This window comes from Bacillus sp. K2I17 (genome assembly GCF_002209985.1).
Lineage (GTDB): Bacteria > Bacillota > Bacilli > Bacillales > Bacillaceae_G > Bacillus_A > Bacillus_A wiedmannii.
The window spans coordinates 1-115,343 of sequence record NZ_NJGF01000013.1 but is presented as its reverse complement, the minus strand read 5'-3'; the positions used below and the strand labels follow the sequence as shown (position 1 = coordinate 115,343).

The window sequence follows — 115,343 nt, the reverse complement described above, 5'->3', positions numbered from 1 at the left end:
GATTAGGTGTACCGACTGGAATTGACTTGCCGAATGAATCGATTGGTCAAATGGGTAGAACGGATAACATACCTGGTTTTTTACTTGATTATGCGATTGGACAGTACGATACATATACACCGCTGCAACTTGCTCAGTATATTTCAACAATTGCAAACGGCGGTTACCGAATGAAACCACAAATTGTACAAGAAGTGAGAGAGCAACCACATAGACCAGAGGATGTTGGAAAAGTTGTTCGGTCTATTGAACCAGTTATTTTAAATCGAGTGGATATGGACACTTCATACATTAATCATGTAAAAGAAGGATTTAGAAGAGTTTTTCAAGAAACTGACGGAACAGGTACTGCAACGTTTAAAGGATTACCGTATAAACCAGCTGGAAAAACAGGAACAGCTGAAACTGTATACGGTGGAGAAAGTGATATTGGAAGAGATGAAAACAATAACCGAAAAAAATGTTATAATTTAACTCTTGCCGGTTATGCACCATATGATGCTGATCCGGAAGTTGCTTTTTCAGTTGTTGTACCTTGGGTGAATGATGACAAATCAGGAATTAATTCCGCGATTGGTAAAGAGATTTTGGATTCATATTTTGAATTGAAAGCGAAAAGAGCGGGTGGAAATCCAGTCCCAGTAGAACAGCCGAACAAGGCCCAGTAAAAATAGTATCACTGCACAGAAACTTATTGTGCAGTGATATATTTTTTGAGTTGAAAAGCGTTTAAATAAGGTGGGAATGGATATGAAACAAGAGATTAAAAGAGGCTGGGGGAAATACATACTCTTCTTGTTTGTTTTGGTAGTAGCCTATCATTCTTTTACTTTATGTAAAGTGGAAGGGAAATCGATGCAACCGACTTTATATGAAGAAGACTACGTATTTGTAAATAAAGCAGCAGTACATTTTTCAAATTTAGAGCACGGAGAAATTGTCATTATAAAGGAAGAGGATGAGTCGAAATATTATGTAAAACGAGTAATAGGACTTCCTGGTGACGTAATTAACATAACGAATGGATCAGTATATGTGAATGATAAAAAGCAAGAAGAACCGTATACAAATAAAGATTTATTTAATAATACGCAAGTGTTTTATAACTTTCAAAAGACAAAAATCCCGCCAAATAAGTTATTTGTAATGGGAGATAATCGTGAACTTAGTAGAGATAGTCGAAATGGCCTAGGATATATTGAAGAAGATAATATAGTAGGCAAAGTGGAATTTGTATATTATCCTTTTTCAAAAATGAAGATCCTAGAATAAGTGGGGTTATACAAAACCCCACTTATTAAAGTTTCACTTTAACTTCTTTAAATAACCTTTTGGATTAAATGAAATGAAAAACTTATGCTTGGATTCATCGATTATGAAATTGTTATTTTTAGTCAAAAACTCTTCTACAGCTTCCATTGGACCAGGGCCCCAATCAGGAGAGAGGGGATTGCCGTTAATACTTGTATCTTCTACAATCAAATAACTGCCTTTTGTTACAATAGATTTGTATAGTAAAAGTTCTTTTGAGACATGTTCTTTACTATGATCAGAATCTAAAATAACTAAAATCACATCATCAGGTTTGCGCATACTTAAAATTGTTTGGACGGCCTGTACAGAAACAGAAGAAGCTGTTAAATACGTAATCCGATTATGTGACGGCCGATTTGGTTGTGGGAATATATCGATAGTAAGTACATGACCTTTTCCAATTAGATCTAACATAGAAGCTAAATATAGTGCGCTACCACCATAGAAGGTTCCACATTCAATAATTAAATCGGGTTTTAATTCGTGAATGATCTCTTGGTACAAAAAAAGGTCAGAGGGAAGTTTACAAATCGGAACCCCGAGCCAGTGTGTATCATGTAACCAAACGTTGCTGTCGTAATAAAGTTTTAGAAATTCATTGCTTATAGTATCGATGTTAATTCTCCTTTCTAAAAAGGATTCTTTCGCTTTACGTAAAGTGCTTACGTATGAAAGTTGTACTATATATTATGTAGTAAGGAATTGTAAGGCGAGTGTTTTTACTTAAAAATAAGCTAAATAACTCATGTGTAAAGGAAAGGAAATGGATGTATGTATAAGTACACAATTTGCTTCATTAGAAAAGGAAATGAAAATGATGTGAAGGAGATAACTTAAATTATGGTATTCAAAAGTGAGGAAGAACTAAATGAAGCTATCGAAGAAGCTAAAGCAAGTCTAGCAATAGAGGGTATGATTATTACAAAAGAAATGGAAAGAATTATTAAAGCGAAGGTAACAGGAAAGATAACGCATGAGCAATTTATCGCATTAGCTGATGCGATTGCAAGGCGTGAACTTACTTAACAATCTAAAAGGCACCACGAACTTTTGTTAAATAAACGGGAAAAAAGAGATGGTAAATCCATCTCTCAGACTGTAGACAAACTATTTTCGGAGAGTTCAGATGCTAAAAATAGTTTGTCTCTAGCTTTATGACGAATTTATCCAACAATATATATACGTAGTACGTTCTATGCTACAATTTACTATAAGTGAGGAAGGAAGGTGTCTTATGAAAATATCTGTTTATGTTGCAAGTGCATTTAGCAAGGATCATAAAGGTGGAAATAAAGCAGGAGTGGTATTTATGGAGAATACATTGACCACTACTCAAAAAATGGCAATAGCCAAACAACTGGGCTATGCGGAAACCGCATTTATATCAGAGTCCGAAATTGCTGATTATAAATTTGAGTATTTTACACCAAAAGAGGAAGTTGATTTATGTGGTCATGCCACAATTGGCTCTTTCGCGATACTGATGCATGTAAATAAACTTTTCAAGAATCGCTATACGATTGAAACGAAAAGCGGTGTTCTTACTATTACCATAAAAGATGACATCATATTCATGGAACAAAACGAACCGATATTCTATGATGTTATATCTCCAAATGAGTTTATCGACTGCTTTGACATTAAAGATATAGACAATACATACCCAATTCAAATTGTCTCCACGGGCTTAAAAGATATTTTAATTCCTATAAAAAGCGAAACACAATTACATACAATGCAACCTAATTTTGAAAAAATTAAAGAAATCAGCAAGTATTATAATGTTGTCGGGATGCATCTATATACTTTTAATGACAATCGAATTATATGCAGAAACTTTGCTCCGCTATACGACATCAATGAAGAAGCAGCGACTGGAACTTCAAACGGTGCATTAGCTTGCTACCTTTATGAACAGCGCTACTTACAAAAAGAAGTCTATGTATTTGAACAAGGTTATTCTTTACACTCGCCTTCCGAAATATTAGTTAAATTAGCAACCGATAGCGAGAATAAAATAGAAAAAGTTTATGTTGGTGGCAAAGGCTATTACTGTGAAACGAAGTGTTTAAATATAGAAAATATTGAGTGAAAATAAAAAAAGAGATGGTAGATCCATCTCTTTTTCATATGCTCCAGGATTAACCGCGAATCGCTTTAATCATAAAACGATGTTGCTTCACATCAAAATAACCTTTTTGTAAGATGATTTCATGTATACGATATAATTCCTCATTGTAACCTTCGACAGTAAAATCAGGAATTTGCCACGGAATCGCTTTTAAATAATAGACGATAGCGCCAATGTCGTAAAAGCGTTGAAAAGGGAACTCTTCTTTTTCTTCTAAAATAGTAAATCCATTTTCCTTTAACTCACAACATGCCGCTTCAAGCGACCAACTTGCAAATTCGCTATTTAGCGGTGTGTTAAACTGCTCATTCAGTTCCGCGCAATCGAGACCACCAACTTGTTGGGTAAAAAATATTCCATTAGGAGAAAGTATTCTTTTTACTTCAGAAGCAGCATATGATTCATGTTGATTTATGATTAAATTAAACTGACCATCTTGAAATGGTAAAGCAGTATCATCTGTTACCTCTATAACTGTAACCCCTAAAGGTTCTAATTTCTTCCGAGCAATCGGCACGTTTGGAGCATAGCCCTCAGTCGCAAAAATAGTTGATGGGAACGGTTGTAACATAGATAAAAACTCTCCGCCGCCAGTGCCCATATCTACCATTGATTCTGCATGCTGCATAAGTTGGAAAGCTGTACTGCCATATGACCACGATAAAGGCTCGCTCTTCATTCGACCCGTTTCTGAAATAAAAGAAAAATCCCAACCGCTAAAATTTGTATTAGCACTTTCTAATAAAGTTAAAAATAATAAATCACGTTTCATAATTGTATCCTCCTATTTTGTAAGTAAATGATATGATGAGAAAAGAAAAAAGGAGGACCTCTTATTAAAGGGGAACGGTTTTACGTTTCGTGTTCAAATAGATTCATATAAATTAGCTCCTTGTTAGAGTGGTTATTTGTATATTCGGGATAATTGAGTGGAAATCCTTTGAAGTTAGTAGGGAAGGTAGTTGTTTAAACGAAATAAGCCAAAAATGTTTCAAAATATTTTAAGACAAGGGTAATGTTTGAAAGAGAAAACCGCTTATACTTCAAAAATGAAGTATAAGCGGTTTTGTATAAAGTACTTAAAAAGAAAAATCTTTTGGCAAATTACCACTTTTTATCACCGTTCTTAACCCATGTTTTATAATCCAAGGATTAACCGGATGCTGTTTATCACGTAACTGCTGCAACCATTGAAAAACGAGTTCTTTATCTTCTTTCGTAATATCGTTAATATGATTGGCTACTGATTTTTGGACATATTTAGAAGGATCATTCATTAATGGTTCAAGAAGCTGTAAATTGTTCTTAAAGTCACCTTTCAGAGCTCCTATTTTTTTAGCCCAAGGAAGTCTGGGCCTTGTACCTTCGGAAACTAATCTTCTAATGTGGCTGTTTTCGTCATGAATCCACTGTTGTAATATGTGTAGTGTCTCTTCATGGTATGTTTCGAGAAAAGGCCGAATGGCATATTCAGCAGTATTCCTTTTTGTTATTTCATACATGGCGTTACATGAGGTTTCAAAATCGTTAAGCCCATATTTTTCAACGTATTTTGCAAAAGGCATGTACATATATCCGTTTGTAAATGTGCCTACTTCTGTTGTGTTTTCTGGCCCCAATGTTTTCAGTAAAATATGTATTGCTGCATTAAAATCTTTTTGTAATGCATCGTGTAATTCATCTGCTATTACTTCTATACGCTCTTTTAACTCTAAATTTTCAACTTTACATGTTACGGGAGATACGAAGTTTCTTTTAGAGAAATTAGGATCGTGTTTACAAATAGAATCAGCCATTATTTCTACTAATTCTTCATTAAATAAAAATTTTAACGGAACATAATTACCCATTTTTTCACCTCATTGATCAGCTGAAAATAATTTTTATTTTTTAATCGACAACCCATAAACTAAAGTCTCACTCGGAGTCGTAATACTAAAACCTGTCGTTTTATAATCAAGTGTCACCGTATCACCAGTGTAGTCTTTCGTAAATGAATCCATTTGTACGATAAACTCAGCATCTTCATATACAACATCATCTGCATCATATGTATCCCAAATTAAATCAACATCAACGAAAATACTGCAAGAGTTTGTCATTGTTCCTCTAATGCGAATGATTTTTTTGTCTTCACGTTCTAATCTATGTATAGCTGCTTTTGCTTCATCAGTAATGCGAATGTTCATGGTATCCCAACCTTTATGTATATTTCCTTTATTATTGCAAAAACAGGAGGAATAGGGAAGGGAGAAGCATGGGAATAAAAAACGAGCAAACATATTTGTTTGCTCGTTTCACTTTATTTCAATTCACATTTATCAAGTGGAATCACTTTCGTTTTCTTCGTAAATTTATATCCTAACCATAGTACTAAGAAGAGTGGTAAACCGATGTAAGAAACGAGTACACCGTTCCAATCGATTGCTTCGCCCATGAATGCGCCGTAGTTTTGTCCTAAAATTACGATGACACAAAGTGCAAATGCGAAGATTGGACCGAACGGGAACCATTTTGCTCTATATGGTAAGTCTTTTAAATCTTTACCTTGAGCGATATATGCTTTACGGAAACGGTAATGACTAATTGCGATTCCGACCCATGCGATAAAGCCAGACATTCCAGATGCGTTTAATAACCAAATGTATACAACACCGTCACCGAATAAGGAAGCAATGAAAGCGATACTACCAACAATTGACGTTACGATTAATGCGTTAACAGGTACACCGCGGCTATCTAATTTACCAAGAAACTTCGGTGCTTTACCTTGGCGAGCTAAGTCCCAAAGCATACGAGTTGATGCGTACATTCCAGAGTTACCAGCAGATAGTACTGCCGTTAAAATAACAGCGTTCATAACAGAAGCAGCAAAGGCAACGCCTGCTTTTTCAAAAATAAGTGTAAATGGACTTACTGTAACATCACTTGCGGCAAGGCTTTCAGTTGTATAAGGAATTAATAAACCGATAACGAGAATCGCAAGGATATAGAATAAAAGAATACGCCAAAAGATCGAGCGAATTGCTTTTGGAATGTTACGCTCTGGATCAGCAGTTTCACCAGCAGCAACTCCTAATAATTCAGTTCCTTGGAAGGAGAACCCAGCAGCCATAAATACACCGATAATTGCCATAATGCCGCCATTAAATGGCGCATCTGCAACAGTGAAGTTTTTAAAGCCAACAGATTCGCCGCCCATAATCCCGAAAATCATCATGAAGCCGACAATTAAAAAGATAATAATAGTAACTACTTTAATAAGTGCGAACCAATATTCAGATTCACCAAACCCTTTAACAGATAAATAGTTTAAAAGGAAAATAATAGCTAAACATAATCCACTCCAAATAAGAGAAGGGGTATCTGGGAACCAAAATTTCATAATTAATGTTACAGCAGCGAGTTCAGCAGCAATTGTAATGGCCCAGTTATACCAATAGTTCCATCCAAGTGCAAAGCCAAGGGACGGATCAACAAATTTTGTTGCATAAGTACTAAAAGATCCAGTAACAGGCATGTAAGCTGCGAGTTCAGCTAAGCTTGTCATTAAAAAGTAAACCATAATCCCGATTGCGGCGTATGCAATTAATGCGCCACCAGGTCCAGCTGAATGGATGACACCACCGCTGGCAAGAAATAGTCCGGTACCGATTGTACCACCGAGAGAAATCATCGTAAGGTGACGAGATTTTAATCCACGTTTTAATTCACCTTGTCCTTGTGTAGTTTGCGTTTTAGAGGTAGCTTGATTCGTTGCGCTATTCATGTTCAACACTCCTTTTCTTGTAAGATAGGAAGGAACGGGGGAGAAAAATACAAAAAACCGCCAAAGGAATTTGGCGGGACGTTTCACAAATAACCACCCCATCATACCCTTCTGTTAAGATAGCACCCCACGTTTACACGGTAATTTTGTAAACGTGACAGTTCTGTTCCTTTCGGAGACAGCCCCAGCTCATAATTCCAGAGAAGAAATATAAACTTCGGCAACTTTTCCTTTCAAACGGAGTCGGTGACATTCTCTGTGTCTCGTCCGTTTTACTCATAAAAGTCGCAACCTCTACCTCATCGGATTGATGAGGATTTGATATATTGCTAAGATTTTTAATATATGGCAATTGTAATGACTTTCTGAATATATTGCAAGATATTTTGTTAGGAAAAGTCAAAAAATATCGGTTATTGTATAGGAAACGTTTGCAAAACTCCACCCAAACCTACTGTTATGTAACAAAAAATAAAGAAAGAAATTGTTATACAAATGTTTCGCAAAAAATATTAAAAAACCCTTTAAAAATAAAAGAAAATTCTGAAAATATAATTCGACATAACTATCAAAAGAGGATTATTCCTTAAATTCGTTTCAAAGAATAAGTATAAATCCGGTGAATAGAATGAATATTCTTTTTATTTATGGTAAAATTGAAGTATTGTTTAATTGAAAAGGGGAAATCAACATGAAATTAGAAACAGAAAGGCTCTATATAGTACCGTGTACAGAAGAGAGTATGCAAGTTGCTAACGAGCAAGGATTTAATAGTGGTCCACATATTGTAGGGCATGTAGAAAATGTAAAACAAAATCAGGCTTTATTACCTTGGGGGGCGTGGTATGTCATTCGCAAAGAAGATGACATCGTTCTAGGTGATATAGGATTTAAAGGGAAACCAAATGAGGAACATACAGTAGAAATTGGTTACGGATTTATTGAGAAATATTGGAATAAAGGGTATGCGACAGAAGCCGTAAGAGAATTAATAAGTTGGGCTTTTCAAACACGAGAGGTAGAAACGATTATTGCGGAGACACTTCTTGAAAATGAAAGCTCGATTCGTGTATTAGAGAAATTACATATGAAGAGAACTGGCACTACAGAAACGATGATCAATTGGAAAATAGAAAAATAAAAAATACCGCTCGACGTATATCGGGCGGTATTTTTATCGTTATGGTAGCATTTGTTTTTGATCATTCGGATATCCAGCTGTCGGCGCGTCAGAACGCTTGGAATGATTGCGAACAGCAATGAAAATAGAAATAATAACGACAAGGCCAACTGCCACGTAAGAAAGTGAAATAATAGTTGGATCAACTTTAAATGTAGTAAGCAATGTACGAATGTTTGTAAAGATAATAAGGCCACCAACTAATACGCCAAGTAAATGAGAAGGAACGATGCGCACTAACCATGCAGCGATCGGTGCGGCAACGATACCACCGAGCATAAGAGAAAATACCCAAACCCAGCTTACTTGTTCCCAGCCAAGAGAAATGAAAAAGCCGATTGTTGCAGCGAGTGAAACAGGAAATTCGCTCGTATCTACAGATCCGATAACTTTTCTAGCTTCATTTCCTCTTGCCAAAAGCACAGGTGTCGTAATCGGACCCCAGCCACCACCACCAGTTGAATCAACGAATCCAGCAAATAAGCCAAGCGGAACAAGCTGTTTAGCAGACATACGCTTATTTGAAGTAACAATTTGTTTTTGAATGAGGAATCGTAATAAAATATAAACCCCCAAAGTAAATAAAAATACGGAAATGTACGGTTTAATTACATCGCCAGGTAAATTACTTAAAAAACATGCTCCAATAAATGCACCAATTGCTCCTGGCAATGTAAGCCTGGAAACGGTATATTTATCAACGTTTCCAAATTTGAGGTGAGATGCACCAGAAGCGGCGGTTGTAACCACCTCAGCTAAATGAACAGATGCGGAAGCTACAGCCGGTGCGATACCAAACATTAATAATAGTGAGGTAGATGTTACCCCGTACGCCATTCCAAGCGCCCCATCAATCAATTGAGCGAAAAATCCAATAATAGCAAAGACAATTAATTTCTGCATAAATAATCCCCCTGTAATAATAAATGAAAAAGGCACTTTTCCCGTATGAGAAAAGTGCCTTTGGTTTTTCCAATCAGCAATAATTAAATTTGTTTCATTATAATACATATTAATCGTATAAATCAACTGGGTTTTAAAGTTTTTTGAATTGAATGAAAGAAAAATAAAATATACAATAAAAGGATGGAGAGAAAGGGGAGAAAGACATGTTACGATTTGATCATCTCGTACACGCAGTACATGGTACACCGGAGGAATCGGCGAAACAAATGCAGGAGCGTGGATTTCATACTGCACTAGGCGGAGAGCATACGACCTGGGGTACTTGGAATAGTTTATGTTATTTTGATTTATCCTATATAGAATTTTTAGCAATTCAGCATGAAGAAAAAGCGAAGAAAGCAGACAATCCATTAGTACAAGAAACAGTAGTGAAATTACAAGACGGAGAAGGAATGCTACAAATCGCAATTCGAGCAGATGCCATTGAAGACCTAGCAGTTAAGTTTAGTAAGCAAGGTTTACATACGATAGGACCATTTGAAGGGAAACGTATGAGAAAAGATGGCCGCCTTTTAGAATGGAAAATGTTATTTGTAAAGCAAGAGGAAAACGGACCGAAATTACCATTCTTTATACAATGGAATGAAACGGATGAAGAAAGAAGAAACGATTTACGTAACATAGGGACGATCACTGAACATAAAAACAAAGTACAACAAATTGAAACGATTCATTACGCAGTGAAAAATGTTCGAGAAACAGTACTGAAATGGAAAGAAGTAATGGGGCTAACTGCAAGCCAGGTCGTTAAAAATGAAGAATGGAATGCAGAGTGTCAAAGCGTATCATTTGGTGATGTTCATGTGCAGTTTTGTGAACCAAAAGGAGAAGGGTTAGTACTAGAACGTTTGAATCATCATGGCGAATATCCATTTGCAGTGGAGTGTAATGGGGAAAATAAACGAGAGCATGAAGTGTTAGGTAGTTTGTACATATATTGATAGAGGTGTGAACATAGTGGAAGAAATACTTAGAGAGATAGAGAGAAAACTAGAATGGCCTCGTATTACAAAGTGTACAGCTATTTCAAAAGGTTTTTCACATGAAGAGAAATATAAAATAGAATTAGAAAATAGAGTGACATATTTTGTGAAAATATGTGATGCCGTTCATTTTGAACGTAAACAAGAAGAATATACGTATATGAAACAATTAGAGTTATTACATATTCCTACGCCTAAGTTCATTCATTTTATAAAGCTGGAGGATTTAAATAAATGTATTCAAGTATTTGAATGGATCCAAGGTGTAAATGGTGAAGAAGGTTTAGGGAAACTATCGGTGGAAGAACAGTATTATGCAGGAAGAAAAGCAGGAGAAGTATTAAAGAGAATCCACTCAATTGAAAGAGAAAGTGCAAGTAATAAATGGGAAACGGTTCGATGGAATAAATACGAAAGATACGTAGAAGCGTTAGCAAACTATGAAATAGACTTCCTTGATTTGAAGCCAGTATTAAGTTTTGTAGGGGAGCATAAACAATTATTGAAAAATCGCCCAATCACATTTTTACACGATGACTTCCATCCAGCAAATAGTATGATTCATAATAAAGAGTTTATCGTTATCGATTTTGGTGGATATGATTTTGGCGATCCAATACATGATTTTTATAACGTAGCGATCTTTACTACAAGAATAAGTAAACCATTTGCGGTTGGACAAGTTCACGGTTATTGTGGAGGCGAACCGTCACTTCACTTTTGGCAGCTGTACTCATTATATGCAGCAATGACATTCCCAGCTGATATCGTATGGACAAACCGAAGCACGCCACATTTAGTAGATGATATGAAGGAAAGATTGAACGGAATTTTAGAAGATCATAACAATTTTTCATCCTATATTCCAAAATGGTATCAATCACAACATGAGGATATAATAAACAATAAGTAATGGAGGGATTCATATGGATAAAATAGCGGTAATTTCAGATATTCACGGTAATATTCCAGCTTTAGAATCTGTGCTGCAAGATATTAAATTAAGAGGAATTGAGCGCATCATTTGTCTTGGAGATTTAGTCGGAAAAGGCCCTCATTCTAGCGAAGTGATTGAAATCATTCGTAAAGAATGTGATGGAGTTGTAATGGGAAATTGGGATGATTTCATTACAAAACCGACTGAATTTGAGGCATTAAAATGGCATCAAAAACAACTATCGGAAGAACAAAATGACTATTTAAGAAGCTTACCGTTTTCAATCGAATTTTTTATGAGCGGCAAACTGATTCGTATGTTCCACGCATCACCGAGAAGTTTATATGAAAGAATTCAACCACATGCCTCAAGAGAAGAGCGTATTAGTATGTTCGAAAATAGTGAGCTCACAGAGAATATAGAAGGGGAAAGAAAACCCGATGTCGTTTGCTACGGTGACGTTCACCAAGCATTCGTTCAAAATTTTAGAGGGAAAACATTATGTAATGCTGGTAGCATAGGAAATCCTCTTGAAATTACACAAGCTTCTTATTTAATATTCGAAGGAACTTACAATGAAAAAGAAGCAGCAAGCTTTTCCATTCAACTCGTACGTGTACCGTATGATATTGAATTAGCTATCAGACTAGCAGAAGAACTCGATATGCCAGAAATTGAAGAATACAAACAAGAATTACGGACTGCTTTATATCGAGGGTTTAAGGGAAAGTAAGTCAATTATAAAATACCACTCATAATAATGTTATGTAAACTGTTTGTGGGAGGAATATCATGAACCGAAAACAACGAATCAAAGAAATTGTAGATCACATATTGAAGCTAAACTTAACCCATCCAACAAGAGTTGGTGTAAGCGGTATAACAGCGTCAGGAAAAACAACATTTGCAAACGAACTAGCGGAAGAAATAAAAAAACGAGGATTACCAGTAACACGCGCCAGCATTGATGATTTTCATCATCAGAGAGCGATTCGCTATGCACAAGGTAAAGAATCAGCAAGAGGGTATTACGAAGATGCACACGATTATACGGCTTTTAAAGAAAGGTTATTAAATCCTTTAGGACCTAACGGGAATTTACAATATGAAACGATTTCTCATAATTTAATAACGGATATCCCTGTACATAATGAGCCGTTAAGGGCCCAGCCCAATATGGTACTCATAGTAGATGGAACATTTCTATTGAAAAAAGACGTTGCGCATTTATTTGATTATAAAATTTTCGTAGATGCAGATTTTGAGATTGCAAGAAAACGTGGTGCAAAGCGCGAGACTGAGGCTTTTGGAAGTTATGAAAAAGCAGAGAAGATATTTTTGAATAGGTATCATGCGGCTTGTAAGATGTATATAGAAGAGCATAATCCGAAAGAGTGTGCGGATGCTGTATTTCGGAATAGTGATTTAGCAAATCCAGAAGTTATATTTCATGAGCGAAAGTAATACACAATCAAAAGTATATGTATAGACTTTTATTTAAAGTTATAATTCTCGTATAATTAAATTAATTTTAAGAAGTAAAAAACGGGGGATAGGGCAATTAAAAAACTGTAAAAAAGGGGATAAAAAAATGACAGAAGTACTAGAACTAAAAGAAGAACTACTACAAATTAAAAATAATAATTATGCTGTACCAGAAGACGTAGATGCATATCCATATGCGCAGTGGATGTTAGATTATATCGGTTCACCTGATGCTGAATTACGTGATGATTTAATTTATAGTACGCTTCACACATGGATTACAAATGATGTATTTAGACAAAAAGAGTTACGAGGATTAATGTTACAAGCAATTAGTCCTGATTATTTATTTTATAAAATTGGTGAAAAGGGCACAGACTCTATATTTAAACGTGCATTCTCCGTACTAATTCCACCACTTATTTTATCTGTTCATGAAAGAGAACCACTTTTATCTGAAGAACAACTGTACAGTGTGGCAGAACAAGTGTTGGAATATGTATATTTAGAAGAAGATGTAAGAGGTTACGTAGAAGGAAAAGGTTGGGCACATTCTACAGCACACGCTGCTGATGCACTTGATGCTTTAGCACGTACTATACAAAATCGTGAGTTTTCATATGCGATTCTTGCAGCTGTTCGTCAGAAGGTTCGATTAAGTGATTACGTGTATGTGCACTTTGAAGATGAGCGATTAGTAAAGCCGATTATGTCTTTACGTAACCAAAATCTTTTAACTGAAGAAGAGTGGAGCAACTGGTTACACAGTATAGCAACTGTTGAAGACATTCGACATCCGCAGCATGCTATTTTAGTACAAAATATTAGAACTTTCCTAAGAAGTTTTTATTTCAGAGTTTTAGAGACAGAAGGTAGTACAGCCTTTACAGATGATATATTGGAGACTTTGAAGGGTTTACGTAGGTATTAAAAGTGATTCATCCTTAGAAACAATGAATAGATATTAATTTTGAAAAATTTATTAGAAATTTATTTTTATATTGTACCCTTTCAATATAGGTTGAAAGGGGTGTCAAATGAAAAAATTATTGAAGTCAGTGAAAATAATATTTTTAATGTGTATTAGTATGATTTTCTTTGGAACAGGCGCTGTATTTATATATCATAACTATCAATTAAAAATCGAATCGAAATTAATGAAGAATGAAGGTGAACTTGTTAATTTCGATAATAAAAAAGTGAATATTTATAATGAGGGGAGCGGGGAGGATACATTTGTATTTATGGCCGGATCTGGAATTGCCGCTCCTGTTTATGAATTGAAAGGCTTATATAGTAAATTTTCAAAAGAAAACAAGATTTCTGTAATTGAGAGAGCGGGTTATGGATACAGTGACGTTTTTCAAGATGATAGAGATATTGATACGATATTAGAACAAACGAGAGAAGCGCTTATTCGAAGTGGAAATAAACCACCTTACATTTTAGTACCACACTCTCTATCGGGAATAGAGGCTATTTATTGGGCACAAAAATATCCAAGTGAAGTAAAAGGGATTATTGCGTTAGATATTGGTTTACCTAAACAGTACGTAACTAATAAAATAGGTATGCTTGATTCATTAAAAATAAAAGGGATGAATATTTTAACGAAATTTGGTTTTCAGAGATTAGCTCCCTCTATTACTTATAATCCCGAAGTCATTCGTCAATCCTTTTTAAACGAACAGGAAAAAGATATTTATAAAGCGCTTACGTATAAGAGGGCTTTTAATGATGATATGAAGCAAGAACTTTTACAAAGCTACAATAACAGTAAAAAATCAAATTCCTTATCGATCCCAAAAGAAACACCAATGTTATTTATAGATGCGATTGCTAGGCAATATAAAGATTCGAATTATACAAAGCAAAAAAACGAAGATTATAAGGAGTTTGCTAGCAAGTTATTAATAGCTGATGTAAAAATAATTGAAGGTACACATAGCATTTATTTATACGCTCCTGATGAAATATACAAATTTACTATGGACTTTATTAAGAATAAAGTAATGAAGAACTAAGCTATTGTTATTTTAGTGATGAAAGGTCTACATAATGAAAGTATATAACATATTAATTGTTGAAGACGATTTGATTATAGGAGAATTATTACAAAAAATTTTACAGCGCGAGAAGTATAATGTGTGTTGGGAAAAAGAGGGAAGGAAAGTTCTTGATGTAATTCATGAAATAGATTTAGTCATAATGGATGTTATGTTACCAGGCGAAGATGGTTATCAAATTACAAAGAAAATAAAAAATCTAGGATTAAATATTCCAATTATATTTCTATCAGCTAGGAATGATATGGATAGTAAACTAAAAGGTTTGACTATTGGAGAAGAATACATGATAAAACCTTTTGATCCTAGAGAGTTGTTGTTAAGGATTCAGAAAATGTTAGATAATCAATATGGTACATTCACGCAAATTAACCATTTATTTATAGATGCAGAATATAAAAGAGTTTTCATTAATGATTTGCGTAATGAAGTTGCTTTTACAGCAATCGAACGTAAAATATTCTTCTATTTATATGAAAATAGAGATAGAATTTTATCGAAAGAACACTTCTATGATTACCTATGGCAACTTGAAGATAGAAATCAAAATATCATGAACGTACATATAAAGAAAATCAGGACCAAAATTGATGATAAAACGGGTGATATTATTCAGAACATATATGGAGAAGGGTATAGACTAAATACCTATATGAAGAAATGAACTTAAAGAAAAAATATCAGTTACTATTACTCTCCACTATTATTAGCGTACCACTGTTATTATTGTCAATTAGTATCTTTGTATCAGTTATTTATAATGTTGTCTTTAAAACTAAAAATAAGAACATTCCTTTTCACGAATCCTATGCATATCCTACGATGTTAATCATATTTTTATTATCACTATTAATATTAGCTTTTGTATTTTCAAAATCGATTAACACAGTATTAAATAAAATTAATGTATTAAATCAAACGATTCGAGATTTAGCAAGTGATAAAAAAATCCCTAATATAATAAATGTTAAAAGTGATGATGAAATGGGAGAGCTGATTAAATCAGTAAATTTGCTTATAGAAAGAACAACTTATCGAGAATTAGAACTAAAACAACAGGAACAAATAAAAAAAGAACTATTAAATAAATTACGGCATGATATTAATACACCCTTAACAGCAGTCAGATTACAATTATATTATTTAGAAGGTGAGTACAAGGAACAAGCACCAGTACTTGAATCAATGTATGAGCAGATACAATATATAAGTGATTTAACTAACGAATTTAATATTCAATCTACAGAGACCTTAGAGAATACTTATATTGTGAATGATGAAGTTAATATACATAATTTAATAGAAAATATGATTAAAAAATGGAGCTATTTGTATAGCATTCATAAAATTGAATTAGCATATAATCTACAAGATAAAGAGTTGATATGGAATAGTAATGAGTTATGGATGCAAAGGTTATTTGATAATATTTTTCAAAATGTCCTTAAACATTCTAAAGCTAAAAAACTCAAAATTATTATAGATGAAGATATTGTTTCCTTTAGAGATAATGGGATTGGGTTTGATATAAACAGTAAAGGTACGGGACTTGGTTTGAAAAATATTGAAGATATATCAAAGATGTTCGATGTAAAATACACTTTACAATCAAATAGTGGGGGTACTATGTTTTCATTTGAAAATACTAAAGTTTAGAGCAAATTACATAAAACCACCATCTCCCAACCATACTAATAAAATGTGTTGGAGGTGTATGTTATGGACAAGAAAGACTTTGAAAAAGTTTATAATGATTACTTACATCAAGGAGAAGGGCAAGCTCAATTTGAAGTAGACCATGAAGTCAATTCAGGAGCAGAACAAATTGTTGCCGTCCGTAAAAATAATGATGGTGATTTAATAGCGTTTAAAACAAGTAGCGGAAGAGAGTTAGATTATATGGCTGCACTTAGTGAAGCGAAATCAGGGAAGTTAGCTCATGTGGACGTATTTCATAAGTATGGTAGAGATATTATACGTAGTGAACCTGATGGAATAAAGGAAAATAACTTAGATAATTTACCTTCATTTTAAAAGGGTAAACCTCAAGAAGAGAATGTTCATTTCGATATTCTCTTCTTTGTTTTGCGAAGTTTTCCTTGCAAATAGACGGTTCATTTTTAAAGTGCAATCATACTTTTAAAGAGCGCTCTAAATTTCTCTTTATCTTCTGCTGTAAATGGTTTTGGTCCCTTTGTACGCTTACCGCTTTTTCGAACCATTGCACTTAAATACCGTGTTTGTAACAATTGTTCAATGTTATCATTCGTATACTTATAGCCTTTATGGTGTAGCACGATACAGCCTTTTGCTAAAGCGAGCGAAGCAAGACCGTAATCTTGTGTTACGATTAAATCTTCTTTTTGAGCTAATTGCATAATTCGGTAATCTGCAGCATCTGCTCCGGAATCAACATAAATTGTTTCCACACCTTTAGGCTGCTGAGCATTAGAATAATGAGAAAAGCTAGTAACGAGGGTTACAGGGATTTCTGCATTCGTAGCTTCAAAAATAATTACATCTTTTACAGGACAAGCATCTGCATCAACGTAAATGTTCATTTTTATCACTCCTATAACTAGGTTCGTGTTGATAATAATGGTAGATTTTTCTTTTGTCAAACGATAAAGCTTTATGTAAAGTCATTTTCCACAAATTAAAATAGCTTCTCGCAAACGAGAAATACCTTCCTCAATTTGATCAATATCCACTTTTCCATAAGATAAACGAATATAACCATCTTTCGCGCCGTAAATACTACCAGGCATAAATGCAATTTCTTGTTTTAAACTTTGCATAATAAGTTGTTTTTCGTTTATCGGTTCTTTTAATTTTCCCCATATGTATATACCGCCGGTCGGGTTTGAAAAAGAGATTTTATCGTGAAGTTGCTCATTTAAGGCGCGAACGATAACGTCTCTTTTTTCTGCTAATTGTTTTCGTAACGGTACGATATGAGATTGAAATGGTACTGTTTCGAAAAATTGTTGCATAAGCCACTGTGGGAAAATACTCATACCTAATTCCATTTGGTGTCTTGCGTCGGATAACCTTTCTACTACAGACTGCGGGGCGACAAGCCAGCCGACTCGTAAACCTGGTGCAATCATTTTAGATAAGGAATGTACATAAATGACAGTTCCGTTTTCATCAATAGATTTCAAAGTAGGGCAAGGTTGTTTTTTTTCTAGCGCAAGTAAACTGGACGGATCATCTTCAACAATTGCAATTCGTAAGTCTGCGCAAAGTGATAACAGTTTTTTTCTACGGTTTGGATGCAGCATTGTTCCTGTAGGATTTTGGAAATTTGGATTTAAAAAGATCATTTTAATACGGTGTTTTCTATATAACTCTTGCACATCATCTGGATTAATACCGTGTTCATCGACAGGTAACGGGAAAATACGAATACCTGCTGATTGGAATAACGGTAAGGAATAACAGTGTGAAGGACTTTCGAAAGCAACTGCATCACCGGGATTTAATAAACATTGAACGATAAGGTGAAGTGCTTGCTGTGCGCCAGATGTAATCATAATGGATTGTTCAGTCGCTTCAACTTTTAAATATTCCTTCATATATTTTACGACCGCTTGTCTTAGCGGAAGATAGCCTTGCGGATGATCGTAACTTAATGAATGCGTTAACGGTTGTTCTCGTAAAATCGTTTGTAGTTGATCGTGAGGATAGAGGTTACAACCGAGCTCTCCATTTGCAAAATCTATAATGTTTTCATTTTGTTGTACTTCCGCCCGAATATGGCGAAGTAACGGCAAGTTTGGTAAAAAAGTGCCACCTTCTACGAAATTTCTCCAATTCGGCGTTAATGTTGGAGAAACGCCCCACATATGTGTACTTACACGTGTCCCTTTACCAGTCGTACTTTCCACAATCCCCATAGCACGTAGTTCATTATAAGCAGTCGTTACCGTACTTCGGTTTACATTTAACTGCATAGCTAATTTCCGTTCAGAAGGGAGGAAGCTACCAGGTGGAAGTTCTCCGTATGTAATACGCTTTTCAATAAAGTCAACAACTTGCTGATAAATAGGGATTTTACTGTCGTTATCTAGCTTCCATTCCATACAAACGCCTCCGTATCTCTTAACTACATCAAGTATAACAAATTGGCTGGGTAAAAAAACAGCCAATTGGACGGTGTTATATCCAGCCAATTTTACTATGCTAAATATGGAAGGGGAGATTCGGATGAAACGATGGCAAATGGAATGGCTCCTAGTATCAGTAGCATTAGTATGGGGAGCAAATTATACAATTGGAAAATATGGCGTGGCATATATGTCATCCATTCAATTTAATAGTTTACGATTTTTAGTAGCATCTCCGGTATTATTACTTATTACATTTATGATGGAACGTTCATTACGTATTGAAAGAAAAGATTGGTTACGATTAGTAGCAGTCGGTATTGTTGGTACGGCGATGTATCAAACGATGTTTATGCTATCTGTGAAATATACTTCAGCAACGAACGCCTCATTATTAATTGCGATGTCACCTATATTTACAGGGATATTAGCAGTATTACACAAACAAGAACGTTTTTCGATGAAAGTACAAATTGGGTCAATAATAGCGTTTATTGGTGCAGCATTCGTTTTATTAACAGGACATACAGGAGGAGCTACTTATGAATATGCGTGGCTCGGAAATGTAATTGGATTAGTCGCAGCAATTGCGTGGGGATGGTATCCAATATTAGCGCAACCTCTTATTACAAAATACTCCGCAATGAGAGTCACATCATGGTCTACTTTAATTGGGATAGTACCACTTGTTATATACTGTTTATTCAACGTAAATTCTTTAACGTGGCCAGTAGATACGCCAAGCTGGGGATCACTAGCATATTCAATCATCTTTGCAACCATCTTCGGACTAGCAATGTGGTATGTCGGTATTAGTCAAATAGGTTCAACAAAAGTAATGGTTTATATGTATCTCGTACCATTATTCGCAGTTATCTTTGCAGCAGTAACAATTGGAGAGCAAATTAATATGATGCAACTCGTTGGCGGACTTATTATCTTTGTGGGTCTATATGTTGTAAAAAAAGGCGGAATGAAAAAGCCAGCTCTCAATTTGAAAAAAGTAAGTTAACAGTAAAAAGGATCTCTTTCATATAGAAGGAGATCCTTTTTGTTTTCGTAATAAAAGGGTTTGTTTAACGGCCCATTTTTGATGATCGTGAAGGAGAAGTTCGACAGCAAGTAAAGGAGACATCCACCTTAGAACATGATCATCCTCACAGTTTTCAGTTTGTTTCTGCACCATGTTCGCAATATAAAAGAACCCGTCATTTAAATAATATATATCTTCCTTTTCTGCATAAAAATATCGAGCCGCATTACCAATATATTGATCAATTTCAATTGCCCATCCTAATTCCTCTAGTAGTTCACGGTGCAAACACTCTTCTTTTGTTTCATTACCTTCCATACCACCACCAGGTAAAAAGTAACGGTCTCCTTTTTGGATAACAGCAATCATTGAAGAAGATGAATGGAAAATAATCGCATAACAACTAGGTCTTAATACATAATGAGCTGTAGATTTTTTCAAGCCAAACGTAAGTTTTGAAATCATAAAATACGACCTTTCTCTATAAAACACATAAAAGGAATATTAAGGTAAATGTAGAGTGGTATAAATATAATCTTAATAGATTGGAGTGGTAACAACATGATAAATCGAAAATGTTCAAGGTGTAAAGAGATAACAGGTACGCTGCACGATGGTAAAAAAATTAAGGAAGAATTTTTATGTGAGGACTGTTTGCAAAAAGGAATTGCGAACGGGGAAATCGAATTATCACAAGTGGAGAAAGAACAAACTTCGTATCTTTCTATAAAAATATTAAAAATAATGAGTGTTATTTATTTAATAGTATCTATTATAACCGCTTTTTCTGCTGGATCATTTATACAGGATCCAGGGCTTGGTGGAATATCCTTTTCAATAATAGGTGCAGTTGGTGTTATGATAATTGGATCGATATTTCAGTCTGTTCTTGTATTTTGTGGAATATGGGTATTCATCCTTTTAGTAGAAACGGTCATTAAAATTTATGAAAAAATGAAGTGAGTGAGAGGGAGAAACATATGCAAGTAAGAAACATCCAAGGAGAAGATTATGTAAAGATTCATTCTGTTTTAAATGATTGGTGGGGCGGGAGAGATATGGCTGCTATGTTGCCAAAACTGTTTTTTGTTCACTTTCAAGAAACGAGTTTTATCATTAAAGAAGATGGCGAAACGTTAGGTTTCTTATGCGGATTCTTTTCACAAACATATAAAGATGAAGCGTATGTTCATTTTATCGGTGTAAATCCGAAGTATAGAAGAAGAGGAATCGCATCGACATTGTATTCTTACTTCTTTGATGCCGCTCGTGCAAATAATCGTAAAGTTGTAAAAGCAATTACGTCACCAATTAATAAAAAGTCGATACAGTTTCATCAAGAAATCGGTTTTCGAATTGAGGCCGGGGATGATGAGGTAGAGGGTGTATCGGTACATACAAATTATGATGGGAACGGCGGTAGTAGAGTTTTGTTTTTAAAAAAGGTATAAAAGTAGGCTAGCTTAACGTTAGCCTTTTTGTTGTGAGGAGATAATAATATGGAGAGTAAACAAAGTAGAAATGAATACATACGACGCATTTACAAAGTACAAGATTATATAGAATCACACATAGATGATTCACTTTCAATTGAAGAGCTGGCGGATGTAGCAGGATTTTCAAAGTTTCATTTTCATCGTATTTTTAAGGGGATAGTAGAGGAGCCAATATCACGGTATGTAAACCGATTAAAATTAGAAAGAGCAACAAATTTACTTACATACCGTTTGGATATGACAATTACACATATTGCGTATCACTTCGGATTCACAGATTCCGCAGTTTTCTCCCGTACATTTAAAAATTATTACGGAGTAAGTCCGTCGCAATATCGAAACGATAATAGCAAGAATTGCAAAGACGTAAGGAGAGCTTCTCAATACAATGAGTGTAAGAAGGTTCGAGGAAATGTTGAAATTGTAACAGTGGACGATATAAACGTCGCATACATAAGACATATCGGTACATATGAAGAGTTAACGATAGCTTTTCCAAAAATGATAGAGAAATTATTTCATTACGCAGCGGAGGAAAACTATTATGTATTTGAGAATACGAAAGTATTAACCATTTACCACGACCATCATGAATTTACTGAGGACAACCATTTAAGAACTAGTTTATGTATAACAATTCCGGATGAATCCGCAGTAGAAACGAGCGACATTGGAATAATGGTAATACCTTCTGGAAAGTATGCGGTAGGTCATTTTGAAATATTCCAAGATGAATATAAAGGAGCATGGGATTTCTTATACGGTGAGTGGCTTCCCAATAGCGGATATAAACCGAGAGATTCATATCCTTTTGAAATGTATAAAAATGACCCAAGGCAGCACCCAGAAAATAAACATATAGTTGATATATATGTACCTATCGAACCTTTTTAATCATTGATTAAGGGGGAAGAACAATGCAAACTGCTGAAAAGCTAGAGTGTATTATAAAAGAAGAATACAAAAATATTAATGGTATGTTAGTAGTACAGAAAGGTAATGTTATTTTTGAAAACTATTATAACGGTCACGGTCCAAATGATGCATTTCATATAGCGTCAGTTACAAAAACGATAATCTCTGCTTTAATTGGGATATGTATAGATAAGGGCTATATAAAAAACGTTGATCAAAAAATAATAGAATTTTTCCCAGACTATAATTGTAATTCATCTGAAATAACAGTGCGGCATCTACTTACTATGACAGCTCCATACCCTTATGCAGATTGGCAGGAACCGCTAGAAGAATTATGTACGCAAGAGGATTGGGTACAGTATACACTTAATAGAATGGGGAATGGCGGAGAAATCGGATCTTTTAAATACTCATCTGCAGGAGCTCATGTACTATCAGCAATTATTACGAGCGCAACAGGAAAAGGTGCCCGTGAATTTGCGAATGAATACTTATTTCAGCCACTCGGCATGAGAGAAATTCCAAACTACAATATGAAAGCATTTGGATTTGATGACTTATTCGGAAAAGATGTAAAGGGATGGGTTCATGATCCAAATGGTATTTCGATAGGCGGCTGGGGACTAACGTTAACAGTTAAAGATATGGCTAAGTTTGGACAGCTATATTTGAATGAAGGTATTCATAATGGAAAACAGATACTATCAAAATCATGGATAAAAGAATCGACAACAATGAACCAAAATCAATACGGTTACTTATGGTGGTTACGAGAAGAGGATGGAATCTTTTCATACTGTGCAATGGGCGATGGTGGGAATGTGGTTTGCTGCGTACCAGAGAAGGAACTGGTGGTGGCGATTGCTTCTGAGGTTATACCGAATGCAGGAGATAGATGGAAGTTAATTAAAGAGTGCATATTTCCTTATTTAAAAGATTAATATGGTTATTTTTATAAAAATAAGAATGAAAGTTTTAGTTAAACTTGTTTTGTTCTTCATGATAGAAAAAAGTGTTGTATTAACCAAGTTGAGCAACTAAGATTAGAAAACTTCAACACCTATACGATTATTGAATAATTGCAAGGTGTTGAAGTACTTTATAATTTGTTTAGGTACTCTTAACTATTTTTTAACTTTTTGATGTATTAGATACATCATGCCAAACACAATTACCAGCAAGATAAATTTAATTAATTCCATTAGGCTAATATCCCATTTTGTTTCTACTCCATCTGTTAAATAAAATACATTGAACATGCCATGTAAAATTGCAGGTGTTATCACAGAACGGCTATACTCTCTCGTATACGTCAAAATTATAGATAAAATAAATAATAACGAGAGATAGCTTAATATTCCTACAAACCATAATTCATAGTTTTTATAAAGGATTGATACTGGTAAATGCCATAAAGACCAAAGTGATGCAGTAATGATTGCTGTTTGTTTTAATGAATATTTTTTTCGTAAATGGTAATGGAAATTTCCACGCCATATGATTTCTTCTAAAAATGCAGATAAAGCAGCAATTGTAAGGCCAATGAGTAGGAGAAGTCCCAATTCATTATAATGATTAAATAAGAATTTTATATTATAAATATAAAAATAGAAATGTAGACATAGCCCTAGAATTATTGGGATTAAAATGGAGAAAATCAAAGTTCTTATTTTTGGACGTGAAATTCCAAATGTATGAACTATTTTTTGTTTCTTATATAATTTCTGATATAAAATAGCAGCTAAAAGCGGAATGACCATCGTAAATCCTAAATAATTACGACCATTTTCTATGTTCAGTAAGATAATATATACAAGCGATGTAAGGCAATACATACATAATGTTGAATGGTAAACTATGTTTCTATTAATATTGTTCACCTACTTACATGTATAAGTGATTAATCAAATATCCGATATTTTAATTATATATGAAATGGAAATTACATATGTTGAACTTGTAGAAAAAGTTAGACCAACCCCGTAACTTTTCACAACAAAAAATCGTTTAACAAAAGAAAGGATTTTCAATCACGAATGGGGGAGAACAATGAAGATTCTAATTCTAGGTGGTACACGATTTTTAGGAAGAGTTTTTGTAGAAGAGGCTTTAAAAAGAGGGCATGAAGTTACATTGTTTAATCGCGGAACGAATAAAGAAATTTTTCCTGAAGTAGAGCAGTTAATTGGTGACAGAAATGATGATGTTTCAAGTTTAGAAAATCGAAAATGGGACGTTGTCGTAGATACGTGTGGATTTTCTCCGCATCACATTAGAAATGTTGGAGAAGCCTTACGGGATAATATAAAGCATTATATATTTATTTCAAGTCTTTCCGTATATAAAGATTGGATTCCGCCTCATATAAAAGAAGATTATATATTACAACCCGAACCAACGGGTGATCAAATAAAGACTGTGGAGAATGGTGAAGTTTCTCCTTATGAGTATTACGGTGCGCTGAAAGTATTGTGTGAAAAAGAAGCAGAGAAATATTGGCCTGGGCGTGTTTTACATGTAAGAGCAGGGCTTCTTTCAGGGATGTTTGATTATACAGATCGGCTTCCATACTGGATTGAGCGTGTAGCAAAGGGAGGAAAAGTGTTAGTTCCAGGAAGAAAAGACCGTCCAGTGCAGATAGTTGATATAAAAGACGTCGCAAACTGGGGACTAAACATGGCAGAAAATAATAAAGTAGGTACATTCAATCTTACAGGTCCGAATTATGAATTGACGATGGAAGAGCTATTAAATACTTGTAAAAAGGTTACGAATAGTGATGCTGCATTCGTTTGGGTAGATGAATCGTTTTTGAATGAATATAAGGTGCAGCCTTGGACAGAGATGCCACTATGGCTTCCTGAAACATTTTCATTAGAAGGTGAGACGAAGCCGTGGAAAGGTGGTTTTTCTATTAGTATTGAAAGTGCTGTTAAAGAAGGACTTACTTTTAGAAGGTTAGAACATACAGTTACAGATGTGTATGAGTGGATAAAGAGTGTGGATGAATGGGAATTAAAAGCAGGTATTTCAGGAGAGAGGGAGAAAGAGTTGCTAGAAAAGTGGTATCAATCAATTTAGGGAATCCTTTTTGTATGTAATTGATTGAACATAAGCGATGGAAGGATAAAAAGCTATGTGGAAAAACACAATTCACAGTATCTCACAAAACTTAAGTTTCAATAATCCAGCTAAAAAGGATGAACTCGCTGAAGTTCACAAAAATTTGCAGGTGGAATTACCGAATGATTTATATCAATTATTACAGGAAACAAACGGTGTAGAAGGTGAATACGGGGATTTTATATGGTCTACTTCAAAAATTAAAACTGAAAATATGAATATGAGAAATATAGTTGATTTCAAGGGTTTATATATGCCTTTTGACTGTTTATTATTTATTGCTGATGGCGGAAATGGTGATTTGTTTGGTTATTCCATTTTGAATGGAATCGTGCAAAGAGATGATATATATGTATGGAATCATGAAAATGATAGTAGAACTTGGGTTGCTCCTTCGTTAGAAACGTTTATGAAGTGGTGGGAAAGTGGGAAGATAAAAATTTAAATATAGTATCATGAAAAACGCCTTGTTACGAAAGAAACAAGGCGTTTTTGACAATCAACTAATCTACCAGTCTATCGGTTCTTCCCCGTACATGTCCCATAACTTAGGAAACATCTTTTTTAATCCTTCTTTGTCATCTTCATCCCAGTCTAACTTGATATCAACTTCCTCAGATTGTTCTTCTGTTTCAAACTCTTTTGCTTTCACACTACCAGCTGTGCCAATTTCTCCGTAAAACACAACGTAGTCTTTATACCGCATTAGATAGCAGTAAGACCTCCACCTCAAAATCGAGCAAATACGAGGAAGCCCCGTATAAATAAGTTGTATGAATTACATGTATTATTAGATTGTGTTTGTGACTATATTTTGGAAATTTTCTGTTAATTTACAATGTACGATAGTATATATTGTATATAAAGTATATATACAATATTTTTAAAAAGAGGTATTTGCATGCAAATCGTTATTACGAACACTTCAAAGGAACCTATTTATGAACAAATTGGTGTCCAAATAAAAAAACTTATTTTACTAGGTGATTTAAAGCAAGGAGATGCTCTTCCTTCAATGCGTCAGTTAGCAAAAGATTTAAGAGTAAGTATTATTACAACGAAAAGAGCATATGAAGAACTGGAAAAAGATGGTTTTATTTATTCGATTGTCGGAAGGGGGTCCTTTGTAGCAGAACAAAACATTGAAACTATGAAAGAAAAAAAATTAAAGACAGTTGAAGAAAAGTTGTGTGAAGCGATTCAAAATGCTAAACAAATGGATGTTTCTTTAAATGATCTAAAAGAAATGCTTACAATTTTATACGAGGAGGAAAACTCTTGGAAAACGTAATAGAACTTCAAAATGTCAGTAAATCTTTTAAAGGATTTCAAATTAAAAATTTTTCGATGGAAGTAAAAAAAGGATTTGTTACGGGTTTTATTGGGGGAAATGGATCAGGTAAATCTACAACGATTAAAATGATTATGAATCTAATGAACCCGGATAGTGGAAATGTCTCCTTATTTGGCATGAACTATTCGACTGATGCGAAGCGAATTAAAGAAAGAATTGGTTTCGTTTATGACGATAATGTGTTTTATGATGAACTCACATTAAAGGAAATTACTAAAATTATTGCGCCTGCTTATAAAAAATGGGATTTTAACCAATTTACATATTATAAAGATCTGTTCGAATTACCATTAAATAAAAAAATGAAAACATTCTCCAAAGGAATGAAAATGAAAGCCTCTCTTGCAATTGCCCTTTCACATCATGCTGAACTAATTATTATGGATGAGCCTACTTCCGGACTCGACCCGGTATTTAGAAGAGAATTATTGGATGTTTTACAAAATATTATGCAGGATGGTGAGAAAACTATCTTTTTCTCATCTCATATTACAACGGATTTAGACCGCATTGCTGATTATATTACATTTATTCAAAATGGGAAGCATATTTTTACAAAAGATATTTATGCCATTGCAGAAGATTATATTTTGGTCAAAGGACCACTAGATATGTTAGATTTTGATACTGAGCGTGAATTTATATCTGTATGTAAAGCAAATACAGGTTTCGAGGGATTGATTGAAAATGTAAATTCAATCGAAACTTTATTTAATAAAGAAGTGGTGATTGAAAAACCAAGTTTAGAGGATATTATGTATTTCATGAAAAAGGGGGAGTCAAGATGCTTAATTTAATTAAAAAGGATTTGATTTTACAAAAAACTTTTTTACCTGCTTATCTCTTATTTCTAGTTACCTATTTGTGGGCCGGCATGGATGTAGCATATGTCATAATCATTTGTAGTGCCGTTTTTGTAATTAACACATATCAATCTGATGATAAAGATAATGCTAATATTTTAGTAAACTCATTACCGTATACTAGGAAGGAAATTATAAGTTCAAAATACGTTGGAACCTTATTTTTTACAATAGTAATCATCCCCTTTTGTTTGGTTGGAAAATATTTCATTTTAGACAGCATGGAATTTCAACTTTCCTTAGAAAGTTACATCCTAGGCTTCTTGGCAGTCATGCTGATTACTGCATTTTACATCCCATTTTTTGTTGCATTTAAAGTGAAAACACTTGTACCAGTTTTTATATTTTTATCTATTGGAGTTATATATTTAATGCGAAATACTCCATATTTATTAAATAAATATGCTAATGGCGTACTGACCTTTTTAAAAGAGATTTCAGATTTGAAATTATTTCTTATATTTGCTGTCATAGCAGTGGGGTGCTATGGGGTTTCATGGATATTATCTATTCGTATCTATCAGAACAAGGCTCTTTAATAGCAAGTTCTAAAAGGAGGGTCATTTAAATGACATCAAAAAAAGGGCGTCCTATTCGAATACGAAATTGGCTGAAAACTCTTGGAGCATTTTTCGTTATGCAACTAATTTTTATCATCCTTGATATGAATTTGTGAATACCGAACTTCAAGGAAGGAGGAGTTGGGGAGCGTCTCGTTAATTCAGAGTTCTTTACGGAATGGTTCGCTCCTTATAAAACAAAGCAATTTAACGTATTAACGGTAATTATGGCTATTTTATTATCCCTAAATGTATTAACAAGTGCAATAAAAGACGCTTTTTCTAGAAAAAGAATTAATTAGCACACAAGTTGACCTTACGTCTTTTTTAATAATGTCTTAACAATATTTAAAAACAACAGGGGAAAGATAAAAACTCCATTTATTGAAGTTTTACTTTATCTTTTATAATGATGCCTTAGAAATTATTTGATTTTTCAGTTTTGTATATTGACAATGTTTCCATTCGTCCCCCATAATGCTTCTCTAGTGTGTGCAGTGATTGTGACATATGTATTTATACTTGTGATGACAAATGATGCGTATTGTTTTTGAAAAGTTAAAAAATTATTGAATGGAATAGAAAAATTTAGTAATCTTATTTGTACTGCGCATAAATAATAGTTTTGTAATGATACATTGGAGGGGGTTATTGTGGATCTTACGTTTAAAGTAGAGGAAACATGTTTTAATTACCGAGTCGGAGCAATTTGCAAACAGGATAATAAAATACTCATTTTGCAAGGTGACGGTGAAGATTTTTGGTATGTACCGGGCGGACGAGTGAAAATGCTAGAAAATAGTGAAGATGCATTAAAACGAGAGCTTGCAGAAGAAGTGGGTGTTCCTATTAAAGTGAAGAGATTAATATGGTCAGTAGAAAATTTCTTCACCCTTTCTGAGCGAAAGTTTCATGAAATTAGTTTTTACTATGAAGTAGAGCTGAAACAATTACCTGCAAATGGGGCGGATCAATATATTCTGAATGAAGAGGGTAGAACATATATGTTTAAGTGGGTACCGATAGAAGAATTAGATACATATAACTTACAGCCAGCGTTTATAAAAGATAAAGTAAAGGATGTATCAGTTCATACAGAACATATCGTTTTACAAAAGTAAACGTGTTTGGAGGGGGAAACGGTGAAGGGAACTAAAAAGGAAATACATATAGACGACAAAGTCATTCGTTACACACATATCGAAAAAGGTTCTAATACAATCTGTTTTATGTTTTCAGGTTCCGGTTACAATTATGATAAACCATTATTCTATTATGCAACGATGCTTATGCTTGAAAATAAAATAGATGTAGTACATATTCATTATTCTTATGACGAACAAGTAATGAATAAACTGATGGAAGAAGTAACAAAAATAGTGATGGATGATATTAATCCTGTAATGAAGGAAGTATTAAAAGGTGAGCAATACAATCATACGATATTTTTAGGGAAGTCACTCGGAACCATTCCGATTGCAAATGATTTAATGAAGAGAGAAGATTTTTTACAGTCAAAAATGATACTACTTACACCTTTACTAACTTTTGATTCCATTTTTGAGTCGATTTTACATAGTCGTCACGAAGGGCTATTAGTAATTGGAGATAAAGATCACCAATATAATGCAGATCAAATCGATCAGTTACATAAGACGAATTTACAAATTGAAGTTGTCAAAAATGCAAATCATTCTGTAAATGTTGGAGAATATGAAACCGAGAATTCAATCGAAGCAATAGCAAAAATAATAGAAAAGCTTAAAGAAGTTGTTAGGACAAACTAACTTATCAATACATGCAAAAAGAGGTGCAATTTGCACCTCTTTTTTACTTAATAAGCCTTAAGCACATGAAGCAAATAATCCTTACGATTCAGCGGATTATAATCAACACGTTTTCGAGTAGGGAAGGGAGCCTTCAGTTCTTTGTAACCAGATGGCTTCGTTGTAAAAATGCCTTCTCCTTCAGTGAATGAATGAAGCATTCGCTTAAAATTCTCTGTTTTCGCAACAGGTAATGAACCTGTTAACTCGTAAGAATCATTATTGAATATAGGATCTGCAAAAGCTGCTGGAATGGCAGCTAATTTATACATTGCGGTACTAATTGCGTACTCCGGTACATTCAATTCAAACTCGTTTACTGGTTCAAATACACATGTTTCAGCTTGCTTTAAAGCATCCATTAGTACGAGTGGTGTTAAGTTTCTAAAATCACTTGCTGTTGTAACAGGACTAGCATAACCTGTATGTGTTAACGTGACGATAATGTCCGTAACTTCCCATCCGTATAAACCTTGTTTTAACGTTTGAAATACAGTATCTTCAATTGCTTTATGAAATGCTAATGGAAGTGATCCCAGTTCAACACCTAACTTATATGTTACGCCAGAATTAAGTTCACCACGTTCGATTTTAAAGCCAATTGTTGCGTAAAATGGATTCGTTTTTTCACCCATTACTTCAACGCTATTACCTACGCCAATTGGCTTCTCAATACATACAACCCGCGTATTTGAGAAAGTCACCTGCAAATTATATTTCTCAAAAAGTGTTGTTTCAATTACTTCTTTTTGTACTTCCCCGAAAAGGCGAATATATAGTTCATTATGAATATCATCTTTCCACACTTTAATGAGCGGATCTTCTTCACATAGATCCATAAGTGCAGCGTATAGATTATGAATTCGTTCTTTTGGTACTGCTTCAATAGCAGCTTCCATTTGTGGTTCGGCAAAGTGAATGTCTTTTATATAATTCGTCCGTTCACCGATAATATCACCAATTTTAATATCATTCAGTCCCCACACTTTGCAAAATTCTCCGCTAGGAACGATTGAAGCTTGAACTGCATTTCCGTTATGAAACATACATATTTTCTTAATCTTTTCTTTATGTGCTAGAGCGTCATCACGCAGTATATGAACATATTTTCTAACGTGTAAACGACCAGAAAAAACTCTTACATATGCAATCTTTTCCCCGGAAGGTTCACGTTCAATTTTAAAAACAACACCGGATAATACTTCATTTTCTGCCGACTTATTAGCGGGAATTAAGTCTGAAATATTTTCGAGCAGTTCAGTTACACCTGTACCTGTCATGGCTGAACCGAAAAAGATAGAGAACACATTTGCTTGCGCTATCTGTGTAATGAGTTCCTCTCTTAATAGTGTGCCCGGTACGATTTCATTATTTACATATGACTCAAGTAATGATTCATTATATGGTGCTAACAGTTCTATACAATTGTCATATGATTTGTATTCAATGATTCGGGCTTCTTTCGTTCCTTCGTTTTCTACAGAGTAGAAAGGGAATGCTTCATTTGAAAGAACCTCTTTTATTTGTTTCATAACTTTTTCAGTATTTGCGCCATTACGATCAATTTTATTTACGAATAATATTGTTGGTATGTTTAGTTTCTGCAATGTCCGCATTAAAATTTTTGTTTGTGCTTGCACACCTTCAACGGCAGAAATAGCTAAAATTGCACCGTCTAAAACGCGGAATGATCGCTCCACTTCAGCGATAAAATCAGCGTGTCCAGGTGTGTCAATGACATTTACTTTTACATCATCAATAAAGAAAGATACGACAGATGCTTTAATCGTAATTCCGCGTTGTCTCTCTAATTCCATTGAGTCAGTTTGCGTATTACCACTATCTACTCGGCCAATTTCTTTAATCACATTCGTTTCATAAAGAATACGCTCAGTCAAACTCGTCTTGCCAGCGTCTACGTGCGCGACAATCCCTATATTTATTGTTGTCATTTGTGAATATCCTCATTTCATTTTCCATTTTTAATTCCTCATTTCTATTTGTGTATTGCCGCATTACAATCACTCTCCAGTCATTTGAATTATTACTATTATAATGTAATTTACATTTTTTGTAATGCTACAAAGCGCCTAAATTTGGAAAAATATAAATGAAAACAAAATGCTTGCATTTTAAATCGATATAGATTATATTAATTGACATATCAACTATTGATGTATCAAATATTTTTAAATTGGATATAAAGGAGGGGTAATTTGACAAGTTCATGCTCAAAAGAAGCAATTATTTTATATAAATTACACTTTCTAAATAAAGACGTAAGTTCGAAATTTGAAGGGTGTACGGGTATGAGTCAATCTAGACTAGAACTTATACTTCAGTTATATGAAGTAGGTGAAATTAGCCAAAAAGCACTTCAGCAAGAAGTGAATATTGATAATGCAGCGATTACGAGGCATTTAAAACAGTTGGAAGCAAACGGAATGATTACAAGGCGTAAAAATCCAAATGATAACAGAATTACGTTAGTTTCTCTAACTGAAGAGGGACGAAATAAAATTCAAGTGTATCAGGAGGAAAAAGAACGTTTTGCAGCATCTGCATTTAAAGGATTAAGTGAGGAAGAGCGCGATAATCTTTTAAATATGTTAAATCACATTCAAGAAAACATAAAAGAACTATAAAAAGGGAGAATACAACTATGACTAACTCAGTAAAAACAAATGATTTTAACGAAATTTTAACAGGACGCCGTTCAATTCGTAAATACGACACATCAGTGAAAATTAGCAAAGAAGAAATGACAGAAATTCTTACAGAAGCAACACTTGCACCATCTTCTGTAAACATGCAACCATGGAGATTTTTAGTGATTGAAAGTGACGAAGCGAAAGCGACACTTGCACCACTTGCGAAATTCAATCAATCTCAAGTAGAAACATCTTCAGCAATGATCGCTTTATTTGGTGATTTAAACAACTTTGATAACGCAGAAGAAATTTACGGTACAGCAGTAGAGCGTGGTTTAATGCCAGCTGAAGTAAAAGAAGATCAAATGAAAAAACTTTCAGGTTACTTCTCAATGGTTACACCAGAAGTAATGAAAGATACTGTTTTAATTGACGGTGGACTTGTAGCAATGCAATTTATGCTAGCAGCTCGTGCGCACGGTTATGACACTTGTCCAATTGGCGGATTTGAAAAAGACCAAATCGCAGAAGCTTTCGGATTAGATAAAGAACGTCACGTACCAGTTATGTTAATTTCAATCGGAAAAGCTGCTGATAGTGGTTACCAATCAGTACGTCTTCCAGTTGAAAAAGTTGCTGAGTGGAAGTAATTTTATAAATACAGAAATAAGTGAGATATGAGAGGGGAAACACCATGATTATTATTCACGCAATATTTCAAGTAGATCCAGCAAAACAACAATCATTTTTAGAAGGAATTCGTCCGCTGATTCATAGTTCAAGAGAAGAAAGTGGAAATATATCTTATGACTTATATAAAGATACAGAAAATGAAAATGTATATACGATGGTAGAAGTATGGAAAGATGAAAAGGCAGTTGCGAGTCATAATACGAGTGAACACTTTACATCTTTCGTTAGTAAAGCAGCACAGTTTTTAACTGCTCCACTTAATATAAAAGCTTATAATGGAGAGTTAGTGAAATAATAAGGTAGAAAAAGATGACTTTAGCGTATAGCTAAGGTCATCTTTTTTATTTTGATAGGAACATATTTACTTCTATAGTAATGTGTTATAATTTGGAAATGAATAATTCTTAATTTTCAGAAAAAATAAGGTTAGGAGATAAATATATGAATACATTAAAGAAAATTATTAACAATATTTCGAAGGTTATTATAGGAAAAGATGAATCGATTGAACTTGCAGCTATAGCTCTCATAGCAAGAGGCCATATTTTATTAGAGGATGTACCTGGGACGGGAAAAACAACATTAGCGAAAAGTTTGGCTAAAAGTGTAGACGCTAAATTTCAAAGGATTCAATTCACAGCGGATACTTTGCCTGGAGATGTTATTGGTCTCGAATATTTTGATGTGAAGGAATCAGAATTTAATACGAGGTTAGGTCCTATTTTTGCAAATATAGTACTAGTGGATGAAATTAATCGTGCTGTACCGAGAACACAATCTTCGTTATTGGAAGTGATGGAAGAACGTACTGTTACGATTGCCAAACAGACACATTCATTACCAGAACCTTTTTTAGTTATTGCAACGCAAAATCCTCTTGAATCGGCCGGAACATTTCCTTTACCTGATGCTCAGCTAGACCGTTTTTTACTTACTATACGTCAAGGGTATCCTACGAGAGAAGCAGAAAAGGAGATGATGAATCGTTTTCAAACGAATGATCCGTTAGCAACGTTACATTCAATTATTTCAACTGAAGAAATTATTACAGTGCAAAAACGTGCAAAAGAAGTTTTAGTAGGAAATGATGTGCAAGATTATCTTCTTGAAATCATTGAGGCAACGTGAAAGCATGAGCTAATTGAAATTGGTGTAAGCCCGCGGGGGACGTTGGCATTTATGAGAGCGATTCAAGCACGGGCAATATTAAATGAAAGAGATTATTGTACGCCAGATGATATAAAACTACTGGCTGCATCGGTTTGCGCTCATCGTTGAACGTTAACGATTGAAGGGGAGATGAAAACGACGAAAGCACAAATCATGAAAGAAATTCTTCATATGATTAGTGTGCCCGTGGAGAATGTACGATGAATCAACAACTTGTGTATACACCTTTAGCGGAGCCTTTCGTAATAGGAGTTATGTCAGTTGTAGCCGTTATTTTATGTGTATTTTCAAGTAATCTACTTATATTATCTCTCGTATTTTTGTATGTAATTTTAATAGGTGCGATGCATGTGTACATACGTAAAGTGTCTCGTGTTGAATGGGAATACAGTCAAGGGAATTCAAACATTTTTATAGGTGAAGCGAATATGTGCAAAATGAAAATTTTAAACAAGTCGTTATTCCCTATTTTCAATATCGTATTTCGATTTAAATGTGAAAATACGTTAACTTGGAATCATGATGAAATAAACAAAAATACGAATACAGGTTCAAATTATTATATGAATTTACATTTAAAAGGAAGAGAGTCAGTTTCATTTGATTTGCAAGCTGTAGCTATAAAAAGAGGAATTGCGAAATGGGAAGAAGTTGAAATTGTCATTACGGATCCCTTTGGATTCATAACGAACCATATAACATATAAACAAGTTGAAACGCCGTCTTATTTAGTTTTACCAGCTGTTCCGAAAATGCAAGTTCCTGAATTACAAGAATGGTCACAAGGATTTCGAAAAGCGATGTCATCACCCTTATATGATGAAACGAAAGTAATGGGAGTGAAGTCGTATGAAAATGAAGATTTTCGTTCCATCCACTGGAGTGCGACAGCGAAAACAGGGACGATAACTGCGAAAAAGTACGAGCGAACACAATCAGATAAATATGCGATTTATCTCAACTTGCAAAATAAAAGCGGTATTTCTTTGCGAAAGGATACAGAGGAACTAATTGAATTAACAGCAGGCATATGTAAACAACTGCTCATGCAAAACTGTTCATTTGAAGTATGGATCAATAGCGTAAAAGATAATGGGTTATTGCATATAAAGAACGGTCATAACCGGAAACATTTGCAAAATGTATTAAAAGTACTTGCCGCAATATCGGACCAAGATACGCCTGTATCTTCTACTTATTTTTACACAGCAGGCTTTCGTCGTAAAGAATTGGATGCAGTTCCTTTAATTCTTGGTACTTCCCCAAGGAAATACAGCAGAACGAATAAATGGGTTGTAATTAAAGAATAAGAAGGGGTTTATGTCATGGCTAATAAAGAGCGACATATGAAAGTGAAGATTTGGAGTGTTAGAGTTTTCATGATACTTTTCTTTACGGTTAGTGCGATAACGTTATCACAAGGTGTTGTGCATGTACAAGACATAGTAAAAGGGCTTTTTTCTAGCAAGACGAAGACAATATCGGAAAGAAATTATGATTTTACTAGTTTAGACGAACAGTTTGATGAACCTGAAAGAATTATAGATGAAGAAACAGGAGTTGTAGATACAAGAACAAAAATAGATAGGAAAATTCCACTTTTTGTACGAAAAAATTCATGGACTGATGTGTTTTCTGTTCTTTCAAATTCATGGATTAGTGTCGTTTTTTATGTAATTATTGCAGTGGTCATTCTATATGCTTTTTATAAATTAATGAGGAAAAAGGTAACGAAATCAGAAATAGAACAGGATAAACAATCGATAACAAAGGAAAATACGGATAGAACCGAAAAGAAAAAGAAAGTGATGCGTCAGTTTGAACAGTTGTTACCTAAAGATACGATAAGGAAAACGTTAGTTGAATGGGAAAGAACTTTACCATTTCACGAACAGAGAAGATCCTATGAAACGATGCAACAATGGTTAAAGAGAATTTGTAGAACGAGAGATATTATTCCGATATATGAGTCTGTTCGTTATGGTGAAAAGACGTATACGGAGTTAGATATAGAGAAGACTGTACGATGGATAGAGCGAGACGGGAAAGGGTGACGTTAATATAAGTAAAAAAAATTAACTGTAAATTAATTTTATTTACTTATATTTAATTATATGGTAATGCATACTTACTTTTTTATATCGCTAACAATGGAAAAAGGTTGCCTTAGTAGAGTATTGCTCGTTGAATTTTTTGTGAGGTTATCTTCATTACATCAATATAGGATGAAAAAGAGATAAATAAATTACGGGTAGTATGTAAATAAAAATTATAATTTATTTTTAAATTTTTGTAAGGGTGTGAAAATAGAATGAAACCGGTATTGAAAAACATACTCCTTTCCTTTATTTTTTCTGCAGCAGGGATGTGTTGGTTTCTGTTTATGTTAGTTAGAGGAGGCGGAGACTGGTTATTGTATTGGGTAGGTGTATTAATGGCCTTTTTATCTTTATACACATTAATAGATTTATATTGTAAGTATACATACGATAAAACATTAAGTAAATTGTTTATCAAAGCAACAGTTACTACCTTTAGTTTTGCCGTATTAGGAATCACCTTTGGTATTGTACACGAGCTATTACAGCCATGGAGTCTCAGTTTAATGGTTTGGTATTGGTTGTTAGTGTTACTTTTATATGTAACGACCATAATATTATTAGTTTTTGTAGTATTTGTTAATCGTAAAAATCATAATATCCTTGGAAGATATAGAATACTTATACTGCTTAATCTATTTCTTACGTTAGCACCAGTGCTGTGGCCATTACTATTTACTATTATCGGAAATGGCATGAACGCTAGTGCAGGATGGTAAAAGTGAATGAACTAAAAAGTTGATATAGGGTTTTAAGTATGTAAGAGAACGTGTTTTCATAAATTGAAAACACGTTCTTTTTTATTTTCATACATTGCTTTTTCCATTGGGTCATTAAATTTTGAACGTAAGTATTTCGTAAGGAATGGATAAGAAAAAAGAGAGGTTTATCATATAGGATGAAAGTATAGCTTGAATCAATACGATATGAATAGAGGAGAGAAAGCCTTATGAAAAAAAGTTATTCAATTAAGTTAGCGAGTTTGGCAGTTTTATTAGCGGGTACTACTTTATTCACACCAGGTTTTACTGTGAAAGCAGAATCTACTCAAAATATTTCTAATTCGTCAGAAGCACATGATCAAAAGAATCTGAATGGTTGGAAACGAGTCATGCAGGAAACAATCCAAATTGGAGCGCCAGGGGTATTAGCTAAGACGTATAATAACGGAAAAATTAGTAGTTATAATGCTGGCCTCGCGGATTTAAGTACAAAGAAATCGATGAAATCGGACTATCGCTTTCGGATTGGTAGTGTGACGAAAACTTTTACTGCTACGACTGTTCTTCAATTAGTAGGAGAAAATCGCGTGCAACTTGACGATTCTATTGAAAAGTGGCTACCTGGCCTCATTCAAGGAAATGGATATGATGGCAATCAAATTACGATACGTCAACTTTTGAACCATACGAGTGGTATAGCTGAATATTTAAAGTCAAAAGAAGCTGACATTATGAATTCGAAAAAAACGTATACAGCAGAAGAAATAGTGAAAATAGGACTTGCTCTACCTCCAGATTTTTCGCCAGGTAAAGGTTGGTCGTATTCAAACACAGGATACGTAATACTAGGAATGCTTATTGAAAAAATAACTGGTAATAGTTATGCGGAAGAAATTGAAAAACGAATTATTGAACCTTTGGACTTGGCAAATACGTTTTTACCAGGTAATTCACCAGTCATCCCAGGAAAGAATCATGCTCGAGGGTATATGAAAATTGACGAAACAAGTGAATTGAAAGACATGACGTATTATAATCCGAGTTTAGCTAATTCAGCGGGAGATATGATTTCAGATGCAGACGATTTAAATAAGTTCTTTTCATCTTTGCTCGGTGGTAAGTTATTGAAAGAACGCGAGCTAAAAGAAATGCTTACTACAGTTCCAATAGAAGGAAAAGATCTTGGTGATGGATATGGCCTTGGGATATATGAGACGAAACTTCCAAACGGTGTTTCAGTTTGGGGTCACGGAGGAGCAATTCCTGGGTATATGACTTTTGCTGGTGGAGTAATTGGAGGCAAGCATACATTTGCTGTCAATGTTAACTCTTTAGGTCCGGTTGATATTCTTACACAGTTTAATAAAATGATGCAAATTGAATTTAAGAAATAATAGATGAAAAGAGTTCTACTATAGAGGTATATAAGGACTTGTATGCGATTTAATTATTATTAAAATATAGTCTTAAAAAACCCCGAATCATGAGCAATTTACTTCCCATGATTCGGGGTTTTTACGTGCTGTTACAAGAAAAGTAATGATGTATTTAAATTTTTTTATTTTACTATAAATCTATTATATTTATTTGATATTTCTTATTTATAGTGACTTTTACATTTTTAAAATATTGGAACATACAAAGGTAAGTAGTTCTAGGTTTTGGAGTTAATAATAAGTAAATTCTGATTTTTGTTGAAAAATATTCGAATGTATTTCCTTAATTTACATAATAATGTACTTTTATCGTATGAATTAATATCTTAAAGCGTATTAATGTTGACGCATTTCCGAAGGATAAAACAAAACATTTTTGGAAGATGAAAAATAGAACACATATACAAGTCCTTTTTCAAAAGAAACAATATGTATGAATTAATAACAAATAGAATTAAGTATACAAAAATAGATAATTATGATTTGTGTCTAAATGATTGACTATTATGAAATTAATGATTAATATAGGTTTTATATTTTAATTCCATTTTTATTACAAATATGTATTTTATTGCAATTTAAATTGTGTTTTAAACTATAATTGAATATATTGTGAAAAAGAATAGGGAGCGGGAACAGCAATAGAAAAGGCTATATTTTCAAATTGTGTAATGAAATCAAAGGGAGGATAAATATGTATAAACAAGTAGTAGAACTGTTAGAAGAAGCGGCTATATCGTATAAACAATATACACATGAACCAATATTAGATTATGAAACAGATAGAAAAATTAGAGAAAGGTTTAAATTAGAAGGTGTACCCAGTAAAAGTTTATTTTTAAAAGATAAATCAAATAACTATTACATATTTGTAACTGTTGAAGGAGAAAAATTAGATTCAAAACTTATGAAAGAGTTGGTTGGAAAAAGGATTTCTATTTGTTCAGCCGAGGAGTTAATAGAAAAAACTTCTTGTGTTCCAGGATGCGTATCTCCATTTGGCTATTCAGATGAAATCACACTTATTATAGATCGAAAAATTTATAACTATAATAAATTTTTATTATCTCCCGGTATACCTGAGATAACAATTGAAATACCTACAAAAAGTATAAATGAAATTTTAAATATTGTTGAGAATAATATTTTACTATATGAGAAAAAATCATAAATATATTAGGGGGGCTTTTAGTAATGCCAACTACAAAAATGTATTTATACGATCAAAAGAGAATAATTGAAGAACAAAATAAAGGGATTTTAGATGAGTGGAAAACTGTATCTTTCAATAATTTTCACGATAGCATTTTAGATCAATCTAAACCATTTCCGTGTTATTTTGCAGTGGATTCTGAGAAACATGGTTGGTCTAGATATATATTTTCCGAATCGGCTTATGATGAAAATGAATTGTTCAAACTAAGAGATGGGATTTATGAATATATTAAAACATATCAACAAATTGCAAAGAGAACTACTTTAGTAATATTTTTTAAACCATCTAATAAACAATTACTGGCTGAAGAATACAAAAAACAATTTTGGAATGTATTACAATTTTTAATGAGAAATGATCCGGAGCCATGGAATGCAGAAATACCAATAGATTCTTATAACGCTAAATGGGAATTTTGTTTTGGTGGTGAACCTATATTTGTCGTTTGTAGGGCTCCAATATATTCTGAGAGAAAAAGTAGATATACAGGAACCGGCCTTGAAATTACGTTACAACCTCGAGGTACTTTGGATGATATTACAGGTGATACAAAACAAGGGAAACAAGTGCGGAAAGTGATTAGAAAACGTTTGTTAGCATATGATGATATTCCAATGCATCCAGATATAGGGGATTACGGAATAAAAGAAACCTTTGAATGGAAACAAATGAAGAAAGTGTAATGAGATGTCCTATTACGGGGTTGAAGAAAAATGATTAGCATGATATTCAGTTATATATTATTAGGGATTTCATTGTCTGCACCAGTCGGTCCGATTAATGTTGCTCAAATAAATAAAGGAATAAAAAATGGTTTTTTGAGTGCATGGTTAGTGGGAGTCGGGGCAATGTCAGCAGATGTTGTAATGATGTTTTTAATTTACTTTGGTATTTCGACTTATTTAACAACTCCAGTTGCTCAACTTTGCATTTGGATTTTTGGTTTTGTAACGATGATTTATTTGGGTTATGAAAGTATGAAAGAAGCTACTAAACAAGTTCAATATATTTCATCAGGTGAAAAAGAACATCCTTTAAAATCTTTTCTATCGGGGTTTGCTATCGCAATTTCTAATCCATTAAATATTATTTTTTGGATAGGGATATATGGATCAGTTCTAACTAGTGCCATGAATACTATTGGAAAAGAACAAGCTTTATGGTATAGTGCAGCCATTTTTGCTGGGATTATGCTTTGGGATATATTTATGGCTACATCTATTCATTTTGGTAGAAGATTTATTAATCATACAGTAATGAAATGGATTTCTATAGTAGCAGGCATTGTTTTAATTCTGTTTGGAATATATTTTGGCTACGAGGCAGTAAAAGGAACTGCTCAACTATTGTGAACTTTTTGATGATTAGAGAGAATAGTGATTTATTAGAAATTTATTCATCGCGAATCTTTTGGTTTTTGAATTTGTTAATCGATGGGTATAGGTTAATTCCTTATAGTAAAAGACTTATAGAATCATTCTATAAGTCTTTTTATTGCGGTATAGCAAAATATATAGGTACATTCTCTTCTCACAAGGAGAAATAAAATTCTTAACAAGAGCGATAAAATAAATATATAAGCAGTAAAGCAAATTTCAATCAAAGTAGCTTGTTTGCATTTCAAAAATCTAGAATATTTTTAATTGCTATGAATGACTTTCACACCTTTTGCCGGCACCCCTGCAACGACGGTGTTTGCAGGTACATCTTTTGTAATAACTGAACCTGCAGCAACAATTGAATTGTTCCCAATTGTAACACCAGGAAGTATTGTTGCGCTAGAACCAATCCATACATTTTCACCAATTGTAACAGGGGAAGCGTATGTCGTATTTCTTGTTTCTAAAGTTAGCCCGTGATTAAGTGTGGCAATTGTAACATTCATACCGATCATACAATTGTCTCCTATATGAATTCCGCCTCTATCTTGAAAAGAACATCCAGTGTTAAAAAATACGTTTTTTCCAATTGTAATATTTTTACCGAAGTCTGTATGAAACGGTGGAAAACACATAAAAGATGGATCAATGTTGTTACCTGTTAATTCACTAAATATCGCTACAATCTCTTCTTTAGAATGATAAGATGTATTTAATTTCATTGTTATCTTCTGGGCTTCATAGCTACATTGAACTAGTAGATCATGTAATTCTTTATCCTCGCCTGAAATAGGCTTGCCGGCCTTACAAAAATTTATAAAATCTTTCATATCCATTGTTATACTCCCCTCTAAAACGCTAATCTTTTCAATACAATCATAAAATGATACGATTCCAATATCAAATACCTATATTAAATACATTCATATGCTTATTAGCTATATGTAAAAGGAGACTATCGTGGAAATTCGAGTGTTACGCTATTTTATTGCTGTAGCAAATGAAGAAAGTATTTCAGCAGCTGCAAAACAATTACATTTGTCACAGCCAACATTATCAAGGCAACTGAAAGATTTAGAAATGGAATTAGGAATAAATTTATTTATAAGAGGAAATAGGAAAATATCATTAACAGAAGAGGGGAAATACTTATTTAAAAAGGCGAAGGAGATTGTTGATTTAGCAGATAAAACGGAAGCGAACTTAAAAGATTCAAAAGAAATGATAAGCGGGGAAGTTTACATTGGTGCCGGTGAAACTGAAGCGATGCATCTTATTGCGAAAACATTAAAAGTATTAATAAAAGACTATCCAAATATTCGATTTCATTTGTACAGCGGAAATGCTGATGACATTAAGAGTAAATTAGATAGTGGATTATTAGATTTTGGTGTCGTTATAGAGCCAACTGATAAACAAAAATATGAATATGCACAATTGCCAGCTAAAGACACTTGGGGTGTATTAATGTGTAAAGATAGTCCTTTATCGGATAAACAAGTTATTAGCTCAGTGGATTTAATAGAGAAACCATTATTCATTTCACGACAATCTACTGTTAGTAATGAATTAACAGGATGGTTTGGACAAAGTATAGATAATTTAAACATCGTCGCAACCTATAATTTGCTTTATAATGCAGCACTTATGGTTGAAGAAGGTATTGGATATGCATTATGTATAGATAAGATAATTAACACTTCAGGAAATAGTAAACTTTGCTTTAAACCATTACAACCTAAATTAGAAGCGAACTTAAATATTATTTGGAAAAAGAATCAAGTTTTTTCAAATGCAGCCCATGCCTTTATAAATCAGCTCCGAAATAGTATGAACTAATCATAATTTGAAATGCAAAGTAAAAAACGTGCCATCGTATTAAGGTGACACGTTTTTTACTTTACGAAATAGTCGTTATTCTTTCGAAGATTTCAGTAAAACAACTGCACAGAAATGTTTATGTTCAAAAGGAGAAGTAGTGAACAATAAAAACGATATTGATTCTGAAAATTGTTATTTTTATGATTATTAAATATAATAGGGGTACGTATTTAGTGGGCTTGTATGAAAAATAGTTTATTTAATTAATTATTTTTCATCTTAACTAATATAGCATTGGAGTTGAATACAGTGGAACAAAAGGATTTCAGGTGGAGTAACAAGCAATTAAGAGAACATGTTGAAATAATAGATGGCAAAAGAAGTCCGCACATTTTATTTAAGAATGCAACTTATTTAAATTCCTATATGCACGAGTGGATGCAAGCAAATATTTGGATCTATGATGATCGCATTATTTATGTAGGAGAAAGACTGCCAGCGCAACTACATAAATGTGAAGTCATTGATTGTGATGGAAAGTATATAGTTCCAAGTTACATAGAACCGCATGCACATCCATATCAATTATATAATCCAGAAACGTTAGCAAATTATGCGATGCAGTTTGGGACGACGACTTTTATTAATGATAATTTAACTTTATTTTTCACATTACAACGTGAAGAAGCATTTCGTTTATTAGATGAATTTGAAAAGATTCCAGCAAGTATGTATTGGTGGTGTCGTTTTGATGGACAAACTGAATTGCAAAACGGGGAATCTTTATTTAATCGTGAAGAAATAATAGAGTGGCTTAAGCATAAAGCAGTTCTTCAAGGTGGCGAGCTAACAGCGTGGCCAAAGTTATTACATGGCGATGATGAAATGTTACATTGGTTGCAGGAAACGAAACGATTACATAAAAAAGTGGAAGGACATTTTCCAGGAGCATCTGAAACGACTTTAGCGAAGTTAAAACTGTTAGGTACAGATTGTGATCATGAAGCGATGACAGGACAGGAAGCTTTCACTCGTCTTATGCAAGGTTACACGGTTTCCCTAAGAAATTCTTCAATACGCCCAGATTTAGAAGTGTTACTCAAAGAATTGTTGGAACTAGGAGTAAAGCAGTTTGATAGATTTATTCTTACTACAGACGGCTCACATCCTTCGTTTTATGAAAATGGAATGACAAACGTAATGATAGCTACCGCGATAAAACAAGGAGTGCCAATAATAGATGCTTATCATATGGCAAGTTATAATATCGCTCGTTATTATAATATGGAACATCTACATGGTTCAATTGCGACAGGTAGAATTGCTAATATTAATATTTTGGAAAGTAAAGAAAATCCGGTTCCAATAAGCGTACTTGCAAAAGGGAAATGGGGGAAGCGTGACGGAATAAACAAAAATGAATCATTACAAATAGACTGGAGTAAATTCAAAGTAACTCCAGTATTATTAAACTGGTCCATAGAAAAAGAGGATATGATTTTTTCTCATAAAATGGGTATACATTTATTGAATAACGTTATAACTAAACCATACACGAGTGAAATTGATTTAAACTGTGATGAACTTTCTCTAGATCATGATGAGTGTTTTCTTATGATGATTGCTCGTGACGGTACGTGGCGAGTGAATACAGTTGTGAAAGGTTTTGCGAAAGAACTAGGTGGTCTTGCTAGCTCTTATTCTGGTACCGGCGACATCATTCTTATTGGGAAGAATAAAGAAGATATGCTTACAGCTTTTCATAGAGTAAAAGAGCTTGGCGGGGGAATGGTAATAGCTGAAAAGAATGAAGTATTACACGAAATCGCATTACCATTGCTCGGGATTATGTCTAATTTAAAAATGAGTGAATTAATACAGGAAGAGAAACAGTTGGTGAAATTATTGCAAGAGCGTGGCTACAGGTATGACGATCCGGCATTTACCATTTTATTCTTTTCTGCGACGCACTTGCCTTTTATACGGGTAACGCCTATAGGACTATATGATGTGAAAAATAGTAAGGTAATGGCTTCACCGGTAAATTTAATAAAGCAATGTTAATATGAAAGGCTCTATAAAAGTCCAATTTATAGGGCCTTTCACATTGTTAGCATAAGAATATTGTAAGACTCAAATGATATAGTATATAAATCATTTGAGGTGATATGTAAATATGAAAAAAATATTTTACATTTTAAGCGTATTTATTTTGTGTGTATCGATACAACACGTTGTACATTCCCAATCAGATGCACCAAGGTTATCTTCTGATTGTCTTGAAAAAAGGAAAATTCGAGATGAGAAGTATGTGAAAAACATTATGAGGGACATTAAATCTACGTTTGATTTAAATATTGATGCACACAGTTTTTGGGAAGTAAGTAAAAGAGATCTGGAGGCTGCCCATTTGATGTATGGTGGAAAGGAAAATGATTCTTATTATAATTCGCTAACTAAAATTTATGATAGTGGTGGATTTAGCGAGCAGCCCAGCTTATTTGTGAGGGCGCAAGAAGCATTTTTACTTTATAAAGAAAAAGATAATATTAATGTAATGAAACGCCTTAAACTAGACGTTGAAAAAGGGGAATGGCTCGTTATAAAAACGAAAAAGAAGAAAGGGAAAAAAGTGAAATTCAAACCGTTACAATGTGAAAAAGATTATCTGAAAAAGAGAAATGAGTACCATAATGTAAAATGAAATAACGGAAATTTTGAAGGGGAAAAATTCCGTTAAGAATTGTAAATGAAGCGGTAGAAATTACTAATAATTTCACCATAAAAAAACGTCATTTTTTATTTTTAAAATGACGTTTTTTTATATACTTAAAGCTTTTGCATTGCACTTTCAATCCTCTTTACCAAATCAGCAGACACTTTATGAAAATACCCCAAAACAACCTTTCGAATATCATCAGAAATAACTTTCATATCACTAGCTAAGTTTTTAGCAAGATGTTCTTTTTCTATCGGTTTTAACTTCGCATAAAATTCACTAGGCTGCGTAAAGTCATCCTGTTTCGTAATAGAAGTTCTTTCAAGTTTACCTTCAACGTATCTTCCGTCACCGCTCGTTATTTGATTAGCAGGCGTCCAATTTTGCTGTTTGTTAATCGCCAATTTGCGAAATTCGGAACCAATTCTTCTTCTTTGAGAATCACTGTAAATGTTAGCACGCCCTTGCAGCATTTTATCATCTGATAGTTCTGCACCGTCTAGTAAATTAGAAGGGGAGAAGGCGACTTTTTCTACTTGCTCCATATAATTTTCAGGATTTTTATTTAATACCATTTTGCCTACTGGTATAAGAGGATACTTCTTTTCATCCCATACTTTTGTATCATCTAAAGGGTCATAAGAAAGATGTGCTTCATCTTTCGGATCCATGAGCTGGACATATAAACCGTATTCTACTGGTTTACCATTTGCAATTGCATCATATAAATCTTTCCCGCTATAATCAGAGTTTTCAGCAGCCAGTTTATTCGCTTCCTCACTAGTAATGTATTGTACACCTTCAAAGGGGTACCAATGATACTTTACATACTTTCGATTACCTTCTGCATTTCTCCATACATATGTATTAACACTATGTCCTGGGATGTGGCGAAGACTTTTGGCCGTACCAGCATCAGAATATAAATGGACAACGAAATGAATGGATTCAGGCGCTCTAGCGACAAAGCTCCAAAATCTATTAGGGTCTATTAAGTTATTTATAGGTGAAGGTAACAACGCTTGAATCGTTTCAGGGAAACGCATCGGATCACGAACGGAAAAGACAGGGATGTGATTACATAAAAGATCGAAAATGCCTTCTTCTGTATAAAACTTTGTAGAAAAACCGCGTACATTTCTAGAAGTGTCAGGTGTTCCTTTCCTACTAACGGCTAATGAAAATCGCACCATAACAGGAACTCTCGCATTAGAATTTTGTAAAAAACGTAGTTTAGTATGTTCAGACATTGGATAGATCGTTTGAAAATAACCGAACGCACCAAATCCTTTTACATGAACAGGTCTTTCTAAAATTTTTTCGTGAATAAATTCTTGTAGCGTCTCGTGAAGTACACTATCTTGCTTTAGAATAGGTCCACGTGAACCAACTGTTTGTGAGTGAAGTATAGCTTGTTCATTACGTTCTCTATTTTCATTAAAGTCATTCCCTAGTAAAGATTGCCCCTGTTTATCATAGTTTTCATCCATCTATATAGCCTCCAAATCTTTTTTGTCCATTGTTACTAAATATGATTTCATAGCCTTGATTATGTATGACACGCAAAGTCCAAAATGGTAACAGACCGCTAGATGAAAAAAATGCACATGTAGTGGACCTGTTGAAATAGAAGAAATTATGGAAAAATGAATATCGTGAAGAAAATTACTATTAAAATTTTAATCTGAAAAATGAATTTATACATGACTTTATAGAGAATGAACATAAATAAACAGGGAAAATAACTAGGAGGAATTTAAAATGTCGGATTGGTTTCAATTAGATAAAGAATATATGATGTCTACGTATTGTCGTACGAAGGTTGCGATAGAAAGAGGAGAAGGTTGCAAACTATATGATGTGGATGGTAAAGAATATGTAGATTTATTTTCTGGTGTCGGAGTGAATGTATTAGGATACAATCACCCGAAAATCGTGCAAATGACAATGGAACAAGTTACGAAATCGTTGCATCTTCCATTTCATTTTTTAAATCCAGTTGCGATTGAGTATGCAAAGAAATTAGTTGACTGCTCTTTAAAAAACGGAAAGGTCTTTTTTACAAACTCTGGTACGGAAGCGACAGAAACGACATTAAAATTAATTGATAAATATAGAGCTAATACGGGAGAGGAACGTGAAGGAATCGTAGTGCTGAAGAATAGTTTCCATGGGCGTACGTTAGGAGCACTTCATTTTACGAGACAAGAAAGTGTATATCAAAATTTTCCTAAAACATCGATTCCGGTATATGAAGTAGAGCGTGAGAATATAGAGCAATTAGAAGAAACAATCGTTAAAGAAAATCCAATTGCGATTATGCTAGAGCCTGTATTAGGAAGCGGGGGGATATACCCTTTATCAAGTGAATATTTACATGGTGTTCAAAACTTATGTGATAAATATAATGTTATTCTTATCGTTGATGAAGTTCAAAGTGGTATGGGGAGAACTGGTAAACTATTTGCTTATCAAAATTTCAATATTACTCCGGATATTATTCAAATTGGTAAGGGAGCAGGAGGCGGGATACCGCTTGGCGGAATTATTGTAGGTGAAAAGTTATGTGATGTATTTGCACCAGGAGATCACGGCACAACGTTTGCTCATTCTTCAATGGGAACCGCTTTAGGGTTAACGGTATTAAACACATTGATTGACGATGGTTTAATGCAAGAAGCGTATGAAACGTCACACTATCTAAATGATAAATTGCAAGAAATTCAGAAAGAAAATTCTTATTATATTCAGGAAGTCCGCCATGCTGGTATGATGTTTGGAATTAGTTTGAATGATACGAATGAAAATGTAAAGAAATTACAGGTAGAACTAATGGAGAAAGGGATGTTAGTTGATGTTACACAAGGGAATATCATCCGTTTACTTCCTCCATATATAATTAAAAAAGAAGAAATTGATGCATTTATTACTCAATTTATTTCTTGTATGGATAAAGTTGCTGCTGTAGTAAGTGCTTAAAAGTTAAAAGCTAAATTTTATATAAAGTGCACTCTAATTGTTAAAAATAGTTTTACAATTGGGGTGCATTTTTTATAGTTGAATTTTGTAAAATACAGTTGTTGGTAAATGATAACGAAAAAAATAGAAAGGATTTCATTATATTTGATACATGATTGAATGATATTTTACTGTTGAAGAAAAGAGAAAGTAAATATAAAGATAGTAGATAAAACGAGTGGTACTAACAACGAGTGATAGAACGTTTTGAAAATAATAGCATACGAATATATAAATAATAAGAATGAGGTGATATATTGGAAAATAATGATATTCAATTTACTTCTTTACAAATGAGAACGGATAAATATGGTTGGGCTGGTATTCAATATGCAAATAAAAAGCAAGCCATCTTATATACTCGAAACGGAGGAGTAGAATGGGATGTTGTTAATCCTCTAAATTCAATTGTATTATTTGCATATCCAATAAACGCTCGAAGCTCTTGGGCATATGGTTTAACAAAAACGAATGACGATCTATTGCCAGCTATATTTTATACAGTTAATAGAGGGGAAAGATGGAGTGAGTTTATTTTACCGGTTGAAGAAGATTGGGAGAAATCGACTGATGTTCAAGTGCAATTGCATGCTACGAATATGGATAGTATATGGATTGTATTATCTAGAAAGCTTGCATCAAATAAATTTGAACATAATTTATACTATTTGAAAACGAAAGGGAAAGCTTGGAAAGTAATAAAAAATATAAGTATTAGTGATAGTATTTCAGGGATAACATTTATAAACGATTTAGTCGGATTTATTTCATTACAAAAACATTATGAAACATCAACGGTATTTAAAACAATAAATGGTGGGGAAAGTTGGCAAGCTATAAAAGATATTCCAAGTCTTGAAGGGATTAATACTGGGACTGCTATGGCTTATAAAGCAATCTACAAAAATAACCTATTAGTAATACCAACTAAAATGAATGATGATAAATTTTTAATGAATTACTCATTTGATAAGGGGAATTCGTGGCATATTTCAAATAAAACAATAAATACTAGTAAAGTGGCTGTTTCTTTTTTTAGTTCCTATTATGGCTGGGTTATAAATAGTGAAAATGGAAGTGTATATCAAATAATAAAAAAAGGATCAAAATGGATAAAAGAATCAAGTAATCCATTGTTAAAAAATGTATTTTGTTTGCATTTTTTTAATCGGCGTAAAGGTTGGGCGTGTAATAAAAAAGAAATATTTACTACAACAGATCGCGGTATAACATGGAAAAAGGTAGTATATAAAATTAATAATATTGATAAATTTGTTTAATAGAGTCCTAAAGAAATTAGGACTTTTTTTGTTTTTAAATGGTGAGAGTTGTAACAAACAATGATAAGAGGAAGGAGGTAAGTGCAGAACTTATATTTTCAAAAATAGACGGTTGTTTTTACACAGTATAATTCACTTTTGAATATGTTAATAAAGTAGCAAATTCATAGGAAATGGTAATACTTAATATTTTATCCCACTTTAATAGGCAGTAAGACCCCCACCTCAAAATTTAGCGAAAGCAAAGAAGTTAGATGGGGGTCGGGCTGCCCATAAAAGTCCGATTGGTTCAACTAATAATCAGTGGGGGATGAAGAAAACCCCCACTGATTAAAGTTTCACTTTATGTCACATGATGTGCAAAGGGGGCGTGTAATGAAATCGTTAACGGTTATTATTTTGTATAGTGAAAGAGCACAAATATTAGAAGAATCAATTCAATCTATATGGAAGCTAAATCCTCTTGAAATTATAATTTTCGTTCCTAACGATAGAAGTAATTTGTATGAAATAGCAAAGAAACATAAATGCCATATTGTTTTGAGGGATAAATATAGTACGTATTATGATGGGTATGAAGCTTCTGTAAAGGCAGCTAAAGGAGATGTATTGTTATTTGTAGATAGTAATTTTTTATTATCTTCAAATGAAATGAAGAATTTTATTGAGCCAGTTGTTACAAATCAGGCTGATGTAGTATTAAACAAAATAGATAAATTTATAGAAGTTGGTAAATGTCCAAATACGGATATTGTTTGGAGAAAAATGTTAAATGAAATTTTAAGTCGACCAGATTTAAAAAGCAATTCAATACTTTCATTACCATATGCACTTACGAAAGAAGTAGTGGTAAATATCGGCTTTGATTATATAAAAGATATCGTTCTAGCTCATATGAACATAGTTAATCAAGGCTGGCGGATTAACGATCAATATGCAATAAAAACGTTATCTAGAGATGAAACGTTAGAAGAGGAAGGTTATTTAGTTAAAAAAGAATTGTCAGAAAATGAAAGGGAGAAAGTGGGAAAATATTTAATCGGTATTTCTAAATGGATAGAGAAAAAGGGAAAAAGAGTAGGGTTTACTGATGCAGGAAAAAGAAGAGATATTATTCAAAGATTAGGTGAAAGCAAGCAGTATCCTTCGTATCATCGAGGTTGGGGAATGCATTCTTCAATTTATGACGGGAAACAACTATCTGTCATTATACCAGTGCAAAATGAAGAAGAGACTATAGAACAAGTAATACTTGAGGCAAGAAAAATAGAACCGCTAGAAATAATTGTCGTTGTAAATGGTTCGACAGATCAAACGGCCAATATTGCTAAAAGACTTGGTGCTACTATTATTGAATATAACGAACGACTTGGTCATAATGTTGGACGTGCTATTGGAGCGCTTGAAGCTACAGGAGATATCCTTTTATTTATTGATGGTGATTTTAGTGTTTCAGGAAGTAATTTGCATCACTTTACAAAAGCAGTTTCAGCTGGTGTAGACATAGCATTAAATGATTTGAATCCGATGTTACATCCTCCGTTTTATGTTGTAGACGTCGTAAAGTATATGCTTAATTTAGCATATAATCGTCCAGAATTAAGTAATGGCTCATTAGTAGCAATTCCACATGCTATGAGTAGATCATGTTTAGATGCAATAGGCTGGGAAAGTTTACTATGCCCTAGTCTTGCACAAGTAAAAGCTATATTACAAGGGTATAGAGTAGAATGTGTACATTACGTTGATGTTGTAAAACCGAATAGAATTCGTTTAATGGAGAATGTAAGTCATAATGGACATCCTCCAGCGGTATTAAGAATAATTGGTGATCACGTTGAAGCTCTCTCTTACTTAATAGAACACCTTGAAATAGATGGAAAGGGTGATTAAACTGTTAGACCAGTACAAAAAAATTAACATTTCATATGAAGAATTATGGCAAATGGATTTTCAAACTACAGAACCATTTATACTCAAGGTTGATTGGGGTAAAGTAACGTATGAATTTTTAATTCGTATTAAGCCGGGTGCTTCTAACACTATTGTTTTTGGATCCGGAGCAGGTGGATTTCAAGAACAGCCAATCGGTCCACCTATTTTTCATAGACATTCTTGGATGGAAGAGTTTGAAGATACTGTTATATATTATAATGATCCTACATTATATCTTGGAAAATTATCTTTAGGTTGGGGACAAGGGGAGTTAGATAGATTTTACTTACAAGATATAGCAAATATTTTAGAAATATTATTTACAAAGTTAAAAATTGATTCGAAAAATGTGTTGTTTTATGGCAGTTCCGGGGGAGGGTTTATGTCTTTAATTTTAGCTGGATTCGTTAAGGGCTCCACAGTTTTAATTAATAATCCTCAAACAAATTTATTAAAATGGATACCTGTACCAATAAATCTAGTTTTTGATTTGTCTTATCCAGGTTTATCAAGAGAAGAAGTTGAGGAGAAATTTGGCGAAAGAATTAATGTTGTGAAATTTTTTAATCACATTAAATATGTACCGAATATTTATTTTTTGCAAAATTTCGCGTGTGAATTTGATGTGCAAAATCATTTAATACCATTCATTTCTGAATTAGAACAACTGGATAAAGATACAGAAGTAAATCAAATTGTAATAGACTTATATTTCGATAAAAAAGCAGGGCATGCAGCGGTAGGTAAGAGTGAAACAATTGAATATATAAAAAAAGTAAAGCCTAATCAGACTGTAAAAAAAGAACAAAAAGAAGTGGCACTGTCAGTCGTTATAGTTTTAGGAGAAGAAAAATCAAAATTGAATCAAATTTTAAACAAAGTGCACCATATAAAACCATTAGAAATTATCATTGTAGCTGATGATAGAATGAGTGCGATACAATCCATACCTACATTTGTTGAGAGTAACGTTGTTGTTATTGAAGAGAAAAATAAATGGAAAGCACCAGTTTATGGGGCGAAAATCGCTAATGGAGATGTAATTTTATTTTTAAATGGAGAAGATGTTATTTTTTCGGTAGAATTAGAACGATTTATAGAACCACTACTAAAAAAGGAACAGGATGTAATCTTGAATAACATAGACTCTGTATGTTTTGAAAAGATGAGAGTAGAATGGCCAAGCATTGCTATGGTGTATAGAAAAATAGTAAATGATGTATTGGGGCGTATGGATTTAAAATATGATTCGATGTTATCTATGCCATATGCCATTATAAAAAAAGCAATTGAAGACATTGGATATGACACCTTGCAAAATCCCGTTCTAGCGCAAATAACTCTTATTGAGAAAGGGTGGCGACTACAATCCTCGTCAGCTATCACTACCACCTCTTTGAATAATATAGCCGCAAACAAAACCTCTTTCTATAAAAATGAATTAACTAAATTAGAAGTATGTGAGATTAAAGAAAACATAAAAGCTTTGGAAAGTTGGTTACAACGAAAAGATGATAGAGGTAACTATACAGATGGAGGAAGAAAAAGAGAAATTATAGAGCAACTAAAAAAACAAAAGAATTATTCAAGTTTTCATAAAGGATGGGGTATGAATTCATCGATTTATAATGGGAAACAGTTATCAATTATTATACCAGCACAAAATGAAGAAGCGACGATTAAAGAAGTTATTCTTGAGGCAAGAAAAGTTGAACCGAAAGAAATAATTGTTGTCATTAATGGGTCAACAGATCGGACAGAAGTAATTGCAAAACAATTAGGAGCAACCGTAATTGTTTATCAAGAAGCATTAGGGCATGATGTAGGACGGGCAATTGGTGCACAAGAAGCCACAGGGGATATACTTCTCTTTATTGATGCTGATTTTGCTATTCCAGCAAAAGATCTTCATCCGTTAACGCAGGCTGTTGCGGATGGTGTTGATATGGTTTTAAATGATTTAAATTTAAATCTTAGATTTCCTCTATATATTGTAAGTTTATATAAATATATGTTGAATATTGCTTGTAATCGTAAAGATTTAGGTGTGGGATCCACAATTGCTGTTCCCCACGCTATTAGTCGAAAATGTTTAGAGGGAATTGGCTGGGATACTCTTCATACAGCGTGTGTTGCGCAAGTAAAGGCAATATTAGAAGGATATAAAGTTGAATGTGTCCATTTTGTAGATGTAATGAAACCAAATCGTATTCGTCCAAATGAGCACTTTGCAACAGTAGGACATCCACCAGCTGTATTGAGAATTACCGGTGATCATGTAGAAGGGCTTTCATATTTACTAAAGAATAGGGATTTTAAAGATTTATTTTAATTTGGAAGATACTTTACTAATAAGCGTAGAATAGCAACGGATAGAGTATAAGTTGAGTATTGGAATGAAAACAAAATTTAAAAAAGTGACCATTTTGGTTCAGGTGTAAGTGAAAAGTAAAAACTTCTTAAAATACATGAAGAGGTTTTTACTTTTTTATTTTAACTTATTTTAAGTATATCAAGTAAAAAATAAATAAAGAAGTAACGATAAGTTCTATATAACTTAATATCAGATGCAAGTAAGGAGGGAATACCTTTTCTTACATCAATAAAAGGTGTTTTAATATGTATTTAGAAATTAAGGTCTATCCAAATGTTGGGGCAGAAATATCTCTAAGGTGCAATTATGAATTTTCATCTGATTTTAATGTAATACCATTTACCGCATGTATTTCTATTTCAGTAAAAGATGATCTGAATTTGTTAATTAATTTATCTAGTTTAATAATAAATTAAACATATATAAAACTGATAAGAAAATAGCAGCTAATTTATAAAATTTAGTAGGAGAGTCGTGTCTAAATTCGATAAACTGCATATATTGTTAAGAGAAAGGAGGGAGAGTTATGGCATGTACTACGAATAATGTTTGTTTAGATGTGTGTCTTAAAATTACAATTACCCCTGGTAGTGGAATTGATGCAGAAGTGGATTGTGGGGGCACATGTGGGACAAGTCCTACAATTGTAATTAGTCCTAGTGGATCAATTGTTATTACTTTACCATTAGTTGCATGTTTCTCAATTGCACTAAAAGATGATTTAAGTGTTGAATCTTCATTAACAAGCCTCTCTTTTCAAACTTCTTAAGAAAATAAGAAAAGAAAAGCCTGCCTTCTACTTTTCTTTTGAGCTGATGTAAAAATAAAAAAGATGGTTACAAACCATCTTTTTTATTCTGTCATATATTAAAAATGAGATAATATATTATTTAGTAGGCAGGATGTATAATTAAAAGTACTCTTTTTGTTCGATCAGGTAAGAAATTGCTTCTATATGATCACCAATGATTTGTTGTGTTGCTAATGAAAGGCAACCTTGCTCAGAGAAGTGTTTTTCAGGTCGAACACGATTCATTTTATCGACGTCGACAGAATGGACATTTTGCACATGAAAGCCTGCTAAAATTGTTTTAACTTGACTTAAGGTTGGTGAAAGAAGTGAATTAAACCCAATTGTATGAATGCATTTTCGACTAAAAGCATGAGGGACAGCAATTGTGGATCCCATACCTAAATCTTTTCGATTACATGCTAAGTTAATAGCATATTTACATGCGGTGACGATAGAATAGGGGAGACGATACATATAGTAGTAATCTAGTTTATTTAAAGCTAAGTCCGTGCCATTTTGAATAGATTGTACAAATGGTAATAAATCACAACTAGAAATTAAGAAATCTCCATCTATAAATAATAATATGTCACCTTTGGCAAAATAGGCACCAACAGCACGTCCCGTATCATTTCCAAGTGCTTCTTCGTAACTAATAACTGTTGCATCGCAATCCTTCGCCAATTCCTCTGTTTTATCTGTTGATCCATTAACAATAACGATAATTTCAAAAGGTTTTAATTTCTGCACCTCAAAAATGACAGATTCTATCGTTTTTTCTTCATTTTGAACAGGGATGATAACTGATAATTGTTTATCTCCATAAGTATTCGAATAAAACTCTTTACCTGTAATTATTTTTGGAGTGGATTTTTGTTCCCCGTTGTGAAGCCCTAAAATAATATCCCGCTTTCGATTATTATCGGTATAGTTTCCCCTTTGATCTCGCACTAGATTGATCCAATTTGCAATGGCTGCAAGATGATAATGAATGAGTTGAGTTGAAGGAAAAAAGGGAACTTGAGGGATAGAAATGTTTAATTGATCGCAAATCCGAAATTTATGTTCAATAATTTTCATTTGTGCCAATATTGGATTTGATAAACTATCTGAAGTAATTACCTCAAGTACTTCTTTTGTCATTGCATAGGGAGGAAATAATAAGGAGTTAACATTTAAATCTGGGCGATGAAAAAAATGATTCGTAACTTGCTGCCAAATCATTGCTATATTTGGCTGTTGTTTTTGATAGAAAAAATTATCTAAATTATTTAATACGACGTCAGCCGATTGTTTTAGTAATGGTTGAAGAAATTGTATAAGTGAGGGGGAGTGAATAATGTAATTTTCATCTAAAAATAAGAGGTACTCTCCCTTTGCTTTTTTTGCACCAATTACATAACAATTAGTAGATTCTATCGGCTCTTTTAGTGTAATAATTTCACAATTGTAAGATCGCGCAATATCAATAGAATCATCGACACTACTGATAATAGTAAGGATAATTTCAAAAGGTTGTAGTTGTTCACATGCTTTCAAAATTTTAGGTAAATTTTTTATTTTATGTTGTATGGGGATAATAATAGAAATTGAATTTTTACACATAAGCAGTCTCCTTTTTAATCAGAGGTAGTTGTTAATAAGATTAGATAAAAGAGGAGATATATTTTCTTCTTGTTATAAGGATAACAATCATTTAGTTTTATCAGACTCACAATTTTCTTTACTTGTATTAGAACCTTTATTTATTCCAGAAGCGAGTAAATTATTGAGAACGCTAAGGTCTAATTGCAGAGGGATGGAGTTTTCGGATGGAGTTTTCTCATTTTCTTTTTTTGTAGTTAATATAGTCTTTATATTTTTAATTTCTTTATATTGTTTTAAGGTAATGAAAAATCCAGAAATAATTAAGAGAAAAGAAACAGTAGTAAGTGAAAGTATTATTTCCAACATAAAATAGCCTCCTTTAAAACTATAATAATATTATAGTTGAATGTAATAAAACAGAATTCGAGCTAATGAGTTCACTTTTTAAATATATGCAAATCTTTAGTAAAAGTTACTGGTTTCTAAGTTATAGGAAACAATTATAGAAACGTTATAAATATAAATAAATGAAAGGTTCATTTGTAGTGTAAAGGTATATATTATATAGCCTAAACTTCATTTTATAAAAAGTTCAATAGGGTGTAAATTTATACAAAAAGAGCATTTAATTGGACAAATAATTAATTATGTGAAATAATAATGACAGACAAGGAGACGTTGATTTTCCTTAAGTGCTTCGAATTAATTTTATTCAATAAGAGAAGGTGTGCTTAAAGAAGTTAAATTAAAAAAGGAGCTGATTTATTATATGCAACAAAATAATGATTTAAATTTTGAACCTCAAGACGTTAATATTGTCAATCCTAAACAAGCCAGGAAAGCAGTAGTTGCTACTGGTATAGGGAATGCAATGGAGTGGTTTGACTTCGGATTATACGCGTATTTAGCGGTTATCTTAAGTCAATTATTCTTCTCAGGTGTTGATAATAGTGGATTGCAACTTGTACTTACATTCGGTACATTTGCAGCAGCCTTTCTCGTTCGACCAATCGGAGGTGTATTCTTTGGTAGAATAGGAGATAAGTACGGCCGAAAAATCGTGTTAAGTACTACTATTATTTTAATGGCACTTTCTACATTATTCATCGCATTACTACCAACCTATGAACAAATTGGTGTATGGGCACCAATACTACTTTTAGTTGCGCGAATGATTCAAGGCTTCTCTACAGGCGGCGAATATTCAGGAGCAATGGTTTATATCGCAGAATCTTCTCCAGATAAAAAGCGTGGTATACTCGGTAGTGGTCTTGAAATTGGAACACTCTCAGGTTACATTGCTGCATCGGTAATTGTTACCATTTTGACGTTATTGTTAACAGATGAGCAAATGCTCAGCTGGGGCTGGCGTATTCCTTTCTTAATAGCTGCACCAATTGGTTTGGTCGGTTTATATTTACGCCGTCATTTAGATGAATCTCCCATCTTTGAAGAGATGGAAAAAGCACAAGAGGAATCTGAAGACAACGAACAATTTTCATTTATGGATATATTAAAATATCACAAAAAAGACTTCTTATTAAGCACAGTAATTGTCGCCTTCTTTAATATTACGAATTATATGATTCTTTCGTATATTCCTTCTTATCTAACTCAAGTACTTAAAGTCAAAGAAACAACTGGCTTATTAATTATTTCAATTACGATGGCACTTATGATTCCACTGGCATTATATTTCGGTAAATTAAGTGATAAAATTGGTAATAAACGCGTCGTGCAAATTGGTTTACTTGGTTTAACTGTATTTGCAATTCCAGCATTTATATTAATAGGTAACGGACATATTGCTGCTATATTTGCAGGTATTTTCATTTTAGGATTCTTCCTAAGTGTATATGAAGGAACGCTACCTTCATTATTACCATCACTATTTTTCACTGATGTACGTTATCGAGCACTTTCGATCTCATTTAATATTTCTGTATCAATATTCGGTGGAACAACACCGCTCGTATGTTCATACTTAGTTCATGCTACTGGTAACCCGCTTGCACCAGCATTTTATTTAGCAGGTGTAAGTATTATTGGATTAGTCGCATTTAGTGTATTATTCGTTACAACTTCAGGACGTGCGCTAAAAGGCTCATATCCTACAGTAGAAACGAAAAAAGAAGCACACCAAATCGCTAAAGAAGACCCTGAAGAAACACTTTGGTGGCATGAAGAGTCGTTAGAAATTGAAGCAGGGAAGAATGCTTCAATTTAACAAGTAACGTAGAAGTATAAAAAGACTCCTATGAAAATAGGAGTCTTTTTTTGTTATGTTATTTCTTTCTTTTCTTCAAATTCTTCTGATACAAATAAAGCTTATGAATCTCTTCCTTAAATTCCTGAAGTAGCATCATATCCTCACTATTTGAATAACGTACTGTATTATAAGCATTTACAATAATATGACTCTGAATACTTACATCTTCTTCACTATTTATTCTTTCTAACCATGCTTCAACAGTTTCTCCTCGTTTTCTATTTAAAGGAGGAGTTAATTTACTCTCCAGTTTAAAAATTTCTTTTCGAATTTCATTATGTGGCGGTTTGTTTCGTTTAAAATGTTTTAAACTCATTCCTTCTTTATCAGTAATGATAGTAGATTCGAAGGCAGGCATATTTGGTAAACTGAATTGTTTTCGTTTTTTTATTATTTTCCAAACGACGTAAATAGCAATGGTTGTACAGACTATTATTGTAATGCTATTTATAAGTGTTGGATCAAAAGTACGATGTCCAAATTCATCTTTAATTTGAGGATCTTTTAAATTCCCTTTATTCGACCAAAAATCGTCAGTTTCTTTTGATTCAGCTGCCGAAAATAATGGATTAATGGCGTATCCAAATCCTAAAGCAACTACTTGTACGACATAAGAAAAAAGAAGCCGAATGTATGGGAAAATAGGAATAAGGAAAGCACTAATTATTCCAATCGTAATAAGAGAAGCGAAACGTAATAACTGTTGATTACGGTTTATCCCGGTTAACCAAAATGTAATCATAATGTGTAAAACTAAAAGTAATAGTTTCCACAAAGGTGGAAAGGGCGCATAAAATATGGCTGAAATACTAAACCATACAATACCACCTAATGACTTTTGAACTGGATATCCGGGTCCAACTACATGTACGATAAAGAAGAAAAGCGGTAACATAATTGTGCCAAACAGAGAGAAAGGGAGAAAGATAGAACAACCAATTATTTGAGTCATTAACAGTATGACAAAACCTGTTGTTTTTTTCTTCATTAGTTTATGGATAAGAAATACTCCAATATAGCCTGTTGCTAAAAATATAACAATGCCGATGAGTTCATCTCTTTCCGTTAATAACGAAAGGAGGAGCAGCAGAATAAAGTCATTAACGTGATAAAGCCAAGTTTTCAAGCTTTTCCACCATCCCTTCGTTATTAATGAGAAACGTAGGCTGAGAGAGAAGAGGGAGTTCATTTCTCTGTAAACCAATGTATATCATTGTAGACGATCGTTCTCTTTTTCTCGTTACATAATGAAGAAATCCTTGTTTCGGAAGTAAAGTACTATCATCTGAAATACGCGCTAATTCCTCTAAAGATATTCCGTAATGTGTTTGCCCTTCGTTTAATGGTAAGTGCAGAGGACCACCTTCAGCTAATACACTAATAAATAGTTCAAACGGTATTTGATGCTTCGTTGCGTATTGACAAATGTATGTTGCAAATGAAATAAGGTCTTCTATATTATCTTTCCAACCAAACCCGCGATCAGCAGCTAATGAAAGACAAATCGTCCAACTATAATTTTTTACAGGTTCATATTGCTTCGCCTGTAATTCTTGCATTTTAGCAGATGCTTTCCAATGAATAGAGCGGAAAGACTCACGTTCATATCGTTTAACACCGATAATAGATGTTTCATCATTGTAAAAAGAAAAATTCGTTCGATAAGATCCGGTTAAAAGTTGCTGTAGTTCTTGTAAGCCTGCTACTTCTTTAGGAGAAGGGTACACAATAATTTCAGTCCGTAATTTATCAAAAATAGGCAAATGTACAGTTAAAAGATGAAAAGGATCTTTCAAGACACATTCGAACTGTTCAATTTGAAACACACCACGTTTCGTTGCGGTTAATGTTAAATCCCACTTTTGCGCCGAATGAGCAGGTTGTGAAAACGGGAAAGAGAATAGTGTTTTTGATATTTGTTCAATTCCTTGATCTTTTTGTGGTAGTAGGGACGGATTTAAATGGAAATAACAAACGCCGTTAACGAGTGGTATATTTGCCCCGTTTTTTAAATGAATAAAAAATTGCCCAGATTCATTAGGAAAAAGCCGAGTAGTTTGTTTCTCATTTATAACTTCAAATTTCTTCTCTATGTAAGCTACATATTTATAAATAAAAATCGCAAATAAATAGTAGAAGAAAAAGAAAAACATAATGATTCGTTGTGGCATAAAAAATGTGAATAGTATAGCACCTGGCACACTTAATTGAATAATATGAAGTTGGAAAAATAAAGGTACAGTTACAACACGCTGTCCATTCATGTTTGTTCAATCTCCACTGGTACGTCAACTTCTTTTAAAATCCTTTGTATAATTTCATTTTTTGTCGTGCGTAATGCCCCTTCCATTGATAAGACGATACGATGATTCCAAACAGAAGGAACTAAAAATTGTATATCTTCTGGCGTGCAATATTCTCTGTCGCGTAAAAAGGCTAGTGCTTGAACTGCGCGTACTAAAGCTAATGTGGCACGCGGGCTTACACCATTAGCGATGTAATCATGATTTCTTGTAGCGTGAGCAAGTTTAATAATGTAATGTTCTAACGGTTCTGATACGAAAATTTCTTTTACTCGTTTCTGTGCTTCTAAAATATCATCTAAAGAAATAACAGATGTGATACTTTCTAGTGGTACATCGTTACGAAAACGTCGCATCATTTGTAGTTCATCTTCTGGAGATGGATAACCAATTGAAATTGTCATTAAAAAACGATCAAGCTGTGCATCTGGTAGAGGAAACGTTCCTTGTGATTCAATTGGATTTTGCGTCGCAATAACAAAGAACGGTTTCGGAAGAGGAGTAGATTGTTTTTCAAGCGTTACTTGTCGTTCTTCCATCGATTCTAATAAACTAGACTGTGTTCTAGGCATAGCGCGGTTAATTTCATCCGCAAGCAAAATATTGGTCATAACTGGTCCAAGTCTTAATTCGAATTCACTCGTTTTCGGATTGAAATATTCAATACCTGTTACATCACTCGGAAGTACATCAGGTGTAAATTGGACACGAGAAAAATTACCACCAATACTTTTAGAAAGTGTTTTCGCAAGTAACGTTTTCCCCGTACCAGGCACATCCTCAAGCAGTACATGTCCGTCAGCAAGCAAAGAAACAAGTAATAAATCAATAACATTTTCTTTACCGACAAAAACTGATCCTATATTTTCTTTCAATTTATTTATCATATGTATCATTCCTTTCAAAATATAAACGAATATTTCTATATTTTAACAAATTATTCAGAAAATTGATATGATTTTTTAATTTAAAGAAATAGATATTAAGTTATTAAATTACCTTGCATATTTTGGAATATGATTATACAATATCGATATACGATGTATCGTTAGTCGATATATCAGATAACGATGTATCGGAGGTAGTTATAATGAATGCGAAAGCGAAAAAATATATTCCGTTAACAGAGGCGACATATTACATATTGTTATCACTAGTGAAACCAATGCATGGATATGGAATTATGCAAATGGTAGAAGAGATGACAAATGGAGAAGTAAAACTCGGTCCTGGTACTTTATACGGGAATACGACGAAGTTACTAAAAGAGAAGTTAATAGTTGAAGTTGCCTCTACAGATAGAAAGAAGTGTTACGAGTTAACACCACTGGGTAGAGAAGTGTTAGAGCTAGAGTATAACAGGTTGCAGAGATCTGTAAGGAATGGGAATAGTATTTTAGGGGAGTGAATGGAAGATGGAGACTAAAAGCGTATTTAAGTTTTTTACGGCATGGAATTTAGAAAAAGAAGAAGCTTTTTTACGAAAGATGCATCAGCAAGGTTGGGCATTACAAAAATACAATTTAATGTATCAGTTTAAGAAAACTGAGCCAAAAGATGTAATATATAAAGCTGATTTTAGATTGGTTTATAGAGATTCGAAAGAACAACAACAAGAGTACTTCGAAATATACGAAATGTCTGGTTGGAAACGCGTAACAAGTTTCACAAAATGGAATTATTTTTGTAAAGAGGTAGAAGAGGTAAATGAATTACCTGATATATACTCAGAAAAGGAGACGAGGGTACAAAAGCTAAATGAGTTATTGCTATTCCTTGTTATTATATCAGTAAGTATATTACCATCAATGTATAACCTATTTTTAAGCCCGATGGAATCAAGAGTGCCAATTTGGGCGAAAGTTATGACAGGTCTTACAGGTTGTATGTGGATGTACTTCTTTATAAGACTCACTTGGAAAATTAAGAAATTAAAAAGTGAAATATTATAATAAAAAGTAGAATTAAAAAGAAGTTGATTTTGTAGGGAGAAATATCGGGATCAACTTCTTCTGGTTTTATATAATTGCATTTTTGTTCGCTCTTTTTTATATAATAAAACTCTATATAAAGGTAAGGGATTAATAGTTGCAAAGATTAAACCGCAATATCCCGAAAATAATAAATGAAGAAAAAACGATTCATATTGAGGATCAAAAAATAAAAGATGACAAAGAAGGTGTGAGGTGTAATTTATAATAAGGAAGAAAAATGTTTTTTCATTAACATATGAAACAAAAAACCCCCTATAGAAAAGTGGTAGGGGGTAATAAAAATGTTTAAGAAAAAGACTGATTTTGCGCAGGTTTAATAAATTGTTCTGGGTTTTCAACAAGTCCGCATACAGCACATTGGACTCTATATGTTGGTCCTTGATAGGACATATGAAAAGCATTCATCGTTTCATTTGTGTATTCTTCTTCTACTTGACCAGTTTGTGGATTTAACTTGACTGGTTTTACTTGTTGCTCAAGAATATTAAAGCGAGTACGGTTCGTTTTACAGCTTGGACATAGCATTGGTTCCATATGTATACACCTCCATTTGTAGCATTTCTTAAACTCATTAATTTTATGCAAGAAAAAAACTTTCTCAATATAAATGGGTGTTCAAAGTATTCAAAATTCAGAAAAAATAAAATATAATAAGAGTACGAACTGGTTATGTCCAAACCAAATCTCCTGTTTTATGCCAATAAGCTGGGGGGCCGAGAAATCGGCCTCGTTTTTTTGTGCTCGTTGCTATAAGGAACAAGGTTTTTATGAGACATTTGTCGAAATTTTAGGGATGGATATAAAGGAGGATGTAAAATGAATTTAAAAATGAAGTACATCATTTTATATGTAGAAAATTTCGAAGAATGTTTAAGATTTTATAAAGATATTTTACAGTTACCTATAAAAGCGGAGCATGGTACATATATTGAATTTAATACTGGTTCTACAATTTTAGCGATGAACAAAAGGCAAGATGTGAAAGAATTAACAGGTCTACCACTTACAGAAGGCGAGTTACAATCTTCTCATTTTGAATTGGGATTCGTTGTTAATCATGTACAAGAAACAATCGAACAATTTAGAGAGCAAGGAATTAAAATCTTAGTTGAACCAATTGTGAAACCGTGGGGACAAACAATTGCATACATTGCCGATCCAGATGGGAATTATATTGAAATTTGCAGTTCATTAGAATAGAAGGAGAAAAAGAGATGGGGTTTCCGAAACTAGAAACAGAACGTTTACAATTAAGAGAACTAACACTGTTAGATGCAGAAACGATGTTCCGTTATTTTTCAAAAGAATCTGTTATACGTTATTTTGGAATGGATTCTTTCGAAAATATTGAGCAAGCGAAAACGACTATTCAAACGTTTAAAAATCGTTATGAAGAAGGAACTGTATTTCGCTGGGGAATTGAGAAAAAGGGTACGGGCCAATTAATCGGAACGTGCGGATTTCATTTAATAAACAAGCATCATAAGCGAGCTGAAATTGGTTATGAACTAGATGATACATATTGGGGACAAGGGTATGCAACGGAAGCGTTACAGGCGATTTTAACTTACGGGTTTGAAACGTTACAACTTATAAGAATTGCAGCTGTTGTATATGTAGAAAATAAAGCTTCTCAAAAATTATTAAGTAAAGCAGGGTTTCAAGAAGAAGGATTACTTCGAAAACATATGATTCAAAATGGAGTTGCTCATGATACAATTTTATACTCGTTATTAAAAGAAGAGTGGAAGAAGTAATGCGTACAAATGAGCTTATAAATGTTATGAAGAAGCATAAAGAAAATAGGTTCATTTTAGGTATTGATGGACTAAGTCGATCGGGTAAAACAACATTTGTAACAAACTTAAAAGAAAATATGAAACAAGAAAGTATTCCGTTCCATATTTTTCATATTGATGATCATATAGTAGAACGTAATAAACGGTATCATACTGGCTATGAAGAATGGTATGAGTATTATTATTTACAATGGGATATTGAATGGCTTCGGCAGAAGTTTTTTCAGAAGTTACAAAATGACACAAAACTGAAATTACCGTTCTATAATAATGAGACAGACTCAAGTGAGATGAAAAAAGTACAGATCCCCATAGTAGGCGTAATTGTAATAGAAGGTGTTTTTCTACAGAGAAAAGAATGGAGAGATTTCTTTCATTATATGGTGTATTTAGATTGTCCAAGAGAGACACGGTTTCTACGTGAGAGTGAAGAAACGCAGAAAAACCTTTCAAAGTTTGAAAATAGGTATTGGAAAGCAGAGGATTATTATTTAGAAAGTGAAACACCACAGAAGGGAGCGAACTTAGTTATATAATGATTAGAAAATAGAAAGGTGAACAGAATGAATATTTTATGGGATTTTGATGGGACGTTATTTGATACGTATCCAGTTTATACAAAAATTCTTTCTCAAGTATTAGGGGAGGAAATAAGGGAAGAAGAAATCTATAAAAATTTAAAGGTTTCATTTTCACACGCAATTGACTATTATGAAATATCAAAAAAACAATTAAGTGAAATTGATGTATTAGAGAGTCGCATTATGATAGAAGATATAAAACCATTTGAAAAAGTGGAAGAGGTTTTAAAGTTTGCCGATAAAAATGTAATTATGACTCACAAAGATAGAGCGGGGGTATTATCTATATTGAATCATTACGGCTGGGAAAAATACTTCGTAGACATGGTTACAATTGACGATGGTTTCCCCCGAAAACCGAACGCTTTATCTTATGATCATTTGCATAAAAAGCACAATATTGATTTAGCTATTGGTGATAGAGAATTAGATTTATTACCTGCAAAAGAATTAAGTATTTCAACATGTATGTTTCAAGGGAACTGTGATGTAGCGGATTATTCTTTAGCACATTACTCGGAATTTTTTAAGGTAGTGATTGATAGAGAGGTTATTTTATAAATAATTTAAATAAAACCTCTACTTTTTGCTTGAAAGTAGAGGTTATTTTCTATGCTTTATAAAAATTAATACTATCTAGTACATAGAAGGAGATTAGTATAACAATTTGAATTATATAGTTATAGATAAATCTATAGATAAAAAGATTTCAATAAAGCGAGTGATCCCATGAGTATTTTTATTTTAGAAGATGATGTCATACAAGCGCAGCAAATGAAACGGCTAGTTGAAGAGATTTGTGAGAAATATATGTTGCCTTTTGATTTTATCGAGGTGAGTAGTAAAAGTGAAAACATCATTACTAACATTCCTAAGGCGAAGTATATCCCAATCTATTTTTTAGATATAGAGATAAAAAGAGAAGAACGTAAAGGGTTACAAGTGGCACAAGAGATACGAAAGTATGATACGCAAGGAATTATTGTGTTTGTAACGACGCATTCTGAATTTGCACCTATTTCATATCAATACATGGTATCAGCTTTAACTTTTATTGATAAAGGGTTGCCATACGAGGAGAGGCGTAACGTTTTTGAACAATGTTTACTCCAATATGAAGCGCGTAATAAGCATATTATTCCGTCCGATGACTTTATCGTTGAAAATAGTAATGCAACTGTGCGGGTTCCGTTTCATGAAGTTGAATATGTTATGACCGATGAACCGCACCGTTTAGCATTAGTGACGTTAGATCGAATTGTTTATTTTTATGGGACTTTAAAAGAAATTGAATTAGTAGATGAACGTTTATTTCGTTGTCATCAATCATATATCGTGAATACGAAGCAACTGTCTTCTTATGATGCGAAGCAAAAAATGATAGTTTTAAAAAGCGGAAAACGTATTCCAGTATCACGTCGTTTATTCAGTAAAGTACGCAACATCTTAAAGGGTGAGATGTAATGTATATTTATGATTTATTTGCAATACTGCTTACTAGTATAAGCCATACGTTTTTATACATTCAATTAATCCGGTACAATAGATTGTCATATAGAATGTTAATAGCTTTAAGTGCGATATTCATTATTTTACTTGCTATTGTCGTAACAGTAACGAGATATCCAGAATTGAATAGTACGATTGTGTTATTTTTAATAAGTTTAGGATTAATGCAAAATGAATTGAAATTTAAGCATAATGTATATTTTGCACTAGTGAGTATGGTGATTATAACGTTAGTGAAAATGTTGCTACTTGATTTAGGAATGAAAATCTTTATGTTAACAACATTCAATTTATATTTATGGACAGGTAGTATTATTCATCTTATCGTATCGACACTTACTTTTATCGGTATTTTAGTAGCTCGGAAAAGAATTCAAAAAATTGCTCAATATATAGTAGGTAGTCGACTATACTATGTAACTTATATATTATTAATTGCCGGATTTATTATTGAACTAATTTTAACTCGGCCATCTTCTGCATTTTTAGCAAAGTTAAATCAACAATACAGTGATGTAAGTTATATTTCAGCGATTATTGTATTTTTATTATTAGTCATCATAGTACTTATAAGTTCACATTTATCGAAAGCAAAGTTACAAGAAGAGCATGAAAAACGTTTGGATAAAGAGTTATTAGATTATGTGGAGAAATTAGAGGATATGCATGATGAGCTTGCTAGTTTCCGTCACGATTATATGAATGTATTACTATCGTTAGAAGAGGGAATACGTACGAAAAATGTGAAAGAAATTGAGCAAGTGTACTATGACGTTATAGCACCTACGTTAAAAACAATAAATGATCATGAACTTGATATTGCGAAATTATCTCGTATACATATTCCTGAAGTGAGAAGTGTATTAAGGGCGAAAGTTGGCACTGCCCAGCAGCATCAAATAAAAGTAATGCTTGATATACCGGAGAGCATTGAAAGTGTTTCGATGACGATCATTTCATTTATTCGCATCATTTCAGTTTTGGTAGACAATGCAATTGAAGAAGCAGTACATAGTGAGGAAAAGATATTGCAAATCGCATTTTTTGAAATGGATTCACGACAATATTTTATCGTACGTAATAGTTCAAAGAGTGAAGCGATTGATTTGCAAAAAATTTATGAGAAAAACCATTCAAGTAAAGCAGGAGCGAGAGGATACGGGCTATTTTCGTTAAAACGGATTATGAATAAAACAAATAACGCGACGTTAGAAACAACTTATGTAAGTCCTTATTTCACGCAAACACTCATATTAAAAGAGATGAAATGACCATCTATGATGAAAATGAAACCGAATAGGAAAGAACTACATACTTTCTTCACTCGTTTTTATACACTTCAAGTAAGAGGTGAAGCGAGATGAATGGACTTATTTTTACAACAATGATTTGCTTTGGTTTACCGCTTGTAGCACTTTTATATGCTGTTTGGAAGAAACGCTATATTCCATATATGTTAGGTGTATTGGCTTTTGTTGTATCGCAAATATTGATCCGCATACCAATACTGAATTATGTAAATGGAACTAGCACAGATTTTCAAATGTTTTCAATAATGCAGCCTGTATTATTTGTACTTTTGCTTAGTTTATCAGCTGGAATTTTTGAAGAGATAGCTCGTTTTATCGCAATGCGTTATTTTATGAAGCAACGAGATTGGCAGTCTGGTTTTTTATTTGGAGCAGGGCATGGTGGTATTGAAGCGGTGTTGATAGTTGGTATCCCGGTAATATCCCTATTATTGTCACAAACAGTCATTCAAAATGGTGACAGTTATTATTTCGGCGGTATTGAGCGCATCTTCGCGATGGTATTGCATATTGGACTTTCCTTCATTATATTACAAGCTGTCGTCCAAAAGAAATTTCGTTATGTTGTCTATGCAATTCTCATCCATGGGACTGCAAATGCATTAGCTGGCATTATATCGCTATATGTACCAGGGAAAAGCGGGATCATTATGTCAGAAGTTTCAATAGCAATTTGTGCTTTACTCGTTTTGAGTTATAGTTTTATTTTAAAAAGAAAGGGTGTATGAAAATGAGAAGAATGTTACTTATTATTATAAGTGCTATCGCGGCGTTCGCACTTGCAGCATGTACCGGTAATAAAGTAGATGAAAGTACGTCAAAAAAGTTTATTCCAAAGGCGGAAGAAATTGTATCATTACTAAATGAGGCGAAGTATAAAGACGTACACGAAAAATTTGATAGTAAAATGAAAGCTGGATTGCCAGAAGAAAAAATGAAAAATCTTACACCTGTAATTGAGAAAGCCGGTACGTTCGAAAAAATTGAGAAAAAATCGATTGAAGAAAAAGATGGTTCATATACTGTTATTCTTGTAGCGAAATATAGTAAAGAACAACGGACATTCATTATAACTTATAATGATAAAGAAGAAATAGCAGGTTTATATATTAACTAAAAACAGATACAGTGGAAGTTCTCGCTGTATCTGTTTTTTTGTGTTAACTAAATTATGGATATTTGTGCTAATATGAACTCATAGCTATAGAGAAGGGGTGTGTGAGTATGAAAACTGAAATAGTTCCTAAAAAGAAGTACAGCATAATAAGCTACATATCTTTACTCATCGGCATTTTATGTTTTCTATTCGTTTTTATAACGCCAACAAGGATAGCGAATGCAGGTAATATAGTGGGAGATTATATTACAGTCGCACTCACAGTTGCAGGAATTATACTTTCTATCATTACGATGACGAAAAAAGCAGAGAAGAAGGGGATTGCTATTCTTTCATTAATACTGTCCTCATCATTTTTTATATTTTGGATCATCGCAATTATTTTATTGTTTACTGGTCAAATTAGTTTTGCGCCGTAATATGTAATAAAAAGAGTCCTTCTCGTATGAAGGACTCTTTTTATTCGGTATCTTCCGGTTGATATTCTAAAATATCCCCTGGTTGGCATTCTAACGCTTTACAAATAGCATCTAAAGTTGTAATTCTAATTGCTTTTGCTTTTCCATTTTTTAATATAGAAAGGTTAGCCATTGTAATTCCAACCTTCTCTGAAAGTTCAGTTACACTCATTTTTCTTTTCGCTAACATTACATCAATATTAATTATTATTGCCATGTTATTCACCTCAGACCGTTAAATCATTTTCTGATTTTATATCTATCGCATCTTTTAAAAGTCTTTGGAGAACGGCAGCAAAGACTGCGATAACTATTGAAGCAAAGATAAGGATCATGCCAATTATTATAATACCTGGTGCATCATCTCTCTCTGCTACAAGATAGAAAAGCGGCATACCTACTACATATAATACACTAATTGTAATAGCACATTGTTTTATCTTTTTTAAAGCTCTAACAGATAATTTCGAGAAGGCGTTCCCCTTATCAATGTAGCTTACAAGTTTAAAGGCTTGATATAGAGCAAAATAAAAAGGTATCACCGTTGCATATAGATTGATTAAAACAAGATATTTTATATATGCAATATCCGGGTATAAGTTCGCTGTATAATTCCCAATATTAGGAATTAAAAATATACACAAAGCAAAAACAGGAATACCGATAAGGATAATTGCTGTCTTTAAAAAGAGTGTTGATCCTTGTTTCATATAAAGCACCTCATTTTTAAATTATCATATTAATTTAACATAAATTTTATCGTTTAACAATAAATTCTTATTTATTTCAATCGGATTTTTATTGAGAAACAAATTTTAGTGAAGAGAATGATAAGACGTTTTTATAAAAAAGGTGTGGACTCTAGTTATTTGAACATAAAAAGCTATGATATGTACCGTTCGTTGCTTTACTAATAAAAGAAAGTGAAGGTAATGATTGTTAGCTTCATGAAAATTGGGGACTAATAAAACATATATAGGTTGTGGAAATCTTTTTGTATATAAATGAATGTGAAACATACGGAGGAAGAACAATGTCGAATTTGGGTTTATTGATGAAGAGGTTACTGTTAGTAGGAACAATCACACTAAGTATGTTATGTACGGAAAGCATGATGAATTATCATACGGTGGAAGCTAAGGTGAAACAAGTAGAACGGCAACCGAAAAATGTAATCATAATGGTTATGGACGGAACGAGTTCTTCAGCAACGACATTAGCTCGCTTGTATAAAGGGAAACCACTTGCACTAGATGAAATTGTAACAGGAGGAGTTCGTACCTATTCGGCGGAATCAGCTATAACAGACTCAGCTCCAGCGGCTACAGCTTTAGCGACGGGGAATAAATCGAATTCAGGATATGTAGGTATATTACCTTCTATTGTAAGTTCACCTGGCTTAAAATCAATAAAAGAAGAGGACAAGTTACGTCCAGTTGCCAATGTTTTAGAAGGTGCCAAACGCACTGGTCGCGCAACTGGAATAGTTGCTACAGCTGAAATTCAGCATGCTACTCCCGCTGGATTTTCTGCTCACCATATTAACCGTAAGCGTTTTGACGTAATTGCGGAGCAGCAAGTGTATCAAAATATAGATGTCGTATTAGGTGGGGGAAAAGAGGCACTGCTACCTATAAAAAGAAAAGATGGTGAAGATTTAGTAAAGGTGATTCAAGACAAAGGATACGACTTTGTTGAAACGAAAGATGCATTATTGAACTCTAAATCTAAGAAAATTTGGGGCTCTTTCTCACATAATGCTCTTGCGTTTGATATGGATCGTGAAGCAACAAATCCGGAGCAACCAACACTTTCTCAAATGACGCAAAAAGCAATTCAAACTCTATCAAAAGATAAAGATGGTTTCTTTTTATTTGTAGAGGGAAGTAAGCCAGACTGGGCAGCTCATGTGAACGACCCAATAGGGATGATTAGTGATGTATTAGCATTTGATAACGCAGTTGCAGAAGCATTGGAATTTGCAAAAAAAGATAGTAATACGATGTTAATAGCTGTAACTGATCATGGTAACAGCGGTATTTCTATTGGGAATGCGAATACGACAAAAGGCTATAATATTACGCCGGTCTCTGCATACATTGGTCCATTAAAAAAATCGAAAATGACACTTGAAGGTGCTACAAATAAACTAAAATCTGATTTATCAAATGTAGAAGATGTAGCTAAATTATACGGTTTGGACAATTTAACTTATGATGAAAAAGAAAGAGTAAAAGCAGCAAAAAAGAAATCGGATGTAGGTCCAATACTTACTACATTATTGGCCAATCATGCGAACATAGGCTTCACAACAGGAGGCCATACAGGTGAGGATGTGTTTTTATATTCTTACGGTCCTCAAAAGCCAAACGGTTTGATCCAAAACATAGACATTGCGAAGACGATGGCGAAAGCAATGGGCTTTAACTTAGAAGAAGTAACAAACAAATTATTTGTAGAGAGTGAATTAGCCTTTAAACGAAAAGGTGCAACAGTAACAATAGATAATACTGATGCAGAAAACCCGGTGCTCATAGTAAAACGTAATAATGTAAAAGCTCAATTATTTGCAAATAAAAATATAATTCGTATTAAGAATAAAGAATATGAATTAGTTAGTGTCGTTGTAGAAAGCAATGGCAAGTTCTATATACCAGAAGAAGCAATCCGCTTATTCATAAAGCATTCTCGTTAAAAAAATGCCAATTCCTTAGCAAGTACTTAGGAATTGGCATTTTTTGTGTAGATGAAAATTCATTCGAAAACAAGAGTAAAGAGAATCGCTGTTTCTACAAAAATATTCTCTACGTTTATAAGTTATTGTGAATGAGGATTTTGCAATATTAGACCTATTGCTATCATATATTTTTCGCCCTGCCTAAAAAAATATTTCTCAACATTCTCTTTGTTGAAAAAGATTGAATATTCGTATTATAACGAATATTATGTTGTTATCGGCAAAAAACGATAATTTGCAGACACTGGGGAGGAAATACATTGAAAAAGAAATTAAAACCATTAGCGGTATTAACAACAGCAGCAGTACTAAGTGGTACGTTTGCTTTTGGAGGTCATGCAGCGTATGCTGAGACACCGACATCATCTCTACCAATAGATGAGCACTTAATACCAGAGGAACGTTTGGCAGAAGCGCTGAAACAACGGGGAGTAATTGATCAATCTGCATCACAAGTCGAGACATCAAAGGCTGTCGAAAAATATGTTGAGAAAAAGAAAGGGGAAAACCCTGGAAAAGAAATCTTGACAGGAGATAACCTTACGCAAGAAGCTTCAGATTTTATGAAAAAAGTAAAAGATGCAAAAATGAAGGAGAATGAACAGGCGCAGCAACCAGAAGTAGGACCAGTTGCTGGACAAGATGCAGGATTGAATTCTAGAAAATTAAATGGAAAAGTACCTACTACACCAGCGAAGCAAGCTGAGTACAATGGAGCTGTTCGAAAAGATAAAGTACTTGTTTTACTCGTAGAATTTAGCGATTTTAAGCATAATAATATTGATCAAGAACCGGGTTATATGTATTCTAAGGACTTTAATCGTGAACATTATCAAAAAATGTTATTTGGTGATGAGCCATTTACGTTATTTGATGGATCGAAGATTAATACATTTAAACAATATTATGAAGAACAATCTGGCGGAAGCTACACAGTTGATGGAACTGTAACAGAATGGCTTACTGTTCCAGGGAAAGCGTCAGATTATGGTGCGGATGCGGGTACTGGTCATGATAACAAGGGGCCTTTAGGACCAAAAGATTTTGTGAAAGAAGCATTAAAAGCAGCGGTAGCAAAAGGCATTAATTTAGCTGATTATGATCAATTTGATCAATACGATCAAGATGGTGATGGAAATAAAAACGAGCCAGATGGAATTATTGATCATTTAATGGTTGTACATGCGGGCGTAGGTCAAGAAGCTGGCGGCGGCAAATTGAAAGATGATGCGATTTGGTCTCATCGTTCAAAACTAGGCTCAAAGCCATATGCAATTGATGGTACAAAATCTTCAGTTTCAAATTGGGGCGGAAAGATGGCTGCATATGATTATACAATTGAGCCTGAAGACGGTGCAGTTGGTGTGTTTGCACATGAGTACGGTCATGATTTAGGCTTACCTGATGAATATGATACAAAGTATTCAGGGCAAGGTGAACCTGTTGAATCATGGTCCCTTATGAGCGGCGGTAGCTGGGCTGGAAAAATTGCGGGAACAGAGCCAACAAGTTTCTCGCCACAAAATAAAGAGTTTTTCCAAAAGAATATGAAGGGTAACTGGGCGAATATCGTTGAGGTAGATTATGATAAACTGCGCACAGGAATCGGTACTGCAACATTTTTAGATCAAAGTGTTACAAAATCAAAACGACCAGGAATCGTTCGTGTTAACTTGCCAGACAAAGATATAAAAAATATCGAATCAGCATTTGGTAAGAAGTTTTATTACAGCACAAAAGGAAATGACATTCATACAACACTTGAGACACCAGTATTTGACTTAACGACTGCAACGGATGCTAAATTTGATTATAAGGCATTTTATGAATTGGAAGCGAAGTATGATTTCCTTGACGTAAATGCGATTGCAGAAGATGGAACGAAGACACGTATTGATAGAATGGGCGAAAAAGATGTAAAAGGCGGGGTAGATACAACAGATGGTAAGTGGGTTGATAAATCATACGATTTAAGCCAATTTAAAGGAAAGAAAGTAAAACTGCAATTTGAGTATGTAACAGATATTGCAGTAGCTTATAAAGGATTTGCATTAGACAATGCAGCATTAACTGTAGATGGAAAAGTGGTTTTCTCTGATGATGCAGAAGGCCAGCCAGCAATGACGCTAAAAGGATTTACTGTGTCTAACGGATTTGAACAGAAAAAACATAACTACTATATTGAGTGGCGAAATTACGCTGGGTCTGACACGGCGCTACAACATGCACGTGGTCCAGTATTTAATACAGGAATGGTTGTATGGTATGCGGATCAAAGCTTTACAGATAACTGGGTAGGCGTTCATCCAGGCGAAGGATTCCTTGGGGTAGTAGATTCTCATCCAGAGGCAATCGTAGGAACATTAAATGGACAACCAACTGTGAAGAGCAGTACGCGTTATCAAATTGCCGATGCGGCATTCTCATTTGATCAAACGCCAGCATGGAAAGTAAATTCGCCAACTCGCGGTATCTTTGATTATAAAGGATTGCCAGGCGTTGCGAAATTTGATGATTCTAAGCAATACATCAACAGTGTTATTCCAGATGCCGGACGTAAGTTGCCGAAACTTGGATTGAAGTTTGAAGTAGTAGGTCAAGCTGAAGACAAGTCTGCAGGTGCAGTTTGGATCCATCGCTAAAATAAAATGAAAAGGAGCTGCCATAAGTCGGTGAAACCTGACTTATGGCAGCTCTTTTCTTCTTGTGAAAAAGAGATTATTATATAAATACAAATGAAAAAATCTCTTTGCTATTTATAAGAAGAAAAAAGATACATAGAAGTGAAAAAGCTTTCTGTTTATATATATTTATTGGGGAGGGAATAGAAGTTTCTTTAACAAATAAAATGCTCCATCTGTCCGATTATATAAGCTTTTTTGACCGTAAGTAATTTGTAAGTAATGAGTAAGAAAAAAGAAATTTTTATATTATATAATATTTATTACAGCTACTTTTAACACCTGATACTAATAGTATGCTATAATGTGAATTAGCAACATAAAGGAAAGGAATTAGACCAATGACATTAGAAAATACTAAAAATTTAAAAAAACAAGTTGCTCCTTATGAAAAATCAACGATTAAAAAAAGTGTGTGGCAACTTATTAACACAATCGTGCCATTCATTATTTTATGGTACCTTGCTTATAAAAGTTTGTCCGTTTCTTATTGGTTATCGGTAGTTCCATCTCTGTTAGCCGCGGGTTTTATGACACGGATTTTCATTATTTTTCATGATTGTACCCATTATTCATTCTTTAAAAGTCGACCTGCAAATAGAATCGTAGGGACATGTATGGGTGTGTTAACTTTATTCCCGTTTGATCAATGGGGACATGAGCATTCTATTCATCACGCTACAAGTGGTAATTTGGATAAGAGAGGTACAGGAGATATTTGGACGCTTACAGTGGATGAATATTTAGCTGCGCCATTTAGACTTCGTTTAGCATATCGCTTATATCGCAATCCATTCGTTATGTTTGGATTAGGTCCGATTTATGTTTTCTTATTTAAAAATAGATTTAACCGAAAAGGTGCTAGACAGAAAGAACGTATGAATACGTATTTGACGAATATTATAATCGTTGCTTTAATAGCTATACTTTGCTGGGCAATTGGGTGGCAATCGTTTCTGTTAGTGCATGGTATGATATTCTTAATAGCGGGTTCAGTAGGAATTTGGCTGTTTTACGTACAGCACACATTCGAAGATTCTTATTTTGAAGAGGATAAAGATTGGGAATATGTGAAAGCGGCAGTGGAAGGAAGTTCATTTTATAAACTTCCAAAAATCTTGCAATTTCTAACTGGTAATATTGGATTCCATCATGTTCACCATTTAAGTCCAAGAGTACCTAACTATAAACTAGAAGAGGCACACAATAATACGCTTCCGTTAAAAAATGTACCAACGATTACACTTGCTACAAGCTTACGATCACTCCGTTTTCGTCTTTGGGATGAGAAAAGTAACAATTTTGTTACCTTTAAAGAATTCAAAAAAATAATTAAAAACAATGTTTCTGTTCGAGTGAAATCTGAACTATAATTTCATCGTAAATAAAAAACTCTCCTTAATCATTTTCGATTTAAGGGGAGTTTTTATTTAATTATTATATGATCGATATTTAGGAGGAGGAATACTTATGTGTAGGTATAAATATAAAGAGACAGTAATTATATTATGTAAACAAAATGAATCATTATAATTTTTTTTATAGTGAAAGATATAGTACATATATATTGGAAAGCAGAAGGTGGATGATAGTAATTATAAGAACACATACAACGTAATAAAATAATTCTTTCAAAAGGAAGGGGACATGAAAGATGTTGAAATTACAAGGAAAATACAATGAAGCAAAAGTATTTACGAATAACGTTGATGAGACTGCAACTGGGCAGATTATTGATCTTTGTAACCAAGAATTCGTAAAGGATAGTCAAATTCGTATTATGCCAGATACACATGCAGGAGCAGGTTGCACGATTGGGACAACAATGACAATACAAGATAAAATTGTTCCTAATCTTGTAGGGGTAGACATTGGTTGTGGTATGGAAGTTGTTGTGATTGATAAGAAAAAAGTAGAAATTAATTTCGATTACTTAGACGAAACGATTCGTAAATTTGTTCCAAGTGGTTTTCGTATCCGAGATAAAGAACATCGATTCTCAAAAATGATTGATTTTGATGGTGTGAAGGCCCCATATACATTACAACGAGCTCAAAAAAGTATAGGTACTCTTGGAGGAGGAAATCATTTCATTGAATTAAATGAAGATGATAAAGGAAATGTATATATTGTCATTCATAGTGGTTCTCGTAATTTAGGTAAACAAATAGCAGAGTATTACCAGAACTTCGCGTATGAACAACTAATTCATGTTACATCAATGAAGGATGAGATTATTAAGAGATTAACTAAAGAGGGGAGAGAAAAAGAAATACAAGAAACTTTACGTGGAATTAAGAAGCCACAGATTCGTAAAGAACTAGCTTATTTAGAAGGAGAAGGATTCAAAGATTATATGAATGACATGAATATTGCCCAAAAGTATGCTGAGTTCAATCGTAAAGCAATGATTGATGAAATTGTCACTAAAATGGATTGGAAAGTAACTGATCAATTTACTACAATACATAACTATATTGACATGGAAAATATGATTCTACGAAAAGGTGCTATTTCAGCTCAGAAAGATGAACGAGTAATTATTCCAATTAACATGAGAGATGGTTCAATTATTGCATTTGGTAAAGGTAATCCAGACTGGAACTTTTCTGGTCCGCATGGGGCAGGACGTATCATGAGTCGTAAGAAGGCTAAAGAATTATTGAGTCTAGAGGACTTCCAAAATACGATGAAAGAGGTTTGGACTACAATCGGTAGTAGAGAGCACAATTGATGAGGCACCAATGGTATACAAGCCAATGGATGAAATTATAGAAAATACAAAAGAAACAATAGATATAAAGCACATTATTAAGCCATTATATAATTTTAAAGCGAATTAGAAGGGATAAATAAGCAGCCAGAAAAAACTATTTTTCGTATCTTTTGTTCGAAAACAATCTAATCAAGGGAAGTAGTTCCATTTTATTGCGATGGGATAGAAGAAGTCGATTTCCTGTGGAGTTAAGGAATCGACTTTTTTATTTATTTTGTTGAATGAAAGCAACCGTTAGCTTAATAGCAAAGGATTATAACCGTCTATTTCTCCCAAAGCTCAATTAGACGACCTTCAGGATCTTTAATCCAAATAAACTTTCCGAACTCACTAATTTCTTCTTTCTTTTCAAGAGGTACACCAATATGTTCAAGATGCTGAATAGTCTCATTTAAATTATGTACTTCAAAATTTAACATCACTTGCTGTTCTATTGGAAAATAATTATCATTTTCGGTAAAGAAAGAAAAAATAGTCTCATTTCCTAATTGGGGTTTAATCACAGTCCCATTCCAATCTTCTATTTCAATTTTCAACACCTCACTGTACCATTTTTTTATAACATCAAGATTTTTAGTTCTCCAAAATATTCCCCCGAAACCTTTTATCATTGTAGATAACTCCTGTCTTTTTTTAAATTTTTAAGCAATATATATTCAATATATCAAAACAGTAAAGAAAATCAATAACGTATTAAAAGTGAAAAAATCCAATTATTAGTATTGTAGTATTTACCGCATTATGGAAATTGGTATCACTTTTCAAAGAACTTGCAATCCAAGTAAAGGTATATAGTAACACTGAATCGTATGAGGTAATGAATGAAAAGGGAATAGAACAAATGCCAATGATAAAAGACCGCATATGAAATGAAAGCCATGTGCGGTCTTTTATATATAAGTATAGTATTACATAGTCTCGCTAATTTTACTTTCACTATGAGTGTTAGTAGCAATTCTTTTCTTAACTTTAAAGTGATAGTAGGTATAGCAAAAAACGATAAACGGTACAGTGCAATAGATTCCAAGTCGTTGTTCTGGGATAAAAATAAGACTGATTAATATAATGCCATACAATCCAAAACCAAGAATTGGTACAAGTGGATAAAGTGGAGTTTTAAATTTTAAGTCTTCTAATTTTCCACCGTCTGCTAAATAATGTTTACGGAAAAAGAATTGAGAGACACAAATTGACATCCAAACAATGATTGTAATGACGCCAGAAATGGAAATTAACCATAAGTAAACTGTTTCAGCAGCTACAACGCTTGTTAAAAGAGAAAAAGCAGAAATAGAAATTGTCAAAATTAAAGCGTTTAAAGGTATTCCTCGTGAAGATAATTTTTTTAAAAAGGCCGGAGCCATTTCATTTTTTGATAATGACCAAAGCATGCGAGTTGCGGCGTACAGTCCAGAGTTTGCGACAGAAAGAACAGCAGTAAGAATAACAAAATTCATAATATCAGCTGCATATGGAATACCGATATTATCAAATACAGCAACGAATGGGCTCTTTGTTAATCCTGCTTCTTCCCAAGGAATTAAAGCAACAAGAACAAAGATTGCTAAGACGAAGAAAAACATCGTGCGCCATATAATATTTCTAATAGAACGAGGTAAAGTTTTTGCTGGATCTTCACTTTCACCTGCTGCGATTCCGACAAGTTCTGTACCTTGGAAGGAATAATTGACTGTAACCATTGTTAATAGAATAGCTGCAAGTCCATTTGGGAATAAACCGCCATGATTTACGAAATTTGATAATAACGGGGCTGGTTCGTCGCCTTTTAAGTCAATAAAACCGAACATAGCGGCACCGCCAAGGATAATAAAAGCTATAATGGCAGATACTTTTATACTTGAAAACCAAAATTCTGTTTCTGCATAACTACGAGCAGATAATGCGTTAATAGTGAAGATAGTAACGCCAAATATTAAACACCAAACCCAAACAGGAATATCAGGAAACCAGCGCTGCATTGTAATGCCGGCAGTTGTAAATTCAAGACCGGTCGTATTCGCCCAGCTTAACCAATACAACCATCCGATTGTAAAGCCAGTTGCAGGATTGATGAACTTAGTTGCATATTCCTGAAAAGAACCTGAAACAGGCATGGCTACAGCAAGTTCACCAAGACAAAGCATAACGAAATACATTAATAATCCACCAGCCATAAAGGCAAGTACGGATCCACCAGGTCCAGCTTGACTTATAATAAAACCAGATCCGTTAAATAATCCCGTTCCAATCACACCACCGAGTGCAATCATGAATAAGTGTCTACTTTTCATCGTACGTTTTAATTCATTGTTTGTATTACTTACTTGCGTCATTGTTTTCCTCACTTTCGTAGTTGATAGAATGAAGTTTGATGTTTTTCCGTATTGTGGAATGTATTCCGTGATGTGAAATCTTGTTATAATTTTCAGATAATTAAAAAGAAAAGTCAATATTTTTTTGTTCGCGCTTACAAATTGTTATCAGTGGTATATTTTTATTTTTAGAAAATTGAATAAATAGATTGATTTCATTTTAAATTTTTGTTAAATTGATAGGTAATTGAGCGAACTAGCATATTACAAGTCAAGCTGAGGTGAGTTATTATGGTGCAGTCCATTGATAGAGCGATAAGTATTATAAAGTTGTTAAATTCTACTAATGAAAAAGAGTATTGGGCAATTTCTGATATAGCGGACAGAACACATCTCCCAGTTAGTACAGTACATAGATTACTTAACTCTTTAATCGAGCATGGGTTAGTTACGCAAATTTCAGAAACGAAACAGTACAAAATTGGGCCAATGTGGATGGAAATAGGATTACGTCAATTGGAGAAGGTAGACTACAGATCAGTTGCAAGAGAAGTGATGAAGCGGTTAGCCTCTGAAGTGGAAGAGAGTGTTTATTTGAACATTCCAAATGGAACACATTCTATTATCATTGAAAGAATGGATAGCCCTTTAAAAATTCGAGTTATTGATAACTTAGGGGAACAAATTCCACTTTCAATTGGTGCTGCAAATAAAACGATGCTTGCCAATATGAAAACGAATGAAATGGAACATATTGTAGAACATTTACTTTCTTCATTACCAGAACAAAAGCACATTCTTTTAGATCAAATAAAGCAAATAAAAACTGAAGGATATGCGGTAAGTTATGGTGAAAAAACAGAAGGGACAGCTTCAGTAGCTGCACCTATTATCGGATTTAATCATAAAGTAGTAGGAGCATTAAGTGTTGGGTTAATTAGTCACCGCATTAATGATGATCGACTATCTTTTCTGATTAGTAAGGTAAAACAAGCAGCTCATGAAATATCAATAAAAATCGGCAGTACATCAGAGCTATAATTTTGATAACTGTCGTCATTTTTTATTCATATACTGGAATTCATTTTCATAATGCGGAAAAAATAGGGGGATTTATATGTCAAAGTGGCAATCAAAAGAACAATTGATTCAATTATTAAGCAGTCTTGTTGAAATTCCTAGTATTACAGGTACAGAAGCTGAAGTGATATTGCCAGACTTTGTTGTGGAACAATTATCTGATTTACAGTACTTCAAAGAAAACCCACATCATTTGCAAAAAAATCCGACGGGGGACGGACGATATTTTGTTACAGCCCTAGTAAAGAAAAGCGATAGTACAAAAAATACCGTAATTCTAGTTAGTCACTTTGATGTTGTAGATGTGCAAGATTACGGAGTTTGGAAAGAAGATGCATTTAATCCTAAAAAGTTAACATCTATGTTTTATTCTCATAAAGATGAATTACCAGACCATGTACGTGAAGATATAGAACAAGGAGATTGGCTGTTTGGCAGAGGAACAATGGATATGAAATGCGGCCTCACATTACAAATGGCAATGATTGAGCAAGCCTGTGAAGGAAGATTTGACGGGAATGTTCTTTTATTAGCTGTTCCAGATGAAGAAGTAAACTCTGTAGGGATGAGGGCTGCTGTTCCAAGACTACTAGAGTTAGCAAGAGAACATAACTTGGATTATAAAACGGTATTAAATTCAGAGCCTATGTTTTCACGACATCCTGGTGACCAAAATAAGTATATTTATACTGGTTCTATTGGTAAAGTGTTACCTGGATTTCTTTGCTATGGTAAAGAAACACATGTGGGTGAACCATTTGCAGGCTTAAATGGGAGTTATATGGCTGCTTTATTAACGGCTGAATTAGAATTGAATACGGACCTTTGTGATGTTGTAGAAGGAGAAGCGAGTCCTCCCCCAACTAACTTACTTCAACGTGATTTAAAGGAGGATTATTCTGTACAAATTCCGCATCGTGCAGTCACATTATTCAATTTGTTTTTACTGGAAAAAACGATGACAGACGTTGTTTCAATGTTACGTCAAAAAGTAACGAAAGTAGCAGAGAAAATAGAAGAATCATACGAGAAGCAAGCATATCGTTTTTCTAAATATAATCCGTTTATACCGCCTAATATGAAAGTAAATGTATTAACGTATGAAGAGCTTATCGCTTATGCAATTGAACAACATGGGCAAGAGAAAATAGATGATATTCAATCTAATATAATAAAAAATAGAGAAGATAAAGATGATCGTGCGGTAACAATTGATTTAGTAGATAAACTATCTATTTTATGTAAAGAAAAGGCGCCGATGATTGTACTTTTCTTTGCTCCACCATATTATCCAGCTGTAAGTTCACGCAACAATCCGTTAATTAAAGATGTAGTTGCAGAAATGGAAAAGTATGCTCACTACAATCATAACATTACATTTGAAAACCAAAACTATTTTGGGGGAATTTCAGATTTGAGCTATGTGGGCTTACAGAATCCACTAGATTCAATGAGTTCACTTGTAGACAATATGCCATTATGGGATAAAGGTTATTCGATTCCACTTAAGGATCTAGAAGAGTTTGACGTTCCGGTATTAAATATGGGGCCGGTAGGAAAAGATGCACATCAATGGACAGAACGTTTAGATGTAAATTACGCATTTGAAACGCTATTAGATATGTTACCGAAATGCATTGAAAAATTATTAGTTTCTAATAAAATTACACAATCATAGTAGAGAATAAGGAAGGGATAAAACTGAAATTTCAAAAGAAGATACAAATGAAATTATTGTAGTATAATCAAAAAAACGGACAAACTCAAGTATCTATGAGTTTGTCCGTTTATCATTTAGTGCAAGCGAGAGAGTATGTAATCCACCGTTTTCTAACTAAATTCAAAGCTAACGTGATCTCTTTTATAGTTTTACTTTTTCGTTTGCCCAGATAGTTCAACAGACTTTTGTGTACAGCGCTGCATTGCTGAAATAATTGCAGTTCGTAATCCTTTTTCCTCTAATGTTGCTACAGCTTCTATCGTTGTTCCGCCAGGAGAACAAACCATATCTTTCAATTCACCTGGATGTATGCCTGTTTCTAGTACCATTTTTGCAGAGCCTAACACAGCTTGAGCAGCGAATTTATATGCTTGATTGCGTGGCATACCATCAAGTACAGCGGCGTCTGCCATCGCTTCTATAATCATATATACGTATGCTGGTGAAGAACCGCTTACAGATGTTACAACGTTCATTAATTTTTCGCTTACGATCTCTGTTTGACCAAAGCTATTGAAAATGTTTAGCACATCTTCTAAATCTTTTTCTGTCACCATTTCATTAGGGCATAATGCAGACATTCCTTCTCCAACAAGAGCAGGGGTGTTAGGCATTACTCTTATAACCTTTAATTTTTTAGCAAAAGCTTCTTCAGTACTTTTAATGCTTTTCCCGGCAGCGATCGTTACGATGATAACATCGTTTTTGATTACTTCTTTTATTTCGTTAATGATTGATGTGTATAGGTCTGGTTTAATTGATAAAATTAAAATATCAGCATTTTTAGCTACTTCATTGTTGTCAGTAGTTGTAGTTAGCCCATATTTTTCACTAGCATTTTTTAAATTCGTAGTGTTTAAATCCGAACAAATAATATTATTTGCAGACACTATATTTTTGTGTAGCATCCCACCAATCATAGCCATTCCCATATTTCCGCAACCGATAAATCCAATTTGTTTATCCATAATAACTCAATCTTGCTCCTTTTATAATAAATTATATCATTTTGAAATTGCTATCTTAAAATAACAATAACATCTTTATGTAATATAAAGAAACATTCTAAGAGAATATATTCCTTTTTGCAACACCAAAAGATAAAAATCAATTATATTCGACATTATGTAAATATATACACTTTAATTTTAGGTTTTATGTTGATGAATATGAGTTAAACTTATATCGATTTGTATTTTCATTCAGTACTGTAATAATTTCATACAAGTAACTTACCGCTCTATTTATTTTTAAAAATACTTCTTGACACCAAATCAAATTATATCGCATAATATAAAAAATTAAACCGAAAATCGTTGAAGGGAAATAGTACATATGTCTTCTTGCGAAAGAGAGTGGAATTCACCGGCTGAAAGATTCCTCGTATAGAATATATCGAACCTATCCCTGAGTCTTAAATGAAAGTTTAGGCGTTCGCCTGCGTTATAGGCGCCAAGTGGATATCTATGTATATCAATTAAGGTGGTACCGCGGAACAATGACCGTTTCGTCCTTTTTATTTTATTAAGGGCGAAGCGGTCATTTTTATTTTGCTCTTAAATAGGCTAGGCGCAGCATTGAAAAGAATAGAATCGCTGCAAGCTATATGAATAGAAGTGTAATTTATAAAAAACTTTGATTTTAGACTTGGGGGATAAAAAAATGAAAAAACAACGAATTGTTGTAAAGATTGGGAGTAGTTCCTTGGCAGATAGTCACGGAGGCATTTCTAAAGAACAACTTTCAGATCACGTTGCCGCATTGGCTCGATTGAAAGAGGAAGGGCATGAAGTTTTGTTAATTACATCTGGGGCTGTCGCTGCAGGTTTTTCGGCTCTAGGATATCCTACCAGACCTGTGACAATTAAAGGAAAACAGGCTGCTGCGGCTGTTGGACAAAGTTTGTTAATGCAGGCGTACACGGAGGAATTTCGTAAATATGGCATCGTTACAGCGCAACTATTGCTGACGAGAAGTGATTTTTCTAGAAAAGAACAATATAGTAATGCTTACGCTACTTTAGGAGAGTTACTAAACCGTTCTGCTCTACCAATCATTAATGAAAATGATTCCATCTCATTAGAGGAGCTAACGTTCGGTGATAATGATATGCTGTCAGCTTTAGTAAGCGGACTTGTTTCGGCAGATATGCTTATGATTTTTACGGATGTGAACGGTTTATATGACAAAAATCCACAGAAAAATGCGGATGCGAAAAAATATTATTTCCTTCCTGAAGTTACGGAAGAGATTGCTTCTCTTGCAGGAGATGCTGGGTCCAAACTTGGGACTGGCGGTATGAAATCAAAAATTGATGCTGCGAAGACAGCACTTTCTCTTGGCGTGAGTGTATTTATCGGAACAGGACGTGGACAAGAGAAGTTTGTAGATGTTTTGAAGGGCAAAGGTGATGGTACGTATGTCGGAAATGCCCCTCAAAAAGAGATGAAGATGAACAAGCAATGGATCGCGTTGCATTCGCTTGTTAGCGGACAAATTGAAGTAGACGCTGGAGCAGCTACTGCTATCATTCAGCATGGTAAGAGTCTTCTTCCTGCTGGCGTTACAAATGTTTCAGGATTTTTCCAAGTTGGCGATGTCGTAGAAGTAATGACGCAACAAGGGCGCGTAATTGGAAAAGGACAATGCACATATAGCGCAGAGGAATTAAGAGAGATAAAAGGTATGCAAAGTCAACATATTCAAGCAAGAGGCGAAAGGCATAATTATGAAGTCATTCATAGAGATTATTGGGTGTCACTTTAAGAATAGTGATGTTAAAAAGGAGGAAATGAAGATGAATGAAGTGTTGGCAAAGGGAAAAAAAGCGAAAGAAATTGCTAGAGAACTTGTACTAAAATCTACAAGTCAAAAAAACGAAGCACTTGCTGCACTTGCTGAAAGGCTAATAGTAGAAACAGCCTATATTTTAAAGGAAAACAAACGGGATATTGAAGAAGGTAAGGCGAAAGGATTTTCCGATTCTCTCATTGATCGACTTATGCTAACTGAACAACGAATTGTTGATATGGCAGAGGGGATTAAGCAGTTAATCGAATTACGTGATCCAGTTGGAGAACGTGTAAGTGAATGGGAGCGACCAAATGGACTATCTATTCAGGAGATGCGTGTACCACTTGGTGTTGTTGGGATGATTTATGAGGCAAGGCCAAATGTAACAGTAGATGCTGCTACGATTTGCTTGAAAACAGGAAACGCAGTTATATTACGTGGTAGTTCTTCTGCTATTAATTCTAACAAAGCTATTGTTGAAGTTATTCACCGAGCGCTTAAACAAACAAGCTTGCCAGAAGAAAGTGTACAGCTTATAGAAGACACAACACGGGATAGCGCAAAGCAGTTGTTTACAATGAATGATTACCTAGACGTTCTTATTCCAAGAGGTGGCAAACAATTAATTGATACGGTAGTGAGAGAAGCTTCTGTTCCAGTACTTGAAACAGGTGCGGGAAATTGTCATATTTTCATTGATGAAACAGCGGATAAGCAAATGGCAATTGATATTATTATAAATGCAAAAACGCAGCGTCCATCTGTATGTAATGCCATTGAAACGATTGTACTTCATGAGAAGTGGGCGCATCAATTTGGTAGCGAGCTGTTTTCAACTTTGAAGGAAAAAGGTGTGGAGCTACGCGGTGATCAGAGAGCATTGGCTATTGATTCTTCAATTGTACTTGCTTCAGAAGAAGACTGGGAAACAGAATTTTTATCTCTCACACTGGCAGTGAAAGTAGTTTCTTCTATAGAAGAAGCGATTCATCACATAAATACGTATGGTTCTATGCATTCCGAAGCGATTATTTCAGAAAACGAGGAAAACGTCAATAAGTTCTTCACATCTGTTGATGCGGCTGCACTGTATCATAATGCATCCACTCGTTTTACTGATGGATCTGAATTCGGATTCGGCGCAGAAATTGGCATCAGTACACAAAAACTACACGTAAGGGGACCGATGGGACTTCCTGCATTAACTTCTACAAAATATGTGATTCGTGGAAATGGTCAGATTCGAAAATAATAATAAAAGACACTCAATTCGATTGGGTGTCTTTTATTTTAAAGAATATTTACCATACAAATAGTCCAACAAGCATAGCGCTTAATAAGGAAACTGCCATCCCGCTAACGAGAAGCTTCCACACATTTTTACCGATTATGGCTGATTTTTCTCCGCCAAATAATGAATTGTAAGTTCCGTAAATCATACCTACTGTACTAAAGTTAGCAAAAGAAGCTAGAAATGTAGTTGCAACTGCAACTGTATGTGGTTGTAAAGACTTTAGGTTCGATTTTAAATCCATCATTGCAACAAATTCATTCGTCGTTATTTTGATCCCCATTAATTCAGCTACATACATCGCATCACTGCCCGATAAACCGAGTAAAAAAGCAAAGGGGCTAAAGATAATGGAGAAGATTTTTTGAATTGTTAAACCTGTGACGAAAAAGCCTAAAATTCCATTTAAACATGCAGTTAATGCCACATAACCAATTACCATAGCTAAAATAACGATAACCATATTCATCCCGACTAACATACTGTTTGAAATAGTAGAAAAGAAATCTTTTTTTTCATCTTTTGAAGGTGTATATATGACATCTTCTTCTTTCGTAATTTCTACAGGATTTAAAACATTGGCTAAAATTAATGCGTTAATACAGTTTAAAGGGATTGCGCTGAAAATATATGTTGCTGGAACCATAGATAAATAAGCGCCAAGAATGGAGCCGCTAACGCTACTCATACTCATAATTCCAAAAGTTAATAAACGATTATCTTTTAAAACAGATAACTGATCACGAACAACCGCAAGTGCTTCGGTGTTTCCTAAAAACATCATTTGAATCGAAAAGAAGCTTTCTAACTTTGGTAAACGAGAAATCTTTGAAATAACTGCACCTACTTTATCAATAATCCAAGTTAAGATTCCGAAGTACGAAAGAATATCAAAGAAGGTGATAACGAAAATGATAGGAAGTAATGCGCTAAAGAAGAAATCAATTGTTTGATTTTCCATAGCGGAAGGAAAGGCAAACCGAATACCTTCATTCGCGCATGACAGTAGCCAACTGAAAAATGACGCAATTTTATTAATGATAATACTACCGAGCTTCGTACCTAACATAAACCACGTAATAAAGAGCTCTAATATGATTAGAATAACGATTGGTCTCCATTTTATATGTTTTTTATTAGGCGAACAGAGGAAAACGATTAAGATTACAATGAAAATCCCTAACATATTTAATATAAAATACATGTCAACAACTCCTTGAAAGTTATTATTTGTATATAAAAAAGCTCCTATTCTTCTTAATTTAGAATGAATGTATTTCAACTTAAATTTCATTAATTCTAAAAATATAGAAGGTATAATTCGATAAAAATAGAATTTAATATATAGTAAACAGGGAGGGGATAAAATGGAGGTCTATCACATAACGAGTAGAAAGAGGGAAACTTACCATGTTCAAGTGAAGTATTCGATACTTTTCGAATGCGCACTTGGCATTGCGGCAATCACTCATAAAAGGTTAATCGATACCCTTGAAAAGAGTCAAAATGAATGGGAAGAAATTAAGGAAACATTAACAGAAGAAATGAGAGAGCACTTACAGTTTGTAGAAGAACATAATACGTGGAAAGCGTTACTTCAGTTGTTGTATAAAGAGGATTTTCAGGACTTAGCACAGTTTTATGCTAAAATCGATTCGCTTTCAGAAGTAGATTTGAAATATATATGCTTACCGTTTTTAGGCGAGAAGTATGAAAAGAAAAGATATTTAGCAGCAAGTGGAGACGTAACTGCAATATATGAACTAGAGGAGCTGACACAAGATCATCAGTTTTTCTCTACGTATCTTCGTTTTATATGTAATATCGATGTGCAAAAACTAAAGGACCATTTAGTAGCCGTTATGACAGGGTGGTATGAGAGTGTTATTCAGAAAGAGGAGGAGCAAATACTTTCTATATTACAAAGAGATTATGAAGCGAAAAATGAAATGAATAAAAAGATGAAACCAGAAGAGTTTGTCGAGTGGGCGACTGGCGGTGTGAACTATATGCCAGAACCAAGTGTTCATTATGTACTTCTTATCCCGCAAATGACGTACAGACCGTGGAACATTGAGGCGGATATTGAAGATACGAAAGTATTTCATTACCCAGTCGCAAACGAAAGCATCCATCCTGAAGATCTATATGAACCGAATTATTTTTTAGTTCAAAAACATAAGGCACTTGGGGATGAAGCGAGGTTACGCATTGTAAAAATGTTGTTCGAACAAGAACGGACTTTGCAGGAAATTACAGAAAGACTGCAACTCGGTAAATCGACTGTACACCATCATTTGAAATTGTTACGTGCAGCGAAGTTAGTAGATATACATGACGGGAAATATGTATTGAGAAAGAAAGCAGTACAGTCGTTAGCGAAAGAATTAGATGCGTTTTTAAATAGATAATATGCAACTAGAATGCACATAGAGGGAGGAATCTAGTAGAAAAGTTGGTGTGTGAAATTGAAAAATGTATTGAAAAACCGTTCGTTCTTTTATATGTGGATTGGCAGTGCAATTTCAGAGTTAGGCGGGGCTTTCGGAACGTTATGTAATTCGATTCTTGTTTACGAATTAACAGGATCAAAAACAGCATTAAGTAGTATGTGGCTACTATACTTTATCCCATCTCTTATACTACAACTAATAAGTGGCCCATTTATTGATAAATGGAGCCGGAAGTGGATTATGATTTTTTCGCAATGGATGCGGGCTTCGGTTTTCTTACTGCCGTTAGTCATGTTACTTACTAACAGTATAGAAGTATGGCATGTGTATGTCGTACAAATAATAATCGGGCTTATTACGCCGCTGTATACACCTGCAAGTCAAGCAATTACACCGAGTATTGTAAGTAAAGAACAGCTTCAAGACGCAAATGCGTATATTGATGGAATGGCTCGTCTTATGATGTTTCTTGCGCCCGTATTAGCCGGAGTAATCATTCATTTGATTGGAACAGAACTTACATTATCTTTCGTATGTATTTGTCTATTTGTTAGTGGCGCATTACTACTTAATATAAAAGAAAAGAGAACAAAACAATCTATTCGGAAAACGTGGTTAGAACAGTTTCTTCACGGTTTTACATATTTTTTTACAAAACCAGTTATCGTTTGGCTCGGTATTTTTCTTACTTTCGTGCAATTTGGAGTTGGGGTTACGCTAGTTACAAATCTTCCTTATATAAAAGACGAGCTGTCAGCCGAGTATGCGGAATTTGGTTATTTTATGGCCGGATTCCCATTTGGCTATGTAGTTGGATCTATACTAGTCGGAAAAGTAACATATAAAAGCCGGCGTATACTTATGCTTGGTGGATTGTTTATAGGAGGACTCACATATATTTCTCTAGCATTCAATCATAGTATAGTAATTGCAGTGTTCATTGAAGTTGTTGCAGGCATTTGCATTGCCTTTTTCAATGTTCATAACACGACAATAAGCCAACAAACAGTACCAAACAATATGATAGGGCAAGTATTTTCAGTGCGGTTATTTTTCATACGATCCGCTATGCCGTTAGGTGTGTTATTAGGAGGCATACTGAGTGAAATGTGGGGAGTGAGAGCACTATACTTTATCATCGGTGCGATTATATGTACCACTTCTTTAATAGGAATATTACTTCCGTATTTCAAATTTTTAGATGAGGCGATAGAAGAGAAATCAGCATAATTCAAATAATTATAACTTTTTAATTGAAAATAATTATCATAATCAACTATAATAGAAGAATACTAGTATTCGTATTACAAAGAGGGAGTGGGATTATATGTTTATCGAAACGAAAACATTTACAGTAAAAGAAGGTACATCAAATATAGTTGTAGAACGTTTCACTGGAGAAGGTATTATTGAAAAATTTGAAGGCTTCATCGACTTAAGCGTTCTTGTGAAAAAAGTAAGACGCGGCGACGAAGAAGTTGTCGTTATGATTCGCTGGGAATCTGAAGAAGCATGGAAAAACTGGGAAACAAGTGAAGAACATCTAGCAGGACATAGAGCGAGTCGTGGTAAACCAAAACCAGATCATATCATTAAAGTGGATCACGCAGTTTATTATGTAAAATCATCGAAAGCGGCTTATCAGCAGTCGTAAAATATAATTAAAGGTAGAGGATATTTGTTTATTAATAAACAAATATCCTCTTTTTTTGACTTATAGTAAAATATGGATGTGATATATGTTTTATTGTTTCGTTATAAATGGAGGTAAATGAAGTGAAAAAAATGTTTGGAGGTTACAAATGTTAGAAGCACAAATATCTGTTAAACATGAACAACATAAAAAATTAGTGCAAACCATAGTAGCTGAAATCTTATCTATAAATAAGATAACTGGATGTATGCTTATCGGATCTGTCGCAAGAGGTGATGCATATCCTGATTCGGATTTAGACTTCTATGTTCTTTTAGAAGACGGACAAAATAAGAAATTTCATTCTGAAACGAGAGAAGAAATTTTAGTTGAATATAAGTATGCAGACGTTAATCAAATACTAGAAAACTTCAAAAACAATCCGATGGAATTATACTCATTTTTAGAAGGGAAAATTTTATTTGATAAAAGCGGCGAGTTGAAAAAGTTAAAGGAAATAGCTACATATGAATTTGAAAACTATCGTGTTTCTAGTGACAAAGTGAAAGGCATTTCTCATTGGTTGCATAGTTCGCTCATTAAAATTCAGTCTGCTTTAAAAGCAAATGATGAGTTAAAAGCTTCATACATTGTTCATACGTCAACTTGGACATTGTTAGAAGGGATATGGGCTATTAATAACAAGCCTACACCGCCAGCGGGATCTGTTTTAAGGTATATACAAGTGTTGCCTAATAAACCAATTCATTTGGAGGCATTACTTCATAAACTATTTGTAGGGGATACAATAGAACGTACCTCTTCAGCAATTTTCTTGATTGAGTGGATTTTACACAATTTGAAAAGTAAATAATTTGACCATTTTATATAGGTAAATTAAAATTTCATGTCGAATGATTCATGTAATTGCATGCATTAAAAAAGCGTTCTAAGCTATAGAGAAAAGTATTAGACTATAAAGCATAGTCTTAGACGGAACGCTTGAATATCTTGCTTTACATATTTAGGTGTTATGGATATGAGTCTATATAACTTCTGTTTAATAGGAGATGAGTAAATGAAGTTAAATCATTTGAATCTATGTGTTGATGATTTATCAGAAGCGAGACATTTCTTTGAAACATTTTTTGATTTTCAATTTTTGGAGCAAAAGGGGAAGGCACTAGTAGTGATGAGTGATGAGAGTGGATTTATACTTGTGCTAAGCGATCCAAAAGCATTTAAGGGAAATAAGGAAGTTATGTACCCTGAAGCTTTTCATATTGGTTTTTTAGTGGATACTTCAAGTGAAGTTGATCAAACATATAATCGTTTAGTAGCTGGTGGCATTGAAATAGACAAGGAACCGTATGCAATGAGAGGTAGTAGTTACGGTTTTTATTTTTCAATGTTTAATGGATTGTTAATTGAAGTGTCCTGCCTTGACTATAAAGATGGTAAGAAAATTTAATAATAAATTTACAATAGTAATTGCATGAAGATGTAACTATACCCCTTATCCAGTTTGGAAAGGGGCTTAATTATTTTAAGGGACATAAAAGTAAAAATAAACGAATTTTAGTCAGGAAAAGGGTTTGTGAGACAGCCTTTTTATTAATCTATCTGAATCTCAAATTCAATCACAGCTTGATCTTTCCTAAACGGTATATTAAGTTCTTTAAATCGTAATCTAATTCCAGACGAATTATCAGGAAGGGCAGGAGATACAACGAAATGATGACTCAAATGTCCATCAGTACCGCCACCACCTTCAGGCCAGCAGTCATATGTATCATCTATTGATAATTGGAAGAAACTATGAGGCTTATTTTCATTAAAAACTTTATCAGTGGAATCCCAATCGCTATATAAATAAACTACACTAGCATTTGCATATTGCCGAATAAAAGTTACGGTATACATGATACCATCATGTTCATAAGATTTAAAAACAGGTAAATGTTTTTTGAATGTAGTTGGTTCGACGCGAGGTTTAAATTCACCTTCGTCCATCATGGAAGAGAATAGTGAATTTAAATAGTCTGGATAGAATCCGTATTGCTTTGCCCATTTATAAATGGCTTCATCATGTGGAAAACCTGGATCACCATCTGAAAGTTCTTTTCGTTCTTTTAATAGGGCACAAATTTTTTCATCGATAGTATATAACCTTTCATCGTAATAATCAGTAGGCCGTTCAAAACCCATTCGTTTCATAATCATTCCTCCTTTTCTTTATTTTAACAAAAAAGAAAGTGCGATACATTTTTAAATGTAAATTTAAACTCATTCATAAATCAAATATTGTAGACTTAAAATGAAGTTTGATAACAAGGTCTATTTAGCAGAGGAATTGCTTATGCATAAAATAATAATAATGTATGAATCAAGCAGGTTTCCCATATGGTAAAGTACGAAACTATTATAAGTAGTACAGTGAAATCAATAGGAGGTTACCGCTATGACAGCTGTTTTTAAAGATATGGCGTTCCAGTTAAAAACGGAACGACTCGATCTGAATATGTGGGAGGAATCTGATGCAGTCTGGCTGAGACAATTAATTGGTGAACGTGGTGTGGACATGCCAACCATTGAATCTGTTCGTAGCTCTCTTATCGAAATGCGCAAGAAAGCAACTGAAAATGGTATTTCTCTTCTTACTATACGTAGGCGAGAAGAAGGGGATTTCATCGGATACTGTGGTTTAATCATCGGTCGTTCCACGCTTGAAGAGCCAGAGATTGCATATGAGTTGTTCCAAAGTGCTCATCGAAAAGGTTATGCGACAGAGGCAGCATCAGCAGTGCTTGAGGCCGCGATCGCTACGGGGCGCCAAAGACTTTGGTCAACTGTAGGTGCTTGGAATACAGCGTCTTTCCGGGTATTAGAAAAGATAGGGTTTCATCGGCATCACAGTACGTGGGGGGAGCGCGGTGAGATTGTTTGGAACGTACGCGATCTGTAGAAATCTGACTAAATCCGGAACAAAAAAATGTAAAAGAAAACCTCTATGCTAGGTTACTTAGTAATCTAACATAGAGGTTTTTCTTTATAGTAAATATTAATTTTGTATATATTTAAGAGTAATAGTCTGTCGTTTATTTTAATTTTTTACATCGTCGAATAATTGGAGTGCCTCTTTCACATTCAATCTATTCTTCACAATGCCATGAATCGCTTGAATCATCGCAGCAGGATGTTCAGATTGCCATATGTTTCGCCCCATATCTACGCCGATTGCGCCTTCTTGCAGTGCATTGTACGTAATGTTTAATGCGTCTTCAATTGAATCGAGTTTTGGACCACCAGCGATTACAACTGGGGCAGGGCAAGTGCTGGTGATTTTTTCGAATCCTTCGCAGTAATACGTTTTAATAATGTCAGCACCCATTTCAACACATACGCGGGAAGCGAGTGCTAGAAAGCGTGCTTCACGTTTTTGTAATTCTTTCGCAACAGCGGTAATACCGAGTACTGGTAGACCGTAATCGTGAGCTTCTGAAACTACATTTGCGAGATTTGAAACAGTTTGTGTTTCATAGTCTGATCCGACGAAAACAGAAACACCGACGCCAATTGCGTTTTGTTTTACTGCTTCTTTTACTGGTGTAACAATTGTTTCATTCGCTAAATCTTTACCGACGACAGTAGCTCCACCTGAAACACGCATAACCATCGGTGTGCTGCAGTTTTCAGGAATACAGGAGCTAAGTACACCTCGAGTTAAAAAGAGGGAATCTGTGTAAGGAAGTAAGTTTTTAACTGTTTCAAGTGGCTGTTCTAGCCCGTGAATGGGTCCTAAAAAGTAGCCGTGATCTATCGCTAACATAACCGCTCTTCCATCAGGCAAAATTGTATTTAATCGATTTTTAAATCCCCAAGTCATTAGAAATCACTCCTTCGTTAATGTTGGATTTCCCGTTTGTACCGTATCTTTATTTGGTAAATGTGGTGACTTAATAAAAACTGCTTTAAAAGGTTTGTCAGAATGGTTAATAAGATAGTGAGATTCATGAGGGCGAACTTGCAATACATCGCCTTGTTTAATCGGAACTTTTTCGTTATTCACATAGAAATCAATTTCACCTTCTAATGCATAAAAGACTTCCTCGCACGTCGTATGGTAGTGATTTTGAAACTCTTGCCCAGGCTGAATGACAACAAGGCCAAGATCAATATTCGGACCTTGTATTAAATATTTCGGCCCATTATCACCGAAGCGATAGGAGAAGTCATTTTCATTCGCTTTTAACATACTTTTTCACTCCTTTATGTAATGTGTTACAGAGCACCAGGCGCAATCCACATATGTGAGGTGAGCCCTTTATCAGCTAAAGCGAGTTGACTGTTATACACAGTTTTCCATGTTTCATAGAATTCTTTATATAGTTCATGATTTTCAGTAACTGGTTCAAATATGTGCTCCCACTGTACAAACTGTTCAGCAGTTTCTTCCATAGCTGAATATATGCCAGCGCCAACTCCAGCAGCAATCGCAGTTCCTAAAGCAGCTGCTTCTTTCACAACAGGTACTTTTACAGGAATACCAAGGACGTCCGATAAAATTTGTGGCCATAGTTTTCCTTTAGCAGCACCGCCAGCAAAAATGACTTCAGAAGGGAATGTCCCTGTTAGATTTTCTATTAATTTTAAGTTGCCAAGTGTAACGAAGGCAGCATTTTCTTCAATAGCACGGAACAGTTCTTTTTTTCCGCATTTGTCTGCATCTAAACTTAAATTTAAAAAAGAAGGTGCGGCATGACGCCAAGAAATGTAGTTCATAACATTTGAAAAGGTAGGGATAATGCCATGTGAACCAACAGGTACGTCTTTCGCTTGTTCTTCTAATAATGTATAAGCATCTACACCGAGTTTGTCAGCAAGTTTCTTTTCCTCATGGCAAAAAGCGTCTCGAAACCAGCGCATAACAAGGCCTGGGAAAAAGGCAATCGTTTCATATTGCCAAAGGTTAGGTACGACGTGACAATTTACCCGAATGGAAGCATGTGGATCTGTTTTTGGTTCTGTAACATTGACTTCTTGTTGCCAAAAACTACCTCCGCATATTAACGTTTGATTAGGTTTCACGACTCCTGTTCCAAGTGAGGCCATTTGTGCATCTCCGCCCCCGGCGACGACAGGAATTCCTTCACATAATCCAGTTAATGCTGCACACTCTTTTGTGACGTTGCCAATTACTGTACCCGCTTCATTTACTGTTGTTGAAAATGGTAACGTTAAACCGCACTCGATAGCGACATCGTTATCCCATACTCTATTTTGCAGGTCAAAAATACCGGACGTACATCCATTTGATGGATCGATTTGCAGCACGCCGCTTAATTTATATAAAATCCAATCGTTTAACATCGTAAAAGAGTGAATAGCATTATAGACGTCTGGTTCATGTTTTTTAATCCAAAGTAGGCGGGGTAAAGCACCTAATGAAAAAGTTTGACCAGATCTTGTATATAATTCTTCTTCAAGATGTGACCGAATTTCTTTTAGTTCACTAACTTCGGCGGATGCGCGCCCATCAACATTTGCACAAGCCCAAATTTCTTGCCCATCTTTATCATATAAAACAAAACCTTCTCGCATACTAGTAGCGCTAATAGCTTGAATAGAAGAGGGCGAGACATTACTTCTTTGTAAAACTTCTTTCGTGCATTGTTGTACAAGTTGCCAGTTTTCTTTTACATCAAAATTCATAGAGCCTGGATAACAAGGATCCGTTTTATGAACCCATTCTTTTTGACTGACCGCAATTTGATTACCTAGTAAATCAAAAAGAACAGCTCGAATGCTTCCTGTACCAGCATCAAAAGCTAATAAATGAGACATTAACAATCACCATCCTTTCGTAATAAGGAGAGGGCCGTTTCCTCATCGGTAATTAATGTATGAATGAACTTTCCTTTTAAGGCACCATAAATTGCATCTATCTTTTCTATACCTCCAGCAACACCAACGACATGTTTCATTTTGCGCAGAATCGAGAGCGGCGTACCAATTAGTCGATTATGATGTGGGAGCTTTAATAAATCACCATTCGTATTATAAAACTGCCCTAAAATATCGCCAGCACCGTTTTGACTACGAATATATGTCATCTCACGTAGTGTTAATTTTTCTTCTTTTACAATAGTTGCGTCTTGGGATAGCCCGCCAATGCCAACAACTGCTGTATGAGCAAGTGAAGCGACATGAAGCATATCTTTTACACTCGGTTCTGATAGAATACTTTGTGCCATTTCGGTTGTAGATGCTAGAAACGGCGTAGGGATAATGTGAAAATCGCCTTGCATGTAGTGAAAATAGTTTTGTTTTCTCGGGAGATAGTGATTTACTCCGCCTGTTAGCGTTACAATTGAAAGATTAATAGAAGTTTCAAAATGAATGTTTTCTAGCATTTTGCTAATCGTTTCACCCCAGCCAATGCCGAGTAAATCGCCTTGTTGGAGCTGAGTTTCTAAATACTGTGCAGCAGCTTTTCCGAGAGAAGCGTGATAATTGTTTATTGGAGTAGGGATAATGAAAGCATCTTTTAAATGGAATTTTTTCATTAGGTCACGCTCAATACTTAAACAGTGTAAACCAGTCCCTTTTACGTGAAATGTAACGATACCTTCACTGCGCGCCTTATCTAATAATCGGACAACTTTATTTCTTGAAATGTGAAGAAGTGAAGCAATTTCCTGTTGTGTTAATTGGTCTTTATAATAGTACCAAGCTACTTTAGTTAATAAATTCTCTTCAAAGTTCAGCTGTGTCATACGCGTCATCCCTTTCAACAATTGACCACTGCTTAAACATATGTGCCATGTATTTTGTTTATTCCAGTTGAAACGATTAATTGTCTGATGAAAAAAGTGTTCTAGATATGAAAAAAGAAATATACAATGCTACAAAACAAGTAGAACAAATAATCATTTTCTCAAAAAATGTTCTGGATGAAGGCAGGTGACATCATGTGGAGAACGTACCTTTATTACATGTAAAGAAAATGAGTAAGGCGTTTTCAAATCAACATGTGTTAAAAGAGGTGAACTTACAAGTAGAGCGTGGCGATATATACGCTTTAGTTGGAGGAAATGGTGCTGGAAAATCAACATTAATGAAAATATTAACGGGGTTATATTCGTATGATAGTGGAGAAATGTATGTAAAAGGAATGAGGAAACAGTTTGTAAATCCGGAAAAAGCACACCGAGAAGGGATTTACTTAATACCACAAGAACCACTCATTTTTCCGCATATGACCATTGAAGAAAATATATGTATCGGACTAAAAGGGAAGAAAAAGGAATTAAAAGTAAAGATTCAGCAATTGATTGACAGTTTAAGATGGGATATTGACCTTAAAGAATTAGGAGGATCACTATCCATTGCGCAGCAACAGTTAGTAGAAATCGTTAGAGGATTAATACGGCAAGCCGAGATTCTTATTTTAGATGAGCCAACATCGACATTAACAACTCACGAAATAAAGAGTCTTTTTGTGCTGATGAAAAGTTTACAAGAAAAAGGAATTGGAATGATATATATTACGCATCGCTTTCCAGAAATCTTTGAAATTGCCAACAAAGTAGCGATATTACGTGATGGAATGATTGTAAGCCAAGGTGATGTATGTGACTATACATATGACATGCTAATGGAGGGGTTATTGCCGAAAGGGTATAAACAAGAAGAGAAAAGAGAAATAGTGCAAGAGACAAAAGAAACGAAAAAAATATTAGAAGTAATTGATATAACGAGTCACGCATTCGAAAATATATCATTTACTGTACATGCTGGAGAGATTGTAGGAATTGCTGGCATTGTTGGATCAGGCAGAACGGAATTAGCAGAAACCATATTTGGATTGAAGTCTATAAAATCAGGTTCTATTTTATTAGAAGGAAAATCAATTGATTCATGCTCTTTGCATAAAAGACTTAGCGAGGGATTAGTTTATGTGCCAGAGGATAGAGCAAGAAATGGTATTTTCTCAATTGCATCGGTTAAAGAAAATATGACTGCAGCAAGTTTACATCAGAATAGTCGATTTTTCATTAACCAAGAAAAAGAAAGCGCTTTATTGAAGGCGTATATAGAACAGTTTCGAATTGTTGTACGAAGCATGGATGAAGTTCTAGCATCTTTATCGGGAGGTAATCAGCAAAAAGTCGTGCTTGCAAAATATCTTGCGTGTAATCCAAAAATTATTATTCTTGATGAACCGACTCGCGGAATTGATGCGAAAGCAAGGATTGAAGTATATGAGACGATAGAAAAAATGAAAAGGGAAGGACTCGCAATATTATTAATCTCTTCCGATGTTGAAGAAATTGTTCAATTAGTAAATCGTGTATATGTAATGCGAAATGGACAATTTGTTTCTCATTTAGAGAAACAAAATATGACTGTAGATGAAGTTACACGTCTTGCATACGGAGGTGTAACGGAATGAAACGTATGTATAAAATGCACGAAACATCTATCATACTATTATTACTCATTTACATTGCCATTGTCGGAATGATAAATCCAAGTTTCGTTCAGCTTAACTCGTTATCTTTAATGATGAAATCAAGCGTTATTTTAGTTGTGCTAGCAATTGGCCAATCGTTCGTCTTATTTACGAAAAATATAGACGTATCAGTCGGTTCAATTATGGGATTAAGCGCAGCTGTTTGCGGGATGTTGTTAACGGATGGATATCATGCATTTTTGTCCATACTTGCTGCTATTTTACTTGGCGCTATTCTCGGTTTTATAAATGGGATTGGCGTTGCGAAGTTTCGGGTACCAGCTATTATTATGACATTAGGTATGTTAGGGATCATTAGAGGTGCGATGTTAATTTTCACAGGCGGAAAGTGGATTGAAGACATACCAAACAATTTTAAGCAACTGTCATCGATCGTCATATTTGGTTTGCCGATAATTGTATGGGTTGTTCTTATTATTTTACTACTACTATACTTCTTTTTAAGGAAAGTGCCATTCGGAAGATACTTCTATGCGGTAGGTGATAATGAAGATGGCGCGAGACTCATTGGTATACCAGTTAATAAAGTGAAGATATATGCGTTTATTATATCTGGCATAAGCGCTGCTCTCGCTGGTTGCATATTTGTCATGAATATCGGGTTCGTACCAAATCAAACAGGTACCGGGATAGAACTACAGGTTATCGCAGCTGCTGTACTAGGGGGAATTCATTTAAAAGGAGGAACGGGTTCTATAGTTGGAGCTGCATTAGGAGCAGTATTTTTAGAGGCGATTAGTAGTTCACTTGTCTTTTTAAAAATACCTGCGTTTTGGAATAATGCTATTTCAGGGTTTTTATTATTAGTAATCGTTATATTAGATAGTGTTATGAAAAAGTGGAAGGCGGAAAGGAGGATGAATCTATGAAGTATTTGTACAGATGGGAAGGTGTTCTAATTGTATTACTTTTTATAGAATTCATTCTCTTTAGTTTTATAAGTAGTGATTTCTTAAATATTAGTAATCTCCTTTTTAGTACAAATGATTTTCTATTTATAGCAATCGCAGCGATACCAATGACTTTCGTTATTGTAACAGGAGGAATTGACGTTTCTGTAGGATCTATTATGGGGTTAACTTCGATTATAATTGGTGTACTTTGGATGAATGGAATACCTATTTTGCTAGCGGTCATATTAGCTCTTTTAATCAGCTGTTTAGCAGGAGCTTTAAACGGATTCATTATAAAAATGACAGACGTAGAGCCACTTGTCGTTACACTCGGAACAATGTTTTTATACGGCGGAATTGCACTCGTCATTTCAGGAGGGGCAGGTGCTTCTGGATATGAAGGGATAGGTGGTTTGCCTGACGCATTTGTACAACTGGCAAACGGTAGTTTTATAGGGATACCGAATTTATTATGGTTATTGATTATATTAACGATTTTATGCACTGTATTGTTTCACCGTACTATTTATGGGCGCCACGTCAAATTAACTGGTGCAAACGAAAATGCAGCAAAATACACTGGGATCAAAACGAAAAAAGTAGTCATCATCGCTTACATACTTTCCGGGTTAGGAGGTGGATTAGGAGGCGCTTTCTTAACTGCATATTTCGGCTCCGCACGTGCTGATATGGGAAGTGAAACGATTTTACCAATCATTACAGCAGTCGTATTAGGCGGGACACTTATTACAGGGGGAAAAGGAAGTATTATCGGTACTGTACTGGCGAGTATTTTTATTGGGTTAATGCAGTATGGCTTGCAAATGACGGGTTTAACAAATGAACAATCTAACGTAGTTATTGGTATTATTCTTATTCTTTCAGTTATTATGAGACATTTCAAATTACATCAATTCACACCGTGGAAAAGAAAGAACTTGCATAAGGGGGAAATGTCATGAAGAGAAAACTGGGGATTGTATTCATTGTATGCATTTGTTTAATCGGTTTAATCGCTTGCTCTAGTCAAACGGCAGATAAGAAAAGGGCAGATGATGTGAAATTTGCATTCATTCCGAAATTAACTGGAGTTGGCTTCTTTACATCGGGCGGTGAAGGAGCAAAAGAGATGGGAGATAAGTTAGGCGTACATGTGAAATATGATGGACCGTCTGAAGCAAGCGTATCAGGGCAAGTGAAATATATAAACAACTTTATTAATCAAAACTATGATGCACTTATGGTCTCATCTACTTCAGTAGATGGTCTATCGCAATCATTGCAACGAGCTAAGAAAAAAGGAATGACTGTTTTAACGTGGGATTCTGATGTGAATCCGAAAGACCGATCATTTTATATAAGCCAAGGAACACCAGATCAACTTGCTAATTTATTAATTGAAATGACTTCCAAACAAATTGGAGATAAAGGAAAAGTAGCTTTCTTTTATTCTAGCCCAACAGTAACGGATCAAAACCAATGGGTAACGAAAGCGAAAGAAATTATTAAAAAGAAATATCCAAGCTGGGAAATTGTAACGGCGCAGTATGGTGAAAATAATGCGCAAAAATCTTTATCTGTAGGAGAGAACATTTTAAAAACATATCCAGATATTAATGCAGTCATTTGCCCGGATGCAACGGCACTACCAGCGATGGCACAAGCAGCTGAAAACTTAAAAATGGATAAAAAAGTAGTCGTAACTGGTTTTTCCACACCAAACGTTATGCGTGATTACGTAAAACGTGGAACAGTACAACAATTTGGATTATGGGATGTAAAACAACAAGGTGCACTCGCAACGTATGTAGCAAATGAAATAGTAGTAAAAGGGAAGAAGTTAAAAGTAGGGGATAGTTTCGAAGTAAAAGGAATCGGAAAAGTGAAAGTAGAGCCAAACTCCATCCAAGGTTATGATTATGAAGCAGAAGGAAATGGAATTATAGTATTACCAGAGCGGGTTGTATTTACGAAAGAGAATATTGATAAATATAATTTTTAGTAACAAAAAAACGTCCGAATAAATCGGACGTTTTTTAATAACTTCTTTAATTATGAACCGTTTCTTTTTCATTTAATCCAAGCGTACGACCTGTAGAAGTGTGAAGGTCTTGGAACAATCTTGGATTTTCAGTTAGTGAAATGCCATAAGAAGGAATCATTTCTTTTATTTTTTCTTCCCATTCTACCATGCGGCTCGGGAAACATTTTTCTAATACTTCAAGCATGACGTGAACGGCAGTAGAGGCACCTGGTGAAGCACCTAGTAATGCAGCGATTGAGCCGTCAGCTGCACTAACAACTTCAGTACCGAATTGAAGTGTACCTTTACCGCCAGCATCAGTATCTTTAATTACTTGTACACGTTGCCCAGCAACTACAATATCCCAATCTTCACTTTTCGCGTTCGGAATGAATTCGCGTAATTCTTCCATACGTTTTTCGTGAGATAACATAACTTGCTGAATTAAGTATTTTGTTAATCCCATTTCTTTTACACCAGCAGCTAACATCGTTAAGACGTTATTTGGTTTTACAGAACCAATTAAGTCAAGGTTTGAGCCAGTTTTTAAGAACTTAGGAGAGAACCCTGCGAACGGTCCAAATAGTAAAGCTTTTTTATTGTCTATATATCTCGTATCAAGGTGAGGTACAGACATTGGCGGAGCGCCAACTTTAGCTTTACCATATACTTTCGCATGATGTTGCTCGACAACTTTTTGGTTTTTACATACCATAAATAGTCCACTTACAGGGAATCCACCAATATGTTTTGATTCAGGGATACCAGTCTTTTGTAGCAGAGGTAGACTACCGCCACCGCCGCCGATAAAGACGAATTTTGCAGTGTGATGCTCAATTTTACCACTATTCATATCGTGTACTTTTACTTCCCACAAACCATTCTTTGTGCGTTTAATATTTTCGACACTATGTTTGTAGTTTAGCTCGACATTTTTCGTTTGTAAGTAATCAAACAACATACGTGTTAATGCACCGAAGTTAACATCTGTTCCAGAATCAATCTTCGTTGCAGCCATTGGTTCGTTAGGTGTACGTCCTTCCATAATGAGTGGAAGCCATTTTTTTAATGTTTCAGGAGCATCGGAAAATTCCATACCTTGAAACAGTGGATTTTTTGAAAGCGCTTCAAAACGGTTTTTTAGAAACTCAACATTTTTTTCACCTTGTACTAAACTCATATGAGGTAGAGGCATAATGAAATCTTGTGGATTACGAATTAATTTACTTTTTACAAGATATGCCCAAAATTGTCTTGAAAGCTGGAATTGCTCATTCACTTTTACAGCCTTACTAATATCTATAGATCCGTCAGATTTTTCGGAAGTATAGTTCAGTTCGCATAGCGCAGAATGCCCTGTACCTGCATTATTCCATTCATTAGAGCTTTCTTCCCCGGCACTTGCGAGTTTTTCAAAAACTTTAATTTCCCATTCAGGTGCTAATTCTTTTAGTAATGAGCCTAACGTTGCACTCATAATTCCTGCACCAATTAAGATAACGTCTGTTTTTTGCTGCATGTTGCTCATGATAATCTCTCCATCCCCTATATTGGCAAAAAAGAGTAGGTGTTTTCTATGTCTAAGCCGTAAAAGAGAAACACCGCCTAGGCCCCACCTAGGTATTTACCTTTTTTGTCTCAATTGTATAACCATCTCATACTCTATTATAATAATTAATAGACTAAAATATCTAGTGTTATCTGATAATTTTAAACTATTTAACGTTTTATTCGCCAAAAATCTTATTTAACAAGCTCTTTTAAGGTGATAAATAGAAAAAAATTACAGTTTGAAATTATCCCGAAAAAGCTTACGTATCGTAGAATGGGTAGAAAGGATACCTTTTTATGGAATTTTACCTCTGATAATAGTATGGTTATTCTGTAAAATGAAAAGGAGGGATACCAATGCGTACACAAGAACAAATCGCAAACTTATTTCGAAATTTTTCAATAAAGGAATGTAAAGGGTCAAGTGATTTATATGAATACTTATCAATAAAAATTGCTGAAGATGAGGAAGTACTTACACTATCTTCCTACGCTCAAGTAGGCCAACCAATTCCAAACTTATTATTAGGTGCTGTACATTATTTATTACTATCAGGGAAAGAACATCATTTAAAAATGTATTACAGTAGCTTAGTTGAAAATGCTAATACGGATTTAAATCAAGCTTTTGATTATTTTAAAGATTTCTGTAAAACGTATCGAGAAGAAATCATTACCTTATTACAAACGAAACTCGTTCAAACGAATGAAGTAAGGCGATGTGCGTACTTATACCCAAGTTTTTGTTACATATTTAATAAAGTGAAAAAACAATTAGCGTTAATTGAAATTGGGACAAGTTCTGGATTACAACTGTTCTGGGATCAATATAGCTATTCGTATGGAACAGATGTAACATACGGAAATATAAACTCGAATGTGCATGTAACTTCTGAAATAAGAGGAGAGAATGTGCCTCGTTTTCTAAAAGAAAGTCCATCTGTCGCAGAAAGAATAGGACTAGATTTACATGTAAATGATTTACATAGTAATGAAGATTATTTGTGGCTACGTGCACTCATTTGGCCAGAGCATAAAGAAAGACTTGAAATGTTTGACCAAGCAGCATCTTTAGTGAAAACTGAATCTGTTCAATTAATAGAAGGAGACGGTGTGGAGCTATTGCCATCTATCATCGAACAAATAAGTAAAGATGCTATAATCTGTATTTTCCATACACACGTCGCAAATCAAATACCTGAACAAGTAAAACGTAAGTTAGAAAAACAAATCCAAGAAATCGGTGCAAAACGTGATGTATTCCACCTATATAACAACATGTGGGACCGGGACCTTCATATTGATTATTATATTAACGGAAACGAATATCGTGAAACGGTTGGAGAAACCGAAGGGCATGGGAGATGGTTTAGCTGGAAAATTGGAGACCGAACTTTATGCTAAAGGAAACCTAACAATTATGGGTTTCGTCACCAATATTCGTAATAAAAACAGTTGACAGAAGGTAATCCGTCAACTGTTTTTTATTTTTATTAAACTTGCTTTATGTATCCAATTAAGTGTTAAACATGTCCCTGCTGCATGTTGCAAATAGCCCATGAAATAATCTTCTCTCAAAAGAAGCTAAAGAAAGTAGATTATAAAACTCTTGCTAGTGCCAAAAAAAGAAGCCACTGGTTAATGGGCTATATTACTAGTTTAATAATTTATAACTTCAAATGGAAAAACCAAGGGAAAGTAAATATTTAAAATGAATATATAATACATGCGAGAACGAGCGCAATTGGATAGGGGGCTTTCAAATGCATATGGACGAACGAATGAATTTGCAGGTAACTAGTCAGGCTCTTCAGGTAATGAATAACGGAATTGCTGTTATAAGTCATGATGGAATCATCACATATAGCAACAAACTATTCTGTAGCATGCTACAGAAAAAAGAAAATGAAATAATAGGTGAGCATATATCAACGATTATTCCTGATCGTAAAAAGTTAGTAGTGAATCAAAAGGATAGTTTGTACAGGTATGAATGTAGGAGTGGCAACCAAGTTTTAATTGTGAATGAATCCCATGTATATCGGAATGAGACAGAATACGGATCAATTGCCATTCTGGAAAGTAAGGGGAAAAGTATACAGTCTTTGGAAAGCATCATAAGTCGATATGAAAGTGCCCTAAATTTACTGTCTGAATGCATTCTAGGGGTAAATGAACAAGGAATTGTCAATTTTTTAAGTGGTTCTTATGCACAATTTTTAGGGATTGATGATCCGAAGGAAGCGATTGGTAAGCATTGTACGGAGGTTGTTGAGAATACGAGGATGCATATTATCGTAAAGACGGGACAGATGGAAATTGGGCATATCCAGCGTATAAGTAATCGGAATATAATCGCAACGCGCATACCTATCATCAAGGAAGGCAAGATTATTGGAGCAATTGGTAAAATTATGTTTCATGATATACAGCAGTTTAAAGCTTTGGGAGATCAAATTAGTGAAATGGAATCAAAGTTATCTTACTATCAAACTGAATTACAGCGGCTGCAAGAAAGGCGACTTTCCTTTCAAAGCATTATAGGAGAGAGTGCAAAAATGAAAGAAGTCAAAATGATGGCTTTAAAGGTTTCTAAAAGTCGGTCTACCGTTTTGATAAGAGGAGAAAGTGGTACAGGAAAAGAGCTCTTTGCACATGCGGTACATCGTGCAAGTCCGCGTGCTAGTGGCACATTTATTCGCTTGAATTGTGCTGCGATTCCGAGGGATCTTTTGGAGGCTGAATTGTTTGGATACGAAGAAGGGGCTTTTACAGGAGCAAAAAAAGGCGGTAAGCCTGGGAAGATTGAGTTAGCTCATAAGGGAACATTGTTTTTAGATGAAATTGGTGATATGTCATTGGACATGCAGGTGAAGTTGCTTCGTGTATTGCAAGAGAAAGAGATTGAAAGAATTGGAGGTACAAAAATTCAAAAGATTGATGTCCGTTTCATTGCGGCTACACATCGAAATCTCCGTGAAATGGTGCAAAGTGGGGAGTTCAGGGAGGATTTATATTATAGGCTGAATGTGTTTGAAATTGATATCCCTCCGTTGCGAGAGAGAAAAGAAGATATGATACATATAACGGAATTTTTAATTAAGAAATTGAATGGTGAGCTAGGTAGTAACGTTATTTCATTGGATGAGAGAGTAAGAGATTTATTTATGGAGCATGATTGGCCAGGGAATATTAGGGAGCTAGAGAATGTATTAGAACGAGCGATGAATGTTATAGAAGGAATGATTATTCAAGTGCATCATCTTCCTGCCTATTTACGAAAAAAAGATTTGGAAGAAGAGTTAATCCATGAAATATTTACGATGGGCCATGAGAACCATGAGATGAGTTATTTACTGAAGGCGGAAGTGGAATCCGCTGAAAAACGTGCGATTACGAGAGCTTTGGAAAAAACAGTTGGAAATGTAAAAGAGGCAGCCGAGCTTTTAGGAATTCATCGGGCCAGCTTATATCGAAAAATAGAGAAATACGAAATATCGTGAAGGAAAGTAAAGGGCAAATAGGCCCTTTTTTTGTTTGTAGTAATAAACACTGTCTCTTTTTTGCGACATTTTCTTATAGATGCGACATGGTTGCTAATGTTTGTAGCGCAAATGCGACATGTGAGGTTAGAAAAGTAAGGGAGATTACGAAGGAATAAGGGAATAGGTAATGAGTCGATTTTTGGCATGTTTCTTGCTATATAAATAAAAAAAGATTTTAGTAGGAAGGGGATGGAATTAAATGCTAGAAAATCATAGCTTACCGCATTTTATTATGCAAAGTATCGAAAAAACACCAAGTAAAGTATATTTACAATTTGAAGAACAAAGGGTTACATATGAGGAACTTTATCATCGAATTACAAGAGCTATAGCGGGGTTTTGTGAGCTCGGTATTCAAAAAGGAGACAAAGTTTGTATTATGCTTCATAACACTCCTGAATATCTGGATGTATGGTTTGCTTTATCTTTTATGGGAGCAATTGCGGTGCCTCTGAATGTGCATTTAAAAGGAGAAGGCTTGCAGTATATTATATCTCACTCTGATTGTAAGTTAATTATCGTTGATAAGGAATTTGTTCCTCAAATTGCCTCTTGTTTGTCATTTATACATAGGGACATTCAAATTGTTGCTTACGGAAAAAATGAAAGCGTAGTCATTGCAGGTGATGGCAAAGAGTGGTTAGTAATCGAATTGAAAGATGTACTAAATACAAATAATCATCACCTTCCAACTGCATTTGTTTCCTCCACTTCTATTAACAGTATCCTCTATACCTCTGGGACGACTGGTTTACCTAAAGGGGTTATGTTAAGTCATTCTGCTTATGTAAATTCTGCGCAGTCATTTGCCAACTATATGGTTGGCGCAAGTTCAAAAGATGTCTTATTTACAGCGCTTCCGTTATTTCATATAAACGCCCAGGCCCATACAGTACTTGGATCCATTTCTTCCAATGCTACGATTGCTCTAGGTAAGCGGTTTAGTGCTTCTAGATTTTGGTATGAAATTCGCAGTCATGGCGCAACCATTTTTAATTCTTTAGGATCTATGATTCCTATTCTCTGTAAGCAGCCGGAAAAGGAAGATGATAATGAAAATTTAGTAAGGGTGACAGCTTGTGCTGCTACGCCTAAGGAATTTTGGAAGCCGTTTGAGGAGAGGTTTGGCGTTCGGATTGTAGAAGGTTACGGATTAACGGAAACAACGGGTTTTTGTGTAACGAATCCATTGTATGCCAATAAGCCACCTTCTATAGGAAAACCATATTCTTACGTAGAGACGAAGATTGTTAATGAGGATGGAAATGAAGCACGGACTGGTGAAATTGGAGAGATTTTTATTCGTTCCTTACAGAGACAAGCATTCATGGAAGGTTATTATAAAATGTTTGATAAAACAGAGGAGGCAATGAAGGAGGGATGGTTCCATACAGGAGATCGAGGTTATCTAGATGAGGAGGGTTACTTATATTTTTGTGATCGAATTAAACAGTGTATCCGAAGACGTGGTGAAAATATCTCCTCTTGGGAAATCGAAAAAGTTGTGAATAATCACCCGAAAGTACTTGAATCGGCGGCCATCGGTGTCCCATCAGAAGTGGGAGAGGAGGATGTTAAATTATATGTGATTGTAAAGAAAGATGAAACGATGTCCCATGAAGAGATTATAGATTGGTGTCAAGAACGTATGGCTTATTTTATGGTACCTCGATATGTTCAGTTCAGTGAAACCTTCCCAAAAACAGCGACGGAACGGATCCAAAAGTTCAAGCTGAAGGAGGAAGGGATTGGTAGCGCTTGGGATCGCGAACAGGCCGGTTATGTAATTAAAAGAACGAGTTGATGTGCTGATTTTACTTTATTACATATTAGAAAGAAGGGATTGAATTGGAAAATAAGCGGGTTGTTACATGGTCCAAAGAAAATGGAGTCGCAACGATTATCATTGATAATCCTCCTGTGAATGTACTGAGCAGTGTTGTGATAGATCAACTGACGGTAGTAGTCGGTGAAATAGAACAGGATGATGAAGTAATTGTTGTACTTCTAACTGGAGCTGGAGAAAAGGCTTTCGTTGCAGGAGGAGACATTAAGTCGTTTCCGGAATGGATTGGAAAAGGGAGTGAATATGCAGAGGGAAAATCAATGTGGCTTCAGAATCCGTTAAATAAAATAGAAAGATTGCCCAAGCCTGTAATTGCTGCTATTAACGGATTAGCGCTTGGGGGCGGGTGTGAATTAGCTTTATCATGTGATTTACGGATTATAGAAGAACACGCCCAAATCGGGCTTCCAGAAGTGAAGTTAGGTTTGTTTCCAGGTGCAGGAGGAACGCAACGTTTACCGCGATTAATTGGAACTGCAAGTGCGAAAGAAATGATGTTTACTGGTGAACCACTCACTGCCGAAGTAGCTTGGCGAGTTGGTTTGGTGAATCATGTTGTTCCGCGTGGCGAATCGCTGAATAAGGCGAAGGAACTAGCTGTGAAGATGGCTCGGTTTTCTCTTCCTGCTTTATCCTTGATGAAGCAATCTATCAATAAGGGATTATCTGCTTCTCTTGAGGAAGGATTAAAAATAGAAGCTGAGAATTTCGGACATGTGTTTCAAACAAGTGATGTAAGAGAGGGAGTGGAGGCCTTTATAGAAAAGAGGGCACCAATCTTTCATCATAAATAAAAAGCTATAACTATAATATGCAAAAAAGTAATGCCTGCCTCCGGCAGGCATTACCAAAATATATACAAACAGAAAAGGATACAAAGTTAAAAAATCCATATTATTGAGGGGGATTGGGGTTATGGATTTATTGATTGTATTGTTAGTGCTTGGCTTGCTTATTTTTGTTGCTTACCGAGGATTCTCAGTCATTTTATTCGCTCCGTTATGTGCGTTGCTCGCTGTGTTTTTAACAGAACCGGCAAATGTTTTACCATTCTTTTCTAATGTTTTTATGGCGAAGATGGTCGGATTTATAAAATTATATTTTCCTGTCTTTTTGCTTGGAGCGATATTTGGTAAAGTGGTAGAAATCACTGGAATAGCAGAAAAAATCGCGAAAATTATTATCCGCTTTATAGGCGTGAAAAGAGCAATTCTTTCCATCGTATTAATGGGAGCGATTCTTACATACAGTGGTGTCAGTTTATTTGTCGCAGTATTTGCGATTTATCCATTTGCAGCGCAATTATTTCGTGAGGCGGATATTCCGAAACGTCTCATTCCTGCAACAATCGCATTCAGCGCATTTACGTTTTCGATGGATTCACTTCCTGGATCGCCTCAAATTCAAAATGTTATTCCAACTACGTTCTTTAAAACAGATATTTATGCCGCTCCTACATTAGGAATTATAGGAGCACTGTTTATCTTCATATGTGGTATGTTGTATTTGGAAAGATGTAGGAAGAAGGCTGCTGCTAAGGGGGAGGGGTACTTCGGAAAAGGCGATGCTACTTCTGAGATGGCTGCTACAACTAGCGCGCAATTGGTGCAAAATCCGATTGCTTCGGGCGATGTAATTCCAATTAGTTACTGGATAGCATTTCTTCCGCTTGTACTGGTTGGAGTGATGAATAAAGTCTTTCCAGCATTCATTCCTGTTTGGTATACAAAGGGATTTGATTTTGCATCCATAGGTTTGAAGGAGTACGGAACAATTGATATGGGACAAGTTGTGGGGATTTGGTCAGTGGAAATGGCACTTCTTATCGGAATATTATCTGCTATATTATTAAACTTCCAAGCGGTAAAAGATCATTTTCAATCAATTACAAGCGTTGGTGTGAGTGGTTCAATCTTAGCAGCTATGAACACTGCAGCCGAGTATGGATTTGGTGCCGTTATAGCAGCTTTACCTGGATTTGTCATGATTCAAAACTATTTAACGGGGACTTTCTCAAATCCATTAATTAGCGGAGCGGTCATGACGAATATATTATGCGGGCTGACGGGATCAGGCTCGGGTGGAATGAGTATTACATTAGGTTTAATGGCTGAAAAATATATTGAAGCGGCAGCGAACTTTGATATTCCGTTAGATGTGCTGCATCGTGTAATTGCAATGGCGGCAGGAGGGATGGATACTTTACCTCATAACGGAGCAGTTATAACTTTACTTGCGGTTACAGGATTAACGCACCGGGAAGCTTATAAAGAGATATTTGGTATTACGATAATTAAGACCCTTGCCGTATTCTTCGTTGTTGGAGTGTATATGATGTTTTCTATTGTATAATAGGTAACTTGATCGTCAGTTAAAAAGAATGTATCTATCAATTAATTATGAATAATAGTAATCAGAAAAAGCCGTCATTCCATGAAATGATGGCTAAGAGAAAAAGGCAATACTACTAGTAGTATTGCCTTTTATTTAGTTAAATATATATACTCAAAACCTCCCTAGGCAATCCATCAATCTCACAAACTTTTTCAGAGGTAAAACCGACGTTTATTAAAATTTTGCGAGAGGGGATATTATTTGGATCAATAATTGCTTTTAGTACCTTTATATCTGTCTGCTTCGCTATATTCATTAGTTCCTTTGCAATCCTACTACTATACCTTTTTCCCCAGTGCTCTGGCAAAAGCATATAACCAATTTCAGCCTCTTTAACATTATCCTCGTTTACCGTAACATGTCCAAGATTGATATACTCATTTGTAATAGAATCATATACTTTACAAGAGCCGAATAGTTGATGATTTTCATTGCGCTTTACCAGCCTTGTAAAGTCATTTTTCGCTTCATCTAACGGAATAGCGCGTTCGGTAATTTGCGCCATTACTTCTTTATTGAATACGAGTTGGAAATATAAATTAAAATCTGTTTCTTCAAATTTAGCTTTTGTATAATATTCCTCCAAACTAATTTTCATTTGTTCTTCAGAAAAAAGATAAATTAAATCGTAATTTCAATTTGATTACCTTCAGGATCGCTTATCACACTTTCGTAATAGCCATCTCCAGTGAAACGTGGTCCATTTAATAAAGGATAACCATCATTTTTTAATGTTGTAGTTAATTCATTTACACGTTCTTCACTACCGACAGAGAAAGCCATATGAGCATAGCCAGTTATGTTGGGGTTCGGCTCTTTTTCTATACCTTTTTTACGCATAATTTCAAGTCTTGCACCAGATTCGAACGTAATAAAATAAGATTCAAATTGTTTTGCTTTATTATGATATAAAGAGTTCGCTTTACCATTAAAGTACTTTGTATAAAAAGAACGCATTAATTCTAAATCATTTACCCATATTGCAATATGTTCTATTTTCATAGTTTTCACCAATCCTTACTTAACTAATTTGGCTTTCACTTTATAAAAATTGTTTTTGCATTGCAAGAATTTTGATTGGGTGTTAAAGGTGTTATTAATTTTTGGTTATTTGTGAGCATACAATATGTAATTAAGTAAAGGAGAAGCATAGTAATTAAAGAAAAAGGTGAATGAAGCATATGAATCCATTTGAGCAAATGATGTACGTTGGTGTCATTATGTCTATTGTACTATCTGTAATGATTTTAGGATCTTTATATTATAATCCTCGTCTTTCGTTAACTGAATATCCGAAAGATATTCAAAAGGTAGTTTTTCCAAAATCGATTCATGAAAAAAAGCAAACAATCTACTTTAATATTGCATATAATGCTATTCTTTTCGGTACGCCTGTCGTTTCTACATATATACTACATAAACATGAAAAATTATTATATGTTGATGCCTATTTACATACTTTTGGTATTTTAATGATTTTCAATTTAGTAGATTTGTTTATAATTGATTGGCTAATCTTTTGCTGGATTACCCCAAGATTTGTTGTTATTCCTAGTACAGAAGGCATGAAGGAATATAAAGATTATAAGTTTCATTTAAGAGGGGCTATAGTCGGCACAAAATTTTTAGCAATCGTAAGTTTGTTTTTGGCAGGAATTGTGACAACTATTTAGTATGAAGAGTTTATAGAAGATAGTGAGATTTATCCCGCGTTAACGGACAGTAAAACTCCCACCTCAAAATTCAGTTGGAGCAAAGAAGTTAGGTGGGAGATCAACTGTCCGTAAACGTCCGATTGGTTCAACTAATAATCATTGGGGGATGAACAAAACCCCCAATGATTAAAGTTTCACTTTATAATATATAGAATTAAAAATGAGAATTTGATAGTATTGGAGTAAGGAGTTTTAATAGCAGTATATTAAGTCGTATTAATATACTGTTACAAATGCTTTCCTAATTTTATGGAAGTATTTGATAGAATTCAAAAAAATAATGGAGGCTAATATGAAAAAAATAATTGGCGCAGCAACAGCAACTGTTTTTGGATTGGGAGCATTTACTACAACTGCTACCGCAGAAACAATCGTAACAGCAGATGTACTCAACGTACGTGAAAAACCGACTACTGAATCAAAAGTTGTCAAAAAAGTAAAAGAAGGAGAAAAGTTAAAGGTTATACATACGGAAGAAGGATGGTCCAAAATTGATTTAAATGGTAAAGAAGTGTTTGTAAGTGCGGAGTTTACAAAAGATGTGTATTATGTAACAGCGAATTTGTTAAATGTCCGTTCTGATGCAAGTACAGAATCAGAAATACTTGGCAGACTAAAAACAAATGATGTAATTGAATCAACGCATCAAGTAAAAGACGGTTGGTTACAATTTGAGTATAAAGGAAAAACAGCTTATGTTAATGTTTCTTTCCTATCAAGTACAGCACCAGTTGAAAAAACAGCTAAAGAGAAAACGAAGCAAGTAGCGAAAGTATACAAAACAGCTAAAGCTAAGGATGAAGTTAAAGCACAAAAGATAGCAAAGCCTAAGGAAGAAGCGAAAGTACAAAAAGTAACAAAGCCTAAGGAAGAAGTGAAAGTACAAGAAGTAGTAAAGCCTAAGGAAGAAGTGAAAATACAAGAAGTAGTAAAGCCTAAGGAAGAAGTGAAGGTACAAGAAGTAGTAAAGCCAAAAGAAGAAGTGAAAGTACAAGAAGTAGTAAAGCCAAAAGAAGAA

Annotated in this window: 113 protein-coding genes, 4 pseudogenes, 1 riboswitch and 1 other annotated feature (1 of these 119 running past the window's edge); of the genes and pseudogenes, 83 read left to right on the top strand and 34 right to left on the bottom strand. The window is 34.4% G+C overall.

The features are described from left to right. Both CER22_RS16825 and lepB read left to right on the top strand, forming a co-directional pair. Positions 1–668 carry the final stretch of a peptidoglycan D,D-transpeptidase FtsI family protein gene (locus CER22_RS16825; RefSeq protein ID WP_088609222.1) on the top strand. Its footprint begins 1,486 nt before the window's first position, so the window shows 668 of its 2,154 coding nt (coding positions 1,487–2,154); its start codon lies off the left edge, out of view; it ends in the stop codon at positions 666–668. An 82-nt stretch (positions 669–750) separates the two neighbouring features. Continuing rightward, the gene (gene lepB / locus CER22_RS16820) at positions 751–1,272 is read left to right on the top strand and encodes a signal peptidase I (RefSeq protein WP_088609221.1); all 522 of its coding nucleotides are present in this window, start codon (positions 751–753) and stop codon (positions 1,270–1,272) included. Between the two features lie 33 nt (positions 1,273–1,305). On the opposite strand, the gene CER22_RS16815 is transcribed toward lepB, so the two are convergent. Next, the gene (locus CER22_RS16815) at positions 1,306–1,929 is read right to left on the bottom strand and encodes a cephalosporin hydroxylase family protein (protein WP_142293498.1); all 624 of its coding nucleotides are present in this window, start codon (positions 1,927–1,929) and stop codon (positions 1,306–1,308) included. 225 nt (positions 1,930–2,154) lie between these two features. Here CER22_RS16815 and CER22_RS16810 point away from each other — a divergent pair, with 225 nt between their 5' ends. Together CER22_RS16810 and CER22_RS16805 are read left to right on the top strand one after the other, a co-directional pair. Beyond that, positions 2,155–2,340, top strand: a complete 186-nt coding sequence (locus tag CER22_RS16810; RefSeq protein ID WP_088609219.1) for an antitoxin VbhA family protein — start codon at positions 2,155–2,157, stop codon at positions 2,338–2,340. 208 nt (positions 2,341–2,548) lie between these two features. Continuing rightward, entirely contained in the window at positions 2,549–3,406 is an 858-nt protein-coding gene (locus tag CER22_RS16805; RefSeq protein ID WP_088609218.1) for a PhzF family phenazine biosynthesis protein, read from the top strand. A 49-nt stretch (positions 3,407–3,455) separates the two neighbouring features. Here CER22_RS16805 and CER22_RS16800 read toward each other — a convergent pair whose 3' ends face one another. The 4 genes from CER22_RS16800 to CER22_RS16785 form a co-directional block, all read right to left on the bottom strand. Next, positions 3,456–4,217: a class I SAM-dependent methyltransferase gene (locus tag CER22_RS16800; RefSeq protein ID WP_088609217.1), complete on the bottom strand. Its 762-nt coding sequence runs from the start codon at positions 4,215–4,217 to the stop codon at positions 3,456–3,458. 307 nt (positions 4,218–4,524) lie between these two features. Further along, positions 4,525–5,295 (bottom strand): DNA alkylation repair protein, encoded by a 771-nt coding sequence (locus CER22_RS16795; RefSeq protein ID WP_088609216.1) that lies wholly within the window; start codon positions 5,293–5,295, stop codon positions 4,525–4,527. Between the two features lie 33 nt (positions 5,296–5,328). Next, positions 5,329–5,634, bottom strand: coding sequence for an iron-sulfur cluster biosynthesis family protein (locus tag CER22_RS16790; protein WP_060487256.1), 306 nt, complete (start codon positions 5,632–5,634; stop codon positions 5,329–5,331). Between the two features lie 113 nt (positions 5,635–5,747). Continuing rightward, positions 5,748–7,214: an amino acid permease gene (locus tag CER22_RS16785; protein ID WP_001083377.1), complete on the bottom strand. Its 1,467-nt coding sequence runs from the start codon at positions 7,212–7,214 to the stop codon at positions 5,748–5,750. A 112-nt stretch (positions 7,215–7,326) separates the two neighbouring features. Further along, positions 7,327–7,519, bottom strand: a riboswitch (Lysine riboswitch). Positions 7,520–7,905: 386 nt separating this feature from the next. Between CER22_RS16785 and CER22_RS16780 the strand changes: the two genes are divergently transcribed. After that, positions 7,906–8,355 carry a GNAT family N-acetyltransferase gene (locus tag CER22_RS16780; RefSeq protein WP_088609215.1) on the top strand — a complete coding sequence of 150 codons (450 nt, stop codon included), beginning with the start codon at positions 7,906–7,908 and terminating at the stop codon, positions 8,353–8,355. 39 nt (positions 8,356–8,394) lie between these two features. On the opposite strand, the gene CER22_RS16775 is transcribed toward CER22_RS16780, so the two are convergent. Further along, positions 8,395–9,405, bottom strand: a complete 1,011-nt coding sequence (locus CER22_RS16775; protein ID WP_142293497.1) for a sulfite exporter TauE/SafE family protein — start codon at positions 9,403–9,405, stop codon at positions 8,395–8,397. 98 nt (positions 9,406–9,503) lie between these two features. On the opposite strand from CER22_RS16775, the gene CER22_RS16770 reads away from it, so the two are divergent. The 9 genes from CER22_RS16770 (at position 9,504) to CER22_RS16730 (ending at position 16,865) form a co-directional block, all read left to right on the top strand. After that, positions 9,504–10,301 (top strand): VOC family protein, encoded by a 798-nt coding sequence (locus CER22_RS16770; protein WP_088609213.1) that lies wholly within the window; start codon positions 9,504–9,506, stop codon positions 10,299–10,301. Positions 10,302–10,317: 16 nt separating this feature from the next. Beyond that, complete coding sequence (locus CER22_RS16765; RefSeq protein ID WP_088609212.1) at positions 10,318–11,256, top strand: aminoglycoside phosphotransferase family protein; 939 nt, start codon at positions 10,318–10,320, stop codon at positions 11,254–11,256. A 13-nt stretch (positions 11,257–11,269) separates the two neighbouring features. Continuing rightward, complete coding sequence (locus CER22_RS16760; RefSeq protein ID WP_088609211.1) at positions 11,270–12,013, top strand: metallophosphoesterase family protein; 744 nt, start codon at positions 11,270–11,272, stop codon at positions 12,011–12,013. Between the two features lie 59 nt (positions 12,014–12,072). Then, positions 12,073–12,744 (top strand): AAA family ATPase, encoded by a 672-nt coding sequence (locus CER22_RS16755; RefSeq protein ID WP_088609210.1) that lies wholly within the window; start codon positions 12,073–12,075, stop codon positions 12,742–12,744. Between the two features lie 127 nt (positions 12,745–12,871). Then, positions 12,872–13,696 carry a DUF2785 domain-containing protein gene (locus CER22_RS16750; protein ID WP_088609209.1) on the top strand — a complete coding sequence of 275 codons (825 nt, stop codon included), beginning with the start codon at positions 12,872–12,874 and terminating at the stop codon, positions 13,694–13,696. A 106-nt stretch (positions 13,697–13,802) separates the two neighbouring features. After that, positions 13,803–14,789 (top strand): alpha/beta fold hydrolase, encoded by a 987-nt coding sequence (locus tag CER22_RS16745; RefSeq protein ID WP_088609208.1) that lies wholly within the window; start codon positions 13,803–13,805, stop codon positions 14,787–14,789. Positions 14,790–14,823: 34 nt separating this feature from the next. Beyond that, positions 14,824–15,495, top strand: coding sequence for a response regulator transcription factor (locus CER22_RS16740; RefSeq protein WP_088609207.1), 672 nt, complete (start codon positions 14,824–14,826; stop codon positions 15,493–15,495). Beyond that, positions 15,492–16,487: a sensor histidine kinase gene (locus tag CER22_RS16735; protein WP_088609206.1), complete on the top strand. Its 996-nt coding sequence runs from the start codon at positions 15,492–15,494 to the stop codon at positions 16,485–16,487. The genes CER22_RS16740 and CER22_RS16735 overlap by 4 nt, the downstream gene beginning before the upstream one ends. 63 nt (positions 16,488–16,550) lie before the next feature. Then, the gene (locus CER22_RS16730; RefSeq protein WP_088609205.1) at positions 16,551–16,865 is read left to right on the top strand and encodes a DUF3892 domain-containing protein; all 315 of its coding nucleotides are present in this window, start codon (positions 16,551–16,553) and stop codon (positions 16,863–16,865) included. 86 nt (positions 16,866–16,951) lie between these two features. Here the strand turns inward: CER22_RS16730 and CER22_RS16725 are convergent, their stop codons facing one another. After that, entirely contained in the window at positions 16,952–17,392 is a 441-nt protein-coding gene (locus tag CER22_RS16725) for a YaiI/YqxD family protein (protein WP_088609204.1), read from the bottom strand. Between the two features lie 81 nt (positions 17,393–17,473). After that, a complete protein-coding gene (gene pdxR, locus CER22_RS16720; protein ID WP_088609203.1) occupies positions 17,474–18,916 on the bottom strand; it encodes a MocR-like pyridoxine biosynthesis transcription factor PdxR in 1,443 nt (480 codons plus the stop codon). Between the two features lie 124 nt (positions 18,917–19,040). Here pdxR and CER22_RS16715 point away from each other — a divergent pair, with 124 nt between their 5' ends. Beyond that, the gene (locus tag CER22_RS16715) at positions 19,041–19,952 is read left to right on the top strand and encodes a DMT family transporter (protein WP_088063852.1); all 912 of its coding nucleotides are present in this window, start codon (positions 19,041–19,043) and stop codon (positions 19,950–19,952) included. An 18-nt stretch (positions 19,953–19,970) separates the two neighbouring features. Here CER22_RS16715 and CER22_RS16710 read toward each other — a convergent pair whose 3' ends face one another. After that, complete coding sequence (locus CER22_RS16710) at positions 19,971–20,438, bottom strand: NUDIX hydrolase (protein ID WP_088609202.1); 468 nt, start codon at positions 20,436–20,438, stop codon at positions 19,971–19,973. Between the two features lie 96 nt (positions 20,439–20,534). Between CER22_RS16710 and CER22_RS16705 the strand changes: the two genes are divergently transcribed. From CER22_RS16705 to CER22_RS16690, 4 genes are read left to right on the top strand one after another with little or no spacing between them, the layout of a single operon-like run. Continuing rightward, complete coding sequence (locus tag CER22_RS16705; protein ID WP_088609201.1) at positions 20,535–20,936, top strand: DUF3980 domain-containing protein; 402 nt, start codon at positions 20,535–20,537, stop codon at positions 20,934–20,936. 17 nt (positions 20,937–20,953) lie between these two features. After that, positions 20,954–21,424 (top strand): GNAT family N-acetyltransferase, encoded by a 471-nt coding sequence (locus CER22_RS16700; protein WP_088609200.1) that lies wholly within the window; start codon positions 20,954–20,956, stop codon positions 21,422–21,424. Positions 21,425–21,472: 48 nt separating this feature from the next. Further along, positions 21,473–22,363, top strand: coding sequence for an AraC family transcriptional regulator (locus CER22_RS16695; RefSeq protein ID WP_088609199.1), 891 nt, complete (start codon positions 21,473–21,475; stop codon positions 22,361–22,363). A gap of 23 nt (positions 22,364–22,386) precedes the next feature. Further along, complete coding sequence (locus CER22_RS16690) at positions 22,387–23,328, top strand: serine hydrolase domain-containing protein (RefSeq protein ID WP_088609198.1); 942 nt, start codon at positions 22,387–22,389, stop codon at positions 23,326–23,328. Between the two features lie 183 nt (positions 23,329–23,511). Here the strand turns inward: CER22_RS16690 and CER22_RS16685 are convergent, their stop codons facing one another. Then, positions 23,512–24,267 carry a CPBP family intramembrane glutamic endopeptidase gene (locus CER22_RS16685; RefSeq protein ID WP_088609197.1) on the bottom strand — a complete coding sequence of 252 codons (756 nt, stop codon included), beginning with the start codon at positions 24,265–24,267 and terminating at the stop codon, positions 23,512–23,514. 169 nt (positions 24,268–24,436) lie between these two features. Here CER22_RS16685 and CER22_RS16680 point away from each other — a divergent pair, with 169 nt between their 5' ends. Both CER22_RS16680 and CER22_RS16675 read left to right on the top strand, forming a co-directional pair. Beyond that, positions 24,437–25,468, top strand: coding sequence for an SDR family oxidoreductase (locus CER22_RS16680; protein ID WP_088609196.1), 1,032 nt, complete (start codon positions 24,437–24,439; stop codon positions 25,466–25,468). Between the two features lie 55 nt (positions 25,469–25,523). Beyond that, on the top strand, positions 25,524–25,955 hold the full coding sequence (locus tag CER22_RS16675; RefSeq protein WP_088063846.1) for an SMI1/KNR4 family protein: 432 nt from the start codon (positions 25,524–25,526) through the stop codon (positions 25,953–25,955). 63 nt (positions 25,956–26,018) lie between these two features. Here CER22_RS16675 and CER22_RS16670 read toward each other — a convergent pair whose 3' ends face one another. Next, positions 26,019–26,216: a hypothetical protein gene (locus tag CER22_RS16670; protein WP_142291768.1), complete on the bottom strand. Its 198-nt coding sequence runs from the start codon at positions 26,214–26,216 to the stop codon at positions 26,019–26,021. 195 nt (positions 26,217–26,411) lie between these two features. On the opposite strand from CER22_RS16670, the gene CER22_RS16665 reads away from it, so the two are divergent. The 6 genes and pseudogenes from CER22_RS16665 (at position 26,412) to CER22_RS16635 (ending at position 30,074) form a co-directional block, all read left to right on the top strand. Next, positions 26,412–26,801 (top strand): GntR family transcriptional regulator, encoded by a 390-nt coding sequence (locus CER22_RS16665; RefSeq protein WP_001167593.1) that lies wholly within the window; start codon positions 26,412–26,414, stop codon positions 26,799–26,801. After that, entirely contained in the window at positions 26,789–27,661 is an 873-nt protein-coding gene (locus tag CER22_RS16660) for an ABC transporter ATP-binding protein (RefSeq protein ID WP_000432454.1), read from the top strand. Before CER22_RS16665 ends, CER22_RS16660 begins: the two co-directional genes overlap by 13 nt. Beyond that, on the top strand, positions 27,649–28,266 hold the full coding sequence (locus CER22_RS16655; protein ID WP_000933342.1) for an ABC-2 transporter permease: 618 nt from the start codon (positions 27,649–27,651) through the stop codon (positions 28,264–28,266). Before CER22_RS16660 ends, CER22_RS16655 begins: the two co-directional genes overlap by 13 nt. Before the next feature lie 29 nt (positions 28,267–28,295). After that, positions 28,296–28,589 (top strand): annotated as a pseudogene (locus CER22_RS16650) (YfzA family protein). 351 nt (positions 28,590–28,940) lie between these two features. Continuing rightward, positions 28,941–29,408, top strand: a complete 468-nt coding sequence (locus CER22_RS16640) for an NUDIX hydrolase (protein WP_088063843.1) — start codon at positions 28,941–28,943, stop codon at positions 29,406–29,408. Positions 29,409–29,429: 21 nt separating this feature from the next. Then, complete coding sequence (locus CER22_RS16635) at positions 29,430–30,074, top strand: alpha/beta hydrolase (RefSeq protein ID WP_088609195.1); 645 nt, start codon at positions 29,430–29,432, stop codon at positions 30,072–30,074. A 47-nt stretch (positions 30,075–30,121) separates the two neighbouring features. Here CER22_RS16635 and CER22_RS16630 read toward each other — a convergent pair whose 3' ends face one another. Continuing rightward, positions 30,122–32,065, bottom strand: coding sequence for an elongation factor G (locus CER22_RS16630; RefSeq protein ID WP_088609194.1), 1,944 nt, complete (start codon positions 32,063–32,065; stop codon positions 30,122–30,124). A 264-nt stretch (positions 32,066–32,329) separates the two neighbouring features. Between CER22_RS16630 and CER22_RS16620 the strand changes: the two genes are divergently transcribed. The 11 genes and pseudogenes from CER22_RS16620 to CER22_RS16570 all read left to right on the top strand — a co-directional run bounded on the left by CER22_RS16620 (position 32,330) and on the right by CER22_RS16570 (position 41,452). Further along, positions 32,330–32,758, top strand: coding sequence for a MarR family winged helix-turn-helix transcriptional regulator (locus CER22_RS16620; RefSeq protein WP_088609193.1), 429 nt, complete (start codon positions 32,330–32,332; stop codon positions 32,756–32,758). A 17-nt stretch (positions 32,759–32,775) separates the two neighbouring features. Beyond that, complete coding sequence (locus CER22_RS16615; RefSeq protein WP_088609192.1) at positions 32,776–33,414, top strand: nitroreductase family protein; 639 nt, start codon at positions 32,776–32,778, stop codon at positions 33,412–33,414. 44 nt (positions 33,415–33,458) lie between these two features. Beyond that, positions 33,459–33,752 (top strand): putative quinol monooxygenase, encoded by a 294-nt coding sequence (locus CER22_RS16610; protein WP_088609191.1) that lies wholly within the window; start codon positions 33,459–33,461, stop codon positions 33,750–33,752. Between the two features lie 146 nt (positions 33,753–33,898). Then, positions 33,899–34,831: pseudogene (locus tag CER22_RS16605) on the top strand (AAA family ATPase). Further along, positions 34,828–35,937 carry a DUF58 domain-containing protein gene (locus CER22_RS16600; RefSeq protein WP_088609190.1) on the top strand — a complete coding sequence of 370 codons (1,110 nt, stop codon included), beginning with the start codon at positions 34,828–34,830 and terminating at the stop codon, positions 35,935–35,937. Before CER22_RS16605 ends, CER22_RS16600 begins: the two are co-directional and overlap by 4 nt. A 15-nt stretch (positions 35,938–35,952) precedes the next feature. Then, positions 35,953–36,681, top strand: a complete 729-nt coding sequence (locus CER22_RS16595; RefSeq protein WP_088609189.1) for a hypothetical protein — start codon at positions 35,953–35,955, stop codon at positions 36,679–36,681. Between the two features lie 257 nt (positions 36,682–36,938). Next, complete coding sequence (locus CER22_RS16590; protein ID WP_088609188.1) at positions 36,939–37,445, top strand: DUF3902 family protein; 507 nt, start codon at positions 36,939–36,941, stop codon at positions 37,443–37,445. 230 nt (positions 37,446–37,675) lie between these two features. Further along, positions 37,676–38,842, top strand: coding sequence for a serine hydrolase domain-containing protein (locus CER22_RS16585; RefSeq protein ID WP_088609187.1), 1,167 nt, complete (start codon positions 37,676–37,678; stop codon positions 38,840–38,842). 736 nt (positions 38,843–39,578) lie between these two features. Then, on the top strand, positions 39,579–40,055 hold the full coding sequence (locus CER22_RS16580) for a YbaK/EbsC family protein (protein ID WP_087984608.1): 477 nt from the start codon (positions 39,579–39,581) through the stop codon (positions 40,053–40,055). A gap of 23 nt (positions 40,056–40,078) precedes the next feature. Continuing rightward, positions 40,079–40,821 (top strand): annotated as a pseudogene (locus tag CER22_RS16575) (YqcI/YcgG family protein). Then, complete coding sequence (locus CER22_RS16570) at positions 40,814–41,452, top strand: LysE family translocator (protein ID WP_000624898.1); 639 nt, start codon at positions 40,814–40,816, stop codon at positions 41,450–41,452. Before CER22_RS16575 ends, CER22_RS16570 begins: the two are co-directional and overlap by 8 nt. A gap of 287 nt (positions 41,453–41,739) precedes the next feature. Here CER22_RS16570 and CER22_RS16565 read toward each other — a convergent pair whose 3' ends face one another. Next, a complete protein-coding gene (locus tag CER22_RS16565; RefSeq protein WP_088609186.1) occupies positions 41,740–42,315 on the bottom strand; it encodes a sugar O-acetyltransferase in 576 nt (191 codons plus the stop codon). Between the two features lie 124 nt (positions 42,316–42,439). Between CER22_RS16565 and CER22_RS16560 the strand changes: the two genes are divergently transcribed. The 3 genes from CER22_RS16560 (at position 42,440) to CER22_RS16550 (ending at position 46,004) form a co-directional block, all read left to right on the top strand. After that, complete coding sequence (locus tag CER22_RS16560) at positions 42,440–43,318, top strand: LysR family transcriptional regulator (protein WP_088609185.1); 879 nt, start codon at positions 42,440–42,442, stop codon at positions 43,316–43,318. A gap of 291 nt (positions 43,319–43,609) precedes the next feature. Further along, entirely contained in the window at positions 43,610–45,364 is a 1,755-nt protein-coding gene (locus CER22_RS16555) for an adenine deaminase C-terminal domain-containing protein (protein WP_088609184.1), read from the top strand. A 112-nt stretch (positions 45,365–45,476) separates the two neighbouring features. Then, positions 45,477–46,004, top strand: coding sequence for a hypothetical protein (locus CER22_RS16550; protein ID WP_088609183.1), 528 nt, complete (start codon positions 45,477–45,479; stop codon positions 46,002–46,004). A 125-nt stretch (positions 46,005–46,129) separates the two neighbouring features. Here CER22_RS16550 and CER22_RS16545 read toward each other — a convergent pair whose 3' ends face one another. Continuing rightward, complete coding sequence (locus CER22_RS16545; RefSeq protein WP_088609182.1) at positions 46,130–47,509, bottom strand: catalase; 1,380 nt, start codon at positions 47,507–47,509, stop codon at positions 46,130–46,132. Between the two features lie 271 nt (positions 47,510–47,780). Between CER22_RS16545 and CER22_RS16540 the strand changes: the two genes are divergently transcribed. The 5 genes from CER22_RS16540 to CER22_RS16515 all read left to right on the top strand — a co-directional run bounded on the left by CER22_RS16540 (position 47,781) and on the right by CER22_RS16515 (position 55,395). After that, complete coding sequence (locus tag CER22_RS16540; RefSeq protein ID WP_088063827.1) at positions 47,781–48,998, top strand: aspartate aminotransferase family protein; 1,218 nt, start codon at positions 47,781–47,783, stop codon at positions 48,996–48,998. 296 nt (positions 48,999–49,294) lie between these two features. Further along, on the top strand, positions 49,295–50,317 hold the full coding sequence (locus CER22_RS16535) for a hypothetical protein (RefSeq protein ID WP_088609181.1): 1,023 nt from the start codon (positions 49,295–49,297) through the stop codon (positions 50,315–50,317). A 375-nt stretch (positions 50,318–50,692) separates the two neighbouring features. Continuing rightward, entirely contained in the window at positions 50,693–52,210 is a 1,518-nt protein-coding gene (locus tag CER22_RS16530) for a glycosyltransferase family 2 protein (protein WP_088063825.1), read from the top strand. 52 nt (positions 52,211–52,262) lie between these two features. Next, a complete protein-coding gene (locus CER22_RS16525; protein ID WP_179211922.1) occupies positions 52,263–54,584 on the top strand; it encodes a glycosyltransferase in 2,322 nt (773 codons plus the stop codon). 568 nt (positions 54,585–55,152) lie between these two features. Beyond that, complete coding sequence (locus CER22_RS16515; protein WP_000752473.1) at positions 55,153–55,395, top strand: hypothetical protein; 243 nt, start codon at positions 55,153–55,155, stop codon at positions 55,393–55,395. A gap of 141 nt (positions 55,396–55,536) precedes the next feature. On the opposite strand, the gene CER22_RS16510 is transcribed toward CER22_RS16515, so the two are convergent. Together CER22_RS16510 and CER22_RS16505 are read right to left on the bottom strand one after the other, a co-directional pair. Continuing rightward, complete coding sequence (locus CER22_RS16510; protein ID WP_088063823.1) at positions 55,537–57,024, bottom strand: glycosyltransferase; 1,488 nt, start codon at positions 57,022–57,024, stop codon at positions 55,537–55,539. Positions 57,025–57,111: 87 nt separating this feature from the next. Further along, positions 57,112–57,372: a hypothetical protein gene (locus CER22_RS16505; protein ID WP_000889750.1), complete on the bottom strand. Its 261-nt coding sequence runs from the start codon at positions 57,370–57,372 to the stop codon at positions 57,112–57,114. Between the two features lie 403 nt (positions 57,373–57,775). Here CER22_RS16505 and CER22_RS16500 point away from each other — a divergent pair, with 403 nt between their 5' ends. Beyond that, positions 57,776–59,233 (top strand): MFS transporter, encoded by a 1,458-nt coding sequence (locus CER22_RS16500; protein WP_088063937.1) that lies wholly within the window; start codon positions 57,776–57,778, stop codon positions 59,231–59,233. 58 nt (positions 59,234–59,291) lie between these two features. Here CER22_RS16500 and CER22_RS16495 read toward each other — a convergent pair whose 3' ends face one another. The 3 genes from CER22_RS16495 to CER22_RS16485 are packed head-to-tail and all read right to left on the bottom strand — an operon-like array spanning position 59,292 to position 62,465. Continuing rightward, positions 59,292–60,401 carry a DUF4018 domain-containing protein gene (locus tag CER22_RS16495; RefSeq protein WP_088609180.1) on the bottom strand — a complete coding sequence of 370 codons (1,110 nt, stop codon included), beginning with the start codon at positions 60,399–60,401 and terminating at the stop codon, positions 59,292–59,294. Continuing rightward, on the bottom strand, positions 60,376–61,539 hold the full coding sequence (locus CER22_RS16490) for a DUF58 domain-containing protein (protein ID WP_088063821.1): 1,164 nt from the start codon (positions 61,537–61,539) through the stop codon (positions 60,376–60,378). Before CER22_RS16490 ends, CER22_RS16495 begins: the two co-directional genes overlap by 26 nt. Beyond that, complete coding sequence (locus tag CER22_RS16485) at positions 61,536–62,465, bottom strand: AAA family ATPase (RefSeq protein ID WP_088063820.1); 930 nt, start codon at positions 62,463–62,465, stop codon at positions 61,536–61,538. The genes CER22_RS16490 and CER22_RS16485 overlap by 4 nt, the downstream gene beginning before the upstream one ends. 203 nt (positions 62,466–62,668) lie before the next feature. Here CER22_RS16485 and CER22_RS16480 point away from each other — a divergent pair, with 203 nt between their 5' ends. Together CER22_RS16480 and CER22_RS16475 are read left to right on the top strand one after the other, a co-directional pair. Then, entirely contained in the window at positions 62,669–62,986 is a 318-nt protein-coding gene (locus CER22_RS16480; RefSeq protein WP_000991838.1) for a PadR family transcriptional regulator, read from the top strand. Positions 62,987–62,993: 7 nt separating this feature from the next. Then, positions 62,994–63,530 (top strand): DUF2812 domain-containing protein, encoded by a 537-nt coding sequence (locus tag CER22_RS16475; protein ID WP_088609179.1) that lies wholly within the window; start codon positions 62,994–62,996, stop codon positions 63,528–63,530. Between the two features lie 327 nt (positions 63,531–63,857). Here the strand turns inward: CER22_RS16475 and CER22_RS16470 are convergent, their stop codons facing one another. Then, positions 63,858–64,106 (bottom strand): hypothetical protein, encoded by a 249-nt coding sequence (locus CER22_RS16470; RefSeq protein ID WP_048547666.1) that lies wholly within the window; start codon positions 64,104–64,106, stop codon positions 63,858–63,860. Between the two features lie 282 nt (positions 64,107–64,388). Here CER22_RS16470 and CER22_RS16465 point away from each other — a divergent pair, with 282 nt between their 5' ends. The 9 genes from CER22_RS16465 to CER22_RS16425 all read left to right on the top strand — a co-directional run bounded on the left by CER22_RS16465 (position 64,389) and on the right by CER22_RS16425 (position 70,307). Further along, a complete protein-coding gene (locus CER22_RS16465) occupies positions 64,389–64,772 on the top strand; it encodes a VOC family protein (RefSeq protein WP_088609178.1) in 384 nt (127 codons plus the stop codon). 14 nt (positions 64,773–64,786) lie between these two features. Further along, positions 64,787–65,329 (top strand): GNAT family N-acetyltransferase, encoded by a 543-nt coding sequence (locus CER22_RS16460; RefSeq protein WP_046959792.1) that lies wholly within the window; start codon positions 64,787–64,789, stop codon positions 65,327–65,329. Beyond that, positions 65,329–65,907 carry a kinase gene (locus tag CER22_RS16455; protein ID WP_060487198.1) on the top strand — a complete coding sequence of 193 codons (579 nt, stop codon included), beginning with the start codon at positions 65,329–65,331 and terminating at the stop codon, positions 65,905–65,907. The genes CER22_RS16460 and CER22_RS16455 overlap by 1 nt, the downstream gene beginning before the upstream one ends. Positions 65,908–65,934: 27 nt before the next feature. Then, positions 65,935–66,513 (top strand): HAD-IA family hydrolase, encoded by a 579-nt coding sequence (locus CER22_RS16450; RefSeq protein ID WP_088609177.1) that lies wholly within the window; start codon positions 65,935–65,937, stop codon positions 66,511–66,513. 168 nt (positions 66,514–66,681) lie between these two features. Next, positions 66,682–67,416, top strand: a complete 735-nt coding sequence (locus CER22_RS16445) for a LytR/AlgR family response regulator transcription factor (protein WP_088609176.1) — start codon at positions 66,682–66,684, stop codon at positions 67,414–67,416. Next, entirely contained in the window at positions 67,416–68,732 is a 1,317-nt protein-coding gene (locus tag CER22_RS16440; RefSeq protein ID WP_088609175.1) for a GHKL domain-containing protein, read from the top strand. Before CER22_RS16445 ends, CER22_RS16440 begins: the two co-directional genes overlap by 1 nt. Positions 68,733–68,821: 89 nt before the next feature. Then, positions 68,822–69,499 carry a YhfC family glutamic-type intramembrane protease gene (locus CER22_RS16435; protein ID WP_088609174.1) on the top strand — a complete coding sequence of 226 codons (678 nt, stop codon included), beginning with the start codon at positions 68,822–68,824 and terminating at the stop codon, positions 69,497–69,499. 2 nt (positions 69,500–69,501) lie between these two features. Continuing rightward, a complete protein-coding gene (locus CER22_RS16430) occupies positions 69,502–69,888 on the top strand; it encodes a DUF3887 domain-containing protein (protein WP_088609173.1) in 387 nt (128 codons plus the stop codon). A 107-nt stretch (positions 69,889–69,995) separates the two neighbouring features. Further along, entirely contained in the window at positions 69,996–70,307 is a 312-nt protein-coding gene (locus tag CER22_RS16425; RefSeq protein WP_000845551.1) for a hypothetical protein, read from the top strand. 40 nt (positions 70,308–70,347) lie between these two features. Here CER22_RS16425 and CER22_RS16420 read toward each other — a convergent pair whose 3' ends face one another. Beyond that, entirely contained in the window at positions 70,348–70,563 is a 216-nt protein-coding gene (locus CER22_RS16420; protein ID WP_000974615.1) for a helix-turn-helix domain-containing protein, read from the bottom strand. Between the two features lie 10 nt (positions 70,564–70,573). Next, a complete protein-coding gene (locus tag CER22_RS16415) occupies positions 70,574–71,056 on the bottom strand; it encodes a DUF2975 domain-containing protein (RefSeq protein ID WP_060487193.1) in 483 nt (160 codons plus the stop codon). A 323-nt stretch (positions 71,057–71,379) separates the two neighbouring features. Between CER22_RS16415 and CER22_RS16410 the strand changes: the two genes are divergently transcribed. From CER22_RS16410 to CER22_RS16395, 4 genes and pseudogenes are all read left to right on the top strand, one after another. Then, positions 71,380–73,041: an alkaline phosphatase gene (locus CER22_RS16410; RefSeq protein WP_088609172.1), complete on the top strand. Its 1,662-nt coding sequence runs from the start codon at positions 71,380–71,382 to the stop codon at positions 73,039–73,041. Positions 73,042–73,343: 302 nt separating this feature from the next. Then, on the top strand, positions 73,344–75,725 hold the full coding sequence (locus tag CER22_RS16405) for an immune inhibitor A domain-containing protein (RefSeq protein WP_088609171.1): 2,382 nt from the start codon (positions 73,344–73,346) through the stop codon (positions 75,723–75,725). 380 nt (positions 75,726–76,105) lie between these two features. Further along, on the top strand, positions 76,106–77,137 hold the full coding sequence (locus CER22_RS16400; protein ID WP_142293495.1) for a fatty acid desaturase: 1,032 nt from the start codon (positions 76,106–76,108) through the stop codon (positions 77,135–77,137). A gap of 281 nt (positions 77,138–77,418) precedes the next feature. Continuing rightward, positions 77,419–78,607, top strand: a pseudogene (locus tag CER22_RS16395) (RtcB family protein). Positions 78,608–78,803: 196 nt separating this feature from the next. On the opposite strand, the gene CER22_RS16390 reads toward CER22_RS16395, so the two are convergent. Together CER22_RS16390 and CER22_RS16385 are read right to left on the bottom strand one after the other, a co-directional pair. Beyond that, positions 78,804–79,151, bottom strand: coding sequence for a VOC family protein (locus CER22_RS16390; protein ID WP_048560674.1), 348 nt, complete (start codon positions 79,149–79,151; stop codon positions 78,804–78,806). Positions 79,152–79,448: 297 nt separating this feature from the next. After that, positions 79,449–80,873, bottom strand: a complete 1,425-nt coding sequence (locus CER22_RS16385; RefSeq protein WP_088063805.1) for an amino acid permease — start codon at positions 80,871–80,873, stop codon at positions 79,449–79,451. A gap of 270 nt (positions 80,874–81,143) precedes the next feature. On the opposite strand from CER22_RS16385, the gene CER22_RS16375 reads away from it, so the two are divergent. Further along, entirely contained in the window at positions 81,144–81,893 is a 750-nt protein-coding gene (locus tag CER22_RS16375; protein ID WP_000250770.1) for an IclR family transcriptional regulator, read from the top strand. A 76-nt stretch (positions 81,894–81,969) separates the two neighbouring features. After that, complete coding sequence (locus CER22_RS16370) at positions 81,970–83,610, top strand: M20/M25/M40 family metallo-hydrolase (protein ID WP_088609170.1); 1,641 nt, start codon at positions 81,970–81,972, stop codon at positions 83,608–83,610. A 191-nt stretch (positions 83,611–83,801) separates the two neighbouring features. Here CER22_RS16370 and proC read toward each other — a convergent pair whose 3' ends face one another. Continuing rightward, positions 83,802–84,620, bottom strand: a complete 819-nt coding sequence (gene proC, locus CER22_RS16365; protein ID WP_088609169.1) for a pyrroline-5-carboxylate reductase — start codon at positions 84,618–84,620, stop codon at positions 83,802–83,804. A gap of 339 nt (positions 84,621–84,959) precedes the next feature. Continuing rightward, positions 84,960–85,170, top strand: a binding site (T-box leader). Between the two features lie 144 nt (positions 85,171–85,314). On the opposite strand from proC, the gene proB reads away from it, so the two are divergent. Together proB and CER22_RS16355 are read left to right on the top strand one after the other, a co-directional pair. Beyond that, the gene (gene proB, locus CER22_RS16360; protein WP_088063803.1) at positions 85,315–86,418 is read left to right on the top strand and encodes a glutamate 5-kinase; all 1,104 of its coding nucleotides are present in this window, start codon (positions 85,315–85,317) and stop codon (positions 86,416–86,418) included. 31 nt (positions 86,419–86,449) lie between these two features. Next, a complete protein-coding gene (locus CER22_RS16355; RefSeq protein WP_088609168.1) occupies positions 86,450–87,697 on the top strand; it encodes a glutamate-5-semialdehyde dehydrogenase in 1,248 nt (415 codons plus the stop codon). A 49-nt stretch (positions 87,698–87,746) separates the two neighbouring features. Here the strand turns inward: CER22_RS16355 and CER22_RS16350 are convergent, their stop codons facing one another. After that, the gene (locus tag CER22_RS16350; protein ID WP_088609167.1) at positions 87,747–88,940 is read right to left on the bottom strand and encodes a nucleoside transporter C-terminal domain-containing protein; all 1,194 of its coding nucleotides are present in this window, start codon (positions 88,938–88,940) and stop codon (positions 87,747–87,749) included. Between the two features lie 163 nt (positions 88,941–89,103). Between CER22_RS16350 and CER22_RS16345 the strand changes: the two genes are divergently transcribed. The 5 genes from CER22_RS16345 to CER22_RS16325 all read left to right on the top strand — a co-directional run bounded on the left by CER22_RS16345 (position 89,104) and on the right by CER22_RS16325 (position 93,293). Next, positions 89,104–90,147, top strand: coding sequence for an ArsR/SmtB family transcription factor (locus CER22_RS16345; protein WP_088609166.1), 1,044 nt, complete (start codon positions 89,104–89,106; stop codon positions 90,145–90,147). A gap of 57 nt (positions 90,148–90,204) precedes the next feature. Beyond that, positions 90,205–91,419: an MFS transporter gene (locus CER22_RS16340; protein ID WP_142293494.1), complete on the top strand. Its 1,215-nt coding sequence runs from the start codon at positions 90,205–90,207 to the stop codon at positions 91,417–91,419. A gap of 97 nt (positions 91,420–91,516) precedes the next feature. Beyond that, positions 91,517–91,843, top strand: a complete 327-nt coding sequence (gene hmoA / locus CER22_RS16335) for a heme-degrading monooxygenase HmoA (protein WP_088609164.1) — start codon at positions 91,517–91,519, stop codon at positions 91,841–91,843. A gap of 148 nt (positions 91,844–91,991) precedes the next feature. Continuing rightward, on the top strand, positions 91,992–92,696 hold the full coding sequence (locus CER22_RS16330; protein ID WP_088609163.1) for a nucleotidyltransferase domain-containing protein: 705 nt from the start codon (positions 91,992–91,994) through the stop codon (positions 92,694–92,696). A gap of 204 nt (positions 92,697–92,900) precedes the next feature. After that, positions 92,901–93,293 (top strand): VOC family protein, encoded by a 393-nt coding sequence (locus CER22_RS16325; protein WP_046959774.1) that lies wholly within the window; start codon positions 92,901–92,903, stop codon positions 93,291–93,293. 143 nt (positions 93,294–93,436) lie between these two features. Here the strand turns inward: CER22_RS16325 and CER22_RS16320 are convergent, their stop codons facing one another. Next, positions 93,437–94,039: a chorismate mutase gene (locus tag CER22_RS16320; RefSeq protein ID WP_141542741.1), complete on the bottom strand. Its 603-nt coding sequence runs from the start codon at positions 94,037–94,039 to the stop codon at positions 93,437–93,439. A gap of 244 nt (positions 94,040–94,283) precedes the next feature. On the opposite strand from CER22_RS16320, the gene CER22_RS16315 reads away from it, so the two are divergent. Continuing rightward, a complete protein-coding gene (locus CER22_RS16315) occupies positions 94,284–94,787 on the top strand; it encodes a GNAT family N-acetyltransferase (protein ID WP_088063795.1) in 504 nt (167 codons plus the stop codon). Between the two features lie 138 nt (positions 94,788–94,925). Here the strand turns inward: CER22_RS16315 and lsrF are convergent, their stop codons facing one another. From lsrF to CER22_RS16295, 4 genes are read right to left on the bottom strand one after another with little or no spacing between them, the layout of a single operon-like run. Next, positions 94,926–95,708, bottom strand: coding sequence for a 3-hydroxy-5-phosphonooxypentane-2,4-dione thiolase (lsrF, locus tag CER22_RS16310; RefSeq protein ID WP_088063794.1), 783 nt, complete (start codon positions 95,706–95,708; stop codon positions 94,926–94,928). A 6-nt stretch (positions 95,709–95,714) separates the two neighbouring features. After that, positions 95,715–96,077, bottom strand: a complete 363-nt coding sequence (locus CER22_RS16305) for a cupin domain-containing protein (RefSeq protein ID WP_088609161.1) — start codon at positions 96,075–96,077, stop codon at positions 95,715–95,717. 26 nt (positions 96,078–96,103) lie between these two features. After that, positions 96,104–97,666 carry an autoinducer-2 kinase gene (lsrK, locus tag CER22_RS16300; protein ID WP_142293493.1) on the bottom strand — a complete coding sequence of 521 codons (1,563 nt, stop codon included), beginning with the start codon at positions 97,664–97,666 and terminating at the stop codon, positions 96,104–96,106. Then, positions 97,666–98,598 carry a sugar-binding transcriptional regulator gene (locus CER22_RS16295; protein WP_087984656.1) on the bottom strand — a complete coding sequence of 311 codons (933 nt, stop codon included), beginning with the start codon at positions 98,596–98,598 and terminating at the stop codon, positions 97,666–97,668. The genes lsrK and CER22_RS16295 overlap by 1 nt, the downstream gene beginning before the upstream one ends. 197 nt (positions 98,599–98,795) lie before the next feature. Here CER22_RS16295 and CER22_RS16290 point away from each other — a divergent pair, with 197 nt between their 5' ends. Genes CER22_RS16290 through lsrB form a run of 4 tightly spaced genes read left to right on the top strand, consistent with a single transcriptional unit; the run spans position 98,796 to position 103,253 of the window. Further along, on the top strand, positions 98,796–100,277 hold the full coding sequence (locus CER22_RS16290) for a sugar ABC transporter ATP-binding protein (RefSeq protein WP_097890221.1): 1,482 nt from the start codon (positions 98,796–98,798) through the stop codon (positions 100,275–100,277). Beyond that, positions 100,274–101,227: an ABC transporter permease subunit gene (locus tag CER22_RS16285; protein ID WP_060487174.1), complete on the top strand. Its 954-nt coding sequence runs from the start codon at positions 100,274–100,276 to the stop codon at positions 101,225–101,227. The genes CER22_RS16290 and CER22_RS16285 overlap by 4 nt, the downstream gene beginning before the upstream one ends. Continuing rightward, the gene (locus CER22_RS16280) at positions 101,224–102,213 is read left to right on the top strand and encodes an ABC transporter permease subunit (protein ID WP_142287500.1); all 990 of its coding nucleotides are present in this window, start codon (positions 101,224–101,226) and stop codon (positions 102,211–102,213) included. The genes CER22_RS16285 and CER22_RS16280 overlap by 4 nt, the downstream gene beginning before the upstream one ends. Beyond that, positions 102,210–103,253: an autoinducer 2 ABC transporter substrate-binding protein LsrB gene (gene lsrB / locus CER22_RS16275; protein ID WP_088609158.1), complete on the top strand. Its 1,044-nt coding sequence runs from the start codon at positions 102,210–102,212 to the stop codon at positions 103,251–103,253. The genes CER22_RS16280 and lsrB overlap by 4 nt, the downstream gene beginning before the upstream one ends. Before the next feature lie 46 nt (positions 103,254–103,299). Here lsrB and CER22_RS16270 read toward each other — a convergent pair whose 3' ends face one another. Continuing rightward, on the bottom strand, positions 103,300–104,802 hold the full coding sequence (locus CER22_RS16270; protein ID WP_000069156.1) for a malate:quinone oxidoreductase: 1,503 nt from the start codon (positions 104,800–104,802) through the stop codon (positions 103,300–103,302). Positions 104,803–105,182: 380 nt separating this feature from the next. On the opposite strand from CER22_RS16270, the gene CER22_RS16265 reads away from it, so the two are divergent. From CER22_RS16265 to CER22_RS16245, 5 genes are all read left to right on the top strand, one after another. Further along, a complete protein-coding gene (locus tag CER22_RS16265) occupies positions 105,183–106,229 on the top strand; it encodes a DUF2332 domain-containing protein (protein WP_088609157.1) in 1,047 nt (348 codons plus the stop codon). 359 nt (positions 106,230–106,588) lie between these two features. Then, positions 106,589–108,328: a sigma 54-interacting transcriptional regulator gene (locus CER22_RS16260; RefSeq protein ID WP_088609156.1), complete on the top strand. Its 1,740-nt coding sequence runs from the start codon at positions 106,589–106,591 to the stop codon at positions 108,326–108,328. A 241-nt stretch (positions 108,329–108,569) separates the two neighbouring features. Continuing rightward, a complete protein-coding gene (locus CER22_RS16255; RefSeq protein WP_088063788.1) occupies positions 108,570–110,174 on the top strand; it encodes an ATP-dependent acyl-CoA ligase in 1,605 nt (534 codons plus the stop codon). Between the two features lie 44 nt (positions 110,175–110,218). Further along, the gene (locus CER22_RS16250; protein WP_088063787.1) at positions 110,219–111,010 is read left to right on the top strand and encodes an enoyl-CoA hydratase; all 792 of its coding nucleotides are present in this window, start codon (positions 110,219–110,221) and stop codon (positions 111,008–111,010) included. Positions 111,011–111,131: 121 nt separating this feature from the next. Continuing rightward, on the top strand, positions 111,132–112,568 hold the full coding sequence (locus tag CER22_RS16245) for a GntP family permease (protein ID WP_088609155.1): 1,437 nt from the start codon (positions 111,132–111,134) through the stop codon (positions 112,566–112,568). 139 nt (positions 112,569–112,707) lie between these two features. On the opposite strand, the gene CER22_RS16240 is transcribed toward CER22_RS16245, so the two are convergent. After that, positions 112,708–113,208 (bottom strand): GNAT family N-acetyltransferase, encoded by a 501-nt coding sequence (locus CER22_RS16240; protein ID WP_373452622.1) that lies wholly within the window; start codon positions 113,206–113,208, stop codon positions 112,708–112,710. A 23-nt stretch (positions 113,209–113,231) separates the two neighbouring features. Continuing rightward, a complete protein-coding gene (locus tag CER22_RS16235; RefSeq protein WP_060487169.1) occupies positions 113,232–113,612 on the bottom strand; it encodes a VOC family protein in 381 nt (126 codons plus the stop codon). Between the two features lie 179 nt (positions 113,613–113,791). Between CER22_RS16235 and CER22_RS16230 the strand changes: the two genes are divergently transcribed. Beyond that, positions 113,792–114,283, top strand: a complete 492-nt coding sequence (locus CER22_RS16230; protein ID WP_142293492.1) for a nitroreductase — start codon at positions 113,792–113,794, stop codon at positions 114,281–114,283. Between the two features lie 334 nt (positions 114,284–114,617). Beyond that, a partial coding sequence (locus CER22_RS16225; RefSeq protein WP_179211921.1) for an SH3 domain-containing protein occupies positions 114,618–115,343 on the top strand: 726 nt, incomplete at its 3' end.

Excerpts from the sequence above, each read along its gene's own strand:
- CER22_RS16675 (WP_088063846.1), top strand. The coding sequence starts at position 25,524 with ATGTGGAAAAACACAATTCACAGTATCTCACAAAACTTAAGTTTCAAT.
- CER22_RS16740 (WP_088609207.1), top strand. The coding sequence starts at position 14,824 with ATGAAAGTATATAACATATTAATTGTTGAAGACGATTTGATTATAGGA.
- CER22_RS16570 (WP_000624898.1), top strand. The coding sequence starts at position 40,814 with ATGATTAGCATGATATTCAGTTATATATTATTAGGGATTTCATTGTCT.
- CER22_RS16615 (WP_088609192.1), top strand. The coding sequence starts at position 32,776 with ATGACTAACTCAGTAAAAACAAATGATTTTAACGAAATTTTAACAGGA.
- CER22_RS16245 (WP_088609155.1), top strand. The coding sequence starts at position 111,132 with ATGGATTTATTGATTGTATTGTTAGTGCTTGGCTTGCTTATTTTTGTT.
- CER22_RS16710 (WP_088609202.1), bottom strand. The coding sequence starts at position 20,438 with ATGATTTCAAAACTTACGTTTGGCTTGAAAAAATCTACAGCTCATTAT.
- CER22_RS16330 (WP_088609163.1), top strand. The coding sequence starts at position 91,992 with ATGTTAGAAGCACAAATATCTGTTAAACATGAACAACATAAAAAATTA.
- CER22_RS16655 (WP_000933342.1), top strand. The coding sequence starts at position 27,649 with ATGCTTAATTTAATTAAAAAGGATTTGATTTTACAAAAAACTTTTTTA.
- CER22_RS16445 (WP_088609176.1), top strand. The coding sequence starts at position 66,682 with ATGAGTATTTTTATTTTAGAAGATGATGTCATACAAGCGCAGCAAATG.
- lsrF (WP_088063794.1), bottom strand. The coding sequence starts at position 95,708 with ATGACTTGGGGATTTAAAAATCGATTAAATACAATTTTGCCTGATGGA.
- CER22_RS16755 (WP_088609210.1), top strand. The coding sequence starts at position 12,073 with ATGAACCGAAAACAACGAATCAAAGAAATTGTAGATCACATATTGAAG.
- CER22_RS16305 (WP_088609161.1), bottom strand. The coding sequence starts at position 96,077 with ATGTTAAAAGCGAATGAAAATGACTTCTCCTATCGCTTCGGTGATAAT.
- CER22_RS16665 (WP_001167593.1), top strand. The coding sequence starts at position 26,412 with ATGCAAATCGTTATTACGAACACTTCAAAGGAACCTATTTATGAACAA.
- CER22_RS16595 (WP_088609189.1), top strand. The coding sequence starts at position 35,953 with ATGGCTAATAAAGAGCGACATATGAAAGTGAAGATTTGGAGTGTTAGA.
- CER22_RS16350 (WP_088609167.1), bottom strand. The coding sequence starts at position 88,940 with ATGTATTTTATATTAAATATGTTAGGGATTTTCATTGTAATCTTAATC.
- lepB (WP_088609221.1), top strand. The coding sequence starts at position 751 with ATGAAACAAGAGATTAAAAGAGGCTGGGGGAAATACATACTCTTCTTG.
- lsrK (WP_142293493.1), bottom strand. The coding sequence starts at position 97,666 with ATGTCTCATTTATTAGCTTTTGATGCTGGTACAGGAAGCATTCGAGCT.
- CER22_RS16370 (WP_088609170.1), top strand. The coding sequence starts at position 81,970 with ATGTCAAAGTGGCAATCAAAAGAACAATTGATTCAATTATTAAGCAGT.
- CER22_RS16775 (WP_142293497.1), bottom strand. The coding sequence starts at position 9,405 with ATGTATTATAATGAAACAAATTTAATTATTGCTGATTGGAAAAACCAA.
- CER22_RS16285 (WP_060487174.1), top strand. The coding sequence starts at position 100,274 with ATGAAACGTATGTATAAAATGCACGAAACATCTATCATACTATTATTA.
- CER22_RS16590 (WP_088609188.1), top strand. The coding sequence starts at position 36,939 with ATGAAACCGGTATTGAAAAACATACTCCTTTCCTTTATTTTTTCTGCA.
- CER22_RS16630 (WP_088609194.1), bottom strand. The coding sequence starts at position 32,065 with ATGACAACAATAAATATAGGGATTGTCGCGCACGTAGACGCTGGCAAG.
- CER22_RS16690 (WP_088609198.1), top strand. The coding sequence starts at position 22,387 with ATGCAAACTGCTGAAAAGCTAGAGTGTATTATAAAAGAAGAATACAAA.
- CER22_RS16470 (WP_048547666.1), bottom strand. The coding sequence starts at position 64,106 with ATGGAACCAATGCTATGTCCAAGCTGTAAAACGAACCGTACTCGCTTT.
- CER22_RS16315 (WP_088063795.1), top strand. The coding sequence starts at position 94,284 with ATGACAGCTGTTTTTAAAGATATGGCGTTCCAGTTAAAAACGGAACGA.
- CER22_RS16375 (WP_000250770.1), top strand. The coding sequence starts at position 81,144 with ATGGTGCAGTCCATTGATAGAGCGATAAGTATTATAAAGTTGTTAAAT.
- CER22_RS16385 (WP_088063805.1), bottom strand. The coding sequence starts at position 80,873 with ATGACGCAAGTAAGTAATACAAACAATGAATTAAAACGTACGATGAAA.
- CER22_RS16465 (WP_088609178.1), top strand. The coding sequence starts at position 64,389 with ATGAATTTAAAAATGAAGTACATCATTTTATATGTAGAAAATTTCGAA.
- CER22_RS16610 (WP_088609191.1), top strand. The coding sequence starts at position 33,459 with ATGATTATTATTCACGCAATATTTCAAGTAGATCCAGCAAAACAACAA.
- CER22_RS16355 (WP_088609168.1), top strand. The coding sequence starts at position 86,450 with ATGAATGAAGTGTTGGCAAAGGGAAAAAAAGCGAAAGAAATTGCTAGA.
- CER22_RS16425 (WP_000845551.1), top strand. The coding sequence starts at position 69,996 with ATGAAAACTGAAATAGTTCCTAAAAAGAAGTACAGCATAATAAGCTAC.
- CER22_RS16695 (WP_088609199.1), top strand. The coding sequence starts at position 21,473 with ATGGAGAGTAAACAAAGTAGAAATGAATACATACGACGCATTTACAAA.
- CER22_RS16475 (WP_088609179.1), top strand. The coding sequence starts at position 62,994 with ATGGAGACTAAAAGCGTATTTAAGTTTTTTACGGCATGGAATTTAGAA.
- CER22_RS16505 (WP_000889750.1), bottom strand. The coding sequence starts at position 57,372 with ATGTTGGAAATAATACTTTCACTTACTACTGTTTCTTTTCTCTTAATT.
- proB (WP_088063803.1), top strand. The coding sequence starts at position 85,315 with ATGAAAAAACAACGAATTGTTGTAAAGATTGGGAGTAGTTCCTTGGCA.
- CER22_RS16725 (WP_088609204.1), bottom strand. The coding sequence starts at position 17,392 with ATGAACATTTACGTTGATGCAGATGCTTGTCCTGTAAAAGATGTAATT.
- CER22_RS16440 (WP_088609175.1), top strand. The coding sequence starts at position 67,416 with ATGTATATTTATGATTTATTTGCAATACTGCTTACTAGTATAAGCCAT.
- CER22_RS16750 (WP_088609209.1), top strand. The coding sequence starts at position 12,872 with ATGACAGAAGTACTAGAACTAAAAGAAGAACTACTACAAATTAAAAAT.
- CER22_RS16410 (WP_088609172.1), top strand. The coding sequence starts at position 71,380 with ATGTCGAATTTGGGTTTATTGATGAAGAGGTTACTGTTAGTAGGAACA.
- CER22_RS16715 (WP_088063852.1), top strand. The coding sequence starts at position 19,041 with ATGAAACGATGGCAAATGGAATGGCTCCTAGTATCAGTAGCATTAGTA.
- CER22_RS16390 (WP_048560674.1), bottom strand. The coding sequence starts at position 79,151 with ATGATAAAAGGTTTCGGGGGAATATTTTGGAGAACTAAAAATCTTGAT.
- CER22_RS16525 (WP_179211922.1), top strand. The coding sequence starts at position 52,263 with ATGGATTTTCAAACTACAGAACCATTTATACTCAAGGTTGATTGGGGT.
- CER22_RS16565 (WP_088609186.1), bottom strand. The coding sequence starts at position 42,315 with ATGGATATGAAAGATTTTATAAATTTTTGTAAGGCCGGCAAGCCTATT.
- CER22_RS16600 (WP_088609190.1), top strand. The coding sequence starts at position 34,828 with ATGAATCAACAACTTGTGTATACACCTTTAGCGGAGCCTTTCGTAATA.
- CER22_RS16400 (WP_142293495.1), top strand. The coding sequence starts at position 76,106 with ATGACATTAGAAAATACTAAAAATTTAAAAAAACAAGTTGCTCCTTAT.
- CER22_RS16795 (WP_088609216.1), bottom strand. The coding sequence starts at position 5,295 with ATGGGTAATTATGTTCCGTTAAAATTTTTATTTAATGAAGAATTAGTA.
- CER22_RS16530 (WP_088063825.1), top strand. The coding sequence starts at position 50,693 with ATGAAATCGTTAACGGTTATTATTTTGTATAGTGAAAGAGCACAAATA.
- CER22_RS16580 (WP_087984608.1), top strand. The coding sequence starts at position 39,579 with ATGTATAAACAAGTAGTAGAACTGTTAGAAGAAGCGGCTATATCGTAT.
- lsrB (WP_088609158.1), top strand. The coding sequence starts at position 102,210 with ATGAAGAGAAAACTGGGGATTGTATTCATTGTATGCATTTGTTTAATC.
- CER22_RS16420 (WP_000974615.1), bottom strand. The coding sequence starts at position 70,563 with ATGGCAATAATAATTAATATTGATGTAATGTTAGCGAAAAGAAAAATG.
- CER22_RS16260 (WP_088609156.1), top strand. The coding sequence starts at position 106,589 with ATGCATATGGACGAACGAATGAATTTGCAGGTAACTAGTCAGGCTCTT.
- CER22_RS16320 (WP_141542741.1), bottom strand. The coding sequence starts at position 94,039 with ATGAAACGAATGGGTTTTGAACGGCCTACTGATTATTACGATGAAAGG.
- pdxR (WP_088609203.1), bottom strand. The coding sequence starts at position 18,916 with ATGGAATGGAAGCTAGATAACGACAGTAAAATCCCTATTTATCAGCAA.
- CER22_RS16450 (WP_088609177.1), top strand. The coding sequence starts at position 65,935 with ATGAATATTTTATGGGATTTTGATGGGACGTTATTTGATACGTATCCA.
- CER22_RS16255 (WP_088063788.1), top strand. The coding sequence starts at position 108,570 with ATGCTAGAAAATCATAGCTTACCGCATTTTATTATGCAAAGTATCGAA.
- CER22_RS16785 (WP_001083377.1), bottom strand. The coding sequence starts at position 7,214 with ATGAATAGCGCAACGAATCAAGCTACCTCTAAAACGCAAACTACACAA.
- CER22_RS16745 (WP_088609208.1), top strand. The coding sequence starts at position 13,803 with ATGAAAAAATTATTGAAGTCAGTGAAAATAATATTTTTAATGTGTATT.
- CER22_RS16415 (WP_060487193.1), bottom strand. The coding sequence starts at position 71,056 with ATGAAACAAGGATCAACACTCTTTTTAAAGACAGCAATTATCCTTATC.
- CER22_RS16515 (WP_000752473.1), top strand. The coding sequence starts at position 55,153 with ATGGCATGTACTACGAATAATGTTTGTTTAGATGTGTGTCTTAAAATT.
- CER22_RS16430 (WP_088609173.1), top strand. The coding sequence starts at position 69,502 with ATGAGAAGAATGTTACTTATTATTATAAGTGCTATCGCGGCGTTCGCA.
- CER22_RS16325 (WP_046959774.1), top strand. The coding sequence starts at position 92,901 with ATGAAGTTAAATCATTTGAATCTATGTGTTGATGATTTATCAGAAGCG.
- CER22_RS16485 (WP_088063820.1), bottom strand. The coding sequence starts at position 62,465 with ATGATAAATAAATTGAAAGAAAATATAGGATCAGTTTTTGTCGGTAAA.
- CER22_RS16295 (WP_087984656.1), bottom strand. The coding sequence starts at position 98,598 with ATGACACAGCTGAACTTTGAAGAGAATTTATTAACTAAAGTAGCTTGG.
- proC (WP_088609169.1), bottom strand. The coding sequence starts at position 84,620 with ATGGATAAACAAATTGGATTTATCGGTTGCGGAAATATGGGAATGGCT.
- CER22_RS16805 (WP_088609218.1), top strand. The coding sequence starts at position 2,549 with ATGAAAATATCTGTTTATGTTGCAAGTGCATTTAGCAAGGATCATAAA.
- CER22_RS16460 (WP_046959792.1), top strand. The coding sequence starts at position 64,787 with ATGGGGTTTCCGAAACTAGAAACAGAACGTTTACAATTAAGAGAACTA.
- CER22_RS16240 (WP_373452622.1), bottom strand. The coding sequence starts at position 113,208 with ATGAAAATTAGTTTGGAGGAATATTATACAAAAGCTAAATTTGAAGAA.
- CER22_RS16510 (WP_088063823.1), bottom strand. The coding sequence starts at position 57,024 with ATGTGTAAAAATTCAATTTCTATTATTATCCCCATACAACATAAAATA.
- CER22_RS16235 (WP_060487169.1), bottom strand. The coding sequence starts at position 113,612 with ATGAAAATAGAACATATTGCAATATGGGTAAATGATTTAGAATTAATG.
- CER22_RS16700 (WP_088609200.1), top strand. The coding sequence starts at position 20,954 with ATGCAAGTAAGAAACATCCAAGGAGAAGATTATGTAAAGATTCATTCT.
- CER22_RS16800 (WP_088609217.1), bottom strand. The coding sequence starts at position 4,217 with ATGAAACGTGATTTATTATTTTTAACTTTATTAGAAAGTGCTAATACA.
- CER22_RS16735 (WP_088609206.1), top strand. The coding sequence starts at position 15,492 with ATGAACTTAAAGAAAAAATATCAGTTACTATTACTCTCCACTATTATT.
- CER22_RS16705 (WP_088609201.1), top strand. The coding sequence starts at position 20,535 with ATGATAAATCGAAAATGTTCAAGGTGTAAAGAGATAACAGGTACGCTG.
- CER22_RS16345 (WP_088609166.1), top strand. The coding sequence starts at position 89,104 with ATGGAGGTCTATCACATAACGAGTAGAAAGAGGGAAACTTACCATGTT.
- CER22_RS16760 (WP_088609211.1), top strand. The coding sequence starts at position 11,270 with ATGGATAAAATAGCGGTAATTTCAGATATTCACGGTAATATTCCAGCT.
- CER22_RS16780 (WP_088609215.1), top strand. The coding sequence starts at position 7,906 with ATGAAATTAGAAACAGAAAGGCTCTATATAGTACCGTGTACAGAAGAG.
- CER22_RS16770 (WP_088609213.1), top strand. The coding sequence starts at position 9,504 with ATGTTACGATTTGATCATCTCGTACACGCAGTACATGGTACACCGGAG.
- CER22_RS16480 (WP_000991838.1), top strand. The coding sequence starts at position 62,669 with ATGAATGCGAAAGCGAAAAAATATATTCCGTTAACAGAGGCGACATAT.
- CER22_RS16270 (WP_000069156.1), bottom strand. The coding sequence starts at position 104,802 with ATGAGCAACATGCAGCAAAAAACAGACGTTATCTTAATTGGTGCAGGA.
- CER22_RS16670 (WP_142291768.1), bottom strand. The coding sequence starts at position 26,216 with ATGCGGTATAAAGACTACGTTGTGTTTTACGGAGAAATTGGCACAGCT.
- CER22_RS16545 (WP_088609182.1), bottom strand. The coding sequence starts at position 47,509 with ATGGATGAAAACTATGATAAACAGGGGCAATCTTTACTAGGGAATGAC.
- hmoA (WP_088609164.1), top strand. The coding sequence starts at position 91,517 with ATGTTTATCGAAACGAAAACATTTACAGTAAAAGAAGGTACATCAAAT.
- CER22_RS16230 (WP_142293492.1), top strand. The coding sequence starts at position 113,792 with ATGAATCCATTTGAGCAAATGATGTACGTTGGTGTCATTATGTCTATT.
- CER22_RS16435 (WP_088609174.1), top strand. The coding sequence starts at position 68,822 with ATGAATGGACTTATTTTTACAACAATGATTTGCTTTGGTTTACCGCTT.
- CER22_RS16790 (WP_060487256.1), bottom strand. The coding sequence starts at position 5,634 with ATGAACATTCGCATTACTGATGAAGCAAAAGCAGCTATACATAGATTA.
- CER22_RS16540 (WP_088063827.1), top strand. The coding sequence starts at position 47,781 with ATGTCGGATTGGTTTCAATTAGATAAAGAATATATGATGTCTACGTAT.
- CER22_RS16585 (WP_088609187.1), top strand. The coding sequence starts at position 37,676 with ATGAAAAAAAGTTATTCAATTAAGTTAGCGAGTTTGGCAGTTTTATTA.
- CER22_RS16730 (WP_088609205.1), top strand. The coding sequence starts at position 16,551 with ATGGACAAGAAAGACTTTGAAAAAGTTTATAATGATTACTTACATCAA.
- CER22_RS16680 (WP_088609196.1), top strand. The coding sequence starts at position 24,437 with ATGAAGATTCTAATTCTAGGTGGTACACGATTTTTAGGAAGAGTTTTT.
- CER22_RS16265 (WP_088609157.1), top strand. The coding sequence starts at position 105,183 with ATGCGTACACAAGAACAAATCGCAAACTTATTTCGAAATTTTTCAATA.
- CER22_RS16455 (WP_060487198.1), top strand. The coding sequence starts at position 65,329 with ATGCGTACAAATGAGCTTATAAATGTTATGAAGAAGCATAAAGAAAAT.
- CER22_RS16490 (WP_088063821.1), bottom strand. The coding sequence starts at position 61,539 with ATGAATGGACAGCGTGTTGTAACTGTACCTTTATTTTTCCAACTTCAT.
- CER22_RS16280 (WP_142287500.1), top strand. The coding sequence starts at position 101,224 with ATGAAGTATTTGTACAGATGGGAAGGTGTTCTAATTGTATTACTTTTT.
- CER22_RS16810 (WP_088609219.1), top strand. The coding sequence starts at position 2,155 with ATGGTATTCAAAAGTGAGGAAGAACTAAATGAAGCTATCGAAGAAGCT.
- CER22_RS16550 (WP_088609183.1), top strand. The coding sequence starts at position 45,477 with ATGAAAAAAATATTTTACATTTTAAGCGTATTTATTTTGTGTGTATCG.
- CER22_RS16500 (WP_088063937.1), top strand. The coding sequence starts at position 57,776 with ATGCAACAAAATAATGATTTAAATTTTGAACCTCAAGACGTTAATATT.